The 111,616-nt window shown below is 73.0% G+C and carries 110 protein-coding genes and 1 tRNA gene; 46 read left to right on the forward strand and 65 right to left on the reverse strand.

The window, feature by feature from the left end; translation table 11 throughout:
• Positions 1-87 precede the first annotated feature (87 nt).
• Both ABFT23_RS00245 and ABFT23_RS00250 read right to left on the reverse strand, forming a co-directional pair.
• Positions 88-372, reverse strand: a complete 285-nt coding sequence (locus ABFT23_RS00245) for a hypothetical protein (RefSeq protein ID WP_347891710.1) — start codon at positions 370-372, stop codon at positions 88-90.
• A gap of 26 nt (positions 373-398) precedes the next feature.
• Positions 399-2,120 (reverse strand): sodium:solute symporter family protein, encoded by a 1,722-nt coding sequence (locus ABFT23_RS00250; protein ID WP_347893032.1) that lies wholly within the window; start codon positions 2,118-2,120, stop codon positions 399-401.
• A gap of 175 nt (positions 2,121-2,295) precedes the next feature.
• Here ABFT23_RS00250 and ABFT23_RS00255 point away from each other — a divergent pair, with 175 nt between their 5' ends.
• From ABFT23_RS00255 to ABFT23_RS00265, 3 genes are all read left to right on the forward strand, one after another.
• Positions 2,296-2,862, forward strand: a complete 567-nt coding sequence (locus ABFT23_RS00255) for a pilus assembly protein HicB (RefSeq protein WP_347891711.1) — start codon at positions 2,296-2,298, stop codon at positions 2,860-2,862.
• Between the two features lie 108 nt (positions 2,863-2,970).
• Positions 2,971-3,789, forward strand: a complete 819-nt coding sequence (locus tag ABFT23_RS00260) for a DUF4097 family beta strand repeat-containing protein (RefSeq protein WP_347891712.1) — start codon at positions 2,971-2,973, stop codon at positions 3,787-3,789.
• 11 nt (positions 3,790-3,800) lie between these two features.
• Positions 3,801-3,971 carry a hypothetical protein gene (locus ABFT23_RS00265; protein WP_347891714.1) on the forward strand — a complete coding sequence of 57 codons (171 nt, stop codon included), beginning with the start codon at positions 3,801-3,803 and terminating at the stop codon, positions 3,969-3,971.
• Here the strand turns inward: ABFT23_RS00265 and ABFT23_RS00270 are convergent.
• A complete protein-coding gene (locus tag ABFT23_RS00270; RefSeq protein ID WP_347891716.1) occupies positions 3,968-4,783 on the reverse strand; it encodes an SMP-30/gluconolactonase/LRE family protein in 816 nt (271 codons plus the stop codon). The two genes, ABFT23_RS00265 and ABFT23_RS00270, sit on opposite strands and share 4 nt — an antisense overlap.
• Positions 4,784-4,931: 148 nt before the next feature.
• On the opposite strand from ABFT23_RS00270, the gene ABFT23_RS00275 reads away from it, so the two are divergent.
• A complete protein-coding gene (locus ABFT23_RS00275) occupies positions 4,932-5,354 on the forward strand; it encodes a response regulator transcription factor (protein WP_347891718.1) in 423 nt (140 codons plus the stop codon).
• Positions 5,355-5,372: 18 nt separating this feature from the next.
• Here ABFT23_RS00275 and ABFT23_RS00280 read toward each other — a convergent pair whose 3' ends face one another.
• Positions 5,373-6,317: a siderophore-interacting protein gene (locus tag ABFT23_RS00280; RefSeq protein ID WP_347891719.1), complete on the reverse strand. Its 945-nt coding sequence runs from the start codon at positions 6,315-6,317 to the stop codon at positions 5,373-5,375.
• A gap of 143 nt (positions 6,318-6,460) precedes the next feature.
• Positions 6,461-7,036 carry a dCTP deaminase gene (gene dcd / locus ABFT23_RS00285; protein WP_347891721.1) on the reverse strand — a complete coding sequence of 192 codons (576 nt, stop codon included), beginning with the start codon at positions 7,034-7,036 and terminating at the stop codon, positions 6,461-6,463.
• A 105-nt stretch (positions 7,037-7,141) separates the two neighbouring features.
• On the opposite strand from dcd, the gene ABFT23_RS00290 reads away from it, so the two are divergent.
• Positions 7,142-8,254 carry a polyprenyl synthetase family protein gene (locus ABFT23_RS00290; RefSeq protein WP_347891723.1) on the forward strand — a complete coding sequence of 371 codons (1,113 nt, stop codon included), beginning with the start codon at positions 7,142-7,144 and terminating at the stop codon, positions 8,252-8,254.
• Here ABFT23_RS00290 and ABFT23_RS00295 read toward each other — a convergent pair.
• Both ABFT23_RS00295 and ABFT23_RS00300 read right to left on the reverse strand, forming a co-directional pair.
• Positions 8,223-8,582: a lycopene cyclase domain-containing protein gene (locus tag ABFT23_RS00295; RefSeq protein ID WP_347891724.1), complete on the reverse strand. Its 360-nt coding sequence runs from the start codon at positions 8,580-8,582 to the stop codon at positions 8,223-8,225. The two genes, ABFT23_RS00290 and ABFT23_RS00295, sit on opposite strands and share 32 nt — an antisense overlap.
• A complete protein-coding gene (locus ABFT23_RS00300) occupies positions 8,579-8,917 on the reverse strand; it encodes a lycopene cyclase domain-containing protein (protein WP_347891726.1) in 339 nt (112 codons plus the stop codon). Before ABFT23_RS00300 ends, ABFT23_RS00295 begins: the two co-directional genes overlap by 4 nt.
• A 3-nt stretch (positions 8,918-8,920) precedes the next feature.
• On the opposite strand from ABFT23_RS00300, the gene ABFT23_RS00305 reads away from it, so the two are divergent.
• The 6 genes from ABFT23_RS00305 to ABFT23_RS00330 all read left to right on the forward strand — a co-directional run bounded on the left by ABFT23_RS00305 (position 8,921) and on the right by ABFT23_RS00330 (position 14,325).
• The gene (locus tag ABFT23_RS00305) at positions 8,921-9,760 is read left to right on the forward strand and encodes a YihY/virulence factor BrkB family protein (protein WP_347891727.1); all 840 of its coding nucleotides are present in this window, start codon (positions 8,921-8,923) and stop codon (positions 9,758-9,760) included.
• A complete protein-coding gene (locus tag ABFT23_RS00310; RefSeq protein WP_347891728.1) occupies positions 9,757-10,437 on the forward strand; it encodes a hypothetical protein in 681 nt (226 codons plus the stop codon). Before ABFT23_RS00305 ends, ABFT23_RS00310 begins: the two co-directional genes overlap by 4 nt.
• Entirely contained in the window at positions 10,434-11,216 is a 783-nt protein-coding gene (locus tag ABFT23_RS00315; RefSeq protein ID WP_347891729.1) for a carotenoid biosynthesis protein, read from the forward strand. The genes ABFT23_RS00310 and ABFT23_RS00315 overlap by 4 nt, the downstream gene beginning before the upstream one ends.
• Positions 11,213-12,331, forward strand: coding sequence for a glycosyltransferase (locus tag ABFT23_RS00320; RefSeq protein WP_347891730.1), 1,119 nt, complete (start codon positions 11,213-11,215; stop codon positions 12,329-12,331). Before ABFT23_RS00315 ends, ABFT23_RS00320 begins: the two co-directional genes overlap by 4 nt.
• Positions 12,328-13,812: a phytoene desaturase family protein gene (locus ABFT23_RS00325; RefSeq protein WP_347891731.1), complete on the forward strand. Its 1,485-nt coding sequence runs from the start codon at positions 12,328-12,330 to the stop codon at positions 13,810-13,812. Before ABFT23_RS00320 ends, ABFT23_RS00325 begins: the two co-directional genes overlap by 4 nt.
• Positions 13,813-13,959: 147 nt before the next feature.
• A complete protein-coding gene (locus ABFT23_RS00330) occupies positions 13,960-14,325 on the forward strand; it encodes a PH domain-containing protein (protein WP_347891732.1) in 366 nt (121 codons plus the stop codon).
• A 12-nt stretch (positions 14,326-14,337) separates the two neighbouring features.
• Here the strand turns inward: ABFT23_RS00330 and ABFT23_RS00335 are convergent, their stop codons facing one another.
• The gene (locus ABFT23_RS00335; RefSeq protein WP_347891734.1) at positions 14,338-15,252 is read right to left on the reverse strand and encodes an NAD-dependent epimerase/dehydratase family protein; all 915 of its coding nucleotides are present in this window, start codon (positions 15,250-15,252) and stop codon (positions 14,338-14,340) included.
• A gap of 106 nt (positions 15,253-15,358) precedes the next feature.
• Here ABFT23_RS00335 and ABFT23_RS00340 point away from each other — a divergent pair, with 106 nt between their 5' ends.
• Positions 15,359-16,273 carry a hypothetical protein gene (locus ABFT23_RS00340; RefSeq protein ID WP_347891736.1) on the forward strand — a complete coding sequence of 305 codons (915 nt, stop codon included), beginning with the start codon at positions 15,359-15,361 and terminating at the stop codon, positions 16,271-16,273.
• Here the strand turns inward: ABFT23_RS00340 and ABFT23_RS00345 are convergent.
• The 5 genes from ABFT23_RS00345 to ABFT23_RS00365 all read right to left on the reverse strand — a co-directional run bounded on the left by ABFT23_RS00345 (position 16,201) and on the right by ABFT23_RS00365 (position 20,674).
• Positions 16,201-16,815, reverse strand: a complete 615-nt coding sequence (locus ABFT23_RS00345; protein WP_347891737.1) for a CDP-alcohol phosphatidyltransferase family protein — start codon at positions 16,813-16,815, stop codon at positions 16,201-16,203. The two genes, ABFT23_RS00340 and ABFT23_RS00345, sit on opposite strands and share 73 nt — an antisense overlap.
• Before the next feature lie 143 nt (positions 16,816-16,958).
• Positions 16,959-18,581: a phytoene desaturase family protein gene (crtI, locus tag ABFT23_RS00350; protein ID WP_347891739.1), complete on the reverse strand. Its 1,623-nt coding sequence runs from the start codon at positions 18,579-18,581 to the stop codon at positions 16,959-16,961.
• Positions 18,578-19,498: a phytoene/squalene synthase family protein gene (locus ABFT23_RS00355; protein ID WP_347891740.1), complete on the reverse strand. Its 921-nt coding sequence runs from the start codon at positions 19,496-19,498 to the stop codon at positions 18,578-18,580. Before ABFT23_RS00355 ends, crtI begins: the two co-directional genes overlap by 4 nt.
• A gap of 127 nt (positions 19,499-19,625) precedes the next feature.
• On the reverse strand, positions 19,626-20,069 hold the full coding sequence (locus tag ABFT23_RS00360) for a MarR family winged helix-turn-helix transcriptional regulator (RefSeq protein WP_347891741.1): 444 nt from the start codon (positions 20,067-20,069) through the stop codon (positions 19,626-19,628).
• Complete coding sequence (locus tag ABFT23_RS00365; RefSeq protein ID WP_347891742.1) at positions 20,066-20,674, reverse strand: DJ-1/PfpI family protein; 609 nt, start codon at positions 20,672-20,674, stop codon at positions 20,066-20,068. The genes ABFT23_RS00360 and ABFT23_RS00365 overlap by 4 nt, the downstream gene beginning before the upstream one ends.
• Before the next feature lie 65 nt (positions 20,675-20,739).
• Between ABFT23_RS00365 and ABFT23_RS00370 the strand changes: the two genes are divergently transcribed.
• The 3 genes from ABFT23_RS00370 to ABFT23_RS00380 all read left to right on the forward strand — a co-directional run bounded on the left by ABFT23_RS00370 (position 20,740) and on the right by ABFT23_RS00380 (position 22,508).
• Positions 20,740-21,495, forward strand: coding sequence for an SGNH/GDSL hydrolase family protein (locus tag ABFT23_RS00370; RefSeq protein ID WP_347891744.1), 756 nt, complete (start codon positions 20,740-20,742; stop codon positions 21,493-21,495).
• Positions 21,496-21,508: 13 nt separating this feature from the next.
• A tRNA-Gly gene (locus ABFT23_RS00375) sits at positions 21,509-21,581 on the forward strand.
• Between the two features lie 258 nt (positions 21,582-21,839).
• The gene (locus ABFT23_RS00380; protein ID WP_347891746.1) at positions 21,840-22,508 is read left to right on the forward strand and encodes a DUF2461 domain-containing protein; all 669 of its coding nucleotides are present in this window, start codon (positions 21,840-21,842) and stop codon (positions 22,506-22,508) included.
• Here ABFT23_RS00380 and ABFT23_RS00385 read toward each other — a convergent pair.
• Both ABFT23_RS00385 and ABFT23_RS00390 read right to left on the reverse strand, forming a co-directional pair.
• Complete coding sequence (locus tag ABFT23_RS00385) at positions 22,495-23,700, reverse strand: hypothetical protein (RefSeq protein WP_347891747.1); 1,206 nt, start codon at positions 23,698-23,700, stop codon at positions 22,495-22,497. The two genes, ABFT23_RS00380 and ABFT23_RS00385, sit on opposite strands and share 14 nt — an antisense overlap.
• Positions 23,693-24,217, reverse strand: a complete 525-nt coding sequence (locus ABFT23_RS00390) for a SigE family RNA polymerase sigma factor (protein ID WP_347891749.1) — start codon at positions 24,215-24,217, stop codon at positions 23,693-23,695. Before ABFT23_RS00390 ends, ABFT23_RS00385 begins: the two co-directional genes overlap by 8 nt.
• Before the next feature lie 136 nt (positions 24,218-24,353).
• Between ABFT23_RS00390 and ABFT23_RS00395 the strand changes: the two genes are divergently transcribed.
• On the forward strand, positions 24,354-25,166 hold the full coding sequence (locus tag ABFT23_RS00395; protein WP_347891751.1) for a hypothetical protein: 813 nt from the start codon (positions 24,354-24,356) through the stop codon (positions 25,164-25,166).
• Positions 25,167-25,298: 132 nt separating this feature from the next.
• On the opposite strand, the gene ABFT23_RS00400 is transcribed toward ABFT23_RS00395, so the two are convergent.
• Positions 25,299-25,757, reverse strand: a complete 459-nt coding sequence (locus ABFT23_RS00400; RefSeq protein WP_347891753.1) for an RrF2 family transcriptional regulator — start codon at positions 25,755-25,757, stop codon at positions 25,299-25,301.
• A gap of 83 nt (positions 25,758-25,840) precedes the next feature.
• On the opposite strand from ABFT23_RS00400, the gene ABFT23_RS00405 reads away from it, so the two are divergent.
• Together ABFT23_RS00405 and ABFT23_RS00410 are read left to right on the forward strand one after the other, a co-directional pair.
• A complete protein-coding gene (locus ABFT23_RS00405; protein WP_347891754.1) occupies positions 25,841-27,031 on the forward strand; it encodes an acyl-CoA dehydrogenase family protein in 1,191 nt (396 codons plus the stop codon).
• A gap of 136 nt (positions 27,032-27,167) precedes the next feature.
• Positions 27,168-29,033, forward strand: a complete 1,866-nt coding sequence (locus ABFT23_RS00410) for an acyl-CoA dehydrogenase (RefSeq protein WP_347891755.1) — start codon at positions 27,168-27,170, stop codon at positions 29,031-29,033.
• A 127-nt stretch (positions 29,034-29,160) separates the two neighbouring features.
• Here the strand turns inward: ABFT23_RS00410 and ABFT23_RS00415 are convergent, their stop codons facing one another.
• Entirely contained in the window at positions 29,161-30,009 is an 849-nt protein-coding gene (locus ABFT23_RS00415) for a LysR family transcriptional regulator ArgP (RefSeq protein WP_347891756.1), read from the reverse strand.
• A gap of 70 nt (positions 30,010-30,079) precedes the next feature.
• Between ABFT23_RS00415 and ABFT23_RS00420 the strand changes: the two genes are divergently transcribed.
• Genes ABFT23_RS00420 through ABFT23_RS00440 form a run of 5 tightly spaced genes read left to right on the forward strand, consistent with a single transcriptional unit; the run spans position 30,080 to position 34,126 of the window.
• On the forward strand, positions 30,080-30,679 hold the full coding sequence (locus ABFT23_RS00420; protein WP_347891758.1) for a LysE/ArgO family amino acid transporter: 600 nt from the start codon (positions 30,080-30,082) through the stop codon (positions 30,677-30,679).
• Positions 30,680-30,708: 29 nt separating this feature from the next.
• Positions 30,709-31,251, forward strand: a complete 543-nt coding sequence (locus tag ABFT23_RS00425) for a hypothetical protein (protein WP_347891760.1) — start codon at positions 30,709-30,711, stop codon at positions 31,249-31,251.
• 21 nt (positions 31,252-31,272) lie between these two features.
• Positions 31,273-32,100: a maleylpyruvate isomerase family mycothiol-dependent enzyme gene (locus ABFT23_RS00430; protein ID WP_347891762.1), complete on the forward strand. Its 828-nt coding sequence runs from the start codon at positions 31,273-31,275 to the stop codon at positions 32,098-32,100.
• The gene (locus ABFT23_RS00435; protein ID WP_347891764.1) at positions 32,097-33,038 is read left to right on the forward strand and encodes an oxidoreductase; all 942 of its coding nucleotides are present in this window, start codon (positions 32,097-32,099) and stop codon (positions 33,036-33,038) included. Before ABFT23_RS00430 ends, ABFT23_RS00435 begins: the two co-directional genes overlap by 4 nt.
• A 59-nt stretch (positions 33,039-33,097) precedes the next feature.
• Positions 33,098-34,126, forward strand: a complete 1,029-nt coding sequence (locus ABFT23_RS00440; protein WP_347891766.1) for an LLM class flavin-dependent oxidoreductase — start codon at positions 33,098-33,100, stop codon at positions 34,124-34,126.
• A gap of 16 nt (positions 34,127-34,142) precedes the next feature.
• On the opposite strand, the gene ABFT23_RS00445 is transcribed toward ABFT23_RS00440, so the two are convergent.
• A complete protein-coding gene (locus tag ABFT23_RS00445) occupies positions 34,143-36,491 on the reverse strand; it encodes a DUF6351 family protein (protein ID WP_347891767.1) in 2,349 nt (782 codons plus the stop codon).
• Between the two features lie 85 nt (positions 36,492-36,576).
• Between ABFT23_RS00445 and pgm the strand changes: the two genes are divergently transcribed.
• Positions 36,577-38,223 carry a phosphoglucomutase (alpha-D-glucose-1,6-bisphosphate-dependent) gene (pgm, locus tag ABFT23_RS00450; protein ID WP_347891769.1) on the forward strand — a complete coding sequence of 549 codons (1,647 nt, stop codon included), beginning with the start codon at positions 36,577-36,579 and terminating at the stop codon, positions 38,221-38,223.
• A gap of 55 nt (positions 38,224-38,278) precedes the next feature.
• Here the strand turns inward: pgm and ABFT23_RS00455 are convergent, their stop codons facing one another.
• Positions 38,279-39,529: a fatty acid desaturase family protein gene (locus ABFT23_RS00455; protein ID WP_347891770.1), complete on the reverse strand. Its 1,251-nt coding sequence runs from the start codon at positions 39,527-39,529 to the stop codon at positions 38,279-38,281.
• Between the two features lie 26 nt (positions 39,530-39,555).
• Complete coding sequence (locus ABFT23_RS00460; protein ID WP_347891771.1) at positions 39,556-40,680, reverse strand: ferredoxin reductase; 1,125 nt, start codon at positions 40,678-40,680, stop codon at positions 39,556-39,558.
• 63 nt (positions 40,681-40,743) lie between these two features.
• On the opposite strand from ABFT23_RS00460, the gene ABFT23_RS00465 reads away from it, so the two are divergent.
• From ABFT23_RS00465 to ABFT23_RS00475, 3 genes are all read left to right on the forward strand, one after another.
• Positions 40,744-41,940: a PucR family transcriptional regulator gene (locus ABFT23_RS00465; protein ID WP_347891773.1), complete on the forward strand. Its 1,197-nt coding sequence runs from the start codon at positions 40,744-40,746 to the stop codon at positions 41,938-41,940.
• A complete protein-coding gene (locus ABFT23_RS00470; RefSeq protein WP_347891774.1) occupies positions 41,937-42,833 on the forward strand; it encodes an SGNH/GDSL hydrolase family protein in 897 nt (298 codons plus the stop codon). The genes ABFT23_RS00465 and ABFT23_RS00470 overlap by 4 nt, the downstream gene beginning before the upstream one ends.
• Before the next feature lie 83 nt (positions 42,834-42,916).
• Positions 42,917-43,873: an SGNH/GDSL hydrolase family protein gene (locus tag ABFT23_RS00475; RefSeq protein WP_347891776.1), complete on the forward strand. Its 957-nt coding sequence runs from the start codon at positions 42,917-42,919 to the stop codon at positions 43,871-43,873.
• A gap of 18 nt (positions 43,874-43,891) precedes the next feature.
• Here ABFT23_RS00475 and ABFT23_RS00480 read toward each other — a convergent pair whose 3' ends face one another.
• Positions 43,892-45,394, reverse strand: a complete 1,503-nt coding sequence (locus tag ABFT23_RS00480; RefSeq protein ID WP_347891777.1) for an amidohydrolase — start codon at positions 45,392-45,394, stop codon at positions 43,892-43,894.
• A gap of 53 nt (positions 45,395-45,447) precedes the next feature.
• Between ABFT23_RS00480 and ABFT23_RS00485 the strand changes: the two genes are divergently transcribed.
• Positions 45,448-46,125: a hypothetical protein gene (locus ABFT23_RS00485; protein WP_347891778.1), complete on the forward strand. Its 678-nt coding sequence runs from the start codon at positions 45,448-45,450 to the stop codon at positions 46,123-46,125.
• Here the strand turns inward: ABFT23_RS00485 and ABFT23_RS00490 are convergent.
• On the reverse strand, positions 46,113-47,669 hold the full coding sequence (locus tag ABFT23_RS00490; RefSeq protein ID WP_347891779.1) for a serine/threonine-protein kinase: 1,557 nt from the start codon (positions 47,667-47,669) through the stop codon (positions 46,113-46,115). The genes ABFT23_RS00485 and ABFT23_RS00490 overlap by 13 nt on opposite strands.
• A gap of 55 nt (positions 47,670-47,724) precedes the next feature.
• On the opposite strand from ABFT23_RS00490, the gene ABFT23_RS00495 reads away from it, so the two are divergent.
• The 6 genes from ABFT23_RS00495 (at position 47,725) to ABFT23_RS00520 (ending at position 55,300) form a co-directional block, all read left to right on the forward strand.
• A complete protein-coding gene (locus ABFT23_RS00495; RefSeq protein ID WP_347891781.1) occupies positions 47,725-48,306 on the forward strand; it encodes an RNA polymerase sigma factor in 582 nt (193 codons plus the stop codon).
• A complete protein-coding gene (locus tag ABFT23_RS00500; protein ID WP_347891782.1) occupies positions 48,303-49,793 on the forward strand; it encodes a M1 family metallopeptidase in 1,491 nt (496 codons plus the stop codon). The genes ABFT23_RS00495 and ABFT23_RS00500 overlap by 4 nt, the downstream gene beginning before the upstream one ends.
• Positions 49,794-50,148: 355 nt before the next feature.
• Complete coding sequence (locus tag ABFT23_RS00505) at positions 50,149-50,511, forward strand: DUF485 domain-containing protein (RefSeq protein WP_347891783.1); 363 nt, start codon at positions 50,149-50,151, stop codon at positions 50,509-50,511.
• On the forward strand, positions 50,511-52,130 hold the full coding sequence (locus ABFT23_RS00510; protein ID WP_347891784.1) for a solute symporter family protein: 1,620 nt from the start codon (positions 50,511-50,513) through the stop codon (positions 52,128-52,130). Before ABFT23_RS00505 ends, ABFT23_RS00510 begins: the two co-directional genes overlap by 1 nt.
• A 133-nt stretch (positions 52,131-52,263) precedes the next feature.
• Positions 52,264-54,258, forward strand: coding sequence for an acetate--CoA ligase (gene acs, locus ABFT23_RS00515; RefSeq protein ID WP_347891785.1), 1,995 nt, complete (start codon positions 52,264-52,266; stop codon positions 54,256-54,258).
• Positions 54,259-54,409: 151 nt separating this feature from the next.
• On the forward strand, positions 54,410-55,300 hold the full coding sequence (locus ABFT23_RS00520) for a hypothetical protein (protein ID WP_347891786.1): 891 nt from the start codon (positions 54,410-54,412) through the stop codon (positions 55,298-55,300).
• A gap of 4 nt (positions 55,301-55,304) precedes the next feature.
• On the opposite strand, the gene ABFT23_RS00525 is transcribed toward ABFT23_RS00520, so the two are convergent.
• The 13 genes from ABFT23_RS00525 to ABFT23_RS00585 form a co-directional block, all read right to left on the reverse strand.
• Positions 55,305-56,969, reverse strand: coding sequence for a flavin-containing monooxygenase (locus ABFT23_RS00525; RefSeq protein ID WP_347891787.1), 1,665 nt, complete (start codon positions 56,967-56,969; stop codon positions 55,305-55,307).
• Between the two features lie 88 nt (positions 56,970-57,057).
• Positions 57,058-57,948, reverse strand: a complete 891-nt coding sequence (locus ABFT23_RS00530) for an LLM class F420-dependent oxidoreductase (RefSeq protein ID WP_347891788.1) — start codon at positions 57,946-57,948, stop codon at positions 57,058-57,060.
• A complete protein-coding gene (locus ABFT23_RS00535) occupies positions 57,945-59,519 on the reverse strand; it encodes a class I adenylate-forming enzyme family protein (RefSeq protein WP_347891789.1) in 1,575 nt (524 codons plus the stop codon). The genes ABFT23_RS00530 and ABFT23_RS00535 overlap by 4 nt, the downstream gene beginning before the upstream one ends.
• Positions 59,516-60,487, reverse strand: coding sequence for an amidohydrolase family protein (locus ABFT23_RS00540; protein WP_347891791.1), 972 nt, complete (start codon positions 60,485-60,487; stop codon positions 59,516-59,518). Before ABFT23_RS00540 ends, ABFT23_RS00535 begins: the two co-directional genes overlap by 4 nt.
• 4 nt (positions 60,488-60,491) lie before the next feature.
• The gene (locus ABFT23_RS00545; protein ID WP_347891792.1) at positions 60,492-61,721 is read right to left on the reverse strand and encodes a thiolase family protein; all 1,230 of its coding nucleotides are present in this window, start codon (positions 61,719-61,721) and stop codon (positions 60,492-60,494) included.
• Positions 61,718-62,548 carry an SDR family NAD(P)-dependent oxidoreductase gene (locus ABFT23_RS00550; protein ID WP_347891793.1) on the reverse strand — a complete coding sequence of 277 codons (831 nt, stop codon included), beginning with the start codon at positions 62,546-62,548 and terminating at the stop codon, positions 61,718-61,720. The genes ABFT23_RS00545 and ABFT23_RS00550 overlap by 4 nt, the downstream gene beginning before the upstream one ends.
• A 14-nt stretch (positions 62,549-62,562) precedes the next feature.
• Positions 62,563-63,735, reverse strand: a complete 1,173-nt coding sequence (locus ABFT23_RS00555; RefSeq protein WP_347891794.1) for an acyl-CoA dehydrogenase family protein — start codon at positions 63,733-63,735, stop codon at positions 62,563-62,565.
• Positions 63,736-63,829: 94 nt separating this feature from the next.
• Complete coding sequence (locus tag ABFT23_RS00560; RefSeq protein ID WP_347891795.1) at positions 63,830-64,801, reverse strand: nuclear transport factor 2 family protein; 972 nt, start codon at positions 64,799-64,801, stop codon at positions 63,830-63,832.
• Complete coding sequence (locus tag ABFT23_RS00565) at positions 64,798-65,706, reverse strand: SDR family NAD(P)-dependent oxidoreductase (RefSeq protein WP_347891796.1); 909 nt, start codon at positions 65,704-65,706, stop codon at positions 64,798-64,800. The genes ABFT23_RS00560 and ABFT23_RS00565 overlap by 4 nt, the downstream gene beginning before the upstream one ends.
• 68 nt (positions 65,707-65,774) lie before the next feature.
• Positions 65,775-66,479 (reverse strand): ABC transporter ATP-binding protein, encoded by a 705-nt coding sequence (locus tag ABFT23_RS00570; protein ID WP_347891797.1) that lies wholly within the window; start codon positions 66,477-66,479, stop codon positions 65,775-65,777.
• Positions 66,424-67,284 (reverse strand): ABC transporter ATP-binding protein, encoded by an 861-nt coding sequence (locus ABFT23_RS00575; protein WP_347891798.1) that lies wholly within the window; start codon positions 67,282-67,284, stop codon positions 66,424-66,426. Before ABFT23_RS00575 ends, ABFT23_RS00570 begins: the two co-directional genes overlap by 56 nt.
• The gene (locus ABFT23_RS00580; protein WP_347891799.1) at positions 67,281-68,195 is read right to left on the reverse strand and encodes a branched-chain amino acid ABC transporter permease; all 915 of its coding nucleotides are present in this window, start codon (positions 68,193-68,195) and stop codon (positions 67,281-67,283) included. Before ABFT23_RS00580 ends, ABFT23_RS00575 begins: the two co-directional genes overlap by 4 nt.
• Before the next feature lie 30 nt (positions 68,196-68,225).
• Positions 68,226-69,113, reverse strand: a complete 888-nt coding sequence (locus ABFT23_RS00585) for a branched-chain amino acid ABC transporter permease (RefSeq protein ID WP_347891800.1) — start codon at positions 69,111-69,113, stop codon at positions 68,226-68,228.
• 141 nt (positions 69,114-69,254) lie between these two features.
• Between ABFT23_RS00585 and ABFT23_RS00590 the strand changes: the two genes are divergently transcribed.
• Both ABFT23_RS00590 and ABFT23_RS00595 read left to right on the forward strand, forming a co-directional pair.
• On the forward strand, positions 69,255-70,511 hold the full coding sequence (locus ABFT23_RS00590; RefSeq protein WP_347891801.1) for an acetyl-CoA hydrolase/transferase family protein: 1,257 nt from the start codon (positions 69,255-69,257) through the stop codon (positions 70,509-70,511).
• The gene (locus ABFT23_RS00595) at positions 70,508-70,993 is read left to right on the forward strand and encodes a MaoC family dehydratase (protein WP_347891802.1); all 486 of its coding nucleotides are present in this window, start codon (positions 70,508-70,510) and stop codon (positions 70,991-70,993) included. The genes ABFT23_RS00590 and ABFT23_RS00595 overlap by 4 nt, the downstream gene beginning before the upstream one ends.
• Positions 70,994-71,065: 72 nt before the next feature.
• Here ABFT23_RS00595 and ABFT23_RS00600 read toward each other — a convergent pair whose 3' ends face one another.
• The 14 genes from ABFT23_RS00600 to ABFT23_RS00665 all read right to left on the reverse strand — a co-directional run bounded on the left by ABFT23_RS00600 (position 71,066) and on the right by ABFT23_RS00665 (position 85,890).
• Positions 71,066-72,235 (reverse strand): thiolase C-terminal domain-containing protein, encoded by a 1,170-nt coding sequence (locus ABFT23_RS00600; protein ID WP_347891803.1) that lies wholly within the window; start codon positions 72,233-72,235, stop codon positions 71,066-71,068.
• Positions 72,232-72,645, reverse strand: a complete 414-nt coding sequence (locus tag ABFT23_RS00605) for a Zn-ribbon domain-containing OB-fold protein (RefSeq protein WP_347891805.1) — start codon at positions 72,643-72,645, stop codon at positions 72,232-72,234. The genes ABFT23_RS00600 and ABFT23_RS00605 overlap by 4 nt, the downstream gene beginning before the upstream one ends.
• On the reverse strand, positions 72,642-74,219 hold the full coding sequence (locus tag ABFT23_RS00610; protein WP_347891806.1) for an AMP-binding protein: 1,578 nt from the start codon (positions 74,217-74,219) through the stop codon (positions 72,642-72,644). Before ABFT23_RS00610 ends, ABFT23_RS00605 begins: the two co-directional genes overlap by 4 nt.
• The gene (locus ABFT23_RS00615) at positions 74,216-75,277 is read right to left on the reverse strand and encodes an acyl-CoA dehydrogenase family protein (RefSeq protein WP_347891807.1); all 1,062 of its coding nucleotides are present in this window, start codon (positions 75,275-75,277) and stop codon (positions 74,216-74,218) included. Before ABFT23_RS00615 ends, ABFT23_RS00610 begins: the two co-directional genes overlap by 4 nt.
• Positions 75,274-76,479, reverse strand: a complete 1,206-nt coding sequence (locus ABFT23_RS00620) for an acyl-CoA dehydrogenase family protein (RefSeq protein WP_347891808.1) — start codon at positions 76,477-76,479, stop codon at positions 75,274-75,276. Before ABFT23_RS00620 ends, ABFT23_RS00615 begins: the two co-directional genes overlap by 4 nt.
• Positions 76,476-77,444 carry an LLM class flavin-dependent oxidoreductase gene (locus tag ABFT23_RS00625; RefSeq protein ID WP_347891809.1) on the reverse strand — a complete coding sequence of 323 codons (969 nt, stop codon included), beginning with the start codon at positions 77,442-77,444 and terminating at the stop codon, positions 76,476-76,478. The genes ABFT23_RS00620 and ABFT23_RS00625 overlap by 4 nt, the downstream gene beginning before the upstream one ends.
• Positions 77,441-78,244 (reverse strand): LLM class flavin-dependent oxidoreductase, encoded by an 804-nt coding sequence (locus ABFT23_RS00630; protein ID WP_347891811.1) that lies wholly within the window; start codon positions 78,242-78,244, stop codon positions 77,441-77,443. The genes ABFT23_RS00625 and ABFT23_RS00630 overlap by 4 nt, the downstream gene beginning before the upstream one ends.
• Before the next feature lie 73 nt (positions 78,245-78,317).
• Entirely contained in the window at positions 78,318-79,493 is a 1,176-nt protein-coding gene (locus ABFT23_RS00635) for an ABC transporter substrate-binding protein (protein WP_347891812.1), read from the reverse strand.
• 126 nt (positions 79,494-79,619) lie between these two features.
• A complete protein-coding gene (locus ABFT23_RS00640) occupies positions 79,620-80,471 on the reverse strand; it encodes a MaoC/PaaZ C-terminal domain-containing protein (protein WP_347891814.1) in 852 nt (283 codons plus the stop codon).
• Positions 80,472-80,530: 59 nt separating this feature from the next.
• Positions 80,531-81,445: a hydroxymethylglutaryl-CoA lyase gene (locus tag ABFT23_RS00645; RefSeq protein ID WP_347891815.1), complete on the reverse strand. Its 915-nt coding sequence runs from the start codon at positions 81,443-81,445 to the stop codon at positions 80,531-80,533.
• A complete protein-coding gene (locus ABFT23_RS00650) occupies positions 81,445-82,533 on the reverse strand; it encodes an acyl-CoA dehydrogenase family protein (protein ID WP_347891816.1) in 1,089 nt (362 codons plus the stop codon). The genes ABFT23_RS00645 and ABFT23_RS00650 overlap by 1 nt, the downstream gene beginning before the upstream one ends.
• Before the next feature lie 72 nt (positions 82,534-82,605).
• Positions 82,606-83,217, reverse strand: a complete 612-nt coding sequence (locus tag ABFT23_RS00655; RefSeq protein WP_347891818.1) for a TetR/AcrR family transcriptional regulator — start codon at positions 83,215-83,217, stop codon at positions 82,606-82,608.
• A gap of 106 nt (positions 83,218-83,323) precedes the next feature.
• The gene (locus tag ABFT23_RS00660) at positions 83,324-84,511 is read right to left on the reverse strand and encodes an acetyl-CoA acetyltransferase (RefSeq protein ID WP_347891819.1); all 1,188 of its coding nucleotides are present in this window, start codon (positions 84,509-84,511) and stop codon (positions 83,324-83,326) included.
• Positions 84,511-85,890 carry a zinc ribbon domain-containing protein gene (locus ABFT23_RS00665; RefSeq protein ID WP_347891820.1) on the reverse strand — a complete coding sequence of 460 codons (1,380 nt, stop codon included), beginning with the start codon at positions 85,888-85,890 and terminating at the stop codon, positions 84,511-84,513. Before ABFT23_RS00665 ends, ABFT23_RS00660 begins: the two co-directional genes overlap by 1 nt.
• A 123-nt stretch (positions 85,891-86,013) precedes the next feature.
• Here ABFT23_RS00665 and ABFT23_RS00670 point away from each other — a divergent pair, with 123 nt between their 5' ends.
• Genes ABFT23_RS00670 through ABFT23_RS00680 form a run of 3 tightly spaced genes read left to right on the forward strand, consistent with a single transcriptional unit; the run spans position 86,014 to position 88,717 of the window.
• Positions 86,014-87,225 carry an acyl-CoA dehydrogenase family protein gene (locus tag ABFT23_RS00670; RefSeq protein WP_347891821.1) on the forward strand — a complete coding sequence of 404 codons (1,212 nt, stop codon included), beginning with the start codon at positions 86,014-86,016 and terminating at the stop codon, positions 87,223-87,225.
• Positions 87,222-88,253, forward strand: coding sequence for a TIGR03617 family F420-dependent LLM class oxidoreductase (locus tag ABFT23_RS00675; protein ID WP_347891823.1), 1,032 nt, complete (start codon positions 87,222-87,224; stop codon positions 88,251-88,253). Before ABFT23_RS00670 ends, ABFT23_RS00675 begins: the two co-directional genes overlap by 4 nt.
• A complete protein-coding gene (locus ABFT23_RS00680) occupies positions 88,250-88,717 on the forward strand; it encodes a nuclear transport factor 2 family protein (RefSeq protein WP_347891824.1) in 468 nt (155 codons plus the stop codon). The genes ABFT23_RS00675 and ABFT23_RS00680 overlap by 4 nt, the downstream gene beginning before the upstream one ends.
• Positions 88,718-88,741: 24 nt before the next feature.
• On the opposite strand, the gene ABFT23_RS00685 is transcribed toward ABFT23_RS00680, so the two are convergent.
• Positions 88,742-89,494, reverse strand: coding sequence for an SDR family NAD(P)-dependent oxidoreductase (locus ABFT23_RS00685; protein WP_347891826.1), 753 nt, complete (start codon positions 89,492-89,494; stop codon positions 88,742-88,744).
• Between the two features lie 143 nt (positions 89,495-89,637).
• On the opposite strand from ABFT23_RS00685, the gene ABFT23_RS00690 reads away from it, so the two are divergent.
• Positions 89,638-90,042, forward strand: a complete 405-nt coding sequence (locus ABFT23_RS00690) for a phage holin family protein (RefSeq protein ID WP_347891827.1) — start codon at positions 89,638-89,640, stop codon at positions 90,040-90,042.
• A 3-nt stretch (positions 90,043-90,045) separates the two neighbouring features.
• Here ABFT23_RS00690 and ABFT23_RS00695 read toward each other — a convergent pair whose 3' ends face one another.
• The 4 genes from ABFT23_RS00695 to nth are packed head-to-tail and all read right to left on the reverse strand — an operon-like array spanning position 90,046 to position 93,279.
• A complete protein-coding gene (locus ABFT23_RS00695) occupies positions 90,046-91,242 on the reverse strand; it encodes a MarP family serine protease (protein WP_347891828.1) in 1,197 nt (398 codons plus the stop codon).
• The gene (locus tag ABFT23_RS00700) at positions 91,239-91,964 is read right to left on the reverse strand and encodes an NUDIX hydrolase (protein WP_347891830.1); all 726 of its coding nucleotides are present in this window, start codon (positions 91,962-91,964) and stop codon (positions 91,239-91,241) included. The genes ABFT23_RS00695 and ABFT23_RS00700 overlap by 4 nt, the downstream gene beginning before the upstream one ends.
• Positions 91,961-92,572: a TlpA family protein disulfide reductase gene (locus tag ABFT23_RS00705; RefSeq protein WP_347891832.1), complete on the reverse strand. Its 612-nt coding sequence runs from the start codon at positions 92,570-92,572 to the stop codon at positions 91,961-91,963. Before ABFT23_RS00705 ends, ABFT23_RS00700 begins: the two co-directional genes overlap by 4 nt.
• A complete protein-coding gene (gene nth / locus ABFT23_RS00710; RefSeq protein WP_347891834.1) occupies positions 92,569-93,279 on the reverse strand; it encodes an endonuclease III in 711 nt (236 codons plus the stop codon). Before nth ends, ABFT23_RS00705 begins: the two co-directional genes overlap by 4 nt.
• A 171-nt stretch (positions 93,280-93,450) precedes the next feature.
• Between nth and ABFT23_RS00715 the strand changes: the two genes are divergently transcribed.
• Entirely contained in the window at positions 93,451-94,128 is a 678-nt protein-coding gene (locus ABFT23_RS00715; RefSeq protein WP_347891836.1) for a Crp/Fnr family transcriptional regulator, read from the forward strand.
• Between the two features lie 126 nt (positions 94,129-94,254).
• On the opposite strand, the gene ABFT23_RS00720 is transcribed toward ABFT23_RS00715, so the two are convergent.
• The 5 genes from ABFT23_RS00720 to ABFT23_RS00740 form a co-directional block, all read right to left on the reverse strand.
• On the reverse strand, positions 94,255-98,940 hold the full coding sequence (locus tag ABFT23_RS00720; protein WP_347891837.1) for a M1 family aminopeptidase: 4,686 nt from the start codon (positions 98,938-98,940) through the stop codon (positions 94,255-94,257).
• Positions 98,941-99,092: 152 nt separating this feature from the next.
• A complete protein-coding gene (locus ABFT23_RS00725) occupies positions 99,093-99,908 on the reverse strand; it encodes an MBL fold metallo-hydrolase (protein ID WP_347891838.1) in 816 nt (271 codons plus the stop codon).
• Positions 99,905-100,771, reverse strand: coding sequence for an NUDIX hydrolase (locus ABFT23_RS00730; protein ID WP_347891839.1), 867 nt, complete (start codon positions 100,769-100,771; stop codon positions 99,905-99,907). The genes ABFT23_RS00725 and ABFT23_RS00730 overlap by 4 nt, the downstream gene beginning before the upstream one ends.
• 3 nt (positions 100,772-100,774) lie before the next feature.
• Entirely contained in the window at positions 100,775-101,248 is a 474-nt protein-coding gene (locus tag ABFT23_RS00735) for a RidA family protein (RefSeq protein ID WP_347891840.1), read from the reverse strand.
• Positions 101,248-101,403: a hypothetical protein gene (locus tag ABFT23_RS00740; protein ID WP_347891841.1), complete on the reverse strand. Its 156-nt coding sequence runs from the start codon at positions 101,401-101,403 to the stop codon at positions 101,248-101,250. The genes ABFT23_RS00735 and ABFT23_RS00740 overlap by 1 nt, the downstream gene beginning before the upstream one ends.
• 84 nt (positions 101,404-101,487) lie before the next feature.
• On the opposite strand from ABFT23_RS00740, the gene ABFT23_RS00745 reads away from it, so the two are divergent.
• Positions 101,488-102,681 (forward strand): sensor histidine kinase, encoded by a 1,194-nt coding sequence (locus ABFT23_RS00745; RefSeq protein WP_347891842.1) that lies wholly within the window; start codon positions 101,488-101,490, stop codon positions 102,679-102,681.
• On the forward strand, positions 102,678-103,346 hold the full coding sequence (locus ABFT23_RS00750; protein ID WP_347891843.1) for a response regulator transcription factor: 669 nt from the start codon (positions 102,678-102,680) through the stop codon (positions 103,344-103,346). The genes ABFT23_RS00745 and ABFT23_RS00750 overlap by 4 nt, the downstream gene beginning before the upstream one ends.
• Here the strand turns inward: ABFT23_RS00750 and ABFT23_RS00755 are convergent.
• Genes ABFT23_RS00755 through ABFT23_RS00775 form a run of 5 tightly spaced genes read right to left on the reverse strand, consistent with a single transcriptional unit; the run spans position 103,343 to position 107,966 of the window.
• Positions 103,343-104,827 carry an amino acid permease gene (locus ABFT23_RS00755; protein ID WP_347891844.1) on the reverse strand — a complete coding sequence of 495 codons (1,485 nt, stop codon included), beginning with the start codon at positions 104,825-104,827 and terminating at the stop codon, positions 103,343-103,345. The two genes, ABFT23_RS00750 and ABFT23_RS00755, sit on opposite strands and share 4 nt — an antisense overlap.
• Before the next feature lie 32 nt (positions 104,828-104,859).
• Positions 104,860-105,726, reverse strand: coding sequence for an RNA polymerase sigma factor SigJ (gene sigJ, locus ABFT23_RS00760; RefSeq protein WP_347891845.1), 867 nt, complete (start codon positions 105,724-105,726; stop codon positions 104,860-104,862).
• Complete coding sequence (locus ABFT23_RS00765; RefSeq protein WP_347891847.1) at positions 105,723-106,502, reverse strand: SDR family oxidoreductase; 780 nt, start codon at positions 106,500-106,502, stop codon at positions 105,723-105,725. The genes sigJ and ABFT23_RS00765 overlap by 4 nt, the downstream gene beginning before the upstream one ends.
• Positions 106,503-106,554: 52 nt before the next feature.
• A complete protein-coding gene (locus ABFT23_RS00770) occupies positions 106,555-107,187 on the reverse strand; it encodes a 3-oxoacid CoA-transferase subunit B (RefSeq protein WP_347891848.1) in 633 nt (210 codons plus the stop codon).
• A complete protein-coding gene (locus ABFT23_RS00775) occupies positions 107,184-107,966 on the reverse strand; it encodes a CoA transferase subunit A (protein WP_347891850.1) in 783 nt (260 codons plus the stop codon). The genes ABFT23_RS00770 and ABFT23_RS00775 overlap by 4 nt, the downstream gene beginning before the upstream one ends.
• A gap of 82 nt (positions 107,967-108,048) precedes the next feature.
• Here ABFT23_RS00775 and ABFT23_RS00780 point away from each other — a divergent pair, with 82 nt between their 5' ends.
• The 3 genes from ABFT23_RS00780 (at position 108,049) to ABFT23_RS00790 (ending at position 111,048) form a co-directional block, all read left to right on the forward strand.
• Positions 108,049-108,804, forward strand: a complete 756-nt coding sequence (locus tag ABFT23_RS00780; protein WP_347891851.1) for an IclR family transcriptional regulator — start codon at positions 108,049-108,051, stop codon at positions 108,802-108,804.
• Between the two features lie 83 nt (positions 108,805-108,887).
• Positions 108,888-109,871, forward strand: coding sequence for an ArsA-related P-loop ATPase (locus tag ABFT23_RS00785; RefSeq protein ID WP_347891853.1), 984 nt, complete (start codon positions 108,888-108,890; stop codon positions 109,869-109,871).
• A 1-nt stretch (position 109,872) separates the two neighbouring features.
• A complete protein-coding gene (locus tag ABFT23_RS00790) occupies positions 109,873-111,048 on the forward strand; it encodes an ArsA family ATPase (protein WP_347891855.1) in 1,176 nt (391 codons plus the stop codon).
• Between the two features lie 57 nt (positions 111,049-111,105).
• Here the strand turns inward: ABFT23_RS00790 and ABFT23_RS00795 are convergent, their stop codons facing one another.
• Positions 111,106-111,405, reverse strand: a complete 300-nt coding sequence (locus ABFT23_RS00795; protein ID WP_347891857.1) for a WhiB family transcriptional regulator — start codon at positions 111,403-111,405, stop codon at positions 111,106-111,108.
• Between the last annotated feature and the right edge of the window lie 211 nt (positions 111,406-111,616).

A 111,616-nucleotide genomic window follows, 5' to 3' on the forward strand; every position in this document is an offset into this window, starting at 1 on the left:
CCCGCCGGGCGACTGGGGTCGTGTGCCTGAGCCCGGCGCCCAGACCGGCGAGAGGCACACGACCCCCACAGCCCGGCCCGACGAGGCTCAGTGCTGCGGAGGCTTCATCTCCTCGGGCGTGGGGGTGTGGTCGGGCACCACGACGGGGCGCAGGCGTGACCACGCCACGAAGGCGCCGCCCACGACGACGAGCACGATGCCTGCCCAGAGGTTGGCGTTGACGCCGTCGGTCTTCGCGCCGCCCTCGTCGCCCGAGACGAGACGGGTGACGAGCAGGATGACGCCGTAGGCGAGCAGCAGGGCGCCGATCACGTTGCGGATGTCGAGAGCCCCGGCGGTGTGCTTCGTGCCGGACTTGTCGAGGTCGGTCATGTCGATCTCCTTCGCAGGTCGCGGTGTCAGAACAGGACGTTGAGGACGACGACGAGGCCGAGGGCCACGCCGGCGAGCGGGAGCGTGCGTCGGTACCACGGGTAGCTCGCCTCGTGCGGGTCGACGAGGTCCTCCTTCGGCGTCTCGGAGTAGACGAGACCCTTGAGCTCCGAGGCCGGCTTGGGCGTGCCGGCGAGCGAGACCGCCACGCTGACGACGATGTCGACGACGAACGCCGCGCCGGCGGCCACGAACGACGCGCCCTGGCCCGACAACGGCAGGACGCCGAGCGAGGCCGAGCCGAAGGCGTCCTCGCTCAGGAACGCGACGAGGATCGCCGAGCCGGTGCCCGAGACGAGGCCCACCCAGCCGGCCGTCGCCGTCATGCGCTTCCAGAACATGCCGAGGATGAAGGTCGCGAACAGCGGGGCGTTGAAGAACCCGAACAGGGTCTGCAGGTAGTCCATGATGTTGGAGAAGTTGGACGCCAGCCCCGCGGTGAAGACGGCGATGACCGTCGCGCCGACGGTGGCCCACCGGCCGACCGCGAGGTAGTAGCCGTCGCTCTTGTCCTTGACGGCGTACGACTGCCACAGGTCGAAGCTGAAGACGGTGTTGAACGCCGAGATGTTGGCGGCCATGCCGGCCATGAACGCCGCCATGAGGCCGGCGATCGCGATGCCCAGCAGGCCGTTGGGCAGCACGTCGCGCATCAGGTAGAGCAACGAGTCGTTGAACTCGACCGGCGCGCCCGTCGGGTCGTCGACGCTGCCGCCGCTCTTGACCGTGGCGATCTCGGAGACGAGCACCGCGGCGATCATGCCGGGCAGGATCGTGATGAACGGGACCAGGATCTTGGGGAAGGCGCCGACGATCGGCGTCTTGCGCGCCGACGAGATCGAGTCGGAGGCCATGGCGCGCTGCACCTCGACGAAGTTCGTCGTCCAGTAGCCGAAGGAGAGCACGAAGCCGAGGCCGAACACGATGCCGATCACCGAGAGCAGGTCGGAGTTGAAGCCGGTGAGGTTGCTGCCCGGCCAGCTGTTGAGCTGGGCGTCGGCGTCGGCCGCGCTCGGGGCCGCGGCGGTGATCCGCTCCTTCAGCCCGTTCCAGCCGCCGACCTCGTGGAGGCCGATCAGCGTGAGCGGCAGCAGGGCGGCCACGATGACGAAGAACTGCAGCACCTCGTTGTAGATCGCCGCGCTCAGGCCGCCGAGGGTGATGTAGGCCAGCACGATGACGGCGGCGACGATCAGCGAGACCCAGAGCTGCCACCCGAGGAGCGCCTCGATGATCGAGGCGAGCAGGTAGAGATTGATGCCGGCGATGAGCAGCTGGGCGACGGCGAACGAGATCGCGTTGACCAGGTGCGCCGGCGGCCCGAACCTGCGGAGCATGAACTCCGGCACCGAGCGCACCTTCGAGCCGTAGTAGAACGGCATCATCACGACGCCGAGGAACAGCATCGCCGGGATCGCGCCGATCCAGAAGTAGTGCAGGGTCGGCAGGCCGAACTCGGCACCGTTGGCCGACATCCCCATGATCTCGACGGCGCCGAGGTTGGCGGAGACGAAGGCCAGACCGGTCACCCAGGCCGGGAGCGAGCGCCCGGAGAGGAAGAAGTCGACCGAGTCGCTCACCTGGCGTCGGGCGAGCAGCCCGATGCCGAGGACGAAGGCGAAGTAGAGCGCGACGATGAGGTAGTCGACGACGTTGGCGTCGATGATCGTGTCCCCGGCCAGGGGCAGCACAGCAGGCATGGGTCTCCTCCCAAGAGTGCAAACTTCCTCACCGTAGGAAGTGCCCCGTGTGGCCGTCCTCACCCGTCCGGGTCTGACCGGCCGGGCGCGTGACGTCGTCCTGGCGCCACTTGATGTCACGCTGCCCTTGACTTGACATCATGATGATGTCATCGTGATGCACATGGACATCACCCCGTACGTCGACCACCTGCGCCGCGACCTGCTGGCTGCGGCGTCGGGTGCCGGAGAGGAGCTCCGCTCCGCCGCCGAGCGCCTCAGCTTCGCGCTCGACCCGGCGGCCCGGCTGGCGCTGATGGAGGCGATCAGCCAAGCGTGTGCCGAGATCACCGCCGAGATGCCCGACGGCGGCGTCGACGTCCGGCTCGACGGCCGCGACCTCGCCTTCGTCGTCGACGCTGCGGTCGTCGGCCCGCCGGCCCCGCCCGCTCCCCCGGCCCCGCCGGCTCCTCCGGCACCGCCCGAAGCCCCCGACGACGGCGGCACCGCGCGCATCACCCTGCGCCTGCCCGAGTCGGTCAAGACCCGGGCCGAGGACGCCGCCGCTGCCGCCGGCCAGTCGGTCAACACCTGGCTCGTCAACGTCGTCCGGGCCGCCACCCGTGGCGACGGTGGCGACACCGCCGTCCACGTCGACGTCGACCTGTCGAGCATCCCGTTCTTCGGCGGCTCGGGCTTCCCCGACCGCCGCGGCGGGCGCGGCCAGCGCCGCATGACCGGCTGGATCTGACCCACCCCTCCCCTCCGGGACCGGCCACCTGGCCGGCCCCGCGGACCGAAACACCCTCGTCCCGGCTCCATCCCGCCCGACCCCACCCGTCCCAGGAGGCACGAACCCATGACCGACCACTACTTCGAGACCCACGAACCCGTCGAGCTCTACGTCGAGAACGGCAAGGGGCTCGTCGAGGTGCACGCCGGCGAGACCAGCGAGACCCGCGTCGAGCTGTCCGGCCCCGACGCCGACGACGTCGACGTCCGCCTCGAGGGACGCCGGTTGAGCGTCGTCCCGCCGAGCCACCGCGGCCTGCGCGGCGACCGTCAGCTCGATATCACCGTGACGCTGCCGAGCGGCAGCGATCTCGTCGCCAAGCTCGGCAGCTCCGACCTCCGCTCGACCGGGGCGCTCGGCACCGCACAGGTGCGCACCGGGTCGGGTGACGTCACGCTGGACGACGTCGCCGGCCCGGCGGTCGTCGAGAGCGGCTCGGGCGACGTCACCATCGACGTCGTCCGGCAGCCGCTGCGGATCAAGAGCGGCTCGGGCGACGTGCAGGTCGGTGCGACGCTCGCCGAGCTCACCGCGTCGACCGGGTCCGGCGACGTGCAGGTGCGCGAGGCGGCCGGGGTGGTGGCGGTCAAGACCGGGTCGGGCGACCTCGCGATCGCCGCCGCGCACGGCGACGTCGCGCTCACGACCGGCAGCGGCGACCTCGAGCTGCGCTCCATCGCGGCGGGGCGCGTGCAGGTCAAGGGCGCCTCGGGCGACGTCCGCGTCGGCATCCCCGCCGGCGTGCCGGTGTGGACCGACGTCTCCACCGTCTCGGGCCGCATCCACTCCACCGTCGAGGGCGCCGGCGAGCCCGAGCCGGGCGCCGACCACGTCGAGCTGCGGGCCAAGACGGTCAGCGGCGACATCCAGCTCACCCAGATCTGAAGGAGACCACCATGACCACCAGCGACCTGTACGAGTACGAGCTCCTGCGCAGCCGCACCACCGCCACGACCTCCCACCAGGACGCGCGCACCCGCGCCGTCACCGATCGCGAGCGGCGCCGCACGCGTCGTCACCGCATGGCTGGTCGCCTCCGCTCGGTCGCCGACCGCCTCGACGCCTAGCGTCGGTCGAGCCGGTCGACGACCGCCCCGACGTCGACCCGGCACGTGAGCACGCGTCCGTTGCCCACGCCGGTCTCGGAATAGTCGTTGGCCACGACGTAGAGGGTCCGCCCGTCGTCGCCACCCAGCACGCACGAGAAGCACGGCTGCCCGACGTCGATCGTCTGCAGCACCTCGCCGCCCTCGGCCACCCGCCGGCAGCTGCGCCCCGGCACGCTCGCGAACCACACGGCGCCGTCGGCGTCGAGGCAGATGCCGTCGGGCGCCGCACCCTCGCCGAGCTCGGCCCACACCCGCCGGTCGACCAGATCGCCGTCGTCGGCGATCGTGAACGCCGTCAGCCGGTCGGCGTGCGACTCGGCGACGATCAGCGTGCGCCCGTCTGGCGTGATCGCCATGCCGTTCGGGAACCACAGGTCACCGACCAGGTCACGGCTGCTGCCGTCGGGCTCGACGACGGCAGCGAGGCCGGGCAACGGCTCCTCCCACGGCATCGAGCCGGGCATGTCGACATAGGCACGACCGGCCGGGTCGACGACGATCTCGTTGAACCCACGGCCGGGGGCGCCGTACGGGGCGAGCTCGTCGCCGACCCGCACGCCGTCGGGAGTGGTGACGACGAGGCGCCCGTCGGGCAGCCAGTCGATCGAGAACGGCAGGCCCTCGACCTCGGCGACGACGTGCCGCGTGCCGTCGGCGTCGAAGACCAGCACCTCGCCGGCCATCCAGTCGCACATCCAGAACCGGCCCTGGTGCCAACGGGGTGACTCGCCCATCTGGAGGCCGGTGGCGAACACGTCGACGGCAGTCATGCCGGGTTCGACCGTCAGGTGACGCAGGACTCATCGCGTGAGGTCAATGTAGCGGCGGCATTCGGCTGATCTTGAGGTGTCCCTCCTAGCGTTGACGTCGACCCGTGGTGACTCGGAACCACCCCACCGGGACCGAAGGAACCACGCCATGGCCACCATCCTCATCGCCGACGACGACCACGACGTCCGCGACCTCGCCCGCCGCGCGATGGAGGCCGCCGGCCACGACGTCGTGATCGCCACCGACGGCGCCGAGGCACTCGCCCGGGCCGGTGCCGCCGACCTCGCACTGCTCGACGTGTCGATGCCGGCCCTCGACGGCTGGCGGGTCGCCGCCGAGCTGCGCGGCGCGCCGCACACCCGCGACCTGCCGATCGTCGTGGTGTCGGCGATGAGCACGTCGTCCGAGATCGAGTCGGCACTCGACGCCGGTGCCGACGGCTACCTGACGAAGCCGTTCGTGCCGTTCGAGCTGCTCCGCCGGGTCGAGCACCTGCTCGCCGTCACGCCGGCCGAGCGTCGCCGCGCCCGCGGCCGGGAGTCCGTGCGCCGCGCGCGCCGCACGGCCTGACCCCGCGTCGCCGACGGGTCAGCTCTTCATCGCGACGCCGACGCGCCAGTAGCCCATGAAGGCGACCTGGTGGCGGTCGATGCCGAGGTCCTTGACCAGTGCGCGCCGCAGCGCGGTGACGACCTTCGACTCGCCGGCGATCCAGGCGTAGAGGCCGTCGAAATCGTGCCCGACCGCCCGGCTCGTGGCGTCGACGTCCTCGCCGGACGACGAGTGGCCCGGCGTCTCCCACAGGTCGGGGTCGACCTCGTCGTCGCTGACCTCGAGCCGGTGGGGCGTGGTGCCGAGGTGGTCGAGGGCCGCGGCGTGCAGCGCCTCACCGCGCGGGTCGCCGTCGCGCGGGAACCAGCGGACGACGACGCCGTCGGGGTGCCGCAGGGTGAGCACGTCGTCGGCGAAGGGCACCTCGAGGAACACGTGACCGCGCGCGTCGTCGGCCAGCTGCTCGAGGATCGCGGCGACGGCCGGCACCGCCGTCTCGTCGCCGACCACGAGGAGCGTGCGCGCGTCGCCCGGGATGAACTCGATGCCGCCGTAAGGCATGCCGCGACGCGGGCCGAGCAGCATCAGCCGGTCGCCGACCCGGGCGTTGGCGCCCCAGGTGCCGCCGGGGCCGCACTCGCCCTCGTGCACGATGAAGTCGACCACGAGCCGGGTGTCGGCGCCCTCGCCGACGACGTCGCGCACGGTGTAGGTGCGCATGTGGCCGCGCTCCTCGACGGGCTTGTCGAGCCAGGTGTAGAACCACGACTCGTCGGCGCCCTCGAACGAGGGCAGCGGCCCTCCGGGGGTGGCCGGGAAGATCAGCTTGATGCGCTGGTCGTAGAGCCGGCCGTCGACGCCGAAGTCGGCCAGCGCGGGCGAGGCCAGCTCGACCCGCACGAACGAGGGCGACAGCCGCTCGACGCGGACGCACTCCACCTCCTCGAGCAGGAGCGGGAGGGTCTGGGTGGTGCTGGTCATCGTCGTCCTAGCGAGGTAGCGGGTAGGTTAGGGTCACCTTACCTTGCTGCGCTCGCAGGAGTACCCGGTGCACCGGGTGTTCCTGACGTTCCCAGGGGTTGCAACACCCGAGAACGCGCTGAAGAAGCCGAGAAGCTAGAGCCTCAGATCGGCGTGCGGTGGAAGTTCTGGTACGAGCGCGACGGCGTGGGGCCGCGCTGGCCCTGGTAGCGCGAGCCGTACTTCGACGAGCCGTAGGGGTGCTCGGACGGCGACGAGAGCCGGAAGAAGCAGAACTGGCCGATCTTCATGCCGGGGTAGAGCTTGATCGGCAGGGTGGCCACGTTGGCGAGCTCGAGCGTCACGTGCCCGGAGAAGCCGGGGTCGACGAAGCCGGCGGTCGCGTGGGTGAGCAGCCCGAGGCGACCGAGCGACGACTTGCCCTCGACGCGCGCGGCGATGTCGTCGGGCAGCGAGACGACCTCGTAGGTCGAGCCGAGCACGAACTCGCCGGGGTGCAGGATGAACGGCTCGTCGCCGTCGGGCTCGACCATGCGGGTCAGGTCGGACTGGTCGGCCGCGGGGTCGATGTGCGGGTACTTGTGGTTCTCGAAGACCCGGAAGAACCGGTCGAGGCGCACGTCGATCGACGACGGCTGGAGCATGCCCGGGTCCCAGGGCTCGAGGCCGACCCGGCCCGCGTCGATCTCGGCCAGGATGTCGCGGTCTGACAGCAGCACGTGGGCACCCTATCGACGTCGGCGCACCCGGTGGTGGGTGAGGCCACGGCCGTTCATGCCGCTAAGGGTGTGGGTCAGTCGCGTGGAACGGGATACCTCTATCCCATGTTGGACGCCTCCGTGGAGCGGCCGGTGCCGCTCGACCTCCCTGCCCTGCGCGAGGTCGACGACGTCCTCGCCGCGCACATCCGTCGCCACGGGCCCGTGCTCGAGGCGGTCGACGCCGAGCTCGCACCGCTGGTCGACGACGTCGCGCGCCTCGCCGACGGCGGCAAGCGGCTGCGGGCCGCGTTCTGCCTGTGGGGCGCCAGCGCGGCCGCCGGCGCCTCGCTCGACATCGGCCCGGCCGGTCCGCTCCCCGGGGCGGTCGAGGCCGCGGCCGCCCTCGAGATGTTCCACCTCGCCGCGCTCGTGCACGACGACGTGATGGACCGCTCCGAGACCCGCCGCGGCCTGCCGTCCATCCACCACGCCCACGCCCAGCGTCACCGCTCGAGCGGCTACCTGGGCGATGCCCGCACCTACGGCGACGGCGTCGCGGTGCTGGTGGGCGACCTGTGCCTCACCTGGTCCGACGACCTGCTCGCCCGCGCCCTGACCGAGGTCGACGGACGCCGCCGCACCGACGCCCGCGACGTCTGGGAGCAGATGCGCACCCAGGTGCTGGCCGGGCAGTACCTCGACCTGCTCCACCAGGCCCAGCACGACAGCCGACCCGAGGCGGTGGCCCAGGTGCTGCGCTACAAGAGCGCCAAGTACACCGTCGAGCACCCGCTGCTGCTCGGCGCGGCGCTGGGCGGGGCCACCGACGACGTCCGCGCGGGCCTGAGCGCGTTCGGCCTGCGAGTCGGCGAGGCGTTCCAGCTGCGCGACGACGTGCTCGGCCTGTTCGGCGACCCCCGCGCCACCGGCAAGGCGGTGCACGACGACGTCCGCGAGGGCAAGCGCACCCTGCTCGTCACCCACGCCGAGGCGGTGGCCGACGACGTCCAGCGCCAGACCCTGCGCCGTCACCTCGGCGACCCCGACGTCGACGTCGCCGGCCTGCACGCCGTCCAGGACGTCGTGCGCGCCACGGGAGCGCTCGACCACGTCGAGCGTCAGGTGGCCCGGCTGGTGGAGGAGGCCGCGACCGTGCTCGACGGCCTGCGCCTCGACCCGACCACGCACGCGGCGCTCGGCTCGCTCAGCGACGCGTGCGCCTGGCGAGCCGCGTGACGACCGGGCGGGGCCCGCGGGGCGGGTCGGGCTGCACCCCGTGACGCCCCCACCACACCCACCAGATCATCGTCTGCGTGACGAGAGCGAAGCCGAACAGGAAGTCCTCGACCGGCGCCGTGCCGATGCGCCAGCCGATGATGGCGTCGGGGCCGTAGTCGAAGACGCCCTGCGAGGTCAGCCACTCGTTGGTCACCAGCTGGAAGAACAACACGATGGCGTACGCCACCCAGTACGCGCGCCGCGTCAGCAGCCGGGTGCGCAGCACCCACAGGTCGAGCACGACGGTGACGACGACGCCGAGCAGCGAGGCCTCGGCGTGGGTCATGCCCCGGCCTCCGGCTCGTCGCCGACCGGCCAGCGCTTCACGCTGCGCACGGCCTCCAACGTCAGCAGCGAGGCCAGCGGCACCACCACGAAGAACAGCACCTCCTCCAGCGGCAGGCCGAGGACGTCGACCCCGACCGTGCGGGCGTCGTCGAACTCCCAGTGCCCGGCCCGGTGGGCGAGCAGGTCCCACCCGACGAAGGGCACCGCGACGCAGAGCACGGTGAGCGCGGTGCGCCGGGCGCGGGCGTACACCCGCGTCTGCAGCAGCACCTCGAGCGGCAGCGTGGCCACGAGCACGAACGCCAGCATCACCACGTACGTCCACGAGCCCACGCGATGACCGTAGCCGCCCTGACCCGAGAGGCCCGCGCCGTGGTGCGCGGCACCGGCGCGCGGCTGACGGGCCGCGACCTGTCGGCCGCGGCCGCGGGCCTCACCTACTTCTCGGCGCTGTCGCTGGTGCCCTGGTTGCTCCTCGCGCTCTGGACGACGTCCTGGTACCACGGCGACGACGGCGCCGAGCGGCGCTGGCTGGCCCTGCGGGTGCTGGTGCCGCCCGACATGGGCGCCCGTCCGGCGTACGACGCGCTGGTGCACGCCGGCACGCACCTCGGCGTCGTCGGCGCGCTCGTGGTGCTGTTCCCGGCCTCGTTCTACGGCGAGGGCCTGCGGCGGGCCGCACTGGCGGTCGCGCCGGCGCCCGACCGGTTCACCGGCTGGCGGGCCCGGCTGACGCTGATGCCGCTGGTCGTGCTGACGCCCCTGGTCGGCTGGGCGCTGCTCGAGAGCGCCGAGCTGCTGGTGCCGCTGTCGCCCGAGGGCGGCGGCGACGGCATCGGCGACCGCTTGCTGCGCATCGTGATCGGGTTCGTCGCCGCCTGGCTGGTGATCACGCCGATCCTGGCGTGGGTCTACGGCGCCGTGCTGCCCGAGCGGCCGCGCTGGTGGGTGGCGCTCGTCGGCGGGCTCGCGACGGCGTCGTTCGTGGCCGGCTTCCTGCACGGCTTCCAGCTCTTCCTGGCGATCCCGGTCGACGTCGGCATCCCCTACGGCGGCCTGGGATTCGTCGGCGGCGCGGTCGCCGTCGGCCTCTGGCTCTACGTGCTGCACACCGTGGTGCTGGTCGGCTGGGCGGTCACGCAGGCCCTCGAGTCGCGGGTGGCGGGCGAGCGATGAGCGTCGTCGAGCTGCACCTGTGGGGCGTCGACCGCGTGGCGCCGGCGCTGCTGCGCATGGCCACCGGACGCCGTCGCCTGCGCGGCACGCCCGGCCTCCGGTTCGCCAAGCTGCTCGGCACCGGAGCGGGGCGCACGTTCACGCCGTCCGACGCCGACCCGCACCGCTGGGGCCTCCTCACGGTCTGGGACGACGCCGCCTCGGCCGAGCGGGCCGGCCGGTCGGGCGTCGTCCGAGATTGGGACGACGAGGCGTCCGAGCGACTGCGGGTGACGATGTCGCCGCTGTCGTCGCGCGGTCGCTGGTCGGGTCGCGAGCCGTTCGGTGAGGACACCGCCGGTGGCGGGTGGAACGGCCCGGTCGCCGCGATCACCCGGGCCCGACTGCGGCCCACCCGGGCGCTGGGCTTCTGGCGCGCCGTCCCGCCGGTGGTCGGCGACCTGACCGAGGCACCCGGCCTGCGCCTCGCCCTGGGCATCGGCGAGGCGCCGGTGCTTCTGCAGGGCACGTTCTCGCTGTGGCAGAGCCCGCGGCACCTCGTCGACTTCGCCTACCGCAGCGACACCCACCGCGACGCCGTCGCCCGCACCGAGCCCGAGCGCTGGTACTCCGAGGAGCTCTTCGCGCGCCTCGCCGTCCACGACGTGACCGGCACCTTCCGAGGAGAGACCCCGTGAGCACCACCCACGCCCCGCCCGCCCCGGCCTCGGCGCCGTCGCGGCCCACCGCGGCCATCGTGCTCGCCGCCGCGGCCGTGCTGGTGCAGATGGTCTTCCCGTTCACCGACGGCGGCACGCTCGCGCTCACCGCCGCGAGCGTCGTCCTGCTGGCCGGAGCGGCGTTGGCCCACGCGCTCACGTCGTACGGCGCCCGCACGGCCGGCGCGCTGCTGCTCGTGGCGGGCGGCGGCGGCTGGGTGGCCGAGGTGGCCGGCGTGCACACCGGCGTCCCGTTCGGCGACTACTCCTACTCCGGCACGCTCGGCCTCGAGCTGGGCGGCGTGCCGGCGCTGGTGCCGCTGGCCTGGGTGATGATGGCGTGGCCGGCCCTGCACGTCGCACGGCTGGTCACCTCCGGCCGCGCGGCCTGGGTCACGGTCGCCGTCGGCGCGTGGGCCCTGACCGCCTGGGACGTCTTCCTCGACCCCCAGATGGTCGACGCCGGCCACTGGACCTGGGCGAACCCCCACCCGCACCTGCCCGGCGTCGACGGTATCCCGCTCACCAACTTCGCCGGATGGCTTGTCGTTTCGATGTTGATGATGGCCGTGCTGCACGCCCTGGTGCCTCGGGGACCGGTGCCGGCGCTGCCGGTCGCGGTCTACCTGTGGACCTACTTCTCCTCCGTGCTGGCCCACGCGGTCTTCTTCGGCCGGCCGCCGGTGGCCCTGGTCGGCGCGGTGGTGATGGGCGTCGTCGCGGTGCCGGCCGCCGTGCGCTGGGCGCGAGCGCGATGACCGGTCGCGCCACGCTGGTCGGCACCGGCCTCGCGCTCGCGTCGCTGGCGCTCACCGTCGACAACCTGCGGCGCCTACGGGTGCCCGACGCAGCGGCCGTCCCCACCGTCGAGTCGCTGGCCGTGCTGCTGCCCGTGCGCGACGAGGCGGCCGTCGTCGAGCGGTGCGTGCGCTCGCTCGTGGCCGCTGCCTCGCGGTGGCCCGGCCCCGTGCGGGTGCTCGTGCTCGACGACGGCTCGACCGACGGCACGTCCGAGATCCTCGATGCGCTGGCGAGCGAGCACGCGGTGGTCACCGTGCTCTCCGGTTCGCCGACGCCGTCGGGCTGGTTGGGCAAGCCGTGGGCCTGCCACCACCTCGCCGCGGCGGCCGGGGGCGCATCGTGCCTGGTCTTCGTCGACGCCGACGTGGTGCTCGCCGAGGCCGCGCTGACGTCGTCCGTGGCCCTGTTGCGCGACGCCGGGCTCGGCCTGGTCTGCCCCTACCCGCGCCAGGTGGCCGGCGGCGCGGCCGAGCGGCTGGTGCAGCCGCTGTTGCAGTGGTCGTGGCTCAGCACCCTGCCGCTCGGGCTCGCCGAGAGCTCGCCGCGTCCGTCGCTCGCCGCCGCCAACGGCCAGCTGCTCGTGGTCGACGCGGCGGTCTACGCGCGCGCCGGCGGGCACGCCGCCGTCCGGGGCGAGGTGCTGGAGGACATGGCGCTGCTGCGCGCCGTCAAGGGCGCCGGCGGTCGCGGCGTCGTCGCCGACGGCACCGACGTCGCCACCTGCCGCATGTACGACGGGTGGCCAGCACTGCGCGACGGCTACACGAAGTCGCTGTGGTCGGCGTTCGGGTCGCCCGTGGGCGCGGCGGGTGCGTCGTCGCTGCTGGTGCTCGCCCACGTCGTGCCCGCCGTCGCCGCGCTGCGCGGTTCGCGGGTCGGCGCGGTGGGCTACCTGGCGAGCGTGGCGTCGCGGCTGCTGGTCGCGCGGCGGGTGGGCGGGCGCGTCGTCCCGGACTGCTGGGCGCACCCGGCGTCCGTGCTCACCCTGGTCGGCCTCACCGCCGACTCGTTCGCCCGCCGCCGCCGCGGCGCGCTGCGGTGGAAAGGCCGGGCCGTGGAGGTGGCGCGATGAGTCGCGTCGTCGTGGTCGGCGCCGGGCTGGGCGGGCTCGCGACCGCGGCCCGCCTCGCGGCCGCCGGTCACGAGGTCACGGTGCTGGAACAGGCTTCGCAGGTGGGCGGCAAGCTCGGCGTCGAGGTGGTCGACGGCTACACCTTCGACACCGGTCCGTCGCTGGTCACGATGCCGCACCTGCTCGAACAGCTCTGGTCCTCCACCGGCGGGCGGCTCGCCGACGACCTCACCCTGCAGCGCCTCGAGGTCGCCTGCCACTACCGCTTCCCCGACGGCACCCGCCTCGACCTGCCCGGCCGGGCGGACGCCGTCCCCGGGGCCTTGGACGACGCCCTCGGGCCCGGCCGCGGTGAGCAGTGGGCGGCGCTGATGCGGCGCGCCGAGCGCATCTGGGACGTCACCCGCGAGCCGTTCCTCGAGTCGCCGATCACCGTGCGCGACATGGCCCGCCTCTCGCGCCGCCTCGACCACGTCGCCGCCGTCGCGCCGTGGCGCTCGATGCGCGGCCTCGGCGCGACCTACCTCGACGACCCGCGGCTGCGCCTGCTCCTCGACCGCTACGCCACCTACACCGGCTCCGACCCGCGCCGCGCGCCGGCCGCGCTGCTCACGGTGCCGTACGTCGAGCAGGCCTTCGGCTCCTGGTACGTCGCCGGCGGCCTCGGCCGCATCGCCGCGGCGCTGCTCGCACGCGTGCGGTCGCTCGGCGTCGAGGTCGTGCTCGGCGCCGAGGTCGTGCGCATCGACCAGGCCGCGGGGCGCGCGAGCGGGGTGACGCTGCGCGACGGCACCCGCCTCGCCGCCGACGTCGTGGTGGCCAACGCCGACGCCGCCACGGTCTACGGCTCCCTCGTCTCCGGCCCCGGCGCCCGCCGCGCGGCCCGCCGCATCCGCCGGACGACGCCCTCCCTCGCCGGCTTCGTCCTCCTGCTCGCCCTCGACCCCGCCCCGCCAGGAGCGCCCCACCACAGCGTGCTGTTCCCCGACGACTACGACGCCGAGTTCGACGCCGTCTTCGGGGGCCGACCGGTCGAGTCGCCGACGATCTACGTCAGCGCCCCGCCCGACCCCGCCGTCGTCCCGCACCCCGGCGCGGGCGCCTGGTTCGTGCTCGTCAACGCGCCCCGCCACGACCCCGCCGCCGGCATGAACTGGGACTCCCCCGGCCTCGCCGACCGCTACGCCGACCAGGTGCTCGCCGTCATGGCCGAGCGCGGCCTCGACGTCCGCGACCGCATCCGCCACCGCACCGTCCTCACCCCCGCCGACCTCGCCCGCCGCACCCTCACCCCCGGCGGTTCGATCTACGGGACGTCGTCCAACGGGGCGCGTGCGGCGTTCCAGCGGCCTTCGAACGCTTCTTCGCTACCGGGGCTGTACCTCGTCGGGGGCTCGTCGCACCCGGGTGGGGGCTTGCCGCTCGTCGTGCTGTCGTCGCGGATCGTGGCGGGGTTGGTCGAGGCGCACTCGGCTCGCTGAGCCCGTTCAGGCGGGGCAAACCGCCGCCTTTGCCGCGCGCCGGCCCGCATCAACGCTCACGCCGGCACTGTCGCGATCAAGGGACGCGGGGACATTCGTCGATCTAGGGTGAGCGACCTACAACCGCCAGCCCACCTCGGGAGCACCATGATCGACTTCAACAACAGCACGATCGTCAAGCTGAACCCGTCGCAGGCCGAGCCCGATGTGCTGGCGATGCTCATCCAGGGCGAGGAGCTCTACCGCAGCTTCAAGGGCATCCGGGACTCGGTGCACTTCACCAGCAGGCGGATCATCGCGGTCAACGTGCAGGGCCTCACCGGCAAGAAGACGGACTACTCGTCGCTGCCGTACTCGAAGATCCAGGCGTGGTCGGTCGAGACGGCGGGGCGGTTCGACCGCGACTGCGAGCTCGAGCTGTGGTTCAGCGGTCTCGGCAAGGTGCGGCTCGAGTTCGCCGGATCCGTCGACATCAAGGTCCTCGGCCAGATCATCGGCGACCACGTCCTCTGACGAGCAGAGGCGTCAGGACGACCGAGAGTCGTCCAACACGTCCCGCCACGAGTGCTGCGGCTCGTACCCGAGCAGCTCGCGCGCCTTCTCGATCGAGTAGAACGTCTCGTCAGGACCCATCGCGCGACGCACCTCGACGCCGTCGTAGAACCGCTCGATGATCTCCGACGTCGTCGCCGCGACCGACAGGTCGGCGTTGGCGACGTTGAAGATCTCGAAGCCGAGTCCGTCGGTCTCGAGGCAGCGCAGGGTCATCTGGGCGAGGTCGCGGGTGTCGATGTAGGCGAACAGGTTGCGGCGGCGCAGCGACGGGTCCTCGAGGAACGCGGGGAAGAGCTCGGCGTACTCGTGGGGCTCGATCACGTTGTTGATGCGCAGGCCGTAGATGTCGGCGCCGGTGCGGGCGTGGAACGAGCGGGCGGTCACCTCACCGGCGACCTTCGACATCGCGTAGGAGTCCTCGGGCACGACGGGGTGCTCCTCGTCGACCGGCACGTAGAGCGGCTTGCGGTCGCCCTGGCCGAAGCAGACGCCGTACGTCGTCTCCGACGACGCGAACACGATCTTGCGAACGCCGAGGCGCGCGGCGGCCTCGAGCACGTTGTAGTGGGCCAGGATGTTCGTCGCGAAGGTCGCGTTGTCGGTCGAGGCCAGCGGGCGCGGGATGGCGGCGAAGTGCACGACGGCGTCGTAGGCCGACCCGCGGGTCAGGTCGAGGCCCGGGTCGTCGAAGTCGGCCTGGGTCGGGACGGCGGCCAGGGCCGAGTAGGTCTCGCCGGCGTCGGTCAGGTCGACGCGCAGGTCGGTGACGTCGGGGTGGCCGAGCGGGGTGAGGTCGGCGTTGGTGACCTGGTGGCCCTGCGAGGCGAGGTAGGGCGCGACGTGGTGGCCGGCCTTGCCGCTGCCGCCGGTGAAGAAGATCCGCATGAGCCCCAGCCAACCAGGCGGCGTCCCACCCCTCGGGGGCCTACTGGCCACTGACGTCCCGGATTCTGGGGACGCGCTGCGGCGTCCGGCGCCCTAGCGTCGGGCCATGCCCCGCACCCGATCGTCCCTGGTCCTGGCCACGGCGGCCCTTGCCGCAGGCACCGTCGTCGGCGTCGACGTCCCGTCGCACGCGGCCGCCGCACCACCGGTGCGCAACGGCGACCTGGTGTTCGTCTCGCACGTCTACACCGTGTCGTCGCAGGCCCCGGGCGCCGGGTCGTACGTCGACCTCGCCGACGGCGCGACGCCCGAGTACTCGCCCGACGGCCGGCGGCTGGCCTACCTGCGCGACGGGCTCTGGGTGCAGGACCTCGCCACCCGCACCGACCGCCTCGTCAGCGACGTCGACGGCAACGGGCTGGCCTGGTCGCCCGACGGGTCCCGGATCGTGGTGGCACACGACGACGCGCTCGACGAGGTCACCGTTGCCGACGGCGCCGTGCGACGGGTGCACACCGAGGCCGGCGGCACGGTGAAGGAGCCGGCGTGGTCGCCGGACGGCACCCGGATCGCGTTCAGCACCGGCGCGGCGATCAAGCTCGTGCGACCCGACGGCACCGGTCTGCGTCACCTCACCCGGACCGGGTCGATCAACGCCGACCCCGACTGGTCGCCCGACTCGCGGACGATCGCCTTCGTCACCGACCGCTACACCAGCGAGGGCCGGGTGCGCGCCGAGCTGGTCACGCTGCCGCGCAGCGGCCAGGGCGAGCCGGTGCGAGTCAGCCACCGCGCCTACCCGCAAGGCATCTTCCTCATCGACGTCGCCTGGTCGCCCGACGGCCGCAAGATCGCCGTGCTGCAGTTCAACCGCAACGCCCTGCCCGACGAGCAGGACACCGACGAGCGGTTCAAGGTGCGGGCCTACCTGCCCGACGGGTCGCACAGCTACTCGTTGACCGGACCGATCGCCGGCGACGACGGGCTCGAGGGGCTCGACTGGGCGCCCCGGCTCTCCTGACCGCGCAACCGCTGCCGGACGGCGACCAGCAGCTGGACGAACCCAGCGAACGCCAACGCCACGCCCACGCCCAGCGCACCGGTGGCGATCGCGGCGCCGTCGACGTCGGACAGCACCCCGACCCCGGCCTCGCGGGCGCACCACTCGAGGCCGGCCAGCCCGGTGCCGAACGAGGCTACGATCACCCGTGACGGCCGCTCCCACACCGTGATCGCGCCCGGACCGGCCATGCCGGCGGCCTGGGCGGTGGCGCGCACCGACTCGTGCAGCAGCGTCAGCGTGCCGACGACGACACCGAGCCACCACGGACCGCCGAGGACGACGAGGGTGAGCACCAGCAGCAGGTCGGCGCAGCGGTCGGCGAGCGGGTCGAGCACCCGGCCCCAGGGCGACGCCGTGCCAGTGCGGGCCGCGACGGCGCCGTCGACGCCGTCCAGGACGACGCCGACCAGCAGCAGCACCAGCGCGAGCAGCGGCCACGCCGCGCCCAGGACGGCGACGAGCGGCACCACGGCGGTGACCAGCAGTCCCAGCAACGTCACCACATTCGGGTGCACGCGACGTCTGACAAATGGCCCCGCCGCAAGGTGCGAGAGCCGCACCCACCCGGAGATCCACACCGACGACGCCGGGTCGACGCCGTCGTGCAACCTCGCCCAGTGGGCGTGCGCCTCGTCGCGCCGGCTCACCCGACGCGGGTCGGGTCGGCCGCGGGCGGCGACACTGAGCCGGCCGCCGGCTCGGGCGACGGCCCCGTCGACCGGTCACCCCGCAACCGCTTGAGCACCAGCTCGGCGCTGATCAGGCACATCGGCAGGCCGATGCCCGGCACGGTGCTGTAGCCGGCGTAGTAGAGGCCGTCGACCTTGGCAGAGGTGTTGCCGGCGCGGAAGAACGCGCTCTGCTTGAGCACGTGCGCCGGGCCGAGCGCGCCGCCCGACCACGAGTTGAGGTCGTCGGCGAAGTCGCCCGGCCCCACCGTGCGCCGGACGACGACCCGCGCGGCCAGGTCGGGCACCCCGGCCCAGTCGGCCACCAGGGCGATCGCGCGGTCGGCCGCCTCCTCGACGACGTCCGAGCCCGCACCGTCGACGCCGCCGCGGCCGATCGTGGTGTCCGGCGGCACCGGCACCAGGATGAACAGGTTCTCGTGCCCCTCGGGCGCGACCGAGGGGTCGGTCGCCGAGGGGCGGCACACGTAGATCGAGGCCGGGTCGGGCACCCGGGTGGGCTGCTCGAAGATGGCGTCGAAGTTGGTCTTCCAGTCCTCGGTGAAGAACAGCGAGTGGTGCGCCAGCGACGGCAGCGAGCCCTCGACGCCGAGGTGCACCAGCACCGCACCCGGCCCCGAGACCGCCTTCTCCCACCAGGATGCCGGGTAGGTCTGCGCCTCGCGCGGCAGCAACCGGGTCTCCACGTGGTGCAGGTCGGCCGCCCCGACCACGACGTCGGCCGGGGCGGTACGGCGTCCGGTCGCGTCGTCGTAGGTCACCCCGGTCACCCGGGGGCGCGTGCCGCGACGCCGTCGTCCCGAGCCGCCGGGCTCGAGCTCGATGGCGGTCGCGGTCGCCCCGGTGCGCACCGTGACGCCGGCCTCGACGGCGAGGGCCGCCATGGCCTCGACGAGGCGGGCGAAGCCGCCCATCGGGTAGTGGACGCCGTCGGCGAGGTCGAGGTGACTCATCAGGTGGTACATCGCCGGAGTGCGCCCGGGCGAGGAGCCGAGGAACACCGCCGGGTAGCCCAGCACCTGCCGCAGCCGCCGGTCGGTGAAGCGGGCAGCGACGAACGACTCGAGCGAGCGGCTCAGCAGGCCGGCCAGGCGTCGTCCGTTGAGCAGCACGCGGCGTCCGGCGTAGGCGGCGACCGAGTCGAAGCTGGTGTAGAGGAACCGGTCGACGGCGAGGTCGTGCACCTCGCGGGCCGAGTCGAGGTAGGCGTCGAGCGCCTCGCCCGCGCCGGGCTCGACCGCCTCGAACGTGCGGCGGTTGGCCTCGGCGCCCGGCAGCACGTCGAGCGGGTCGTCGTGGCCCTCGAAGAACACCCGGTAGCCGGGGTCGAGCGTCACGAGCTCGAGCTGCTCGGCCGTGCTGGTGCCGAGCATGCGGAAGAAGTGGTCGAACACCTCGGGCATGAGCCACCACGAGGGTCCGGTGTCGAAGCGGAAGCCGTCGGCCTCCCACAGCCCGGCGCGACCACCGAGCTCGTCGCGCTGCTCGAGCAGCTCGACGTCGTGGCCGTCGCGGGCCAGCAGCGCCGCCGTGGCCAGGCCCGACACGCCGCCACCGATGACGACGACGCGGCTCACGAGGCGCTCCGCTCGACGGCGCGCGGCCGGCCGCGACGCAGGTAGGCGCCGGTCACGAGGCGGGCCTTGACCGGCCCGGGCACGCGGACGCGGCGCCGTCGCAGCTCCTCGGCGGGCGTGGAGCGCAGCCGGGCGCTGAGCTCGGCGAACAGGTCGTGGGCCGCGCACACGGCCACCCGGCTGCCGAGCGGCAGCAGCCCGATCACCGCGGCGGCCGCCGCGAGGTCGGCGTCGACGTCGTCGAGCAGCCTGTCGCGCTGCTCGTCGGTGAGCCGGGCGGCGACGATGCCCGGGAAGTAGCTGCGGCCGAGCAGGGCGTCGTCCTCGGCCAGGTCGCGCAGGAAGTTCACCTTCTGGAAACCCGCCCCGAGCCGGCGGGCGCCGTCGACGCACGCCTCCTGGAGGGCGACGGCGTCGGGCTCATCGACCAGGAAGGCCCGCAGGCACATCAGGCCGACGACCTCGGCCGAGCCGTAGACGTAGGCGGCGAAGCTCTCGTGGTCGTGCTCGACCGGCTCGAGGTCGCGGTGCATCGAGTCGAAGAACGGGGTGACGAGGTCGGCGCCGATGCCGCACGTGGCGGCCGTGCGCGCGAAGGCGTGCACGACGAGGTTGCTGCTGTGCCCGGCGTCGATCGCCGCCAGGGTCTCCTCGCGCAGGGTGTCGAGCTGGACGGCGCGCTCGAGCGCGGTCTGGCCCGGTCGCGGTGCGTCGACGATCTCGTCGGCGACCCGCACCAGGGCGTAGATGTTGCGCACGTGCGCGCGCACCGGCGGCGCCAGCAGTCGCGACGCCGCGCCGAACGACGACGAGTACGCGCCGATGACCATGGCCGCACTGGCCTCGGCCACCTCGTCGTAGCTCTCGTGCGGCGCCGGTCCGTGATGCCGGGTGGCCACCCGGAAGAGTCCAGCCATGTCGTCCCCCCTCGTGGTGGCAGTGTCGACGCCGTGGTCCGCTCCCGGGCTCACCCCGTCGGCAACGCACGCCTCGACAGGCCGGTACCCCGCAGCTCCTCCTGCAACGGCCCGTCCGGCAGCTGGGTCAGCGGTGCTCGGTGCGCTCCATGACGTCGGCCAGCTCGACGAGCGCCCCGACGACCTCCCGGGCCCGCTCCTCCCCGAGCTCGGCGACGAGCCGCTCGGCGGCCGCGCGGTGCGCCGGGTCGATGCGTCGGACGGCGGCGAGCCCGGCGTCGGTGACGACGACGAGCTTGGCGCGGGCATGCGCGGGGTTGTCGGCGTACGTCGCCAGACCGCGGTCGACGAGCAGGTCGGCGATCCGCTGGACGCTCTGACGCGTCAACCCCATGGCCCGCGCGATGCCGCTCACCGGCAACGGTTCGTGCAGCACGGCGCCGAGCACCTGCCACCACGCCGCCGTGAGCCCGACCGGCTTGGCGAGCTCGTCGGCGAGCGCGAGGAAGCGGCCGTTGAGGCGGAAGGACGTCAGGGCGGCCGTGGCGAGCAGCTCCTGGTCGGGGGTCACGCCGACGTCAGCTCGAAGAAACCGGCCGGGTCGCGGTCGGCGTAGAGCTTGGTCCACGACTCGAGCACCGACGGGTCGTGCGTGCCGAGCCGCGCGAACACGGCGCGCGCTAAGTGCACCGGCGCGACGCCGCTGGCGGTGACGAGGTCGCCGTCGACGACCGCAGGCTCGGCCCGGTAGCGCTCGCCGCCGGCGTAGCCCGACGACGCCAGGTAGCCGGGGTCGTTGCTGGTGTGGTCGCGCTCGTCGAGCAGCCCGGCCACGGCGAGCGCCCACGTGGCGCCGCAGACGGCGGCCACGGGCGTGCCGGCGTCGAGCCACCGGGCGGCAGCGTCGACGAACGGGGCGAGCTCGCCGGAGTGCCAGGTCTCGCCCCCGGGCAGCACCAGCATCGCGCTGTCGGCCGGCTCGAGGTCGGCCAGCGCGAGGTCGGGGACGACGGTCAACCCACCCATGGTGGTGACGGGGTCGCGCGTGAGGCCGACGGTGGCGATGGTGAACGAGCCGGGCGCGACCTGGTGCGCACCGTTGCGGAGGTGGGCGGTCAGGTGTCCGATCTCCCAGTCGGCCAGGGTGTCGAACACGGCGACGTGGACGGTGTGCACGGTGCGAAGAGATATGACAGCAAACTGTCATGATTGACAGCTGCTGTCAATGGGACCATGGGGCCGTGACCCACCCGTACCGCCGCTACGTCGCCCTCGGCGACTCGTTCACCGAGGGCGTCGGCGACGTCGACCCGACCCGGCCCAACGGCGTCCGTGGTTGGGCCGACCGGGTCGCCGAGGTGCTCGGCCGCGACGTCCCCGACTTCGGCTACGCCAACCTCGCCATCCGCGGCCGCAAGATCCGCGGCATCCTGGCCGAGCAGGTCGAGCCCGCCCTCGCCCTCGAGCCCGACCTCGTGACCGTCTACGCCGGCGCCAACGACATCCTGCGCCCCCAGGTCGACCTCGACGACCTCGCCGAGGCCTACGGCGCCGCGATCGGCCGCTTCGCCGACGCCGGCGCCCGCGTGCTCGTCTGGACGGCGTTCGACCCCGGCGGCTCGGCCACCTACCGCCTGCTGCGCGGCAGGTTCGCGCTCTACAACGAGCTGGTCCGCGAGATCGCCGACCGCCACGGCGCCGACATCGTCGACTACTGGCGCATGCGCGAGTACCGCGACTGGGGCTACTGGGACCCCGACCGCATGCACATGGGCCCGGCTGGCCACCAGCACATGGCCACGGCCGTGCTCGACACCCTCGGGGTGCCCCACGACCTCGCCCCGATCGACCCCACCGTCGTCCCGCCGGCCGGCCTGCGCGACAACGTCACCTGGGTCCGCACCTCGGCCGCCCCGTGGGTGCACCGCCGGCTCACCGGACGCTCCTCCGGCGACGGACTGGCCCCGCGCTACGCAACGCCGACCCACCTGGGCTAGCATCTGCGGCACTGCGGATGTAGCTCAGTTGGTAGAGCGCGACCTTCCCAAGGTCGATGTCGCGAGTTCGAGTCTCGTCATCCGCTCAAGAACGCAGGGCCTCCGCGACGAAGGAGCGGAGGCCCGTCGCGTTCGCAGGTCGAGCAAGCGCAGCGCCTGAGGAACGAAGGCGCGAAGCGCGTCGAGACCCCCGCAGCCGATCTCGGAGACGGCACCGAGCACGGCTCTCCACCGTGACGGCAGGTGGGCCACCGTTCCGCCATCCCCGAACCCGCCGCCGTTCGGTGGCTCACGCACCGCCCACCCGACCCGCCCCACCCGCGCGGTGCCCGTAGGGTCGAGCCGTGCCCGAACCGTCCGCCTTCGCCGGCTTCCCCGTGGCCGCGCTCGACTTCTACGACGACCTCGAGGTCGACAACACCAAGTCGTTCTGGGAGGCCCACAAGGCGACCTACGACGCCGCGGTCAAGGCACCGTTCACCGCGCTGGCGGCCGCGCTCGAGCCGGAGTTCGGGGCCGCGAAGATCTTCCGGCCCTACCGCGACGTCCGATTCGCAAAAGACAAGACGCCCTACAAGACCCACCAGGGCATGTTCGTGGCCTCGGGGCCGTCGATGGGGTGGTACGTCGAGCTGTCGGCCCGCGGGGTGCGGGTCGGCGGCGGGTTCTACGAGGCGTCGGGGGCGCGCATCGGCGCCATCCGCGACGCGATGGACGACGACAAGACCGGCCCGGCCCTCAAGCGGCTGCTGACCAAGCTCGAGAAGGCCGGCTACGACGTCGGCGGCGAACGGCTCAAGACCTCGCCCCGCGGCTACGACGCCGACCACCCGCGCATCGACCTGCTGCGGCACAAGCAGCTGATCGTCGGCCGCTCCTACGGCTTCGAGAAGGTCATCCACACCCCCGCCGTGCAGACGCTCGTGCGCGACGACTGGCGCGCGCTCAAGCCGTTGATCACGTGGCTCCAGCGCGCGGTCGCCGGCGTGCCGGAGGACCTCAGGATCCGCTGAGCCACACGGGGTCGAGCACGATCTCGCGCAGCTGGTCGACCGTGAGCACCGGCTCGTCGTCCACCGGCGCGCTGGTGTCGTCGGGGGTGTTCGACGCCATGACCGAGACGCGCCCGCCGTCCGGCCGGGTGAGCATCACCCACTGGCTCAGCCCGCCGTCGCCGTCGAGGTCGTCGCGCACGCTGACGGTGACCACCGAGCCGTCGGGGCGCTCCTCGCACTCGAGCTGCTCGCACCCGGCGTAATCGTCGAAGGTCCCGAGCTCCTCCCACACCTCGCCCGAGACCTGCAGGTCGACCAGCGCCCCGCGGTAGAGCAGTGACGTGCCCATCGAGAAGCCGGGCGAGTGGTCGGCGAACGGTGGCGGGTCGGCGCGGTAGTCGCGCGGCCGGGAGACCGACCCGTCGTCGGGCAGCCGATCGACCAGGAGGCCGGCCAGGTCGGTGGGCGCGAGGTCGGTCCAGCGTGCCCGCACCGCGGCGCTGCCGGACTCGTCGGCACCCGCGGCGACGTCGTCCGGACCGAGGTACCACCGGTCGCTGACCACCACCGACTCGAGTTGCTCGACGTCGAGCGCAGGGCCCCACGAGGTGGCGCTCAGGCGGTAGCCCATGAACCAGGCCGACGCCGTGCGGACGCCGTCGGCACCCGTCGGACCGGCGCGCAGCACCTCGATGCCGCCGCGGGTCGCGCAGGCCGCTCCCGGCGTGCTGCGCGCGAGCTCGGGGCAGGTGGGGGCGGTGGCGAGTGGTTCGACCTCGAACCGGGTGAGGTCGCCGTCGACGAGGAAGTCGACCGCCGTGTGCCGGAAGTCGTCGACGAAGGGGTGGTCGGGCCCACGCTGCACCGGTCCGACCTCGACGTCGGGCAGCAGCGCGGCGAACGTCGCCGGCACCTCGGCGGCTGGGACGGCCAGCCGACCGGGCTCGACGCCGACCGCCGACGTCGGCCGGTCACCGACGTCGGCGTCGTCGCGGACCCCTTGCGGGCCCGTCGCGCCGGTGGTCACCCCGGCCACCGCCACCGCGGCCACGACGGCGGCCGCGGCGACCGTCGTCCCGGCGCGCCGCCGCCGGCGCCGCGCGCGACCGCGGGCGATGCCGCCGCGCACCAGGGTCTCGACGTCGGTGTCGTGGTCGGGCAGGGTCCGGGTGGCCTCGTGCAACAGGCGCGAGGTGTCCTGCTCACTCATGGGTGCCCTCGTTCCTGGGATGGGTGACGGCGAGCGAGCCGTCGAGCAGCGGTCGGACCCGCCCGAGCGCCCGCATGCTGCGGTTGCGGACGGCGCCGGGCGAGAGGCCCATGCGGGCGGCGGTCTCATCGACGCTGAGGTCCTCGAGGTAGCGCAGCACCAGCACCGCCCGGTCGGCCGGGGCGAGCCCGGCCAGCGCACCGGCGAGCGCGAGGCGCAGGTCGGTGGCGTCGGTGGCGTCGGCGACCGGCCGTTCGGGCAGGTGCTCCAGCGGCCGCTCGGTGCTGCTGCGCCGACGGCGGCTGCTCAGGAACGTGCGCGTGAGCGCCGTGTGGGCGTAGGCGACGGGGTCGTCGATCGGACCACGGAACGGGGCGTCCCACCGCACGAAGACCTTGGCCAGGGTGTCCTGCACGAGGTCCTCGGCGAGGTGACGGTCCTCGCACAGCAGCCAGGCCGAGCGGACCAGCGCGGGCGTGCGGGCCCGCGCGAAGTCCTCGAACCCCGGCTTCGACATCGTGCTCTCCTGGTGGTGTCGGCGTCACCCAGTCAGACGCACCGACCGCCCGGTCCGTCACACTCGAACACGTTCTCACCTGCGCAGGTCGCCCGGCGTTCACCCGCCGCTCACCCGGCCCTGTCACCGTGCGGGCGTGGGACAGCGACGCGCATACCTCCACGTCGGGCTCGACGACGGCTCGGGCGACGTGCTCGCCGGCGCCCTGGGCGACCACGAGCACGCCCTGCTCGACCTCCGGGTGCGTCGTCCGCACGACACGGCCGCGACCTTCCGCGCCGTCCTCGACGTGCTCGGCACCCACGCCGAGTGGGGCTTCGACGCCGACGAGGTCGACGGTGCCTGGGACGACCTCGTACGGCGCGCACGCAAGGGCCGCGACACGATCGTCCTCAGCGAGCCCGTGCTCGCCGGCGCCGCCGCCGACCGCGCGAAGGCCGTCGTCGACTCCCTCGACGGCTTCGACGTGCACGCCGTGGTCACCGCCCGCCCGCCCGAGCCGTGGGCCCGCAGCGGCGGGCCGGCCCGCGACCTGACCGAGGTGCTACCGCGCTGGGCCGACGCCGTCGGCGCCGCCGATCGCGTGCACGTGCTGCTCGGCGACCCGGACGCGACGTGGCGGAGCCTCGGCCGTGTCGCCGGGTTCGGGACGACGTCGCTGCGCATCGGGCCGCCGACGTCGATGCCGGTGCGCGCCGTCGACCCCTCGCTCGCCGCCGCCTGGCGCGAGGTGCTCGGCTCGTCGTCCTACGACGTCGTCGGCGACCCCGACAGCCTGTCCGACGGCCCGCTGCCCGCCGACCTGCTCGACGCCACCGCCCGCGCGCTCGCCGACGCCCGTCACGAGGTCGAGCGGCTGCGCCACCGCACCACCGACCTCGAGGCCCGGCTGGGCAAGGTCGAGCGCAAGAGGCGCAAGCTCAAGCGGCGCCTCGCCGAGCTGGGGTAGACCCATCGGTGGTCGAGTCGCCCTGGCGACTCGGGCGAGTCGAGACCCCACGCAACCGACCTCCCGACCGGGCCACCGTGGCCGAGTCGAAAGGTCGCCACCGGGATCTCGACTCGCTCGATCAGCGAGTGGTCAGTGGGGCTGCCAGGCGTCTTCGTCGGCCGTGCGCGACGTGACGGCCTTGGGCAGCTTGCCGTCGGAGAGCTGCTGGATGGAGACCTGCTCGAACACCTCGCGCAGCGAGCGGCGCGCGGCGATCCACACGTGCTGGAGGACGTCGGCCTGCTCGTTGTAGCTCACCGACTCGGGGCGCAGGCCGTAGACGGAGACGAGCGGGCCGTCGACGGCGCGGATGACGTCGGCGACGGAGACGTCGGTGGCCTGGCGGCCCATGCGCCAGCCGCCGGACTGACCGCGCTGCGACATGACGATGCCCGCGCGGCGGAGGTCGGCCAGGATCGCCTGGAGGAAGCCGTGCGGGATCTCCTGCAGCCGGCCGAGCTCCTCGGCGCTGACCGCCTTGCCGTCCGCGCGCCCGGCCATCTCGATGAGGGCACGCAGCGCATAGTCGGACTTGGCGGAAACTCGCATGAAGCCATTGTGTCAGATATGTCGGGTCGGACACTGGACATGCGGGCCGGGAGCCCGGTTGACCGGCACGTCAGGGTGGGCACATGAGCCACACCGCCGGGGACGAGACGCCCCTGTCCGACTTCCTCGACGTCGAGCTGCTGCTCGACGAGGAGGACCGGGCCCTGCTGAGCCGGGTGCGGGCCTTCATGACCCGCGAGGTCGAGCCGGTGATCAACGACCACTGGACGCGCGCGGAGTTCCCGCACGACCTGCTGCCGGGGCTCGCCGGCCTGGGCATCGCCGGCCTCACCTACGACGGTCCGGGCTGCCCCGGCCGCGGCGCCCTGGTGAACGGCCTGGTCGCGATGGAGCTGAGCCGCATCGACGCCTCGATCGGCACGTTCATGGGCGTGCACGGCGGTCTCGCGATGGGCTCGATCATGCTCTGCGGCGACGACGAGCAACGCGCCCGGTGGCTGCCGGCGATGGCGCGTCTCGAGCTGGTCGGCGCGTTCGCGCTCACCGAGCCCGAGACCGGCTCGGCCATCTCGCAGGGCCTGGCCACCACCGCGCGCCGCGACGGCGACGGCTGGGTGCTGAACGGGCGGAAGAAGTGGATCGGCAACGCCACGTTCGCCGACCTGATCGTGGTCTGGGCCCGCGACGAGGACGACGGCGAGGTCAAGGGGTTCGTGGTTCCCGGCGACGCCGAGGGCCTGACGGCGACCAAGCAGGAGGACAAGATCGCCCTGCGCGTCGTCCAGAACGCCGAGATCGACCTCGTCGACGTCCGCGTGCCCGAGGCCGACCGGCTGCAGGAGGCGCGCAGCTTCGCCGACACCGCGGGCGTGCTGCGGGTGACCCGCATGGACGTCGCCTGGCAGGCAGCCGGGTGCGGGCGCGGCGCGTTCGAGCACGCCCTGCGCTACACCAAGGAGCGACAGCAGTTCGGCCGCTCCATCGCCTCCTTCCAGCTCGTGCAGGACCTCCTGGTCAAGATGCTGGCCAACGTGACGGCGTCCGCCACCATGAACGCGCGGGCCTCGCAGCTGCAGGACGCCGGGCGCCTGCGCGACGAGCACGCCTCGCTCTGCAAGGCGCACAGCACGGTGCGCATGCGCGAGACCGTCGGCTGGGCGCGCGAGGTGCTCGGCGGCAACGGCATCCTGCTCGAGCACCACGTCGGGCGCTTCGTCGCCGACGCCGAGGCGATCTACTCCTACGAGGGCACCCGCGAGATCAACACGCTCATCGTGGGTCGGGCGATCACCGGGGAGAGCGCGTTCGTCTAGGCGAGAGCCTGGTCACGACCGTCGACGGGATCTTGTGTGCGCCGAGTACCCCCCGGTAACATGAAAGTTACTGGTCGGTAGCGGACACCCTCCGCACCGGCCCGTCACCGAGTCAACGATCAGATCGAGGAACGCCGTGAGCCACTACAAGAGCAACTTGCGCGACATCGAGTTCAACCTCTTCGAGGTGTTCGGTCGCGACCAGGTGTTGGGCACCGGCCCCTTCGCCGACGTCGACGCCGACACCGTGCGCGAGATCCTGGCCCAGGTCGAGTCCCTGGCCACCAACGAGCTCGCCGCGTCCTTCGTCGACGCCGACCGCAACCCGCCGGTCTTCGACCCGACGACCAACACCGCGCCGGTGCCCGAGTCGTTCAAGAAGAGCTACCAGACCTGGATGGACGCCGAGTTCTGGCGCCTGACGACCATGGCCGAGCTCGGCGGCACCCCGGCCCCCAACAGCGTCTGCTGGGCCCTCGGCGAGATGGTGCTCGGCGCCAACCCCGCCCTGTGGATGTACGGCGCCGGGCCGATGTTCGCCGGCATCGCCTACAAGAACGGCACCGAGCGCGACCAGCACATCGCCGAGCTGATGATCGACAAGGGCTGGGTCGCCACCATGGTGCTCACCGAGCCCGACGCCGGCTCCGACGTCGGCGCGGGTCGCACCAAGGCCACCGCCAACGACGACGGCACCTGGAACATCGAGGGCGTCAAGCGCTTCATCACCTCCGCCGAGTCCGACCTGTCCGACCAGGTCATCCACTTCGTGCTCGCCCGGCCCGTGGGCGTCGAGGGCGTCGGGGGCCCGGGCACCAAGGGCCTGAGCCTGTTCATCGTGCCGAAGTACCACTTCGACCTCGAGACCGGCGAGCTCGGCGCCCGTAACGGCGCCTACGTCACCAACGTCGAGCACAAGATGGGCCTCAAGGTCTCCAACACCTGCGAGCTCACCTTCGGCGACGCCGCCGTCGGCGGCGGCGAGCCGGCCGTCGGCTACCTGCTCGGCGAGGTGCACGACGGCATCGCGCAGATGTTCCAGGTCATCGAGAACGCCCGCATGATGGTCGGCACCAAGGCCATCGCCACCCTCTCCACCGGCTACCTCAACGCGCTCGAGTTCGCCAAGACCCGCGTCCAGGGCGCCGACCTCGCCCGGTCGGGCGACAAGACCGCGCCGCGCGTGACGATCACGCACCACCCCGACGTCCGCCGCTCGCTGATGACGCAGAAGTCGTTCTCCGAGGCCATGCGGGCGCTCGTCATGTACACCGCGACCTGGCAGGACCAGATCGCCGTCCTCGAGCACGCCGACGACAAGGGCGAGCAGTACAAGCTGGCGCACGCCGTCAACGACCTGCTGCTGCCGATCGTCAAGGGCTACGGCTCGGAGCGCTCGTGGGTGCTGCTCGGCACCGAGTCGCTGCAGACGTTCGGCGGCTCCGGCTTCCTGCAGGAGTACCCGATCGAGCAGTACGTGCGCGACGCCAAGATCGACACCCTCTACGAGGGCACCACCGCGATCCAGGGCCAGGACTTCTTCTTCCGCAAGATCGTCAAGGACCAGGGCACCGCGCTCGGCCACATCGCCGGCGAGATCCAGAAGTTCCTCGACAGCGAGGCGGGCAACGGTCGCCTGAAGAACGAGCGCGAGCTGCTCGCCACGGCGCTCGACGACGCCAACGCGATGGTCGGCCACATGATCAACGACCTGATGTCGGCGCAGGCCGAGATCAGCAACATCTACAAGGTCGGGCTCAACACCAGCCGCCTGCTGATGGCGCTCGGCGACGTCGTCTGCGGCTGGCTGCTGCTGCGCCAGGCCGAGGTCGCCCTCGCCAAGCTCGGCGGCGACCCCGGCAAGGACAAGGCGTTCTACGAGGGCAAGGTCGCCGCGGCGCAGTTCTTCGCCCGCCACAACCTGCCCCGTCTCACCGCCGAACGCGCCATCCTCGAGGCCACCGACCTCGACATCATGGAGCTCGACGAAGACGCTTTCTGACCTGGCACACCCAGCACCGGCCCGTCGTACGTGAGTACGGCGGGCCGCTGTCGTTGCGGGGCTGAGCCGGGATAGTTCGACACGCCATCGACCTCTGGCGAGCCTGGAAGGTCGACTGAGTGTCGAGCTATCCCCCGCGAGGCGCGGCCCGCCGGACGGCGTCGGTCAGCCGCGCGAGGGTCGGCGACTCGAGCCGCCACCGCTGCCAGTGCAGCCGGACGTCGACGTGGTCGCGCGACGAGAGCAGCACGAGTGCGCCGGAGGTGAGGTCGGGGTCGAGCTGGGCGCGCGGCAAGAGTCCCCAGCCGAGGCCGAGCCGGACCGCCTCGTGGAAGTCGGCCGAGGTCGGCACCCGGTGCACGACCGCCGGGGTGCCGACGCCGCGGGCCGCGAGGAGGTCGTGCTGCAGGACGTCCTTGGCGTTGAACACCACGACGGGCATGTGAGCCCAGTCGTAGCCACGACCGTGCCGCCACCGCTCGGCGAACGCCGGCGTGGCCGCGGGCCGGTAGCGCATCGTGCCGAGCGGCTCGACCGAGCAGCCCTGCACGGGCGTGGCGTCAGAGGTGACCGCGCCGAGCACCTCGCCGCGGCGGAGCAGCTCGGCCGAGAAGGCCTGGTCCTCGACGTGCAGCCGCAGCCGGACGCCGTCCCACCCGGCGACCTCGGCGACGACGCCCCGGAACCAGGTGGCGAGCGTGTCGGCGTTGGCGGCGACGGGCAGGTCGAGGCTCGGGGCCGGCACCGCCTCCGTGAGCAGCAGCCCCCACTGGCGGGCGAGGCGCACCAGGGGCTCGCCGGCGGCGGTCGGCCGGCAGGGCGCCGTCCGGCTGACCAGCACCTGGCCGGCGGTGGACTCGAGCGCCCGGATGCGCTGGCTCACCGCGCTCGTGGTGACGTGCAGGTGGCGGGCAGCCGCCTCGAACGTGCCGTGCTCGACGATGGCCGCCAGCGCGGCGAGCTGATCGGGCTGCATGAAGCGATGCTAATCGCTGACAAGATTGTTTCGTTGGCCTACAGCAGCCGCCGGGCCCTACCGTCGAGGTGTGCTCACCTCCTCCGTCGCCGGCCTGCTCACCGGGCTGAGCCTCATCGTCGCCATCGGCGCCCAGAACGCCTTCGTGCTGCGGCAGGGTCTGGCGCGCCGGCACGTCGCGCCCGTGGTGGCCGTGTGCGCCATCAGCGACCTGGTGCTCATCCTGGCCGGGGTGGCCGGCATCGGCACGGTGGTCGAGCGGGCCGGCTGGCTCATCGACGTCGTCCGCTGGGCCGGCGTCGCCTTCCTGACGTGGTACGGCGTCACGGCGCTGCTGCGGGCCCGGCGGGCCGAGTCGCTCGAGGCCGCCACCGGCGGTGACGCAACGCTCGGGCGCGCCGTCCGCACCGCCGTCGCGCTCACCTGGCTGAACCCTCACGTCTACCTCGACACCGTGCTCCTGCTCGGCTCCATCGCGAACACCCACGACCACCGCTGGTGGTTCGGCGCCGGCGCCGCGGTGGCCAGCCTGCTCTGGTTCACCGGGCTCGGGTACGGCGCCCGCCGGGCGCACCGCCTGCTCTCGACACCGCGCGCCTGGCAGGTGCTCGACGTGCTGATCGGCCTGACGATGCTCGCGATCGCCGCCAGCCTCGCCCTGGGGGGTTGAGCCGGCGACCGGCGGGCAAGAATGCGGCCATGTCGCAGCCGCCGTCCTACGGATCCCCCGAGCCGCAGCAGCCCTACCCGCCTTACGGCTCGCCCTACGGTCAGTACGGCTACCCGACGCCGCCGCGCAACAACACGACCCGCAACATCCTCATCGGTGTCGGCGTCGGCATCGTTCTCTTCTGCGGCGGCCTGTTCGCGGTGGGCGCGTGGGTCGTCGGCCAGGCCGACTTCGACACCAACGACTACGTCGGCTCCGAGGACGACCCGATCACCGTCGCCGAGGGCGAGGCGTTCGAGATCCGCGGATTCGACGTCGAGGACGGCTGGAGCGTGGGCCCCGACGGCATCACCGGCCTGCGTGCCACCAACGACCGCGACGACGAGGACACCGAGAGCCTGTCGCTCAACTTCACGATGATCCGCGACAACGAGGTGCTGGGCGAGGTCCGGTGCAGCAGCTCGGCGTCGGTCCGCTTCGGCCGTGCGGTCCGGCTGGAGTGCACGGGCTACGACGTGCCGGTCGGCACCTACGACGAGATCGAGGTCTACGACACCTCCTGGCGCGAGTAGGCCTGCCCTAGGGTCGCGACCATGAGCGATGCGAAGCGCCTGGCCGGCTACGTCGAGACCTGGTGGCAGGCCGTGCAGGACTTCGTGGCCGTGCTCGAGCAGGTGCCCGACGAGCAGTGGACGACGCCCACCGACCTCGCCGGCTGGGACGTCAAGGCCGTCGCGGCCCACACCGCACACCTCGAGAGCCGCCTGGCGGGCGAGCCCGAGGAGACGGCCGACATCGGCGAGCCCCCGCACGTGACCGGGCTCATGGGGCTCTACACCGAGATCGGGGTCGTCAACCGGCGCGACACCCCGCCGTCCGACATCGTCGCCGAGATCCGCGAGGTCACCCGCCGCCGCCACGAGCACCTGCTCGCCGATCCGCCCACCGACGGCCGGGCCAGGCCCGAGGTGATCTTCGGCGGCGTGCCCTGGACGTGGGAGCTGCTGCTGCGCAACCGCCCGCTCGACGTGTGGATGCACGAGCAGGACGTGCGCCGGGCCGTCGGGCTCCCCGGTGGCATGCACTCCGACGCCGCCCAGCACACCGCCGACTACCTGATCGGCTCGTTCGGCTTCATCGTGGCCAAGAAGGCCTCCGCGCCGGTGGGCACGACCGCCGTCCTGGCGGTGGAGGGCAGCCCCGTCCTGGGCTTCGAGGTCGTCACGACCGACGAGGGCAAGGCACGTGGGCAGCTGCTGCCCGACGTCCCCGACGAGGCGACCGTGCGGCTCTCGATGGACCGCGAGACGTTCGTCGTGCTCGCCGGCGGGCGTCGTCCGGCCGCCGCGGGCGCGGTGACGATCGAGGGCGACCTCGAGCTCGGCACCCGCATCGCCTCCGTGATGGCGACGACGCCGTGAGCCGGCCCGCGGTCGACGCGTGGTCGCTCGCCGACATCCCCGACCAGGCCGGCCGGACGGCGGTCGTGACCGGCCCGTCCGTCGGCGGCCTCGGGCACCACACGGCGCTCGAGCTCGCCCGGCGCGGAGCCCGCGTGGTGCTCGCCGGGCGCACGCCGGCCAAGCTCGACGAGACGGCGTCCGCGATCACCGCGGAGGTGCCCGGCGCCCGCCTCGAGCGACTGGTGCTCGACCTGTCGTCGTTCGAGTCCGTACGACACGCAGGGGGCGAGGCCGCCCGGCTGGGCCCGATCGACCTGCTGGTCAACAACGCCGGCGTGATGGGCACCTCGCGCCGCCGCACCGACGACGGACTCGACCTGCAGCTGGCCACCAACCACTTCGGGCCGTTCCTGCTCACCGGCCTCCTGCTGCCGCAGCTGGTCGCGAGCGAGGCGGCCACCGTGGTGACCGTGTCGTCGATCTACCACCGCTACGGCCGCGCGCCCCTCGGCGACCCGACCTCGAGCAGACGTGGCGTCTACCGCAAGTGGCGCACCTACGGTCACTCCAAGCTGGCCAACCTCCTGTTCACCCACGAGCTCGATCGCCGTTGCCGCGAGGCGGGCGAGCCGGTCAAGGCGCTCGCCGCCCACCCCGGCATCGCCGGCACCCACCTGGCCGCCAACGGCCGGTACGGCAGCTCGTCGGGCGGGGTCGCCTCGATCGTCGACGCCGCCGTCCGCGCCGTGTCGCAGCCGGCCGCGCTCGGCGCCTGGCCCACCCTCATGGCCGCCACCGCCGACCTGCCCGGCGGCACCTTCGTCGGCCCCGGCGGCCCCGCCGAGCTCGGCGGCACGCCGCAGGTCACCACCGGCAACCGGCGCTCCCGCGACGCCGACGACGCCCGCCGGCTCTGGGAGCTCAGCGAGCGGACGACGGGCATCAGCTACCCCTGACGGCCCGAGGGGCGTCCGACACCGGGAATAGGTGACGCTTCAACTACTGTTGGCCCATCATGAGCAAGAAGAAGATCGGCTTCCTCAACTTCGGCCACTGGACGCCGTCGCCGCAGTCCCAGGTCCGCACGGCGTCCGACGCGCTGCTGCAGTCGATCGAGCTCGCGGTGGCGGCCGAGGAGCTCGGGGTCGACGGCGCCTACTTCCGCGTGCACCACTTCGCGCGGCAGCTCGGCTCGCCGTTCCCGCTGCTGTCGGCCATCGCCGCCCGGACGAGCACGATCGAGATCGGCACCGGCGTCATCGACATGCGCTACGAGAACCCGCTCTACATGACCGAGGACGCCGGCGCGGCCGACCTCATCTCGGGCGGCCGGCTGCAGCTCGGCATCAGCCGCGGCTCACCGGAGCAGGTCATCGAGGGCTACCGCTACTTCGGCTACCAGCCCGAGGAGGGCGACCAGGGCGGTGCCGAGCTGGCCCGGCGCCACACCGAGGTCTTCCTGCAGATGCTCGAGGGGCAGGGCTTCGCCGAGCCCAACCCGCGCCCGATGTTCCCCAACCCGCCGGGGCTGCTGCGGCTCGAGCCGCACGCCCCCGGGCTGCGTCAGCGCATCTGGTGGGGCGCCTCGACGCGGGCCACCGCCGAGTGGACCGCCGAGCAGGGCATGAACCTGATGAGCTCGACGCTGCTGCTCGAGGACACCGGCGTGCCCTTCCACCAGCTGCAGGCCGAGCAGATCGAGCGGTTCCGCACCCGGTGGGCCGAGGCGGGCCACGACTTCGAGCCGCGCGTCTCGGTGAGCCGGAGCATCTTCCCGATCGTCTCCGACCTCGACCGCGCCTACTTCGGCGGCGAGTCGCGCAGCCAGGACCAGGTCGGGCACCTCGACGGCGGCACCGCCCGGTTCGGCAAGACCTACGCCGGCACCCCCGAGCAGCTGGTCAAGGAGCTCGCCGACGACGAGGCGATCGCGGCCGCCGACACCGTGCTGCTCGCCGTGCCGAACCAGCTCGGCGTCGACTACAACGCCCACGTGCTCGAGTCGATCGTCACCCAGCTCGCGCCGGCCCTCGGCTGGCACTGAGCCCCGACGACGCCGGTCACTGCCGCAGCTGCGACCGGAACGCCGGACCGCTCAGCGCCTCACCCTGGCGCGGCGGGACGGCGGGCAGGTTGCGGCCGCCGGTGACGACCTTCGTCGCGGTGCCGTAGCCGAGCCAGGTCTGCGCCGACTGCTGACCGAGGCCGGGCTTCGAGAAGTCGCAGACCCCGCGTGGGAAGACCGCCCGCAGCCGGGCGAGCTGGGCGTCGGTGAGGGGCAGCAGCCCGACGTCGACGACGGCACGCGTCAGCGGCTTCAGCCGGCACGAGAGCACGTCGTTGAGGCGGTTGCCGCCGGCGACCTCACGCGGCGTCGAGAGCCGCAGCTGCAGCGACTCGGGCAGCACGCAGTCGACCTCGTCGTCCTTGCCGGTCACCTCGAGGACGCCGGGCACGTTGCTGCAGCGGTCGGTGATGCCCGCTCGCACCCGGGCGGCGGTGATCTTGCGCGCCAGCGGGCGCGGGGACCGGTCGCGCTCGACGGCGGTGAGCCAGCGGTCCATCGCGAGCATCGCCTCGGTGGCCCAGCGCGGGTCGCCGATGAGCGGAGTCAGGCCGAACCACATCACCCGGTTGTCGGTGTGGCCCTGGGCGCGCTGCAGCCGGTCCTCGGTCCAGAAGGCGTGGGCGTAGTCGTGGGCGATCCCGGGGTCGGGGCCGCCGTGGTTGATCATCGCGACCTGGCTCAGGTTGGTCGCCTCGTTGACCAGGCCCGTGCGGTAGGCGTTGGCGACCGACGCCGGGTCGCCCGCGGTGCGGGCGGCGGTGTGGCGTGAGTCGACGTCGAGGCCGCCGACCTTGACGTTGAGGTCGACGAACTGCGCGGGCGTGATGGCGCCGTCGCGCAGGGCCTCGAGCCCGTAGAGCAGGCCGGTGTTGCCGAACGGGACGCCGCCGAACCCGCGGCCCGCCCGGCGCTCCTCCGCACTCCAGGCCGAGCGCGGACGTCGTCCGAGCTGGTTGACGAGGAGGTCGAGCACCGAGCACCTGACGCCGCCGGGGTTGATGGCGTCGTCGTAGCGCGTGGCGACCCGGCCGCGCACGGGCGCCAGCGTGCCGGGGCAGTCGTGCTCGGGGTTCAGGGCTGCCTTGAACAGCCCCTCGTCGGCGACGACGGCGTTGAGGTGGGTGAGGTGCCCTTCGACGGCGGCGAGCTGCGTGGGCAGCCAGACGACACCGGGCGCCCACCGCGACGGGTCCTCGAAGTACAGGCGGAGCAGGTGGTAGTCGGCGAACTGGGCGCCGGCGGTGAACGTGTCGGGGTAGGAGCACGTCGTCACGAGCCCCTGGTAGATACCGGGGTAGGCGTTGGCCACCGTGTGCTGGGCGATCGAGCCGCCCGAGCAGCCGGTGCCGATCGTGTAGCGCAGGGAGCCGTACTGCTCGACGAAGTGCTCCTTGGCCATCATCACCGACTCGGCGTTGAGCGCGACGTTGCAGTTGTGGCCCGTGTTGTCGAGAGCCGTCGAGAGCACAGCGAAGCCCCTCGACAACGCCGTGACGTACGACGACTCGATGCCCGGCAGGCCCGGGATCGTGCCCGAGTAGTCGTCGAGCGGCGGCTCGCCCGGCGTGTAGGACGCCCCGCACCCGCCGCCGTGCGTGACCAGCATCTTGCGGTTGAACTGCCGCTGCGGCCGGAACCGGTCCCACGACCTCCCGGGCTGCCAGAGCACCATGATCGTGTAGCGGTCGCGGTCCTGGACGCCGTCCTCGCGCCGGACGACGAACGGCACCCGCACGCCGCGGTCGGTGCGCGTGGTGGCGACGTCGGACGGCGGGCGCTTCGGGTCGTAGGGCAGGAGCCCGGCCCGCAACGGGTTCGTGGACTTGTAGAGGAATCGGTAGCGCGTCGGCTGGTTGCACTGGCGGTCGCGGGCGCCGGCCTGGCACCGGTACTGCCTCGTCTGCGGGCCCGAGAAGACCGGCCCGCCCCGCGGGTGGTTGATGACGACGAGGCGTCCGGCGAAACGCTGGCTGGCCGCCCTGACCACGTTGCGACCCAGTCGCAGCCCGGTCAGGTAGGCCTCGAAACGACGCACCGTCGCGTCGGCGGTGGGGCGCATGGCGAAGCGCCGGGTCACGTCGCGCCCATTGAGCGTGATGCGCAGCGACCGGAGGTCGAGGCCCTTCGCCCCCGCGACGGCGACGCGCACGTCGCCGCCGGAGACCAGGTCGGCACGGTTCGACGTCGTGAACAGGCGCAGCCGCTTCTTCACGCGCGGCTTCTCGACGGCGGACGACGCCGCGACGCCGGGCGCGGCCGACGTCGGCGGTGTCGGCACCACGGCGAGCCCGGAGAGGATCAGGGCGGCCACGAGCAGGGCCGCGGCGCGGGAACGGGTCACGACGTCCTCCGATCCGGCCGCCACCTGTGGCCGCCGTCACAGGGTCAACGAGCGCTCACCCCCGGGGTCACGGCAGGATGTCGCCATGGCCGCTGCACGCGCCGGAGAACCGGCAGACCCGTCCGACCTCGTCGACCTGCCGCACCTGGTCACGGCGTACTACACCGGGGTGCCCGATCCCGACGACGTCGACCAGCAGGTCGCGTTCGGCACCAGCGGGCACCGCGGTTCGTCGCTCAAGACGTCGTTCAACGAGACGCACATCCTGGCCACCACCCAGGCCATCTGCGACTACCGGCGCGAGCAGGGCTACGACGGCCCGCTGTTCATCGGCCGCGACACGCACGGGCTGTCCGAGCCGGCGTGGGCGAGCGCGCTCGAGGTGCTGGCCGCCAACGACGTCACCGTGCTGGTCGACTCGCGCGACGCCTACACACCGACGCCGGCCGTCTCGCACGCGATCATCCGCGCCAACCGGGGCCGGAACGCCAGCGGCGGGGGCCTCGCCGACGGCATCGTCGTCACGCCGTCGCACAATCCTCCGGCCGACGGCGGCTTCAAGTACAACCCACCCCACGGCGGCCCGGCCGACACCGACGCCACCTCGGTCATCGCCGCGCGCGCCAACGAGCTGATCCGGGGCGGGCTGAGCGACGTCCGCCGCACCCCGTTCGAGCGGGCGCGCCGGGCGGCCGAGTCGTACGACTTCCTCGGCACCTACGTCGACGACCTGCCCTCGGTGGTCGACCTGGCCGCGATCAAGCAGGCCGGGGTGCGCATCGGCGCCGACCCGCTCGGCGGGGCCTCGGTGCACTACTGGGGCGAGATCGCCGAGCGGCACGGGCTCGACCTCACCGTCGTCAACCCGCTGGTCGACGCCACCTGGCGGTTCATGACGCTCGACTGGGACGGCAAGATCCGCATGGACTGCTCCTCCCCCGACGCCATGGCCTCGCTCGTGCGTCGCAAGAGCGAGTTCGACGTCGCCACCGGCAACGACGCCGACGCCGACCGGCACGGCATCGTCACCCCCGACGCCGGCCTGATGAACCCCAACCACTTCCTCGCCGTCGCCATCCAGCACCTGTTCGGGGGCGCCCGGCCGGGCTGGCCCGAGACCGCGCGCATCGGCAAGACCCTCGTGTCGTCGTCGATGATCGACCGCGTGGCCGCGGGCCTCGGCAAGCCGATGGTCGAGGTGCCGGTCGGGTTCAAGTGGTTCGTGCCCGGCCTCGTCGACGGCTCGTTCGGCTTCGGCGGCGAGGAGTCGGCCGGCGCGTCGTTCCTGCGCACCGACGGCACGACGTGGACCACCGACAAGGACGGCCTGATCCTCTGCCTGCTCGCCGCCGAGATCCTGGCCACCACGGGCCGGTCGCCGAGCGAGCACTACGCCGACCTGGTCGCCGAGCACGGCGCGCCGGCCTACGCCCGCATCGATGCCCCGGCCACGCGCGAGCAGAAGGCCGCGCTGTCGGCGCTGTCGGCCGACGCGGTCACGGCCACCGAGCTCGCCGGCGAGCCGATCACCGCCAAGCTCACCGAGGCGCCCGGCAACGGCGCGCGCATCGGCGGGCTCAAGGTCACCACCGAGTCGGCCTGGTTCGCGGCCCGTCCGTCGGGCACCGAGGACGTCTACAAGATCTACGCCGAGTCCTTCCGCGGACCCGACCACCTCGCCGCCGTCCAGGACGCCGCGCGCGACGTGGTCGGCGCAGCGCTGAGCGGCTGACCTCGTCGTCGGTCCTCTCCGCGCGATCGCGCGGAAAGGACACGGCTCGACCGGCTCAGCCGGCCGCGGCGGCCTTCTCGGCCTGCTTGCGCTTGGCGACCTGCTGGAGCCGGGCCTGGGCGGCACGCCGGACCTTCGGGCCCTTGGTCGACATCGCCCACAGCAGCTTGGCCTGCTCGGGCAGGTTCTTCTTCGTCGTGGTCTCGAGGAAGCCGTTGGGCAGCGAGAGCCGGACGACGCGGTGCCACGCGCTGGCGACCTGCTGCGGCAGCGGCGCGGCGTGGTAGTTGAGGTCGTACTTGTCGAACAGGTCGCGCACCTTCGGGGCGACCTCGGCGTAGCGGTTCGAGGGCAGGTCGGGGAACAGGTGGTGCTCGATCTGGTGCGAGAGGTTGCCGGTCATCAGGTGCATGAACTTCGAGCCCGAGATGTTGGCCGAGCCCAGCATCTGACGCAGGTACCACTGGCCGCGCGTCTCGTCGGCGGGGATCGACTTGCGCTCGAAGGTCTCGACGCCCTCGGGGAAGTGGCCGCACATGATGACCGAGTGCGACCACAGGTTGCGCACCAGGTTGGCGGTGAAGTTGGCGGCGAGGATCGGCAGCGCCGAGCCGAACGGCAGGCCGAGCGCGGGGTGGACGGCGTAGTCCTTCGTCGCCTGGCGGCGGATCTTCCTCAGCGTGTTGGCGGCGTTGCGCTTGAACTCCTCGGAGCGCTTCTCCTTCGGCAGCGACAGGTTCTTGCCGAGCTCGAGGTCGTAGGCGGCGATGCCGTACTCGAAGAAGCAGGCGTTGATGAAGTTCCACAGCGGCTGGCCGAGGTGGAACGGCGCCCAGCGCTGGTCCTCGTCGATGCGCATGATGCCGTAGCCGAGGTCGTTGTCCTTGCCCACGATGTTGGTGTACGTGTGGTGCACCTCGTTGTGGCTGTGCTTCCAGCCCTCGGCGGTCGAGGCGTTGTCCCACTCCCACGTGGTCGAGTGGATCTTCGGGTCACGCATCCAGTCCCACTGGCCGTGCATGACGTTGTGGCCGATCTCCATGTTCTCGAGGATCTTGGCGATCGAGAGGCCGAGGGTGCCGAGCACCCACAGCGGCGGCAGGGCCGAGCCGAGCAGGACGGCGCGCGAGCCGAGCTCGAGCTTGCGCTGGACGTCGACGACCTTGCGGATGTAGGCCGCGTCCTCCGCACCCCGCGTGTCGAGCACCTCCTGGCGGATCGCGTCGAGCTCGACGCCGAGCTGCTCGACGTCCTCGGGGGTGAGGTGGGCGATCGGGCTGACGGGCTGCTTGGTGATGACGGTCATGACGAACCTCTCGGTGATCGGACGGATCAGCGGTCGATGGCGCACGGCCCGGCGGCCGCGCTGATGCAGGTCTGGATGTTGACGCCGTCGCCGGGCGCGGCGACGGTGATCGCGCCGTTGCGGAGGTCGCGGACGACGCCCTCGCGCAGCGGGACGACGCAGCCGAAGCAGACGCCGATGCGGCACCCGCTCGGCATGAGCGCGCCGGCGTCCTCGGCGACGTCGAGCAGGGGCTTGTCGCCCGGGGCGTCGACGGTGGCGCCGGAGGCGAGCGTGAGCGTGCCGCCCTCGCCGGAGGCCTCGAGCACCGGGGTGCGGAACCGCTCGGTCGTGAGGTCGAGCCCGAGCTCGGCGTGGTGGGCCTCGAGCGCGTCGAGGAGCCCGGCAGGGCCGCACGCGTAGGCGAGACGCTCGGGCAGGTCGGGCACGAGGTCGGGCAGCGTGGCGACGTCGAGGACGCCGTCGCGCACGTCGTAGCGCTCGACGAGGCGCAGGTGGCCGTCCATCGCGTGGGCGCGCAGCTCGTCGCGGAACATCGCGCTGTCGGCGTCGACGTTGACGTGCACGAGCACGATGTCGACGTCGGGCGCGGTGGCCCGCGAGAAGAGGTTGCGGAGCATGCCGATGACCGGGGTGATGCCCGAGCCGGCCGTGACGAGCAGCAGCTTGGCCGGCAGCGGGTCGGGCAGCACGAACTCGCCGTCGGCCTGCGCGAGCTGGATCATCGTGCCGACCGCCGTGCTGTGCACCAGGTGGTTGCTCACGACGCCGCCGGGGATCGCCTTGACGGTGATCGAGATGCAGCCGTCGGGGCGCGGGCCGTGGGTGAGCGAGTAGGTGCGCCACAGCCGGACGCCGTCGACGTCGACGCCCACCCGGACGTACTGGCCCGGCACGTGGCCGGTCCAGTCACGGCCGGGCTTGAGCACCAGGGTGGCCGACTCGGCGGTCTCGGGGCGCACCTCGACCACGCGGGCGCGCAGCTCGGCGCCACCGCGCAGCGGGTGGAAGACGTCGAGGACGTCGTCGAGGTCGAGCGGGGTGACCGCGGCGTCGGCGAGGCGGCGGAGGCGCGCGCGCAGGCCCTGGCGGGCGCCGGGGCCGTAGAGCGCGGGAGTCGTGCCGGTCATGTTGTCCAGCATCTCAGCCATCGGCGATAAGATCCTGTCGTCCGCACGTGAATCCGTTCCGATCTTTTGTTCGCTGGAGACAACATGCCGCCCCGTCCCCGTCCGGCACGGCACACGGCCGACCACGGTCTGACCCTGCCGCCGGCCGTGATCGCCGAGATCCGCCAGAGCCTGCCCGGGGTCGCCGACGCGGTGGTCACCGCCATCATCGAGGAGGTGCCGGGCTACACCGACGCCTTCGGCGGCCCGATGGGCGAGGTGATCCGCAACGCCGTGCAGATCGCGCTCGGCGGCTTCCTCTCCCTGGCCAGCGGACGTCGCGGCGCGGACGTGCGGGCTCCCGCCGCGCCCGCGGTCGAGGGGGCTTACCAGCTCGGTCGCGGCGAGGCCCGCAGCGGCCGGCCCACCGAGGCCATCCTGTCGGCCTACCGCATCGGCGCCCGCGTGTCGTGGGAGGAGATGGCCCAGGGCGCGGTGCGCGCCGGGCTCGACGCCGCGACCCTCGCCCGGTTCGCCGCCCTGGTCTTCGCCTTCATCGACGAGCTGTCCGCCTCCAGCGTGGCCGGCCACGCCGACGAGCTGGCCACCACCGGCCGCGTGCGCCAGCGACGCCTCGAACAGCTCGCCGAGCACCTGCTCACCGGTGCGGCCGAGGACGCCGTCCGCGAGGCCGCCGAGCGGGCCGACTGGCCCGAGCCACGCACCCTCACCGCCGTCCTGCTCGCCGAGTCGCAGGTGCGACCGGTGCTCTCCGCACTCTCGCCCCACACCCTGCAAGCCGTCGACCCGCCCGGCCTCGACGACGCCGTCCTGCTCCTGGTGCCCGACGCACACGGCCGGGGGCGGGCCGCGCTGCTGCGCACGCTCGAGCGCCGCGGGGCCACGGCCGGCCCGGCCCGCCCGTGGCTGCAGGTCGCCTCGTCGTACGCGCGCGCCCGGCGTGCCCGCGCGCTCGGCGTCGACGACTCCGAGCAGCACCTGCCCCGGCTGGTGCTCACCGCCGACCCCGAGGCGCTCGACGACCTGCGCGCCCAGGCGCTGGCGCCCCTGGCCGACCTGCGCCCGGCGACCGCGGAGAAGCTCGCCGAGACGCTGCGCACGTGGCTGCTGCTGCAGGGCCGGCGCGACGAGGTGGCGGCGGCGCTGTTCGTGCACCCGCAGACCGTGCGCTACCGCATGGGACAGGTGCGCGAGGCGTTCGGCGACACCCTCGACGACCCCGAGACCGTGCTCGCCCTCACGGTCGCGCTCGGGGTGCCCGCCGTACGCTCGACGAAATGACGCGCCGCACCCTCGCCTGCCTCCTCTCCAGCGCGGTGCTCCTCACCGGCTGCGGCGGCTCGGGGTCCGAGCCCGACGACGCCGCACCGACCTCCGGCTCGACGTCGGCGGACTCCTCCCCCACCGAGCCCGCCGAGCCCTCGTCGACGTCGGCGCCCGCCGACGGGCCGTCGTACGTCGCCCTCGGCGACTCGTTCGCCGCCGCGCCCGGCGTCCCGACGACGTCGCCGGCCGACGGCTGCTTCCGCTCCGACGCCAACTACGCGCACGTGCTCGCCGAGACCGCCGGCCTCACCCTCACCGACGTCACCTGCAGCGGCGCGACCACCGGGTCCGTGCTCGCCGACCAGGTGCCCGTGCTCGACGAGACCACCGACCTCGTCACCCTCGGCGTCGGCGGCAACGACGAGAACCTCTTCGCCTCCCTGCTGCAGCGGTGCTTCGCCTCGGCCGACCCCGACGCACCCGGCACGCCGTGCACCGACCTCGTCGGCGCCGACGTCGACCGGGTGCTGCCCGTCGTCGCCGACAACGTCGCGACCCTGCTCGACGCCGTCGTCGCCGCGGCCCCGAACGCGCGCGTGGTCGTGGTCGGCTACCCCGGCCTCGTCCCCGACGAGGGCACCTGCCCCGACCTGCTGCCCATCGCCGCCGGCGACTACCCGCTGGTCGAGCGGATCACCACGGGGCTCTCCGACGCCCTGCGCGCCGGCGCCGAGGCCAACGACCTCGACTTCGTCGACCTCGCCGGGCCGAGCCGCGGCCACGACGTCTGCTCCGCCGAGCCCTGGGTCAACGGGGCCGTGACGTCGTCCGACGACGCCGCGCCGCTGCACCCGTTCGCCGTGGAGCAGGCGGCCGTGGCCGACCTGCTGAGGCCGCTCGTGCCCTGACGCCGTTCCGGGCGGCGCCGGCCCCGCTCGACCGGGTCGGCGGAATTTCGGTAGGACTCCCTATCGCCTCGTACTCTTGCCCCGTGCTCCGTCGCCCCCGCGCCGATGCCGCACGCCGTCTCGTGGCGTCCGCGGCCTCGGCCGTCGTCCTCGCGGCGACCACCGGGTGCGTCGCCGAGGCCGACCCCGGCGCCGACGAGAACCCCGACCCGACGCCGTCGTCCAGCGCCGGCTCGGAGCCCGGCAGCCCGTCGACCGACGACGCGATGGTCTACGTCGCGATGGGCGACTCGTACACGGCGGCGCCGCTCGACCCGCTCGACGACGCCACGATCATCGACGACTGCCTCCGCTCGGCCGAGAACTACCCGACGCTCGTGGCCGCCGAGCTCGGCATCGAGGTCACCGACGTCAGCTGCTCGGGCGCCTCGACCGTGAGCATCTTCGGGCCGCAGAAGTTCACCACCATGACCCAGCCGCCGCAGATCGACGCGATCACGCCCGACGCCGACCTCGTCACCATCGGCATCGGCGCCAACGACTTCACGTTCTTCACCAAGATGGTCTTCGACTGCCTCGACGTCGCCGACGCCGACGTCGAGGGCGCCCCCTGCCGCGAGAAGAACCTCAACGCGCGCGGCAAGGACAAGCTGCAACGCAACGTGGTCAAGATCCGCGGCAACGTCGAGCGGGTGGTGAGTGCGGTCGCCGAGCGCGCCCCCGACGCCCGCGTCCTGCTCGTCGGCTACCCGCAGATCATCCCGAGCGAGGGCACCTGCCGCCCGCGGCTGCCGCTGGCCGTCGGCGACTACGCCTACGTGCTCGACCTCAACCTGCAGCTCTCCGCGGCGGTCGAGGAGGGCGGCACCGCCGCCGGCGCCGAGTTCATCGACATGGTCGCCGCCAGCCAGGGCCACGACATCTGCTCCGACCAGCCCTGGGTCGCCGGCATCCGCGGCAAGGACAACTTCGCCGCCGGCCTGCACCCCTACCCGGCCGAGCAGAAGGCAGTCGCCGACCTGGTGCTCGCCGAGCTCTGACGGCTCGGCCGGGCCTGCTCAGAGCGCCCGGTGCACGACCCGGCCACCGACGACGGTGAGCGCGACCGAGGTGTGCCGCAGCGCCGTCGCAGCCTCGCGCGACGACGCCGCACCGGGCACCAGCGGGTCGTCGTCGAGCAGCACCAGGTCGCCGCGCGAGCGGACGCCGACGGTCGGCTGGTCGTCGACCGAGGCCGCCAGGGCCTCCTGCGGCGTGAGCGACTGCTCGGGGTGCCAGGCGTCGCGGTCGTCGTCGAGCACGCCGCGGTGGACGGCGGCCGCCACCGCCAGCCACGGGTCGAGCGGCGAGACGGGGGCGTCGGAGCCGAGCGAGAGCCGGACGCCGGCGTCCAGCATCGAGCGGAAGGCGAACGAGCGGTCGGACCGGCCGGGCCAGATGCGCTCGGTGAGGTCGCGGTCGTCGAGCAGGTGCGCCGGCTGCACCGAGCCGCGCAGGCCGAGCCGTGCGAGACGGGCGATGTCGTCGCGGGCGATGAGCTGGGCGTGCTCGATCGAGCCGAGCGCGCCGGTCGCGGCGTAGGAGTCGAGGGCGGCGGTCACGGCGGCGTCGCCGATCGCGTGCGTGGCGACGTGCAGCCCGGACATGTGGGCGCGGGCGTGCAGGGCCGACAGCTCGTGGGCGGCGAGGTTCGCCGCGCCGGTGCCGCCGTCGGCGTAGGGCTCGCAGCACCACGCCGTGCGGGTGTTGAGGGAGCCGTCGCTGATGATCTTGAGCGGCCCCATCGCGAGGCGGTCGTCGCCGTCGACGAGGCGGTCGCCGGTGCGGTGCCCCGCGGCGATCACGTCCTCGAGCCCGTCGGCGTAGGTGGCGACCCGCACGCGCAGCAGGTCGCAGCCCGCCGCCCAGCGCTCGCGCCACTCGGTGACGCCGCCGGCGAACTCGAGGTCGACGACGCCGACGACGCCCATCGCGGCGGCGTCGACGAGCGAGGAGCGGTAGGCCGACGGCGAGAGGCCGTCGTCGCCGGTGAGCCGGTTGAGCAGCTCGTAGGCGGCGAACCACTCGGTCTCGCGCACCACCTCGTCGCGGGCGCCGAGGCCCAGCGCGGCCAGGGCGGCGCTGTTGAGCCAGGCGTGGTGGCCGTCGCCGGCGATGAGGACGACGGGCGTGACGCCGGAGACGTCGTCGAGCTCGCTGACGGTGACCTCGCGCGTCCAGCCGCCGGGGCGGTGGCCCCAGCCAATGACCGGGCGACCGGGCGCCTCCTCGACGAGTCGCGCGACCAGCGCCACGGCGTCCTCGGGCGAGGTGACGCCGAGCGTGTCGACGCGCTGGCGGCTGAGGGTCCACTGGCCGAGGTGGGTGTGCTGGTCCCACAGCCCGGGGGTCAGCCAGCGGCCGTCGGCGGCCACCTCCTCGACGCCGGCGGGCCGGGAGAGCCCGGTGCCCACGGCCGTGACCACGCCGCCGGACACCAGCACGTCGACCGGCGACGTCGGGACGACGGCGGCGGGCGCGAGCGGCACGATCCGTGCGTCGCGCAGCAAGAGGTCCGTCATGACGGCCGACGCTAACCAACGTGATCGGCGGGGCCTGTCATAGGGTCGCGCGTGTGAAGGTCCGGGTGCTCCTCGCCACGTTCGCGGCGCTCGCGGTGGGGGCCGCCGGGGGCTGGGCGCTCGCGGCCGACCGCGACGACGACGAGCCCGCGCCGAGCCCCGAGAGCGTCACCGTCGCGCCGGTACCGGCCGAGCCGAGCGTGCCGGTCGACGTCGTCCAGCCCGACCCCACGGACGAGCCGTTGGCCGCGGGCATCGAGCTCACGCCCGAGGAGGTGCTCAGCACCCCGGGCCCCGACGACACCACCTACCAGCTCACCCTGCCGCTGCCGACCGGGTGGACCCAGAACGACCTCAGCCCGACCCAGTGGACCTACACGGTGCCCGGCAACAGCAAGACGTCCTACGTGCTCCGCGTCGAGATCATCGCGGCCGAGGGCATGTCGGTCGCCAACGCCGTCATCGCCCGCAAGGCCGAGCTCGACTCGGCCGTCGACCAGGGCAACATGCGCGACCTCGACGTCGAGCTGTTCCCCACCGACGACGGGTTCGAGGCCACCTACCTCGACTCCGGCGGCTACCGCCGCGTCTCGGTCGAGCGGTGGTTCGCGGGCCCCGACGGGACGGCGTTCGCCACCGTCGGCGCCGTGGGACGCGAGGTCGACCGGGTCGGCCTGCGCGACCTCGTCAACCGCATCACGCGCGACAAGCGCACCGCTCAGAAGCCGTAGTACTGCACCCCGTCGACGACCTGCTTGGCCGTCGGCTGGTCGCCGCTGCGCACCTGGACCCACAGCAGCACCGCGTCGGAGAGCTGGACGACGCGCTCGACGACGACGCCGTCGTCCTGGCACCCGGTGTAGACGGCGGTGACCCGGTTGTCGCTGGTCGACGGCTGGCCGCCGCCGTCGCACTCGGGGTGGGCGGGCAGGGTGTCGGGCAGCTCGTCGCCGGCGAGGAGGCCGGCGAAGACGCCCTGGCCGGCGTCGTCGGTCGTCCAGTCCGGCGAGGTGCCCACCGACATCGCGGCGGCGAGCTCGCCGTCGGCCCCGTTGGGCGGCTGCCACCCGTCGAGGCCCTCGGCCGTTGTCCACGTGGGCGGGACGGTGACGCTGAGCAGCTCGCTGACGTCGGTCACGGTGACCTCCGACGGCGGCGCCGGCTCGTCGTCGCTCGCCTGCTGGGCGAGGTAGCCGGCCAACCCGCCCACCCCGAGCGCCAGGACGACGGCCGCGGCTGCCGCGACGAGAGCACCCGTGCGACGGCGCGGCCTCGGCGGCGCCTCGGGCGGCGGCAGCGGACCGGTCGACGTCATCGGCTGCGGCCGGGCGCCGGGCTGGGTGAGCTGCGGGTTGACCGGCAGCACGCGCGTCTCGGGGCCGGACGGCCCGCCGCGCCACTCCTCGAGCGCGTGCGCGAGCGCCTCGACGTAGGCGGTGACCGAGGGCCACCGCTGCTGCCGGTCGTGGGCGAGCGCGCGGCGCACGACCTCCTCGACGCCGTCGGGGAACGCGCGGCCCCCGCCGGAGAGCGACGCCGGCTCGGTGACGGCCGCGGCCGCCGACAGGCTGGCGTGCTGCCACGGCAGCCGGCCCGAGAGCAGCAGGAAGCTGAGCACGCCGAGGGAGAACTGGTCGGCCCGCGCGTCGGGCGTCTCGCCCTGCGCCTGCTCGGGCGCGACGTAGGCGGGCGTGCCGGCGATCATCGTGAGTCGCGACGAGACGTCGAGCGCCTTGCCGAGCCCGAGGTCGCCGACCATCGCGCGGACGCCGTCGATGCCGGCGCTGGGGTCGACGGTGCGGAAGAGCACGTTGGCCGGCTTCACGTCGCGGTGCAGGATGCCGCGGTCGTGCAGCGCCTGCAGGCCGCGGCCGACCTGCGTGACGACCTCAAGCGCCTGCGGCACCGTGACGCCGCCCTGGGCGAGCCGGTCGGTGAGCGTGCCCTGGTCGGCGTAGGCCATCACCAGGTAGGGCCGGCCGTCGTCGAGCGCCCCGGCGTCGTAGACCGGGACGACGTGCGGCGACTCGACCCGGCGCAGGTAGCGGCCCTCCTCGACGAAGCGGGTGCGCACCTCGTGCTGCTCGGCCCAGTTGTCGGCGAGCACCTTGATCGCGACCGGCGCGTCGAGCTGCTCGTCGTAGCCGAGCCACACCGTGGCGAACCCGCCGCTGCCGATGCGACGGCGCACGGCGTAGCGGCCGATGTGGCTCGGTCCGGTCGAGCCTCCGCTCGGGCCGCCACCGGAGTCGCTGGGCGTCGGGGTGTCGGGCACCGGTGCATTATCGTCCAGAGGCGTCAGATCGTCGCTGCTGGGAAGGGTGGTCCCGATGTCCACGCGCGCACCCGACCCCGAGCCCACCCCCGACGAGATCGACGAGCTGGCCCGTCGCGCCCAGGCCGGCGACGCCGAGGCCCTCGAGCTGGTGCTGGCCGCCATCCGGCCGCGCACCCTCAACGTCTGCCGGGGCGTGCTGCCCTACACCCCCGACGCCGAGGACGCCTGCCAGGAGGCGCTGCTCAACATCGCCACGAAGATCGGCTCGTGGGGTGGCCGCGGCCGCTTCACCACCTGGACCCACGTCGTCGCCGTGAACTCCTCGCGCACCACCTACCGGCGCCTGAAGAACCAAGCCACGGCCTACGACCCCACCGAGCACAACCCGCTCAGCGAGAAGCCCGACCCCCGCACCACGAGCGTCATCGCCGGCACCCGGCTCGACCTGCTCGAGGCGATGGAGTCGCTCGAGAAGGACCACCCGCAGTACGTCGAGCCGCTCATCCTGCGCGACGTCTACGGCATGTCCTACGACGAGATCGCCGAGCAGGTCGGGGCGCCGCTCGGCACGGTCAAGGCCCAGATCCACCACGGCCGCAAGCTGGCCCGGCCGTTGCTCCGCGAGCAGCAGTGAGGCGGGGCGCGGCCGCGCTCGTCTGTGCCCTCGTTGCCGGCACGGCACTGGCCGGGTGCGGCTCCGACGACGCCGACCGCACGCCGTCGGTACCGTCGTCCTCGACGGCGGCGTCGACCACGCCGGCCCCCGACGACCCGGAGCCGGCCGAGCCGCAGGCCGCACCGCCGGCGAACCTCGACCTCGCCCTCAGCGAGCCGGCCGAGGACTCGCTCTACCCCGACGTCGGCCACCCCGGCGTCGACGCCCTGCACTACGACCTGACCCTCGCCTGGGACCCGACCACCGACACGCTCACCGGCGACGAGGTGCTCACGTTCCGCTCGACCACCGACGCGCCGCAGTTCCAGCTCGACCTCTCCGACGCCCTGGAGGTCACCTCCGTGCGCATCGACGACGCCGACGCCGCCTTCGAGCACCGCGGCCAGGACCTCGTGGTCGACCACCCGGTCACCGCCGACGAGCGCTACGCCGTCTCCATCCGCTACCGCGGCACGCCCGAACCAGCCGAGGCCCCCACCGAGCGCTCCGACTTCGACGGCGGGCTGGGCTTCACCATCGACGACGAGCACCAGGTCTGGACGATGCAGGAGCCCTTCGGGGCCTTCACCTACTACGCCGTCAACGACCACCCCTCCGACAAGGCGCTCTACGACTTCACCCTCTGGACCGTCGACCCGATGGTCGGCGTCGCCAACGGCGCCCAGGTCTCCGACGAGAGGGCCGGCATCGCCCGGCGCACGCGCTACCACCTGGCCGAGCCGGCGGCGTCCTACCTGGTCACGATCGCGTTCGGCGACTACACCCGCACCGCCGACACCGGCCCGGGCGGGCTGCCGATCTCGTACTGGACGTTCGCCGACGAGCCCGTGCCCGACAGCCTGTTCGTCTCGCCCGACGCGATCGCGTGGCTGGAGGAGAAGCTCGGGCCCTACCCGTTCGACACCGCGGGCCTGCTCGTCGTCGACTCCGAGAGCGCGATGGAGACCCAGACGATGGTCACCCTCGGCAACACCTCGCACGCCCTGGCCGAGAGCACGATCGTGCACGAGTACGCCCATCACTGGTACGGCGACCAGGTCACGCCGAACGACTGGCGCGACCTGTGGATGAACGAGGGCATGGCGATGTACCTCGAGATCGTCTGGACCGCCGAGCGCAACGGCCAGGACCTCGACGCCGCCATCGCCGACATCGCGCCCTACGAGGCGTCGTACCGCGCCGACGACGGCCCGCCCGGCGACTTCGACCCCGAGAACTTCGCCTCCGGCGGCGTCTACTACTCCGGCGCCATGCTGTGGCACGCCCTGCGCCAGCGCATCGGCGACGACGACCGGTTCTGGGAGATCGTCGCCGGCTGGCCCGCCAGCCGCGACAACGCCTCCTCCGACCGCGAGACCCTGCTGGCCTACCTCGAGCAAACCACCGGCGACGACCTCGACGAGTTCTGGGACGCCTGGCTTCTCGGGACGACGACGCCCGGCTGAATTGCTTGCTCCGCGAGCCGCGCCAAGCTGGCTTCTTCCTTCCTCCTCGCTCGAGGGCTCGCTTCGCGTCGCCCTCGATTCGTCGTCAGTCCAGAAGCCAGCGCGCGGCCCGCTCCGCTTCGCGGCGGTTGTCCATGAATGTGGTGGCGTTGAGCTGGCGCCCGGCTCACCTGCCCGAGGCGTCGGGCCCGCGCGAGCGGAGCGCGCGACATCGGACACCGCTCGTCGCGGGTAACCGACCGCTCGTCGCAGACCGGTCCCCGTCCGGCGCACCGGTCGCGCCCACCTCTGCCGAGGTGACCCGCGCCACTCCTAGCGTGACCGGCGTCACGTCCCCGAGGAGATTGGCGCCGCGATGGCACACGAGACCTCTGCACCACACGAACAGGCTGCGCGGCACGATCCCGTCTACGACGAGCTGCACGCCTCCGACGACTTCGCCGAGCTGCGGCGGCGCTACCGCGCGTTCGTCATCCCGGCCACGGTCGGCTTCCTGGCGTGGTTCCTGCTGTACGTCGTGATGTCGAACTGGGCGTCCGGGTTCATGGGCACCAAGGTCGTCGGCAACATCAACGTCGCGCTCGTCTTCGGGCTGCTGCAGTTCGTGACGACGTTCGCGATCGCCTACGCCTACAGCCGCTACTCGACGGCGCGGCTCGACCCGCTGGCCGAGAAGCTCAACGCCCGCTACGAAGAGGCGAAGGGGGCGCAGCGCTGATGGACCACCAGGTGCTCACCACGATCCTGTTCCTCTCGGTCGTCGCGCTGACGATCTTCGTGACCCTGCGCGCGAGCCGGTCGAGCTCGGGCACGTCGGACTTCTACGCCGGCGGCCGCTCGTTCTCGCCCGTGCAGAACGGCCTCGCGATCGGCGGCGACTACATGTCGGCCGCCTCGTTCCTCGGCATCACCGGCATCATCGCGCTGTCGGGCTACGACGGCTTCCTCTACTCGATCGGCTTCCTCGTCGCCTGGCTCGTCGCGCTCCTGCTGGTCGCCGAGATGCTGCGCAACTCGGGCCGGTTCACGATGGCCGACCAGCTCGCGTTCCGGATGAAGCAGCGGCCGATGCGCATGGCCGCCGCGACGTCGACCGTCGTCGTCTCGATCTTCTACCTGCTCGCACAGATGGTCGGCGCGGGCACGCTCGTCGCGCTGCTGCTCGGCGTCGACAGCCAGACGGTGAAGAACATCGTCATCCTCGGCGTCGGCGTGCTGATGATCTTCTACGTCACCGTCGGTGGCATGAAGGGCACGACCTGGGTGCAGATCGTCAAGGCCGTGCTGCTCATGACCGGCTCGGCGCTCATCGTCGTCCTGGTGCTGGCCCACTACGGCTTCAACCTCTCCGAGCTGCTCGGGGCCGCGGCCAGCAACAGCGGCAAGGGCCAGGCGTTCCTCGAGCCCGGCCTGAAGTACGGCGCCACGCTGACCAGCAAGCTCGACTTCCTCAGCCTCGGCATCGCGCTCGTGCTCGGCACCGCAGGCCTGCCGCACATCCTGATCCGCTTCTACACCGTGCCGACGGCGCGCGACGCCCGGAAGTCGGTGCTCTGGGCGATCGGCATCATCGGCGTGTTCTACCTCTTCACGCTGGTGCTCGGCTTCGGTGCCGCCGCCATGCTCGACACGAGCACGCTCGACACGGCCGGCAACCTGGCCGCCCCGCGTCTCGCCGAGGAGGTCGGTGGTGGCGCCGGCTCGACCGGTGGCGCGATCCTGCTCGCCCTCATCGCCGCCGTCGCGTTCGCCACGATCCTCGCGGTGGTCGCCGGACTGACGCTGACGTCGTCGGCGTCGGTGGCGCACGACGTCTACAACAACGTCTACAAGAAGGGCCAGGCGACCGAGAAGGAGGAGATCAAGGTGACCCGCATCGCCGCGGGTGCCATCGGCCTCGTCGCGATCCTGCTCGCCATCCCGGCCCAGAGCCTCAACATCGCCTTCCTGGTGGCGCTCGCCTTCGCCGTGGCCGCCTCGGCCAACCTGCCGAACATCGTGCTCAACATGTTCTGGCGGCGCTTCAACACCCGCGGCGCGCTGTGGAGCATCTACGGCGGCCTCGTCTCGGCCGTGGGTCTGGTGATCTTCTCGCCGGTCATGTCGGGCAAGGGCATCAGCGAGACCACCGGCAAGAACCAGTCGCTGCTGCCGACCAGCATCGACATCTCCTGGTTCCCGCTCGAGAACCCCGGCCTCGTCTCGATCCCGCTGGGCTTCCTCTTCGGCATCATCGGCACGCTCACCACGCGCGAGAAGGCCTCCGAGGAGCGCTACACCGAGCTCGAGGTGCGCGCGCTGACCGGCGCCGGCGCCGAGAAGGCCTCGTCCCACTGATCGACCGTCCTCCACGATGGCCGGGCCGGCGGCCCGGCCATCGTGGCGTGCGCCGTCCCGCCCCAACGTCCGCGCAACCCGACCTCGCTAGTGTGACGAGGGCCGCACCAGACCGTCCCGCAGGAGATCTCCCGTGAGCAATGACGACAAGACCGAGGCGACCCTGAGCAACCTGCTCTCCGAGGACCGCCGCTTCGAGCCCCCGGCCGAGCTGGCCGAGCACGCCAACCTCAAGGCCGAGGCCTACGAGCGCGCGGCGTCCGACCGCGAGGCCTTCTGGGCCGAGCAGGCCGAGCGACTCTCCTGGGAGACCCGGTGGGACCGGGTGCTCGACTGGGACAACCCACCGTTCGCGAAGTGGTTCGCGGGCGGCCGGCTCAACGCCTCCTACAACTGCGTCGACCGGCACGTCGAACAGGGCCGCGGCGACAAGGTCGCCCTCCACTTCGTCGGCGAGCCCGTCGACGACGAGCGCGACATCACCTACGCCGAGCTCAAGGACCTCGTCTCGCAGGCCGCCAACACGCTCACCGACCTCGGCGTGCAGACCGGCGACCGGGTCGCGATCTACATGCCGATGATCCCCGAGGCCGTCGTCACCATGCTCGCCTGCGCGCGCATCGGCGCGCCGCACACGGTCGTGTTCGGCGGGTTCTCCTCCGACGCGTTGTCCTCCCGCCTCGAGGACTGTCAGGCCAAGGTCGTCGTCACCGCCGACGGCGGCTACCGCCGCGGCGCGCCGTCCGCCCTCAAGCCCGCCGTCGACGAGGCCGTCGTGAAGGCCGAGGCGCTCGGCCACACGGTCGAGAAGGTGCTCGTCGTCCGGCGCACCGGACAGGATGTCGCATGGAACGACGACCTCGACGTGTGGTGGCACGAGTCGGTCGATACCGCGTCGACCGAGCACACCCCCGAGGCCTTCGACTCCGAGCACCCGCTCTACGTCATGTACACCTCCGGCACGACCGGCAAGCCCAAGGGCATCCTGCACACCACCGGTGGCTACCTCACCGGGGCGGCCTACACGCACTGGGCGGTCTTCGACCTCAAGCCCGACTCGGACGTCTACTGGTGCACGGCCGACATCGGCTGGGTCACCGGCCACTCCTACATCGTCTACGGCCCGCTCGCCAACGGCGTCACGCAGGTGCTCTACGAGGGCACGCCCGACAGCCCGGGCAAGGGCCGCTGGTGGGACATCATCGAGCAGAAGAAGGTCACGCTCTTCTACACCGCGCCCACCGCGATCCGCTCGTTCATGAAGCAGGGCCGCGAGATCCCCGACGAGCGCGACCTGTCGTCGCTGCGCCTGCTGGGCAGCGTCGGTGAGCCGATCAACCCCGAGGCCTACGTCTGGTACCGCCACGTCATCGGCGGCGACCGCACCCCGGTCGTCGACACCTGGTGGCAGACCGAGACCGGCGCGATCATGATCAGCCCCCTGCCCGGCGTCACCCACGGCAAGCCCGGCTCGGCGATGATCCCCATCCCCGGCGTGTCCGCCGACGTCGTCACCGAGGAGGGCGAGTCCGTCGGCAACGGCAACGGCGGCTACCTCGTGCTCACCGAGCCGTGGCCCTCGATGCTGCGCACCATCTGGGGCGACGACGAGCGCTTCAAGGAGACCTACTGGTCGAAGTACGCCAAGCAGGGCTGGTACTTCGCCGGCGACGGCGCCAAGCTCGACGACGACGGCGACCTGTGGGTGCTCGGCCGCGTCGACGACGTCATGAACGTCTCTGGCCACCGCCTCTCGACCACCGAGATCGAGTCGGCGCTCGTCTCGCACCCGAAGGTCGCCGAGGCCGCCGTCGTCGGGGCCAAGGACGAGGACACCGGCCAGGCCGTCTGCGCGTTCGTCATCCTGCGCGACGAGGCCGGCGACGGTGGCCAGGACATCGTCGAGGAGCTGCGCAACCACGTGCGCACCCAGATCGGCCCCATCGCCAAGCCACGCCAGATCATGATCGTGCCCGAGCTGCCCAAGACCCGCTCCGGCAAGATCATGCGGCGTCTGCTGCGCGACGTCGCCGAGAACCGCGAGGTCGGCGACGTCACCACGCTGGCCGACTCCTCGGTGATGGACCTGATCTCCTCCGGCGTCAGCTCCGGCAAGGGCGAGGACTAGGGCCCTCACGCTGATCGAGGTGCGAGCGGAGCGAGCCTCGAGATCACCGGACCGTCACGCCAGAGGCGACCACGGCCGAGTGGTCTCGAGGCTCCTCGCAGGGCTCGTCGCACCTCGACCAGCGTGACGGCGAGCACGTAGCGTCTCAGGCGTGACCGAGCAGACCCGACTGATCCTCCTCGTCCCCGGCGCGACCGAGGCGAGATGGTCCGGCGACGGGCTCACCGGCGTCGAGGTGGAGTGGGTGACCGACGAGGCCGGGTTCGCCGAGGCGTTCCGGTTCGGCACGGTCGAGGCCGACCTGCTGGCCGAGCTCGGCGCGACGACCACGGCGGCGGTGGCCTCCCTCGAGGCCGACCTGCGCACCGGGCAGGAAGCGGTCGTGGCCGTCGTCGAGCGGCTGCGCGACGCCGGCGGGCTCGCCGTCCGCATCGAGCAGTCGGGCCTGGGCTGGGAGGTCTCGCGCTGGCTCGAGATCTTCTCCGCCGACGACGCCCGGGCCTGGCACCAGCACGCGATCGTGTTCCTCGGCGACGACGACGCCATCCAGTCGTGCGGCATGCACGCGTTCTCGCTGCCCGACGTCCGCATCCAGGCCGACCCCGACGCCCAACGGATCGGCGAGGCCCTCGACGTCTACCAGCTCGCCGAGGACCCGGTGCTGCGCTCGGGCGAGACCTTCCAGCCCGACGCCGACACCCCGCGCCGCGTGCTGCACCGCTGGCCCGACCTCGGCTACCCGGCCGACCACCCGTGCCACAACCCCTACGGCGTCTGGCGCCTGGGCCCACCGGGGTCGACGGCCACGGTCGGCGGCGACCTCGACATGGTCTTCGTGCCGGCACTACGGCTGGTGCTCGGCGCGGCCGAGCAGCAGGACGACGTCCCGCTCGACGAGCAGCGGGTGACCGAGGTGCGCGACGGTGCGACGTGCATCGCGATGGAGCCCCGCCACGCCCGCGACCTCGAGCGCAGCCGCGGCTACGCCGACCTCGACCCCGAGCTGGCGTGGGAGCAGTGGCGCGCGCTCCGGGCCCGCTGACCGATCAGGCGCTGGCGGCCCGAGCCGGTAGCGAGCGCAGCTCGAAGCTGGGGTAGCGGTTCTCGGTTTCCTCGGCGAGCCGGCGGCGGTAGCGCGGCGCGCCGCCGAGGTAGACCATGACGCGGGGCTTGGCGTCGCGCTCGAGGTTGATGTTGTGGCCGTTGAACCACGACGTCGTCCGCGACAGCAGCAGCAGGTCGTTGATCTCGCGCACGTGCTCGACCCACGCCAGCTCGGCGTCGCGGCGGCCCTCGAAGCGGCCGATGTCGTTCGCCTCGATGTAGCGCGCGGTCTCGGTCATCCAGTTGACGACGTCCTCGATGCCGCGCGGGAAGTTCGCGGTCGCCGAGCCCGACTGGGGGCCGACCAGCACGAACAAGTTGGGGAAGCGGTTGACCTGCACGCCGATGCAGGTCTCGGGACCGTCGCGCCACAGCTCCTTGAGCACGACGCCGCCGGTGCCGACGACCTCCATGCGGTCGAACGGCCCGGTCACGGCGTCGAACCCGGTGGCGTAGACGATGACGTCGAGCTCGAGGTCGCGCGTCTCGCCGTTGCCGAGGTCGAGGCGCACTCCGGTCTCGGTGATCGACTGGATCGGGTGCGCCATGAGGTCGACGAGCTCGACGTTGTCCTGGTTGAAGACCTCGTAGAAGCCCGACTCGCCGGCGACCCGCTTGTTGCCGAAGCCGTGGTCCTTGGGGATCAGCAGGTCGGCCACGCGCGGGTCGTGCACGCGCTGGCGGATCTTGGAGGCGACGAACTCCGACAGCTCGCGGTTGGGCTCGACCTCCATCATCGTGTCGCGGTAGTTGCCCATGTAGAGACCGGCACCCTGGCCGGCGTACAGCTCCTCCCAGTGGGCCCACCGCTCCTCGCGGGTGACGTCGGTCGACAGCGTGCGGTCGGGACGGTGGATGAAGCCGGCCGGGGTCTCGCGGCACCAGGCGAAGATCTCGTCGTAGGAGGCCCGCAGCTTCTCCATCTCCTCGGGCGAGATCGGGCCGTTGCCGAGCGGCGCGCACCAGTTGGCGTCGCGCTGCAGCACGACCATGCTCTCGACCTTGTCGGCGATGTCGGTGATCACCTGGACGCCGCTGGCCCCCGTGCCGATCACCGCGACCCGCTTGCCGGTGACGTCGTAGCCCTCGGGCCAGTCGAAGGTGTGCGTCTCCAGGCCCTGGAAGGTGCCGCGGCCCTCGACCCGGGGGTAGGTCGGCACCGACAGCAGCCCCATCGCGCACAGCACGAAGCGCGCGCGCAGGTCGGTGTCGTCGTCGAAGGTCACGGTCCACAGCCAGTCGTCCTCCGACCACACCATGCGCACGACGCGCTTGTCGAAGGTGATGTGCCGACGCAGTTCGAAGCGGTCGGCGACGTGCTCGAGGTAGGCGAGCGTCTCCGGCTGCGGGGAGAACTTCTCCTTCCAGGTCCACTCGTCGAGCAGCTCGCGGGAGAAGGAGTACTGGTAGGTGTACGACTCGGAGTCGAAGCGGCAACCGGGGTAGCGGTTCTTGTACCAGGTGCCGCCGAGCCCTGCGTTGGCGTCGACGACGCGGACGTCGGCGCCGATCTCGAGCAGCTGGTGGAGCTGGTACAGGCCGCAGACACCGGCGCCGATGATGAGGTAGTCGACGTCCGGGCTGGTCGTCGGGGTGGGTGCAGTCACCGTTCCGCTCCTGTCAGTCATGCGCTTGCCCCACGGTGGTCGCAAACGGCTCCCGGACGACGGGGTCCGGGGTCGGTCCTTCCGCCGGTCAGAGACCGACGATCTCGGCGTAGCGCCGCATGTCCTTCTCGTAGTTCTCGTCGCCGATGCGCGGCGAGACGACCACCTCGTCGATGCCGAGGCGCAATGCCTCCTCGATGTAGGCGCGGTCGTCCTCCCAGTCCTTCTCGGTGGCGCCCTTGCTGCGGCGTCCGACCTTGAGGGAGAGCTCGGACATCTCACGACCGGCCGCGGTCATCAGGCCCTCGAGCTTGTCGATGAAGACCTTGATGTCCTCGTGGGTGCGGCTGTAGCCGGCCCAGCCGTCGCCGAACGCGACGATGCGCTCGAGCGTCGCGCGGCTGTTGCCGCCGACGATGATGGGCAGCCGCGACCGGGCGGGCTTCGGGTAGCAGTGCAGTGGTTCGAAGTCGACGTACTCGCCGCGGTACTCGCTGATCTCGTCGTCCGACCACAGCTCGCGCATCGCGGCCAGGTAGTCGTTCATCCGGTCGCCCCGCTTCTCGAACGGCACGTCGAGCGCGGTGTACTCCTGCTCCGACCAGCCGACGCCGACGCCGAACTCGAAGCGTCCCTCGCTCAGCTGGTCGATGCTGGCGACCTGGCGTGCGGTGATGATCGGGTTGCGCTGCGGGACGACGAAGACGTACGTGCCGATGCGCAGCGTCGAGGTGACGCCGGCGATGGTGCCGGCGAGCACGAGCGGGTCGTGGACGCCGAGGGTCTTGTGCACCTCCTGCGCACCGCCGGACTCGTAGGGGTACTGCGAGGTGTAGGTCGGGAAGAACACCACGTGCTCCGGCAGCCACACCGAGCCGTAGCCGATCTCCTCGATCAGCTGGACGGCGTCGACGGACCACCGGCCGCTGCGGGCCCCGGTGCCGGGGAACAGCTCGCTGATGCCGAGCTTGGGCTTCATGCGGACGCACCTTCCGTAGCGGTGGGAGCAGCGGCGAGCTGCTCCTTGAGGACGTGCTTCATCACCTTCATGCTCGCGTTGCGCGGCAGGGCGTCGACGAAGAAGACGTGGACCGGCTTCTTGTAGCCGGCGAGCTGGTCGCGGGCGAACGCGCGGACGTCGTCGGCGGTGGCGGTGCTGCCGGGGGCCAGCACGACGGCGGCCGAGACGGCCTCGCCCCACCGGTCGTCGGGCAGGCCGAAGACCGCGGCGTCGACGACGTCGTCCATGAGCAGCAGGACGCGCTCGACCTCGGCGGGGTAGACGTTCGCCCCGCCGCTGATGATGAGGTCCTGGGCCCGGCCGGTGAGGTAGAAGTAGCCGGCCTCGTCGCGGTAGCCGAGGTCGCCGGTGAAGTACTCGCCGTCGCGCAGCGCGGCCGCGGTCTTGTCGGGCTGGCCGTGGTAGCCGGAGAACATCGTGTCGGCGGCGATGACGAGCTCGCCGACCTCGCCGTCCGCGACGGTGGCGCCGTCGGGGTCGACCACCCGCATCGACGAGGTGGGCAGCGGGCGCCCGACCGACTCGAAGATGTTGCGGGCCCGGCCGAGGCCGCGCCAGTCGCTGCGGTTGGTGATGGTGATCGGCCCGACCACCTCGGTCATGCCGTAGGTCTCGACGAGGCGGTCGTCGATGAGGGCCACGAGGTCCTCGGCCAGCTCGGCCGGCAGGGGGCCGCCGGAGTGCAGCACCGACTGCAGCGTGTCGAGCGCGGCCGGGTACGCGCGGAGCGCGGCCATCAGCCCGGGGATGAGCGGGGTCAGCCCGAGCGTGAACGTCGAGCCGTGCTCGGCCATGTGCCGCCCCCACTCCTCGGGGGTCGCGCCGGGGATGAACGAGACGGTGGCGCCGGTGTAGAAGTGCGGGAAGATCACGCCCCACAGACCCGAGACGAACGACCACCCACCCGGGAAGGCCGCGTGTCCCTGCAGCGGGAAGCGGTAGGCGTAGGGCACGAGCTTGATGCAGTTCACCACCGCGCGGTGGCTGACGAGCACGCCCTTGGGGAAGCCCGTGGTGCCGCTCGTGTAGCCGATGAGAGCAGTGCTCTCGAGGTCGACCGGTCCCTCGGCGGCGATCGGCGTGGCGTCGGTGGCGTCGAGGACGGCGGCGAACGACTCGGCACCCGCCGGCGGCTCGTCGTCGATCGCGAGCCAGGCCGCGAGCCCGGGGGCGCCGGTGAGCCGGGCCGCGACCGCGGAGACGCCGTCGGTGTGCACGAGGCCGGCAGCGCCGGAGTCGGTGAGCACGTAGTCGACCTCGGTCGGGGTGAGCCGGTCGTTGACGTGGACGGCGGTGTAGCCGCCCAGGGCCAGCCCGACGTAGACCTCGAGGGACTCGACGCGGTTGCCGAGCATCGCGGCGACCTTCGCACCGGGCTCGAGACCGCGGTCGCGCAGGGCGTGGGCGAGCCGCCAGCCGCGGTCGACGACCTCGGCGAAGGTGCGCTCCTGCCCGCACGAGGCGATGGCCACGTTGTCGGCGAAGCGCCGGCCGGCGTTGGCGAACAGGGTTCCGAGGGTCTCGCTCATGCGTGCTCCTTGAGGTCGAACAGCCGGACGGCGTTGCCGGCGACGAAGAGCGACAGCTCCTCGTCGGAGAGGACGGCGGGCTCCCCCGCGTGCGGGCGGGCGAGGTCACGGACCATGCTGAGCCACGCGACGAGCTCGTCGCCCTGCGGATCCTGGCCGGGCCCGCGGATGATGTCGGAGCCGAAGACCAGGCGGTGGGCGCCGACCTGGTCGCGCATCCGGCGCACCCGACGACGGAACTCGGGGTAGTCGTCGCGGGCCACTCGCTGCCACAGCGACAGCTCGAGGTAGGCGTGCTGCCAGCCGGTGGCGCAGTCGAGCGCCTCGGTCCACCAGGCGTCGATGCCGGCGTGGGCGTAGCTGACGCGCAGCGTCGGGTGCAACGCGTGGAGCGCGGCCACCTCGGCCGGGCGGCAGCGGATCACCTGCAGCGGGTCGCCGCCGAGCGGGCTGGTGTGGACGACGGCCGGCAGGTCGCGCTCGACGAGCGCCTCGAACAGCCAGGCGTGGGCCGGGTCGCGCAGGTCCCAGCCCGCTGCCGGGTAGAGCTTGAAGCCGCGGCAGTGCGGGTGCTCGGCGGCCCGCTCGAACAGCGTGCGGGCGTCCGGGTGGCGCGGGTCGAGCCCGGCGCAGAAGAACAACCGGTCGCGGTGGGTGGTGCTGAGCTCCTCGTAGCGGGCGTTGAGCTCGGCGATGGGCAGGTGCTCGCCGGCGGGCTGGCCGACGATGGTCCAGTCGACGACCGGCACGACGCCGGCGGCGACGCCGGCCCGGTCGAAGGCCGCGATCGTCAGCGCCGCGTCGGGGTCGCTCTGCCCGACGGCCACGCGCCCGAAGACCTCGTGTGGGCACCGCTCGGGCAGCCGGCGTCCGGCGCCCTGGCGCGCCCACGCGTGCCGCAGGCCCTCGGGCAGCCAGGTGGAGTCCCACACGTGCATGTGGGCGTCGATGACCAGGTCGGTGCTCACCGGGTCACCGCCGGCCCAGCACGTGCACGCTCGAGGCGGCCGTCAGCCAGTCGACGACGCCGCCGCCGATCTGCACCAGACCGAGCCGGGGGTCGTCGAGCTGGAGGGCGCCGGCCTCGCCGCGCAGCTGCCCGACGACGTCGTGCACCTGGGCGAGGCCGCTGGCCCCGAGGGCGTGGCCGCGACCGACCAGGCCGCCGGAGCGGTTGACCGGCATGGCGCCGCCGGCGTCGGTGACGCCGTCCATCGCCCAGCGCTGGACGTCGTCGGGCGCGCACAGCCCGGTGTCGACCCAGGCCATCAGCTCGTAGGCGACCGAGGCGTCGTGCACCTCGGCCAGGTCCATGTCCTCCGGCCCCAGGCCCGCCTGCTCGTAGGCGGCCCGCGCGCTCGCCTCGACGGCGTTGGGCGCCTCGGGGCGGTCCTGCGGGGGGCGGGTCGCCATCCGCGAGGCCAGGATGTCGACCGAGCGGTTCGAGGCGAGCGCCTCGGGCCGACTGGTGACGACGACGGCCGCGGCGCCGTCGCTGACCGGTGAGCTCATCAGCACGGTGAGCGGCTCGACGACGACGCGCGCGTCGAGCACCTCCTGCGGCGTCGCCCCGAAGCGACGGTGGGCGTAGGGGTTGTGCCGCGCGGCCTGCAGCGAGCGGGAGGTGACGCGGGCGAGGCCCTCCATGGTGACGCCGCGCTCGTCGAACAGCGTCGAGGCCAGCCGCGCCTGCCGGTCGACGAACGGGCTGCGCTCCTGCCCGGCGCCGTCGGCCGTGGCGAAGCCGTCCTCGACGTCCATGCCGGCGCCGTAGGCGGCGAAGGTGCGGGCCCGGTCGACGTGGTTGGCCTTCTCGACGCCGAGCGCGAGCACCGTGTCGTACATGCCGGAGGCGACCATCATCCAGGCCAGGTGCAGGGCGTTGCCGCCCGAGGCGCAGGCGTTCTCCACGTTGTGGATCGGGATGCCGGCCAGCCCCAGGGGGTAGCCGACGACCTCGCCGCGGATGCACTCCTGACCGGTGATGAGGCCGGCGAGGGCGTTGGAGAAGACCATGGCCTGCACGTCGCCGACCCCGATGCCGGCGTCGGCCAGGGCCGCGTCGACCGCGACCCGACCGAGCTGCTTCATCGAGGTGTCGAGCTGCTTGCCGAACGCGCTCATGCCGACGCCGCTGATCACGGCGGGGCCGCTGGGACCGGTGCTCATCGTCGTCTCCGGGTTCTCGTGCGTGGTGGTCATGCGGTCGCCTCCGGAGCGGTGGGGGTGGCCGGGAGGGCCGGCGGGCTGGGCCAGGCGGCGCTGACCCCTCCGTCGACGAGCAGGCTCTGGCCGGTCACGTAGCCGGCGTCGTCGCTGGCGAGGAAGGCGACCGCGCCGGCGGCCTCCTCGGGGCGGCCCTGGCGCCGCATCGGCACGACGGCGCCGCGGGCCTCGCCGGGGTCGTCGCCGAACTCGCGGCGCACCAGCGCCGAGTCGATGTTGCCGAGCACCACCGCGTTGGCGCGGATGCCGCGGTCGGCGTAGCGCACCGCCACGTGCCGCATCACGGCGAGCTGGGCGGCCTTGGTGGCCTCGTAGGACAACGAGCGACGACTGCTGTAGACGCCCGCGGTGGAGCCGACGAAGACGAAGGCACCCGAGCCCTGCGCGAGCATCGGCGCCAGCGCCGCCTGGGCGGTGAGCCAGTGGGCGCGCACGTTGACCGAGTCGGCGAAGGCCCAGTCGTCGAGCGACTGCACCTTGAGCGGCTCGCGACCGGAGACGCCGACGTTGCCGACGACGACGTCGAGCCGGCCGCCGTGCGCGAGGGCCGCGGCGACGGCCGCCCGGCACGAGTCCGGGTCGGCGGCGTCGACCTGGACGGCGAGGCCGGGCGTGGCCAGGTGGGCCACGGTCGCCTCGGCGCGCTCGGCCACGAGGTCGCCGACCACGACGGTCGCGCCCTCCTCGGCCAGCCGCAGGGCGATGGCCCGGCCGTTGCCCATGGGCAGGGCCTCGCCCGGGCGGGCGGGGCCGTCGCTGCCGCCGCCGAGCACGTAGGCCACACGGCCCTCGAGTCGTCTCACGTCATGCACCGGGCTCAGTAGCTGCGCGGCAGGCCGAGCACCTGCTGCGCGATGAAGTTGAGGGACATCTCCTGGCTGATCGGCGCCAGGCGCATGATCCGGGCCTCGCGCCAGTAGCGCTCGACGTGGTACTCGGTGGCGTAGCCGAGCCCGCCGTGCGTCTGCATGGCCCGGTCGGCGGCCTGGAAGCCGGCCTCGGCCGCGAGGTACTTCGCGACGTTGGCCTCGGCACCGCAGGACAGGCCGGCGTCGTAGCGCGCCGCAGCGGTGAGCGTGAGCTCCCACGCGGCCTCGAGGTGGGCGTAGGCGTCGGCGAGCGGGTGGCTGATCGCCTGGTTGCTGCCGATCGGCCGGTCGAAGACCTGACGGACCTTGGCGTAGTCGGTGGCCCGGCGCAGCGCGGCCTGGCCGATGCCGGTGGCCTCGGCGGCGATGAGGATGCGCTCGGGGTTGAGCCCGCTCAGGATGTGCTTGAAGCCCTGGCCCTCCTCGCCCACGAGTCGCCAGCTCTCGACGGGCAGGTTGTCGTAGAAGGTCTCACAGGTCGCGACCGCGTTGCGTCCGGCCTTGGGGATGGGTCGGATGTCGACGTGCTCGGGGTCGAGGTCGATGAGGAAGAGGCTGAGGCCGTCGAAGCGGCGCCGCTCGTCGCCCTCCGGCGCCGGCGACGTGCGCGCCAGCATCAGCGCGACCGAGGACTCCAGCGCCTTGCTGGTCCAGATCTTCTGCCCCGAGATCCGCCAGCCGTCGCCGTCGCGGACGGCCTTGGTCTTGATCTGCGAGGTGTCGGTACCGGCGTCGGGCTCGGTCACGGCGAAGGCGACGTGCAGCTCGCCGGCGGCGGCGGCCGGCAGGAAGGTCTTCTTGAGCCGCTCGTTGCCGTACTTGATCACCGGCTGCAGGCCGAAGACGTTCATGTGCAGCGCGGTGCACCCGTTCATCGCGGCCCCGGACGCCGCCACCTCGCGCAGCAGGATCGCGGCCTCGGTGACCCCGCGGCCCCCGCCGCCGTACTCCTCGGGCACCGCGAGGCCGACCCAGCCGTCCGCGGCCATGGCGTCGAAGAACTCCCACGGGAAGCGGTGCTCCTGGTCGCAGGCCGACCAGTAGGTGTCGTCGAACTCGGCCAGCCGGGACCTGATCGCGGTGGCGATGAGCTCGTGGTCGGGATCGCGCAGCTGGGCCACGGGTCGCCTCCTTCGGAAGGACGTGCGGGTCGGGGGATGGTGGTCGTCACACTGTAAAGCAAGTGCTTGATTGAGTTCAAGCGCTTGCTTGGCGCTATCGGACGAGCCCGTAGACGTCGAACGCGTGCCGGGTGTCGCAGTACTCGCGGACCTCGGCGACGGCGCCGTCCTCCAGGCCGAGCACGAAGACGTAGCGGTTCTGGTAGGTCGAGCCACCGCGGTGCCGGCCCTGTCCGCGAGCCTCGACGGCCACGAGGCCGCTGCCGGCGGCGTCCTCGACGACGCGCAGCGGGCGGAGACGGAATCCGTCGGGGTAGGTCTGGGCGAAGGCGCCGATGCGCGGGGCCCGCAGCGCGACCGGCACCCGCCCCACGACGACGAGCTCGGCGCCGGGGTCGGCCGGCGCCTCCGGGCCCGGCGTCCGGATGCGGCCGCCGTCGGCCCACCATGTGGCCCCGGGCGTGCAGGCCGCGAGCAGCGCGTCGCCGTCGGCACGCTCGATGGCGCCGAGGAACGCCACGACCGCGCGCTCGCCCGCGGTGGACGCCGTGAGCGAGACGGCGTCCGGGTCGGGCTCGGGCGCCGTCGTCCGGCGGTCGAGGTGGCGGCCCTCGAAGACGTCGGCGCTGTGGGCGGTGTCGAGGTACTCGCGCACCGCGGTGACGAGTCCGTCGACGACCTCGACCACGAAGCAGTAGCGGTTGCGGTAGGGACGCTCGCCCAGGAACAGGCCGTCACCCTCCACCTCGACGACCGCGACGCCGTCCCCGGCGAACGAGCGGCGCACGTGCTGGCGGCAGCCGCCCGGGAAGCGCTCGGGAAGCCCGCGCAGCAGGTCGCACTTGAGCGAGGCCGGCATGAGCCCGTGCAGCGGCCAGGGCCGGTCGTCGCCCGGGTCGACGTCGGGCTCGCCCGCGGCCCGGTCGAGGCCGGTGTCGACCCACCAGGTGCCGCCGGGGGCGAACCAGGCGCGCACGCCCTCGGCGTCGTTGGCGTCGAGGGCGCCGATGAGCCCGAGGGCCGCCTCGAGCGTCGACGCCCGGGCCGCCCGCGGGCCCGACGTCAAGCGTCGGCCTTGGCCGAGAGCATCGAGATCAGCACGTCCATCTCCTCGGTGAACGAGGTCATGACCTGCGCGCCCGACGGGTCGTTGATGTCGTCCCAGTGCTCGCGCAGGTCCTCCGGGGAGACCGAGCGGGAGAAGTAGCCCGGCGCCTGGGCGACGAGCACCCGGGCCACCCGGCCGCCGCCGACGTTGTAGACCTCGCCGCTCGAGCGGCACTCCTCCGACGACAACCAGAGCACGAGGGGGGCGACCAGGGAGGGGTCGAGGCTGTCGGCGAGGTCGCCGAGCAGGTTCTCGGTCATCCGGGTGCGGGCGCCGGGCTCGATGGCGTTGACCTGGATGCCGCTGCGCGCGCCCTCGATGGCCAGGGTCTTGGTGAGGCCGACGATGCCGGCCTTGGCGGCGGCGTAGTTGGCCTGGCCGAAGTTGCCGAAGATGCCGGCGGCCGAGGTGGTGTTGACGACGCGGCCGTAGCCCTGCTCGAGGAAGACCGGCCAGGCGGCCTTGGTCGTCCAGAGCGTGCCGCCGAGGTGCACCTTCAGGACGGCGTCGACCTCGTCCTGGGTGATCTTGCTGAACGAGCGGTCGCGCAGGATGCCGGCGTTGTTGACGAGCACGTCGACCCGGCCCCAGGTGCCGGTCGCCACCTCGACGATCGCGGCCGCACCCTCGGGCGTGCTGATGTCGGTGGCGTCGGCGACGGCCGTGCCGCCGGCGGCGCGGATCTCCTCCACGACCTGCTCAGCCGGGGTGCCCTGGCCCTCGGCGCCGTCGAGGGCGCCGCCGAGGTCGTTGACGACGACCTGGGCGCCGCGGGCGCCCAGCAGCAGGGCGTGCTCGCGGCCGAGGCCTCGGCCGGCTCCGGTGACGATGGCGACGCGGCCGTCGAGCCTGATCTCGCTCACGTGGTGCTCCAGTCTTGCTCGGGTTCGGGGAAAGGGGTGGGGTTCCGGGGTGGCCGGTGCGGCCGGCGTCAGCCGAAGAGCGCGGACATGACCTCGTCCTCGCCACGCACCTCGTCGGGGGCGCCCTCGGCGACGATGCGGCCGCGCTGCATGACGTAGACGCGGTCGCTGACGGCGAGCGCGAGCTCGGCGTTCTGCTCGACGAGCAGGATCGTGGCGCCGGCCTCGTGCAGCGTCGAGATGCTCTCGAACAGCAGGTCGACGATGCTCGGCGCCAGGCCCATCGACGGCTCGTCGAGCAGCAGCACGTCGGGCTTGGTCATCAGCGCCCGCCCGAAGGCGAGCATCTGCTGCTCGCCGCCACTCATCGAGGCGGCGTACTGCCCCCGCCGGTCGGCCAGCCGCGGGAAGAGCTCGAAGACGCGCTCGAGCTGCGCGCGCAGCTCGGCCTTGCTGCTGCGACCTGAGTAGGCCGACAGCTCGAGGTTCTCCAGCACGGTCAGCGGCGGGGCGACGCGACGTCCCTCGGCCACGAGGGCGACGCCGGAGCGCACCACCTTGTGGCAGGCCCAGCCGGTGATCGCGCGGCCGCCGACCTCGACCCGTCCGCTGGCCGGCTTGTGCAGGCCGGCGATGGAGTTGAGGGTCGTGGTCTTGCCGGCGCCGTTGGAGCCGATCAGGGCGACGAGGGTGCCCGCCGCGACCTCGAGGTCGACGTCACGAACCGCTTGGACCGCGCCGTGCGCGGCGCAGAGTCGCGATACGCGCAGCATCGGATCGCTTGCCAAAGTAGGCCTCCTTCACATCGTCCTGCTCCAGGCACCAGGTGGGCGCGCCCTGGGCGAGCACCGCCCCGGAGCTCATGACCGTGACCGACTCGCAGAACTGCTCCACGAGTCGCATGTTGTGCTCGATGAGGATGAGCGTGAGCCCGCTCGCCTGCAGCTCGACCAGCAACCGTCCGACCGCCTCGGACTCGGCGTCGTTCATGCCGGCCGTGGGCTCGTCGAGCAGCAGGACCCGGGGGTTGGTCGCCAGCGCCCGGGCGATCTCGACGCGTCGCTGGTCGCCGTAGGACAGGGTCTCGGCGAGGGTGCCGTGGTCGGCCCGGACGCCGACGCGGTCGAGCAGCTCGGCGGCCTGCTCGCGCACCTCGCGACGCTCGCGGCGCTCGGCCGGGCTGAGCAGCAGGGCGCTGAGGATGGTCGAGCGCCGCTGCAGGTAGGCACCGGCCACCACGGTCTCGAGCACGGTCATGCCCGGGAAGAGCCGGATGTTCTGGTAGGTCCGGGCGACGCCGCGGCGCGCGATCTTGAACGGGGGCATGCGGGCCACGTCGTGGCCGAAGACCTCGATGGTGCCGGAGTCGGCGGTGATGAAGCCGCTGATCATGTTGAGCACGGTGGTCTTGCCGGCGCCGTTGGGGCCGAGGATGCCGTGGATGCGTCGCTCGGGCACCGAGATCGTGACGTCGTCGACGGCCGTGAGCCCGCCGAAGGCCTTGGTCAGGTGGGTGATGTCGACGGCGGCCGGCCCGCTCGGGCCCGTGACGTCGTCGCGCTCGCCGAGGACGGTCATGTGGTCACCTGCGCCGGGGTCGTGTCGCGGTCGGTGGGCGTGGGGGTGGCGTCGTCGTCGACCGCTCGGCGGCGTCCGCGGCTGCGCAGCAGCCGGAGCCGGCGGACGTCGACCAGCCCGCGGGGCATGTAGATGATGATGATGACGAGCAGGACGCCGGTGACGACGCGGTCGTACTCGCCCATCGGCTCGCGCAGCAGCTCGGGCAGCAGCGTGAAGGCGATCGCCCCGACGACCGGCCCGGCCCAGTGGAACGCTCCACCCAGGACGACGGCGGCGAGGGTCACGAATCCCAGGTGGGTGTAGAAGGTGTCCGGCCCGATGTACTGCAGGAAGCTGGCCTGGAAGATGCCGGCCGCACCGCCGAGGGCGCCGGAGATGACGAAGCCGACGAACTGGATGCGCCGGGGCGAGATCGCGAGCGTCTGGGCGACGGCGGGGTCCTCGCGCACGGCGTCGGCGGCCAGCCCGTAGCGCGAGCCGGCCAGGCGCGACATGACGTAGCAGGCGACCACGAGGCTGCCGATGAGCCACGCCCAGGTGCCCAGGTCGCCCGGCACGAGCGTGCCGGTGGGGCCGCCGGTGTACTCGACCAGGTTGATGATGAGCACCCGGCCGATGAGCACCATGGCGATGGTCGCCATCGCGAGGTAGTGGCTGTCGAGCCGGATGATCAGCACGGCGGTCACCGCGCCCATGGCCGCGCCGAGCCCGACGCCGACCACCAGGGCGAGCGGCACGGAGAGACCGACGGTGCCGGCGGTGTAGCCGAAGGTGAAGGCGCTCACCGCGCCGAAGAACACGGGGGCCAGGCTCAGCACGCCGGTGCGCAGCGAGGCGTAGATGGCCAGGGCGAACAGCGCGTTGACGCCGGCGAACTGCAGGGTGGTCAGCAGGGCGGTGGTGCTCACGGGTTCCTCTCCGCTCTCGGGACGGCGGGGTCAGGCTCGGACGAGCTGGCGTTCACCGAAGACTCCTTGCGGCCGGGCGACGAGCACCACGAGCAGGACGCCGAAGGTGATCGCGTCGCGGAAGCCGGAGGAGATGTACTGCGACGACATCACCTCGAGCACGCCGATGACGACGCCCACCAGTGCGGCACCGCGGATGTCTCCGTAGCCGCCGACGACGACGGCGGCGAAGCCCTTGAGGAGCAGGCCCTCGCCGATGGTCGCCGAGACGTTGTTGTCGGACAGGGCACCGAGGATGCCCGCGAGCCCGGCGATCGCGGCGGCCAGGAAGGCCACGGCGATGAGGGTGCGGCGGGCGTTGACGCCCACGATCGTCGCCGAGCGCGGGTCGACGGCGACCGCGCGGATGGCCGAGCCGAACCGGGTGCGGGTCAGCAGCAGGTGGACGCCGGTCACGACGACGACGAGGGCCAGCACGCTGATCACCTGGGCGGGCAGCATGATGAGGCCGAGGAAGCGGAACGGCTCGGCCGGCACCGACTCGGCCGGGTAGCTGACGGCCGTCGGCCCGGCGTGGGCCTCGGCCAGGGTGAGCAGCACGATCCAGATGCCGATGCTGGCGATGATCGGGGCGAAGACGCCCGCCCCTCGTCGTCGCAGCGGCTCGAAGGCCAGCTGGTCGGCCGCCACCCCGAGGGCGCCGGCGAGCAGGACGCCGAGCGCGAGGGCGACCCAGAAGCTCAGGCCCCGCTCGGTGACCAGGTAGTAGGACGCCAGGGCGCCCCAGGTGGCGAACGTGCCGTGGGCGACGTTGAGGATGCCCATCTTGGCCAGGATGAGCGCGAACCCGACGGCGAAGAGCGCGTAGATCGAGCCCAGCGCGATGCCGTTGACGAGTTGCTGCGCCAGCAGTTGCACAGATGCCACCCCTTCGGTGCGGACCGGCGCTACCTTGAATCAAGCGCTCGCTTGACCCAAGTTACTCACGTCACACGAGACGCTGTCAATAGGTGAATCAAGCACTTGCTTCATCACCCGTCGGTCACTACCGTCGTCGCGATGACCACGCCCCTGCTCGACCCCGGCGCGGCGATCCGGCTGCTGCCGCGCGGGGCGGCCGTGGTCGCGGCCCCCGGCTGCGGCACCCCCGAGACGCTGCTCACCGCGCTCGGCGCGCACGCCCACGTCCTGGGCTCGCCCCGGCTCTACTCGGGCCTGCAGCTGGGCGCATACCCGTTCCTCGACGCCGCCGCAGCCGGGCACCTGACCTACCGCACCTGGCACCCCTACGGACCCGCCCGGGCCGCGCTCTCGCCCGGGCGGGTCGACTACGTGCCGGCGCGGGCCTCCGCGGTGCCCGGCCTGCTCGACGAGTGGCGCACCGACGCCGTCCTGGTGCGGGTCTCGCCGCCCGACCGCAACGGCTGGTGCAGCCTGGGCCCCTCGGCCAGCTACGTGTGCCACGCCGTCGAGCGGGCCACGGTCGTGCTGGCCGAGGTCGACCCCGCCGTGCCCCGCACCACCGGCGACTCGGCCGTGCACGCCTCGCAGGTCACCGCCTGGGTCGAGGCCGACGGGCCGGCCTGCGAGTTCCCCGCGGCCGCTCGCGACGAGACCAGCGACCGGGTCGCCGCGCACGTGCTCGGCCTGCTGCCCGACGCACCGACCCTGCAGCTCGGCATCGGCGCCGTCCCGGAGGCGCTGACGGCCTACCTGGGCGAGAGCGGCCTGCGCGACGTCCGCTTCGTGGGCATGGGCAACGACGCCATGGTCGCGCTGTTCGAGGCCGGCGTCCTGCGCCGCCGCGACACCGACCCGCCGGCCGTCTCGGCCGCCGAGCTCATGGGCACCCGGGTGCTCATGGACTTCGCCGACCGCAACCCCGCGATCGTGCTGCGCGACAGCCGGCACGCCCACGCGCCCGCCGTCCTGGCGCAGGTGCCGCGACTGGTCTCGGTGAACTCCGCGATCGAGGTCGACCTGGCCGGTCAGGTCAGCTCCGAGCTCGTCGGACGACGCCAGGTCTCGGGGATCGGCGGGAGCGCCGACTTCGTCGAGGCCGGCTTCGGCTCCGCCGGCGGCCTGACCGTGGTCGCGCTCACCAGCACCACCCCCGACGGCCGGCGCAGCCGCGTCGTCCCGCGACTGGGGACCCACCTGGTCTCCCTCGCCCGCCACACCCCCGACGTCGTCGTCACCGAGCACGGCGTCGCGTGGCTGCGCGGACGCACCGTCCACGAGCGCGCCGAGGCCCTCGTCGCGATCGCCCACCCCGACCACCAGGCTCCGCTCCTGGACTCCTTGGAGGAGACATGACCGTCCACACCCGTCGCGGCCGCTACTACGAGGAGATGGTGACCGGCGACGTGTTCAAGCACGAGCCCGGGCGCACCATCACCGAGGCCGACAACGTGTTCTTCTGCTCGCTCACGCTCAACAGCCAGACCCTGCACCTCGACGCCGTCGCCTCGGCCGAGTCGGAGTTCGGTCAGCGGCTGGTCAACAGCCTGCTGACGATGAGCATCGTGTGCAGCATCGGGGTTCCCGACCTGACGCAGAAGACGACGATCGCCAACCTCGGCTTCCAGGAGATCGCGTTCCCCGCGCCGGTCTTCATCGGCGACACCCTGTACTGCGAGACCGAGATCGGCCCCAAGCGGCCCTCGGCGTCGCGCCCCGGTCAGGGCATCGTGACCCTCGAGCACCGCGGCCTCAACCAGGACGGCGTCCTGGTGTGCAAGGCGGTGCGCACGGCGCTGGTGCGCTTCGTGCCCGAGGGCGAGCCGGCCACCGCCTGAACCCGGCCTGAACCCGACTGACCCACGTCGGCGCGCCGGTGACCCGGCGCGCCGACGTCGTCGTCGTCGTCGTCAGAGCGTGGCGGAGCTGCCGAGCACCAGCGTGCCCGAGCTCATGAACATGCCGCCCACGCCGGTGCACACCGACACGTCGACGCCCGGCACCTGCGCCGGGGCACTGCCGCGGACCTGACGCACGGACTCCTGGATGGCGAACATGCCGTACATCCCGGTGTGGGTGTAGGCCAGGCCGCCGCCGTTGGTGTTGAGCGGGAGGCGCCCGCCCGGCGCGGTGTTGCCGTCGGCGATGAACGCCGGCGCCTCCCCGCGCCCGACGAAGCCAAGGTCCTCGAGGCCGTAGATCGGCACGTGCGCGAACGCGTCGTAGATCATCAGGTGGTCGACGTCGTCGTGGCTCAGACCGGACTGGGCGAAGGCTCGCTCGCCGCCGAGACGGATGGCCCGCGACGACGTCAGCGACTCCAGGCCCGAGACCACGGAGGACTCGCTCGACTCCCCCGCCCCCAGCACGTAGACCGGTGGCGACGGCAGGTCGAGCGTGGCCGCCCGCTCGGCCGAGGTGAGCACGAGCGCCCCGCCGCCGTCGGTGACGAGGCAGCAGTGCAGCAGGTGCACGGGGTCGGCGATGACCGGCGAGGCCAGCACGTCGTCGACCGTGATCGGGTCGCGCAGCCGGGCCCGCGGGTTCTGCGCGGCCCACTGCCGCTGGACGACGGGCACCATGGCCAGCTGCTCGCGCGTCATCCCGTAGGTGTCCATGTAGCGGCGCACGCCGATCGGGAACAGCGACGGCGCACCGACGGGGCCGTGCGGCAGCTCGAGCTGCGCCATCATCGACTGGGGCGCCGGTGCCCACGGCACCATGCCGACGCGCGAGCGGCCGGACTCGCCGTGGGTGACCAGCACGGTCTCGCACAGGCCCGACGCGATGGCGGCCATGGCGTGCCGCACGTGCAGCATGTACGACGAGCCGCCCACGTTGGTGGCGTCGAGGTAGTGCGGCACGATGCCGAGGTAGTCGGCGACGTCGACCGGCAGCTCGCCGGCGCAGGCGACGCCGTCGACGTCGGCCGGTGTCAGCCCGGCGTCGGCCAGGGCGTTGAGCGCCGCGTCGGCGTGCAGCTCGAGGGCCGACTTGTCCGGCACCTTGCCGAGAGCGGTGCTCTCGGCAGCGCCGACGATGGCGATCGCACCGCGCAGGGCGGTGTCGCGGGCGCTCACGACGCGGCGCCCGACGTCGCGGCGGCCTCGAGCTCGAAGCAGACGACGCGGCGCTCGCCCCGCTCGGCGTAGGCGACCCGTACCGGCGTGTCGACCGTCAGCGCGTCGGGGTCGGAGGTCACGACGTTGCCCATGAGCAGCGGGCCCTCGGCGAGCTCGACCAGCGCCAGCACGTACGGCGCTGCGAACCCCTCGGGGGCGCGGTGGTTGACCACGAACGAGGCGACCGTGCCGGTGCCCGCGGCGGGCACGAGCTCGAGGTCGCGACCCGCGCAGTGGGGACAGGCCGCCCGCGGGTAGAGGAAGAACCGGGAGCAGGAACGGCACCGCGGCACGGTGAGCTCACCGGCGTCGATGCGGTCGAACCACTCCTGGGTGTCGGGGGTGGGGGTGGCGACGGGGGCGCTCACGACGAGGGCACGGCCTTCCGGTCGGGTTCGGCATCGGGGACGAGGTCGGGCAGCAGGTGCTTGCGCAGCTTGCCGTTGGCGCCGCGCGGCAGCTCGGCGACCACCTGGTAGGTGCGCGGCACCTTGAAGCGGGCGAGCCGGTCGCGCAGGAACTCCTCGAGCTCGGACGCGGCGCGCTCGGGCGACGCCGCGAACGGCGAGTCGGGGGCCACCTGGACGACGGCGGTCACGCTCTCGCCCCACTCGGGGTCGGGCAGGCCGATCACGCCGACGTCCTGGACCTCGGGGTGGTCGAGCAGCGCGGCCTCGACCTCGGCGGGGTAGACGTTGACGCCGCCGGTGACGATGACCTCGGCGGTCCGGCCGAGCAGGAACAGGTAGCCGTCGGCGTCGAGGCGGCCGAGGTCGCCGACCGTGACGTAGTCGCCGCGGCGTCCGGCGTCGGTCTTGCCGGCGTCGCCGCGGTACTCGAAGGCGTGGCGGCCCATCTTGAGGTAGACGGTCCCGGGCTCGCCGGTGGGCACGTCGGCGCCCGCGTGGTCGAGCACCCGCACCTCGGCCCCGGGCTGGGCGCGCCCGACGCTGCCGGGTCGCTCGAGCCACTCGGCGCTGGTGATGCAGGTGCCGGCGGCCTCGGTCGCGCCGTAGTACTCGTGCACGACGGGGCCGAACCAGTCGATGACCGCGCGCTTGATCGACTCCGAGCAGGGGCCGGCTCCGTGCACCAGGTTGCGCATGCTCGAGACGTCGTAGGCCGAGCGGGTCTCGTCGGGCAGCCGGAGCAGGCGGTGCAGCTGCGTCGGCACCATGTGGGTCGTGGTGACCCGCCGGTCCTGCACGAGACGGAGCACGTCCTCGGCGTCGAAGCGCGGCATCAGCACCACCGCGTGGCCGTAGTGCAGCGAGGTGACCGCGAGGCCGCTGACCGCGGTGTGGCTCAGCGGCGAGGTGACCAGGTGGACGCCGTCGTCGAGCGGCTCGATGCCGAACATGCCGAGCTGCCACGCGGCGCCGGCGGCGAAGACGTCGTCGGGGTCGCCCTCGGGCAGCGGGCGCAGGACGCCCTTGGGCCGACCGGTCGTGCCGGAGGTGTAGCCCAGGTAGGAACCGGGCGAGCGGTCGTCGACCGGCTCGGCCGACACGTCGTGGGTCAGCGCGACGAGGTCGTGGAAGCCCTCGGCCAAGCCGAGGGCGAACCGGTCGTCGGCGGGGAACGCGACCTGGTCGAGCGCGGACGCCACCGTGGGGGCGTAGCGCTGCGAGGTCACGACCGCGACCGGCTGCGAGTCGGCGACGATGTAGCCGACCTCGTCGGTGGTGAGCGAGGTGTTGACCGGCACGTAGTAGGCGCCGACCTGCTGGCAGGCCAGCACCAGCGCCAGCGCCGACGACTCGTTCGCGACCACGCCGACGACCCGGTCGCCGCGCTCGAGACCGCGCCCGCGCAGCAGCCGGCTGAACGCGTGCGCGCGACCGACCAGCTCGCCGCGGCTGACCTCGGCGCCGTCGACGTCGACCACGGCGAGCGCGTCGGGGTCGGCCGCCGCGAGGCGCCAGAAACCCAGGTCGGTCATCGCGCCGCCGCCTCGCGGGTGCGGGCGAGCAGCTCGCGGGCCAGGTCGCGCCGCAGCGTCGCCGTGGTGCCGTAGGACGCCGCGAGGCCCATGACCCGCTTGAGCCACAGGTGCAGGTGGTACTCCCAGGTGAAGCCGATGCCGCCGTGCAGCTGCAGCGCCGCGACGTTGGCCCGGTCGGCCGCGTCGCCGGCGTAGGCCTTGGCCGACCAGGCGCGACGGCGCGCGTCGTCGGGGTCGGAGCGGTCGAGGCTGTCGATCGCGGCGAGGGCGGCCGAGGTGGCCATGTCGACCATGACGGCGAGGTCGGCCGCGGCGTGCTTGACGGCCTGGAACGACCCGACCGGCCGGCCGAACTGGTGGCGCACGGTCACGTAGTCGACGGTCTGGTCGAGCAGCGCGCGCGAGGCGCCGGCGAGCAGGCACGCGGCGCCGGCGACCGCCACGGTGCGGGCCCGGTCGACGACCTCGGGCGCCACGCCCAGCAGCTCGCCGTCCCCGCGCGGCTCGATCGAGGCGAGGGGCCGCAGCTCGTCGAGCGACTGGACGGGCGTGACGTCGAGGTCGTCGGCGGTGAAGGCCCGGACGGTGCCGTCGGGGGTGAGGTCGAGCAGCAGGTCGACGTCGGCGCCGTGCACGACGTACGGCGTCAGCGGGCCGAGGCGCACCCCGACCAACGCCTCGCCGGCGGCGATGCGCGGCAGCCAGGTGGTGGCGACGGCAGAGTCCGGGAACGCCGAGAGCACCTCGACCCCGACGACCGCGGTCTCCAGGAACGGCTCGGGGGTGGCGTGGCGGCCCAGCACGTGGAGCAGGCCCGACACCGACGACGTCGACAGCCCGGCGCCGCCGTGCTCGGGCGGCACCAGCGCCGAGACCAGGCCGGCCTCGCTCAAGCGCCGCCACAGCGCGGGGTCGTGGGCCTGGCCGAGGTCGAGGCGGGCACGCAGGTGCTCACGGTCGCAGTGGCGGGCCAGGAGGTCGGTGGCGAGCTCGGTGAGGACCTGACGGTCGTCGTCGTCGGCGGGCACGCGGGGGACGGTGGTCTCGAGGGTCATGCCGGTCGTGGCTCCATCGGTAGGCCGAGCACTCGTTCGCTGATGATGTTGCGCTGGATCTCGTTGGTGCCGCCGAAGATCATCGCCGCCCGCGCGTACCAGTAGCGGTGGTGCCAGTCGGCCCACGACCGCTGGGTCGCCGCGGGCGCGCCGGGCAGCGCCGCGGGGTCGCCGACGACGGCGCCGTCCTCCTCCATGAGGCGCAGCCCGGTGGCGAAGACGTCGTGCTGCATCTGGGTCCAGAAGACCTTGTTGATGCTGGCCGTCGCGTCGAGGTTGCCTCCGGACTCGGCGAGCGCGGCGAGCCGGTAGACGTTGGCCCGGTAGACCTCGGTCTGCACCAGCACCCGGCCGAGCTCGTCGAGGGCACGGGCGTCATCGTCGAGCTCGCGGGCGTGCACCAGGCCGGCCAGTGCCTCGACGTCGGCGCTGAACTTGGCGTGGTCGCCGAAGACCGCGCCGCGCTCGAAGCCGAGCGTCGACATCGCGACCTTCCAGCCCTGGCCGACGCCGCCGACGACCTGGTCGACGGGCACCCGGACGTCGGTGAAGAACACCTCGGCGAAGCCACGGGTGCCGTCGACCATCGTCAGGGGCCGCACCTCCACGCCGGGCGAGCGCAGGTCGATGCACAAGAACGTGATGCCGTCGTGCTTGCGCCGGCGTCCGGCCTCGGGGTCGGTGCGCACGAGCGCGAAGATCCAGTCGGCGAAGCCGCCCATCGAGGTCCAGATCTTCTGGCCGTTGACCACGAAGTGGTCGCCGTCGAGGTCGGCGCGCGTGCGGAGCGAGGCCAGGTCGGAACCCGACTCGGGCTCGCTGAAGCCCTGGCACCAGATCGTGCGGCAGGCGAGCAGGTCGGGGATCCAGCGCGCGCACTGCTCGGGGGTGCCGTACTGCATGAGCACCGGGCCGAGCAGGTAGAGCCCGCCCATGTTGATGCGTTCGGGCGCGCCGGCGCGGTAGTACTCCTCGGCGAAGGCGATCGAGCGCCGCAGGCCGGCGTCGCGGCCGCCGTACTCGCTCGGCCAGTCGACCGCGGCGTAGCCGCCGTCGAACAGCGTCGCCTCCCAGGCGCGGTGCTGGTCGAAGCCCTCGCGCTCGGTCCACGCCGGCAGCGGCGTGGCCGGCACGTGCTCGGCGAGCCAGGCACGGACCTCCGCGCGGAAGGCCTCGACGTCGTCGTGCTGCTCGGCGCTCATGCCGCCACCGCCAGGTTCAGCACGTCGGAGACCTCGGCCATCGTGTCGGCGTAGCCGTCGTCGTCGAGGCGGAGCGAGATGTTGACGCCGTCGGCGCCGGCCTCGGCGTAGCGCTCGACGAAGCCGCGCAACGCGGTCAGGTCGCCGGTGAACCGGACGCCGGCCACGGCGTGCTGCTCGGACCGGTCGCGACCGGCCTCCTCGAGCAGCCGGCAGTAGGTCGCGTGGTGCTCGGTGAACTCCGAGATCGTCAGGTTGTAGGGGTACCAGCCGGTCGCCGCCGTCGCCGCACGACGCAGGGCCGCAGGCGAGTGGCCGGCGACGAGCAGGCGCGGCACGGGGTGGCCGACGGAGTCGACACCCTCGCCCCACCGCTCGGTCAGGTCGTGGAGGTAGGCGGTCGTGCGGCGCCCCCGGGTCTTGAACACGCTCTCGCACGCCTCGACCTCCTCCGAGGCCCAGCCGACACCGACGCCGAGGTCGAAGCGACCGGCGGTCAGCTCGGCCAGGGTGGCCAGCTCGCGGGGCAGCGTGCGCGGGTTGCGGATCGGCAGGATCATCACCGACGCACCGACCCGCAGCCGCGTGGTCGCGCGGCACAGCTCGGCGGCGGTCTGCAGCACGTCGAGCAGGCCCTGGTCGTCGGCCGCCTCGACCTGGGCGGTGCCGCCCACGGTCTTGTTGTGCGACTCGAGCCGGTCGGGGTCGTCGGCCGACGGGTGGTTCGGGTAGGGGTAGGCCGAGGAGTACTCGTCGAAGAACATCAGGTGCTCGGGCACCCAGATGCCGGAGAACCCCAGCTCCTCGGCGGTGCGGGCGAACGTCGCCATGAACCCGGGATCACGCCGGGCGCCACCGTCGAACAGGTCGACCAGGCCGATCTCCACGGCACTCCTCTTCTCTGTGCTGTCGGTGCTGTCGGTGTTGTCGGTGCTGCTCGTCGTCGCTGCGTCGTCCGGGCTCATGCGGTGACCGGCGCCAGCGCGGCGACCTCGTCGGTGCTCGGCACGTGGTCGAGGACGACGACGAGCTCGTCGACGCGCACGTCGCCGCCGGCCACGGCCCTCCGGGCCCCGTCGAGAGCGTCGGGGTCGACGAACCAGGTGTGGCGGACGTCGTCGGCCGCCGCCCCCAGGACGTCGGTCACGAGCGCCTGCCCGGCGGCGAGCTCGTCGGGCGTCTCGCGCCAGGCGAGCCGGCCGGCCGGCGTCCCGATGACGGAGACGTAGCGACGCAGGACCTCGGCCGAGGCGCCGCGCAGGTGCACCGTCGGCACCCGGCCCCCGACCGGCCGCGGCAGGGCGCTGGCTCCGTGGAAGGCGAAGCGCTCGCCCGCGTGCGCGGCGCGCGGCATCGTCCACAGTGCCGACATGGCGTCGAGTCGCTCGAGCGCGCGGCCGAGGTGGTCGGCGTCGTCGTGCTCGGGGTCGACGAGCTCGGGGGGCGGGTCGGCCAGGTCGAGCCCGAGCTCGACCCGGCCGCCGCCGAAGAAGTCCAGCGAGGCGATCTGCTTGGCCCGCACGGCGGCGGGCTGGACGGCGAGGAGCTCGCCGGAGAGCCCGATCCGCAGCCTGCTCGTCGCCCGTGCGACGCACTGCAGGCCGAGCACCGGGTCGAACGAGCGGTCGGCGACGACCTCCCGCTCGCCCAGCGACCACCAGGAGCTCAGTCCTGCGGCCTCGGCCGCCGCGGCGGCCTCCTCGACGCGGTCGGCGAGCCCGCCCGCAGCCTCGCTCGCGAAGCTGCAGGCAAGTCCGTGCTCCATCGGTGTCTCCTTCGTCGGTGCCAGGTGGTGCGCCCGGACGACCGCGACGGTCGCCCGGGTCGTCACCGGTTCGTCAGCGGGTGGCGCCGGTCCACTCCTCCAGCGTCCCGTCCTCGGTCCACTCCAGGTAGCTGCCGGGGGCCGCGAGGCTCGCCTGGCCGCCGGAGTAGGTCACCGGTCCGTAGACGGTGTCCTGCTCGGTGATGCCCTCGAGCGCCTCGGCGACCTTCTCGGCGTCCTTCGTGCCGGCCTCCTTGATGGCCGTGGCCATCAGCCACATCGCGGTGTAGCCCTGGGCGCCGTACATGTCGGGGTCCTTGCCGTACTCGGCCTGGTAGGCCTCGGTGAACGCCGCCGCCATCTCGTTGTCGGTGAAGCCCGCCTGGAACGGCACCGCGAACAGCGAGCCGGCGAGGCCGCCGCCCGAGGACTCGAAGAGCTCCTGCGAGTCGACGCCGTAGCTGGTGAGGATGCGCTTGTCGAAGTCGCGCTCGCGGAGCGCGCGGGCCATGAGCGCGGCCGGCGTGCCCAGCATGCTCTCCACGACGGCGTCGGGGTCGAGCGAGGCGATCTCGGTCGCGGCCTGGGTGTAGTTGGTGTCGGTCGAGGCCGTGTTGATCGTCTTGAGCACCTCGACGCCGTTGCGCTCGAGCGCGGCCTGCCAGACCTCCGCGTCACCGACCATGCCGTCGTTGTCGCCGGTGACGACCATGACGACGGACTCGATGCCCTCGGCCGGGACGACGGTGTCGACGAACTGGTCGTAGATGCCGCCGGACTCGGCGGGCAGCACGACGGGGCGGTAGACGTAGGGCGGCTTGGCGAGGTCGGCGAGGATCGCCGAGGTCACGATGGCCGGCACCTTGGCCTTCTCTATGACGGGCGCGAGCGCGCCCGCCTCCGACGACAGGCCGCAGCACAGCACGCCCGAGGCGCCGTCGGCGGCGTACTGGTTGAACAGCGCGATGGCCTGGGCGGGGTCGCCCTTGATGTCGTCGATCTTGAGGTCGATCGTCTTGCCCTCACCGAGGAACTCGGTGTCGTTGATCTCCTTGACCGCCAGCTTGGCGCCCTCGGTGATCGGCACGCCGGCGAAGGCGGCGGGGCCGGAGGTGAGCGCAGGGAAGCCGACGAGGTAGCTGTTCTCGTCCCCTTCGTCGGTGGAGCTGCATCCCGAGAGTGCGACGAGCGTCGCGGCCGTGGCGGCGACGAGCGTCCGGACCCGGCGGGTGGTGGTGGTTCGAGACACGGTCTGTCCCTTTCCTGGTGGGATCGGCGAAGTAAAGCAAGCGCTTGGTGAATGTGAAGCAAGCACTTGATAATCGCACGGTGACCGACATCACGCAATGGTCATCACCGGTGCGTTCGGGCCGGCTCAGCCGCGGTCGACGACGACCGTCCCCCGGTCGATCACGACGTCGCCCGCCGGCGTGACGACGCGGAAGGACGCCGCCTCGTCGGCGTCCCACACCTGCAGCGCCAGCGCGTCACCCGGCAGCACGGGCCGGGTGAACCGGCCCGACATCGAGCGGAAGCGGCTCGCGTCCCCGTCGGCCAGCGCTCCGACCAGCAGGCGGGCGGCGAAGCCGTAGGTGCACATGCCGTGCAGGATCGGGCGCTCGAAGCCGCCCCGCGCCGCGAAGCCCGGATCGGAGTGCAGGGGGTTGCGGTCACCGGTGAGCCGGTAGAGCAACGCCTGGTCGGGCCGGGTCGTGAACGCCACCTCGTGGTCGGGCGGCCCGGCGGGCAGCTCCCAGGACGGCGTGGTGCCGCGGTCGCCGCCGAAGCCCCCGGCCCCGCCGAGGAAGGCGCCGGTGCGAGCCCGCGACAGCCGGCGTCCGGTGCCGGCGTCGACGAGGTCGGTCTCGGTCCACACGATCGCGTCGCGACCCTTGTCCCACATCTCGGTGACGGTGGTGGTGGCCACGGCCGCGCCGGACGCCGGCAGCGGCCCGTCGAGCTCGAGCTGCTGCTCGGCGTGGACGGCGCGGGTCGGGTCGTACTCGCCCACGTCGGGCATCCCGTCGCCGAAGCCGAGCACCACCGCGAAGGTGGGCACCACCTGCTGCGCCACCCCGGCGGTGTTCTCGGTCGTGTAGGCCAGCTCGGCGAGCGGGTCGGCCTGGCCGGCGCCGACGGCGAGGGCGTAGAGCAGCGACGTCGTGTCGGTCCAGGTCACCTCCCGGACGGGCAGCGCACGGCCGACGGCGGACGGGTCGAGGGGCACGGTGGTTCTCCTGGTCTGGGGACGGGCGAGAGGGCGGGCGAGGGTGAGGGCCGGGACCGTCAGAGCGCCGCCAGGCGCGTGCGCGGCCCGGCCTTGATGAGTCGCGACGGCAGCTCGCGCCCGACGATGCGCTCGGCGGTCGCGGCGACGTCGAGCAGGTGGTCGAGGTCGACGCCGGTCTCGACGCCGAGCTCGTGGAGCAGGTACACCGCCTCCTCGGTGGCGATGTTGCCGCTGGCGCCGGGCGCGTAGGGGCAGCCGCCGAGCCCGCCGACGCTGGCGTCGAAGTGGTCGACACCGACCTCGAGCCCCGCCACGAGGTTGGCCATGCCGGTGCCGCGCGTGTCGTGCAGGTGCAGCGCGACCTCGGCCTCGGGCGCCCGGTCGCGCACCGCCCCGACGACGCGCCGCACGCGCGGCGGGGAGCCCATGCCGGTGGTGTCGCCGAAGCAGAGGGAGTCGGCGCCGTCGGCCAGGGCCCGCAGGGCGTAGCCGACCACGTCGGTCTCCTCGATCTCGCCCTCGTAGGGGCAGCCGAACGCGGTGGCCACGATGACCTGGCACCGGGCACCCGCCGTGTGGGCGAGCTCGATCACCTCCGCGATCGCGTCGAGCGACTCCTCCGGCGTGCGGTTGAGGTTGCGCAGGTTGTGGGTGCGCGAGGCCGACACGACGACCTCGAGGTCGGTGAAGCCCGCGGCGAGCGCCCGCTGGGCGCCGACCACGTTAGGCACCAGCGAGGAGTAGCGGACCGTCTCGCGGGGCCGCACGGCCGACCAGACCTCGGCCGCGTCGGCCATCTGCGGGATCGCGCGCGGGTGCACCCACGAGACCGCCTCGATCTCGGTGATCCCGGTGCCGCCGAGCGCCTCGATGAGCTCGACCTTCGCCGCCGTCGGCACCGGCGGCTCGTTCTGCAGCCCGTCGCGCGGGCCGACGTCGCGCAGCACGACCCGCGCCGGGACGTCGCCCATCAGAACCCCATGCCCTCGGCCAGGAGGGCGCGGTGGCGGGCCGGCGTCCCGTAGAGGGCGCGAGCGGCCGTGACGCGGCGGAAGTGGTGCGAGACCTCGTGCTCCCAGGTGAAGCCGATGCCGCCGTGCACCTGCACCCCCTCGCGGACGACGAGCATGGTCGCATCGCCCGTGCGGGCCGCCGCGGCGGAGGCGGCGAGGCGCCAGCCGTCGGACCGCGCGGCCGCCTCCTCCAGCGCGTGGCGGACCATGCTGCGCGCCGTCTCGAGCTCGGCGAACATGTCGACCAGCTTGTGCTTGACGCTCTGGAAGGTCGCGACGGGCCGGCCGAACTGCTGCCGGTCGACGGCGTAGTCGCGCGCCAGGTCGAGCACCCGCGAGGCGGCGCCGAGGGCGTCGGCCGAGGACAGCAGCGCGCCGACCAGCCACGCGTCGGCGACGGCGTCGGGGACCTGGGGGCCGCGGGCCACGACGCTCGCGGTCGCCGTCCGCACCTCGACGCGGGCGAGCCCGCGACCGGGGTCGACCGAGTCCATGGCCACGACCTCGGCGTCGTCGGCCCCGACGGCGCAGAGCACCGGGACGCCGTCGCCGTCGACGGCCTCGACCAGCACGGTGTCGGCATGGGTGCCGCTGTCGACGTGCACGCGTCGCGCGGTCAGCGCCGGGGCGTCGTACGACGCGGTCGAGGTGCAGGCGGCGCCGCGGGGGTCCTCGTGGAAGGCCGCGACGACCACGGCACCGTCGTGCGCGACGGCCCGCTGCAGGCCGGCGGCGTCGTCGGGGTCGAGCGCGCCGAGCAGGCTGGCGGCGACACCGGCGGTCGCCACCACGGGGCCGGACCAGCCGACCCGGCCGCACTCGAGGGCGGCCGCGCCGACCTCGACGAGCGAGGCGCCCTGCCCGCCGTGCTCCTCGGCGACGAGCAGGCCGGCCACCCCGACCTCGTCGACCAGCGCCGGCCACAGCGGGGAGCGCTCGGCACCGCCGCCGCGACTGACGTCGACAGGGCTGCGGTGGGCCAGGAACTTGGCCAGCACGGGCGTGAGCTCCGCACTGAGCTCGAACGAGGGCATCGGGACCTCCATGAGGATAGTGAAGCAAGCGCTTGGTAAGTCAGGATGACGACGAGGTGGCCGTCCGCCGTCCGGCCGCGGCCGTCAGGCCGACGGCGTACGGATGCCGTCGAGCAGCACCGCGGTCTGCAGCGCGATGACTTGGTCGATGGTGACCTTGCCGCGCGGGTCGAACCAGCGGATGACGGCCTGCACCGCGCCCATGATGGTGCGGTAGAGCATGCGGGCGTCGAAGTCGCCGCGGAGGGCGCCGGCGTCGATGCCCTGCTGGATCGTCTCGAGCCACAGCGACTCGATCTGGTGCTGGCGCTCGACGATGCCCTGCATGGGCCGCACGTAGTGCCAGTCGTTCTGCAGGATCGTCACCTGCTCGCGGTTGTCGACCAGGCCGCGCAGGGCGGTCGCCATCAGCTGCTCGAGCGCCTCGGCGGGCGACCCGGCCTGCTCGACGGCGGCGTGGTAGCCACCGATCATCGCGTCGAGGTAGGCGACGAGGACCTCCTCGGCCATCGCCTCCTTGGAGTCGAAGTAGTAGTAGAGGCTGCCCGAGAGCATCTCCGCCTCGTCGGCGATGTCGCGCACGGTGGCGCTGGAGAACCCCTTCTCGGCGAAGACCTTCGCCGCCGAGCGCACGATGAGCTCCTTGCGCGCCACCCCGGTCGGGGACCCGGTGGAGCGTCGCCGTGTCGTGGTCACGGTGTCCCTACTTTCTCGTCGTCAACGCCGACAGGTACCCGATGATCACCCGCGGCTGGACCGAGTATGCAACGGCCGCGGCCCCGCGCACGGAACGGCACACGGCTCACGGGCGCCGGTCGGAGACGATGGTGACCGCGCTGACCAGGTCGCCCGGGCTGCCTCCCTGGTTCTGCACGAGCCCGAACTGCGGGTCCGCGACCTGACGCTCGCCGGCCTCGCCGCGGAACTGCAACCACATCTCGAACAGCATGCGCAGGCCGCTGGCGCCGATCGGGTGGCCGAAGCTCTTGAGCCCGCCGTCGACGTTGACCGGCAGGGCGCCGTCGCGGTCGTAGCGCCCGTCGAGGACGTCGCGCCACGCCTTGCCGCGCTCGGAGAAGCCGAGCTCCTCCATCAGCACCATCTCGGTCGGGGTGAAGCAGTCGTGCACCTCGGCGAGCGAGATCTGCCGCGCGGGGTCGGTGATCCCGGCCTGCTCGTAGGCCGCCCGGCTCGACACCGCGGCCTCGGAGAGCTCGGAGTAGTCGTAGTCGCTGTCGTTGCGCCCGGTGCCCGACCCGGCGTCCATCGCGATGGCGTGGACGTAGAGCGGGCGGTCGCTGTAGCAGTGGGCGTCCTCGGCCCGGACGACGACGGCGGCGGCCGCCCCGTCGGCGACGCCGGAGCAGTCGAAGACGCTCAGCCGCCCGGCCAGGGCCGGCGCCGCGGCGATGGTCTCTCGCGGCGTCTCGCGACGGAACTGCGCGCGGGGGTTGAGGGCACCGTTGGCGTGGTTCTTCCAGGCGATGTGGGTCATCGCCTCCTTCACCTGGTCCTCCGAGATCCCGTAGCGACGGGCGTAGGCCGGCACGATCATCGAGTACATGGCCGGGGCGCTGAGCACCGGCGCGGTGCCGTCGTTGGGCACGCTCGGCATCTCGAGCCCGGAGTAGCCGGCGTCCTTGAGCTTCTCGCCGCCGACGGCCATCACCACGTCGTAGGCACCGGAGGAGACGGCGTAGCAGGCGTTGCGGAAGACCTCCGAGCCCGTGGCGCACATGTTCTCGACCCGGGTGACGGGCTTGTGGCTGATGTTCAGCGGGCGCGTCAGCGTCAGGCCCGACACCCCGGAGATCATCGAGCCGAGCCAGAAGGCGTCGACGTCGTCGAGGGTGAGCCCGTCGGCCGAGGCGATCGCGCCGTGGGTCGCCTCGACGAGCAGGTCGTCGACGTTGCGGTCCCAGTGCTCGCCGAAGCGGGTGCAGTCCATCCCGACGATCGCGACCGGGTTGGCGAGCTTGTGCGTGGCCATCAGTTGCCTCCCTCGTCCGCCGGGCGGACCTTCCAGACGTAGTTGCGCACCCCGTTGGCCGCGATGCTCGCCACCCGGAAGGTCGGCGAGACGAGGTCGCCGATCGCGACCTCGCGACCGACGGCGTCGGTCATCTCGAACTCGAAGCGGCCCCCGCCGTCGAAGTCGACCGCGACCACCTTGGCCGGCAGCTGCACCGACTCGGAGAGCCAGTCGTCGGTGAAGGTCGCGACCCGGGCGGGCACCTCGACCATCGACACGGGCTCGAAGGCGTCCTGGGCCGAGCAGCGCAGGCAGACCCGGCGCGGCGGGAGGTTGCGGTAGCCGCACTCGGTGCAGCGCCCGGCGACGAAGGCGAACTTCCACGCCGCGCTGCGGCGCGAGGCCGGCGGCACGGGCGGCTTCACGTCAGGACGCCGGGCCGGCTCGCGCGGCAGGAGCCCGCGCCAGGTGAGGAAGTCGGCGTACGAGACCTGCTGGGTCGGGGACGGCGGGGTGGGGGTCGGCGCGTGCCGTTCGGTCACGCGGAAGACGAAGGCGTCGGCGCCGTCGGCGGCCGAGACCGCCAGGACCAGCTGGCCCGGGGTCGCGGCGTCGAGTGCCGCGACCAGGCGCAGGCCGAGGTCGGCCGCGCCGGCGTGGCCGCCGACGGCGGCACCGGCGGCCACCTGGCCGGTCTCGAAGGTCTTGGTCACCGCGGCCAGGGCCCGCGGGTGGGGCAGGCTGACGACGACGTGGTCGAGCTGCTCGCGCTTGAGCTCGCACCGGCCCAGCAGGTCGTCGACGACGCGCTGCACGAGCGGCACGTACTCCTCGACGCCGAAGCGGTCCTCCCAGGTGCGGGTGCGGGTGGCGCCCGGCTCGCGCCAACGGTCGAGGAACTCGCTGGTCACCGACGCGGTGCCGACGAGCTCGGCGACCGGGTCGGGGCCGAGGACGAACGCGGCCGCGCCGTCGACGCCGCCGCTCTCGTCGGGCGAGCCGGGCAGGCCGAACCGGACGTCGGAGCCCACCACGACCGCGCCCTCGGCGCCCGCGGCCAGGCCGGCCCGCAGCGCGCCGGCCCCGCCGCGCAGGGCACCCCCGACGTCGTAGGCCGCCGTCTCGGCCGGCAGGCCCGAGGCGACCGCGACGGTGGCGGCGTTGGACTTCTCCAGGTAGGCCGGGCGCGTGGTGGCGAACCAGAGCGTGTCGGGCGTCGTCCCCCGACCGCTCAGGGCGCGGCGGGCCGCCGCGACGGCGAGGGTCGTGGTGTCCTCGTCGTAGGAGGCCACCGGGCGCTCACCGCGGCCGCGACCGCTGCCGAGCGCACCCGTCACCGCCGCTCGGTCGAGCCGCACCGACGGCAGGTACGCGGCGTAGCTCTCGATGCCGACCACGGGCACTCCGTCCTCCCGCCGGGCGGGGACCTCAGGATCTTCACTCGGTCCACCTATGTGAATCAAGCACTTGCTTTGCTACTTTAGGACGAACGTCACCCCCGAGGCAAGGAGCCCGCCCGAGTGGACATCTCGACCCAGGAGCTGCGCGACGAGGCGCACCGGGTGATCGGGGCCTTCGCCCCGCCGCGCACCACCGGCACCAGCGGATGGGGGCAGGGCGACGACCGCGTCTCCGTGGTCGCCGAACGCTCCGAGGGCGAGGCCGAGGAGCTCGCCGCCCTCCAGCGCTACCGCGCTCACCTGGTCGCCCACGACCTCGCCTGGGTCGACGGCCCCGCGGAGCACGGCGGCCGGGGCCTGTCGGCCGAGCACGCCGAGGCGTTGCGCGAGGTCGAGTCCGGCTACACCCTGCCCGACGACTCCTACCTGCGCTTCAGCGTCTCCACCTTGTGCCCCACCCTGCTGACCCACGGCACCCCCGAGCAGCGGGAGTCGCTGTTGCCGCAGCTGCGCTCGGCCGAGCTCGTCGCCTGCCAGCTCTACTCCGAGCCCGGCGCCGGGTCCGACCTGGCGGGCCTGTCGACCCAGGCCGTCCGCGACGGCGACGACTGGCTGCTCACCGGCCAGAAGGTCTGGAGCTCGGGCGCGCACTTCAGCGACATCGGGCTGTGCATCGCCCGCACGAACCCCGACGTGCCCAAGCACGCCGGGCTCACGACGTTCCTGGTCGACCTGGGCTCCCCCGGCGTCGAGGTGCGCCCGATCCGGCAGCTGACCGGCGGCGCCTCGTTCGACGAGGTCTTCCTCACCGAGGTCCGGGTGCCCGACTCGGCACGGGTCGGCGACGTCGACGGCGGCTGGTCGGTCGTGGTCACCTCCCTGCTGCACGAGCGCTCGGCCATCGGTCGCGAGGTCGGCGTCGACGAGGCCCTGGTCGACCGCCTCGTCGAGCTGGCCCGCCACCTCGCCGACGCCCCGGACGGCGTCCCGCTGCCGCTCGACGCGCGCACCCGCGACGACCTCGCCGACGTCGTCGTCCGGGCCTGGGCGGCGCGCCTGACCACGGCGCGCTACCTCGAGACCGACGGCACGCCCGGGCCCGAGCTGGCCCTGGCCAAGCTGTTGACCACCGACCTGCTCGCCCGCATGAGCGACGTGGCCGCCGACCTGCTCGGTGCCGCCCACGTCGCCGACACCGGCGACTGGGGCACCTACGCCTGGTCCGAGCTGACGCTCGGACTGCCCGGGCTCCGGGTCGGCGGAGGCACCGACGAGATCCTCAAGAACGCCGTGGGAGAACGGGTCCTGCACCTACCGAAGGACGCACGATGAAGATCGACATGGGCATGATCGGCTCCTCCGCCGCCGCCTGCGGCCCGGCCGCGGCCGGCGCCGAGGCACACGGCTTCGACGGGGTCTGGGCGAGCGAGAGCGTCACCGACGCGTTCCTGCAGTCGCAGGCCGCACTGATGGCGACCTCCGAGGTCAGCGTCGGGACGGCGATCGCCGTCGCCTTCGCCCGCAACCCGATGTCGGTGGCCTACCTGGCCTGGGACCTCGCGGCGATCTCGCAGGGCCGGTTCATCGTCGGCCTCGGCAGCCAGGTGCAGGCCCACGTCGAGCGCCGCTTCTCGATGCCCTGGAGCTCACCGATCGGGCGCATGCGTGACTTCCTGCAGGCGATGGACGCCATCTTCACCGCCTGGCGCGACGGCACCCGGCTCGACTACGAGGGCCCGCACTACCGGCACAACCTGATGAGCCCGGTGTTCACCCCGCACCACCACGACTTCGCCGTCCCCACCGCCGTGGCCGCGGTCGGCGCGAAGATGACCGAGCTCGGCGCCGAGCTGTGCGACGGCCTGCTGCTGCACGGCATGACCACCCAGGCCTACCTCGACACGGTCACCCTGCCGGCCGTCGACCGCGGGCTCGCGACGTCCGGGCGCTCGCGCGACGCGCTCGAGCTCTACTGCCCGATCTTCATGGTCATGGGCGACACGGAGGAGCAGATCGCCGAGTGGAGCGCCAAGACGCGCGACCAGATCGCGTTCTACGCCTCCACGCCGGCCTACCGCGCCGTCCTCGACACCGTCGGCTACGGCGAGCTGCAGCCCGAGCTGCAGACGCTCTCGCGCGAGGGCCGGTGGGCCGAGATGGGTGGCCTGGTCGACGACACGCTGCTCGGCGAGATCGCGATCATCGGCTCGCCCGAGGACATGCCGCGCCTCGCGCACGAGCGGTTCGGCGGCCGGCTCGACCGCATCTCGTCCTACTACGACTGGCCCGTCGACGACCCCGACCGGCTGCGCGCCGTCCTGGCCGCCTTCCACGAGGCACCCGTCGAGGCCGCGCGATGAGCCGCCTGAGCGCCGCCGACCTCGTCGCGCGCGCCGAGATCGCCGACACGCTGCACGCCTACAGCCGCGGCATCGACCGCCGCGACCTCGACCTGCTCGCCGACCTCTTCACCGACGACGGCGCCTTCGACTACGGCCACGGCAACATCACCCGGGGCCGCGCCACCCTGCGGGCCCTGTTCGACGCCGCGACCGGCAAGTACGACGCGACCAGCCACCACTGCTCGACGATCGCGTACCTGTCGCTCGGCGACGGCCGCGCCGAGACGCTCACCTACGTCTACGCCTTCCACGACAACGTCGAGCAGGACCTCCACCTGCACGTGTGGGGCACCTACGAGGACGACCTCGTCGACGAGGGCGACCGGTGGCGCATCGCGACCCGGCGGGTGCGGATCGCCGGGGTGTCCTCGGGCGGGTCGCAGCCGCTCCCCGAGCGCTTCGAGCGCTACGCGCGCGGCTGACGCGGCGTCGGTTCGCCGTCTGCCCTAGGCGCGGCGGTGCATGCCGCCGTCGACGGCGATCGTCTCGCCGGTGACGTAGGCGGCCGCGGTCGAGCAGAGGAAGACGACGACGGCAGCGGCCTCGGACGGCGTCCCGAAGCGTCCGGCCGGCACGTGGGCGTCGGCGAACGCCTGCCGCGACGCGGGCGTCGGGAAGTGCCGCCGCAGCTGCTCGCTGTCGATGCGCCCCGGAGCCAGGCAGTTGACCGTGGTGCCCTCGGCCGCGACCACGCGCGAGAACCCCTTGGCCCACAGGATGCACGCGGCGACCGCCGCCTGGGCGGCCGAGACCCCGACGGGCTCCAGCAGGCCCACCAGGTTGACGACCCGGCCCCGCCCGCGGACGGCGAGCAGGGGCCGCAGCTGTTCGGCGAGCATCCGCTTGGCGTGGAAGTTGAGCTCGAACGCGCGACGCCAGGCGTCCTCGTCGAGCTCGGCGGCGGGCGGGTCGGCCTGCCCGGCGTTGTTGACCAGGAGGTCGACGCCGCCGAGGCCGGCCACGACCTGCTCGCGGACCCGGGCGCCGGCGTCGCGCTCGGCCAGGTCGGCGGGGACGACGAGCGGGCGGGCCAGGCCCGCGGCCTCGACCTCGTCGGCGAGGTCCTCCAGCGCGTCGCGCCCGCGGGCGACCGCGGCGACACGGACGCCCTCACGGGCCAGGGCCCAGGTGGTCTCCCGACCGATCCCCTGGCTCGCCCCGGTGACGACGCCCGTGCATCCGGCCAGTCCCAGGTCCATAACGGCAGGCTAGGGCGGCGCTCGACGCCAAGCAAGCGCTTGACCATCCACCGATGACGCCGCCGGAACCCGGCGTTTACCGGCCGGGCCGACGCCTGGCAGTAGGTTGGGGCCTCGAACCGGAGACCGACTGAAGGACCACGATGGCAACGCAGCAGCCCCAGGCCGACGAGCCGACGATCGGCAAGCTGGTCAACGACGCCAGCCGCGACATCTCCTCGCTCATCAGCAAGGAGATCCAGCTCGCGAAGTCCGAGCTCAAGGTGAGCGTGAGGTTCGCCGGCGTCGGCATCGCGCTGTTCGCGGCGGCGGCCTTCGTGGCCGTGCTCGCGATCATCATGCTCTCGGTGGCCTTCGCCTACCTGATCCACTGGAACGGCGACGGCCTCGCCCTCCACTGGGCCTTCCTCATCGTCTTCGGCTTCTACCTCCTCGTCGCCGCGCTGCTCGGCCTGCTCGGCGTGCGGAGCGTCAAGAAGGTCGGACCGCCCGAGAAGGCCATCGAGCAGGGCAAGGCCATCCCGAGCGCCCTCAAGGGCAAGGCCTGACGCTCAGCCCGCGCAGCCCTGGGTCGAGACGCCCTGGGTGGCCTCGCGGCCGGCGTCGGCGGCGTCGGCCACCTGCGCCCAGGTGAGCGCGTAGCCGGTGTCGTCGTCGGTGACCGACGCCGCGAACACGACGCCGGCGACATGGCCCTGGGTGGTCACGATGGGACCGCCGGAGTTGCCGGGGCGGACGAGGCCGCGCAGCGAGTAGACCTCGCGGATGACGCTGCCGTCGCCGTAGATGTCGGGTGACTCGAGCTTGCGCTCCTCGCGCACGCGCCCGCGCTGGACGTCGTAGGGACCGTCCTGGGGGTAGCCGAGGATGGCGACGCCGTCCTTCGCGTCGGTGACGAAGCGTCGCTCCTCGTCGTCACCGGAGACGAGGTCGAGGGTCGGTCGGTCGCGGTCGTCGAGGCTCAGCACGGCGACGTCGAGGTCGGGGTTGTAGTAGACGACCTCGGCGTCGACCGCGTCGCCGTCGATCTCGACCGTGGGCTCGTCGACACCGGCGACCACGTGGGCGTTGGTCATCAGCCGGTCGTCGGCATAGAGGAAGCCGGTGCCCTCGACCCCGCGACCGCAGGAGTTGTTGCCCTTGACCTTGAGCACGCTCTGCTCGGCGGCGGCGATGTCGGGGTCGGACTTGAGCCGCTGCGCGCCGGGCGCGACCTCGCGGATCTCCTCCTCGGCGAACGGCTGCAGGTAGCGCGGGAACGAGTTGCCGACGGCCTCGTTGAAGGTCTGCAGCACCTTCGGGGCGCCGTTGGGCAGCGCGCTGTTGACCGTGCGGAGCACGCTGGAGTCGCGCACCATGGCGGTGAGTCCACCGATGCGCGAGCCGCTGACGGCGACGCCCAACGCCCAGGCCACGAGCAGCACCGCGACCGCGCTCAGCACGGCCCCGCCGGCGGCGTCGACGACGCGCGCCGGCTGCCAGGTGATCTGGTCGCGGATCTTGGCGCCGACGAACTGCAGGAGCGCCTGGCCGAGCGAGGCGCCCACGATGACGATGAACAGCGCACCCAACGAGACCGTGAGCGACGGGTCGGAGTCGCCGAGGATCAGCGGCGCGACGTAGATGCCCAGCAGGCCACCGGCGAGCAGGCCGGCCGTGGCGAAGGCGCCGGTGACGAAGCCCTGCCAGTAGCCGGAGAGCGCGTAGGCCAGGACGAGCAGGACGAGCAACCAGTCGAGGAGGTTCACCGGCGTCGCTCCTCGAACTCCGTGTTGGGCAGGACGTCGGTGTTCTGCGGCGGTCGGCCCCCCAGCATGTACGACGGCAGCTCGCGCTCGGGGGCGTCGGGTAGATCATCGATCCATCCGAGGTACTCGAACAAGCGGGCGACGATGCCGCCGGTGAAGCCCCACAGGATGACGTCGTGGTCGTCGCCGATCAGGAAGCCCGGCGACTTCCAGCCGCGGGGCCCGATGACGGTGATGCGGTGGGCGGTGTCGCGCAGCTCGCTGATCGGCACCCGCCACACCGCGTGCACCTCGTCGGGCGAGCGCACGGTGACCGGGCTCGGCTCGCGCCACCAGGCCAGCACCGGGACGACGGCGAAGTTGCTCGGCGGCAGCCACAGCTCGGGCAGCTCGGCGAACACCTCGACGCCGGCGGGGTCGAGGCCGGTCTCCTCCTCGGCCTCGCGCAGCGCGGTCTGCTGCGGGGTCTCGCCGGGATCGATGCTGCCGCCGGGGAACGAGACCTGGCCCGGGTGCGAGCGCATGTGGTGCGCCCGCTCGGTGAGCAGCAGGTCGGGCCCGGAGGGACCCTCGCCGAAGAGCATGAGCACGGCGGAGCGGCGGACGCCGTCGGCGTCGTCGGGCACCATGAACCGGGTCAGGTCGTGCACGGTGATCGACCGGGCCGCCGTCTCGACCGGGCGCAGCCAGTCGGGCAGCCCGGGGTGCTCGGCCCAGCTCACGGCGCGTCCGTCAGCGTGATGCCGAGGTGGGTCTCGACGAGGTCGACGAGCTCCTCGACGCTCTTGATCTCCGTGGCCGCGATGGTGGCGATGTCGCCGTCGCCGTCGACGAAGATCGTCTGGGGGGCGGCCTGCACGAGGCGCAGCTCCTCGTCGCCGAAGATGTCGCCGCCCGGGTCGGCCAGCTGGGGGTAGGTGGCGCCGACCTCGCCGGCGAACCCGATGCCGGACGACGGCGTGGTCTCGGTGTCGATGCCGATGAGAGGCACCTGGTCGCCGTACTGCTCGTGGAACTGCTGCAGCACGGGCATCTCGTTGCGGCACGGCGCGCACGCGGAGTACCAGACGTTGAGCAGCACCGGGCCCGTGAGCGTGGACAGGTCGACGTCGGGCCCGCCGCCGAGGCACGGCAGGGTCAGGCTCGGCAGGTCGCTCGCGCCGGTGCCGGGCACGCAGTCCTCGATGCCGGCCGCGGCCTTCTGCTCGCGCAGCTGGGGGGTGTCGACGTCGACGTCGCTGCGGCCCGGCCCGGGGACGCCGCCGTCGCAGGCGGTCACGCCGCCGAGCAGCAGGGCGGCCGCCAGGGCCGCGGCGAGGCGACGCCTCACGCCGGGCCCTCGGTCTTGAGCAGCTTGGCGGCGACGTCGGGCTCGGTGGGGCCCTCGCCGTAGGACGGGCACCAGCGCGCGATCGGGCAGGCCCCGCACGCGGGCTTCTTGGCGTGGCAGCAGCGGCGTCCGTGCCAGATGACGTGGTGGCACAGCATCACCCAGTCGCGCTTCGGGAACAGCGCCCCGACGGCGTGCTCGGCCTTGACCGGGTCGGTCTCGGTGGTCCAGCCGAGGCGGCGCGAGAGGCGCCCGAAGTGGGTGTCGACGGTGATGCCGGGGACGCCGAAGGCGTTGCCCAGCACGACGTTGGCGGTCTTGCGCCCGACCCCGGGCAGCGCGACGAGGTCGTCGAGCCGGGCCGGCACCTCGCCGTCGTGGTGCTCGACGAGCGCCGCGCTGAGCTTGAGCAGCGACTCGGACTTGGCGCGGAAGAACCCGAGCGGGCCGACGATGGTCTCGAGGCGCTCGCGGTCGGCCGCGGCCATCGCACGGGCGTCGGGGTAGGCGGCGAACAGGGTGGGCCGGACGGCGTTGACCCGCCGGTCGGTGGTCTGCGCGCTGAGCACGGTGACGACGAGCAGCTCGAAGGCGTTGTCGAAGTCGAGCTCGCACCGCGCGTCGGGGTAGGTCTCGGCCAGGACCCGGTCGACCTTGCGGGCCCGGCGGACCAGCGAGGTGTCGGGGGCGGCGGGAGCGGCAGGCACGGGCGTCAGCCTACGGTCCGGCGCCGACAGACCGGGCCTCAGCGCCCTCGTCGACGGCACGGCGCCGGCCCGTGGCGGCGTCGACGGAGCGCCCTGGCGTCGTGAGGTCGTTCACAGTCTAGGATTCCGCTGGTGGGCGTGTGCCCATCACCGCACTCTCCAGGAGGCCCCGTGGACACCGACGTGCTCCGTCAGGCACCACTGTTCAGCGCGCTCGACGACGAGGCAGCGACGGCGCTGCGGGCATCGATGAGCGAGACCCGCCTGCGCCGCGGTGACGTCCTCTTCCACGAGGGCGACTCCGGCGACAAGCTCTACATCGTGCTCGAGGGCAAGGTGAAGCTCGGCCGCACCTCGGCCGACGGCCGCGAGAACCTGCTGGCCATCCTCGGCCCGGGCTCGATGTTCGGCGAGCTGTCGCTGTTCGACCCCGGCCCGCGCTCGGCCACGGTCACCGCCGTCACCGACGCCGAGTTCGCCTCGCTGTCGCACGAAGACCTGCTCCGCTGGCTCGAGGGCCGGCCCGTCGTGGCCCGCGGCCTGCTCTCCCAGCTCGCCGCCCGGCTCCGCAAGGCCAATGACGTCGTCGCCGACCTCGTCTTCTCCGACGTGCCCGGCCGGGTCGCCAAGGCCCTGCTCGACCTCGCCGACCGCTTCGGCCGCACGGCCGACGACGGCGTCCACGTGCACCACGACCTCACGCAGGAGGAGCTCGCCCAGCTGGTCGGCGCCTCGCGCGAGACGGTCAACAAGGCCCTGGCCGACTTCGCCTCGCGCGGCTGGCTCCGCCTCGAGCCCCGCTCGGTCGTGATCATGGACGTCGAGCGCCTGGCCCGCCGCGCTCGCTGACCCGCTGCACCTACGAACGCCCCGGACCGATGCGGTCCGGGGCGTTTCGTCGTCCGGGGTCTTCGTCGAGGCCGCCGAACGAGCCGCCCACCGTGGGCGGCTCGCTCGACCTCGGTCAGCAGCCGGTCAGCGCGTCACGCGCGCGGTGCGCTCGCTGTTCTTGGTGACCGTCACGTAGCCCGGCTTGGTCGCGGTGACGCGCACCTGGATCTTGCGGGTGAGGTGCGCGGCGGTGACCTTGAAGGTGCGCCCGGTGGCCCCGGCGACGGCCTGCGCGCCGGCGAACCACTGGTAGCGCAGCCGCACGCCGGCGTCGTGCGTGCCGGGCACGGCGGTGAGCGTGCGACCGACCTTGGCGACGCCCTTCACGACCGGCTTCGGCTGACGGGCCAGCACACCCGGGGCGATGGTCGCCCCGGCCGGGCTGAGGCCGGCCGCGTCGGTGTAGCCGGCCTTGCGGCTGGTGACCGCGACCCGGACCTGGCGGCCCTGGTCGGCGGGCTTCAGCACATAGGTCGCCTGTGTCGCTCCGGCGATCGGGGCGCCGTCGCGCAGCCACCGGTAGGTGAGCGTGGTGCCGTCGTCCCAGGTGCCGGGCACGGCCGTCAGGGTCGAGCCGACCCGGCGCACGCCCGCGACCCCGGGCACCGGACGACGCACCTGGTCGCCGAGCGCGACGGCCGCGGTGGGCTCGCTCGTCTCGGTGACCGAGGCGTAGCCCGCACGGGTGCCGGTGACGCTGACGGTGAGGGTGGCGCCCGCCTGGGCGGCCCCCGGCGTGAAGGTCGCGCCGGTGCCGACCTGCTGCGTGCCGGCCCGCCAGACGTACGACAGGGTCGCGGCGGGGTCCCACTCGCCGGCGTCGGCGGTGAGCTCGACGCCGACCTTCGGCGTGCCGGAGATCGTCGGCACCGAGGTCGGGGCGAGGGCCCCGAGCGCGACCGGTGCGGTCGGGTCGCTGTAGCGGACGGCGGTGGTGTAGCCCGTGCGGGTGCTCGTGACGACGAACCGCAGGACGGCGCCCGCCTGGCCCGGCCCGGGCGTGAAGGTCGTGCCCGTCGCGCCGAGGACCGGCTCACCGTCGGCCACCCACTGGTAGGCGAGGGTGGTGCCGGCGTCCCAGGTGCCCGGGTTGCCGGTCAGCTCGACGCCGACCCGGGCGGTGCCGGTGACGGTGGGAGTGGGCGTGAGCACCTGGTCGCCGACCACGACGGCCGCGGTCTGCGCGCTGGTGCGGGTGACCGGGGTGTAGCCGGGACGCGTGCCGGTGACCTCGAACGTGATGCGCCGGCCGACCTGCGCCGGGCCGGGCGTGAACGTCGGGCCCGTGGCGCCGGCGACGGCGACACCGTCGGCGAGCCAGCGGAAGGTGAAGGTCGTGCCGTCGTCCCACGTGCCCGGCATGCCGGTGAGCGGGACGCCGACCTTGGCCGTGCCGGTGATCGTCGGCGTCGGGGTGGCACCCTGGTCGCCGGCGACGACCGCGGCCGTCGGCTCGCTGGTGCGCACGACGGTGGTGTAGCCGGCCCGGGTGCCGGTGACCTCGAAGGTGATGACGTCGCCCAGCTGGGCCGCCGTCGGCGTGAACGTCGTCGAGGTGGCGCCCGCGACGGCGACGCCGTCGGCGAGCCAGCGGTAGGTGAGCGTGACGCCGTCGTCCCACGTGCCGGGCACGCCGGTCAGCGCGACGCCGACCTTCGCGGTCCCGGTGATCGTCGGGGTCGGGGTCGACGTCTGGGTGCCGGCGAGCACCGTGACGGGGTCGCTGGCGCGGGTCACGGTCTCGTAGTTCGACCGGGTGCTGGTGACGACGGCGCGGATCGCACCGTCGAGCTGAGCGGCGGCGGGGGTGTAGGTGAGGCCCGTGGCGCCGTCGATCGGCTCGCCGCCCAAGGTCCACTGGACGGTCTGGGTGGTGCCGTCGTCCCAGGTGCCGACGTCGACGGTGAGGGGCTCACCGACCCGGCCGGAGCCGGTGACCACCGGCGTCGGGGTGAGGGTCTGCAGCAGCGGGGCGACGGTGGCGGGCTCGCTGGTCTTCACGACAGTGGCGAAGCCGGCGCGGGTGCTGGTGACCTCGAAGACGAGGCTCTTGCCGATGTCGGCGACGGTCGGCGTGAAGGTGGTGGTGGTGACCGCGGTGGCCTCGCCGTCGAGCAGCCAGCGGTAGGTCTGCGTGGAGCCGGTGTCCCAGGTGCCGGGGCTCGCGGTCAGCACCGTGTCGGGCCGCGGCGGGAGCGGCGCGACGGTCGGCGTCGGCTGCAGGGTCTGCGTGCCGAGGGCGACCGGTGCGGTCGCGGCGCTGGTCGCCGTCGTGGAGGTGTAACCGGCCTTGGTGGCGCTGACCACGACGTCGAGGGCCTGCCCGACCTGCGCGGCGGTCGGCGTGAAGATCGGGCCGGCGGCGCCGAGGCTGGCCGCGATGTTCGTGCCGTTGGCCCGCCACTGGTAGGTGAACACGGTGCCGGCCGGCCAGGCTCCCTCGGAGACGGTGAGGGGCTGACCCACGGCGGGCGTGCCCGAGACGGTCAGCGTGACCGCGGGGAACGTGGCGCGGACGCCGATCGCGGTGGCGGCGCTGGTGGCCGACGTGGGCGCGGCACCCGCCAGGGTGCCTGTGACCCGCACCGAGGCGGTGAGCCCGACGACGTCGACGCTCGGCACGTAGGTGCGCGCGGTCGCGCCGGGCACCGGGGTGCCGTCGATGAACCACTGGTAGGCGAACGTGGTGCCGGCGGGCCACCCGTCGGTGAGGGCGGTGAGGGTCTGACCGACCACGGGGGCGCCGGCGGTGAGGCCGTCGATCGTGGGGGCCGGCGCGGTCGCGATCGGGGTGAGCCCGACGGTGGTGCTCGGCGCGCACTCGATGCAGGTGCCGCCGAGGGTCGCGGCCCGGGCCACGGCACGCAGCCGGCTGCCCGTGGACGTCGCGGCACCGACGGTGAACGGCACGGTCACGCTGCTCGTGGCGCCGACCGCGGTGGCCGGCACCGCCCAGGTGAGGGTGGTGCCGTCGAGGGTGACCCCCGCGGGCAGGGTGCCCACCGTGGCGTCGTCGAGGACGTCGGCGACGTCGGCGGTGACGACGGTGCCGCCGGCCGGCATCGCGACCCGGCCGGTGTTGCGGGTCGAGAGCACGAGCGGGTAGGCGTCGCCGGCGTTGACCTGCGCGGTCGGGACGGCGGCGTTCAGGTTGAACTTCACCGGCCAGGCGGGCTTGCCGGCGGTGAACCACCACGTCTGGAAGAACGCGGTGAGGTCGCGGCCGGTGATGCTCTCGGCGAGGTCCTCGAACTGCTGGGTGCGGCGCACGGTGCCGTCGGTGCCGCCGTAGGTGTCCTGCCAGGTGCGCATCAGGGTCTTGAAGTCGGCGTCACCGATGGAGGTGCGCAGCGCCTCGAGCGTGATCGCGCCCTTGTTGTAGACCTGCGCCCCGAAGAGCTGGCTGGCCTGGGTCATCGCCGCGGGGGCGACGGCGAACGTGCCGCTGGTGGCCGTGCTGGTGTTCCACAGGTTGTACATCGCGGTCTCGGTCGCGGTCGTCGACGAGCCGGCGGACTCGTAGGGGAACTGCGACTCGGAGTAGCGCGCGCTGCCCTCGCTGATGACGATGTCGTTCCAGTCGACCGGCGAGACGTTGTTGCCCCACCAGGCGTGCATCATCTCGTGGATGGTCGTGCCGCGGCCGGCCGAGTTGGGGAAGAACGGGCGGTCCTGGGTCTCGAGCGCGTAGTTGATGCCGGTCGTGTTGTCGGTGACCAGGCCGGTGCTGTTGCCCGGGTAGGGCCCGTAGCGCGCCTCCATGAAGTCGATCATCTGCTTGAGCTGCGCGCGGCTGCTCAGCGTGGTGGCGCGGTTCTGGGCGCTGATCACGGGGTCGATGAACGTCCACTCCGGGATCGTGCGACCACTGGCCAGGGTGATGTCGGAGGTGTAGACGTCGTAGCGTCCGACCGAGACCATCGACAGCTCGCTGGCCATCTGCTCGCGCTGCTCCCACACCCACGTGGTGGTGCTGCCGTCGGCGCTGGGCGTCCTCGACGTGAGCTCACCGTTGCTGGCGACGGCGACCGGGTGCTCGGCGGTCTGCGTCGGGTTCGACGAGCGGAGCTTCGTGGGGGCCTCGACCGTGAAGGTGTAGGTGGCCTTGTCGCGCGGGGTGTTGTTGTTCGGGAAGAGCGTCATCGAGCCGACGGGCTGGTTGACGAAGGTCGCCCCGTCGACGGTGTTGTTCCAGCCCTCGATCGAGTTGTCGGTGTCGCGGTGCACGACGGGCTGGCCGGCGTACTGCACCACGGTGGTGAACGCGCCCTCGACCGGCGTGACCGGGGTGACCACGAGCTTGTGGACGTCGGTCGTGGCGTTGGGCACCGTGGTGTTCTCGATGCGCGTGAAGGCCGCGGGCACGCCGTTGACGCTGACCGCCGTGACGTTGAGCGTCGAGGCCTCGAGGGTGGTCGAGGTGCCCTGGAAGTCGAAGGCGTAGGACGACAGCGGCGCCCCCGTGGTGACGGCGTCGATGGTCGTCGTCGCGTCGATCGTGGTGGTCGCGGCACCGTTGGGCACCGCCGAGATGCCGACGTCGACCGAGAAGTCGATGTCGTAGTGGCGCGCGTCGTAGCCGCTGTTGCCCTGGTTGGGGAACAGCGAGTCGGCGGGGGACGCCGTGAGCCCGCCGACGACCGGGTCGGCCTTGCGCGCGACCGGGGCCGCCGTGGCCGGCGCCGGGAGCGCGGCCAGCAGCCCGGCGGCGACGGCGAGGGTGGCGATGCGCGCTGCGAGCGCGGCGGGACGGATTCGTGCCTTCGTCATCCAGCTCTTCTCTCGGGTGTCCCGCCTGACCAGTCCGAGACGGAGCGGGGTTCGGCGTCGAACCTAGTGCCGGGCACCGACAGTCGCTGGGAAACCGAGGGATTGTTGTATGACAATCATGTTGCGTCCGCGCCCGCGAGCGGCCGATCGGGTCAGCGGCCCTCGCGCAGGTAGGCCAGCTGCGCGCGCACCGACAGCTCGGCGGCGTCCCAGAGCACCGGGTCGACATCGGCGTAGACCACCTCGACGACGCGGCGGGGCAGCTCGTCGTCGGCGATGCCCTCGGGGCGCGGCTCGTCGGCGAGCTGCTCGAGCGCGCGACGCACCTGGTCGAGGCGGTCGCGCCGGTGCGCGAGGTAGAAGTCGAGGACGGCGCCGGCGTCGTCGAGCACCGGGCCGTGGGCCGGCCAGATCGTGTCGACGTGGCCGTCGGTGACGAGCGCGCGCATGCGCTCGATCGAGTCGAAGTAGGGGCCGAGCTGGCCGTCGGGGTGCGCGACCACGGTGGTGCCGCGCCCGAGGACCATGTCACCCGAGAGCAGCGTGCGCTCGGCCGGCAGCAGGAACGAGACGGAGTCGGCCGTGTGGCCGGGCGTGGTGAGCACCTGCAGCGACAGGCCGCCGACCGAGATCACCTCGTCGTCGGTGAGCGGGTCGGCGCCGTGGCAGAACGCGGGGTCGAGGGCGCGCACGGCGCAGCCCTTGCGCTCGGCGAGCTCGACGGCGACCTCGGAGTGGTCGTAGTGGTGGTGGGTGAGCAGGACGACGCCGACGTCGCCCGTCGTCTCGTCGACGACGTCGAGGTGACCGTCGGCGACGGGGCCCGGGTCGACGACGACCGAGGTGGTCGAGCCCGGCTCGCGCAGCACCCAGGTGTTGGTTCCGTCGAGCGTCATGATGCCGGGGTTGGGGGCGAGCAGGCACTGCCCGCGCACGCCGAAGGGGCCGCCGGCCCAGGGCTCGCTCATCGACGACGCTCCGCCACCAGCGGCCGGAGCCGGTCGGGCAGGGAGAGCGTGTGGCCGTCGCCGAGCGGCTCGACCGACGGCGTGAACATCTGCACCGAGCGGTCGGCCGCGGCGGCGAGCACCGCCTCGGGGCTGGGGTAGGTGCCGACCTCCATCGAGTTCAGGTAGGTCGGCGGCATCATCGCCAGCTCGCCGGCGTCGGCCTGGTCGGCGGCCACGGCGGCCGGGAGCCACACGACCGACGACGACTCCGACGACACGTCGCGGGTGCGCTGCCCCTCCGGCAGGGCGGCGACGAAGAACCAGGTGCGGTAGCGCTTGGGCTCGAAGACCGGCGTGAGCCAGGCGTCCCAGACCCCGAGGAGGTCGGTGCGCAGCACCAGGCCGCGCCGCAGCAGGAAGTCGGTCATCGACAGCTCGCGCGTCTCGAGCGCGACCCGGTCGGCCTCCCAGTCGTCGCCGGTCGTGTCGGCGACGACCTCGTCGACCGACGGCCCGGCCAGCAGCACGCCGGACTCCTCGAACGTCTCGCGCACCGCGGTGCACACCAGCGCGCGAGCGGTCTCCTCGTCGCAGCCCAGGCGCGCGGCCCACTCGGCCGGCGTCGGGCCCGCCCAGGCGACCTCGGTGTCGAAGTCGCGGGGGTCGACGCCACCGCCCGGGAAGACCGCCATGCCCGCCGCGAAGTCCATGGAGACCTGCCGGCGCATGTAGTAGACCTCGGGCCCGGACTCGCCCGCCCGCATCAGGACGACGGTCGCGGCGTTGCGCGGCTCGGCCGGCTCGCGTCGTCCCTCGGCGAACTCGCGGGCGACCTCGACCATGCTCTCGGGCAGCGGGACGGGCGGCAGCGGGATGCGCATGCGTCAGGCGGCGATCTCGACGACGACCTCGACCTCGACGGGGGCGTCGAGCGGCAGCACCGAGACACCGACCGCCGAGCGCGCGTGCACGCCGGCGTCGCCGAAGACCTCGCCGAGCAGCTCGGACGCGCCGTTCGCCACGGCAGGCTGTCCGGTGAAGTCGGGTGCCGAGGCGACGAACACGACGACCTTGACCACCCGCACCACCTGCGCGAGGTCGCCGATCTCGGCCCGCACGGCGGCGATCGCGTTGAGCGCGCACTGCTGGGCGCAGGCGTAGGCCTCCTCGGCCGTCACCTCTGCGCCGACCTTGCCGGTGACGAGGAGCTCGCCCATGCGCATGGGCAGCTGGCCCGAGGTGAAGACGTGCTGGCCGGTGCGCACCGCCGGCACGTAGACGGCGACCGGCTTGGCGACCTCGGGCACGGCCAGCCCCATCGAGGCCAGCCGCTCCTCCGGCGTCGCGCCCGCGGCCATCAGGACGCCTTCGGCCGCTTGAGGAAGGCGATCAGGCCGCCCTGCGCGTTGGTGTGAATGGCGACGAGCTCCCACCCGTCCTGGCCGAAGTTGTTGAGCATCAGCGCCTCGTTGTGCAGCGGGATGGGCGCGACTTGGTACTCCCAGACGGTCATGCCTCGCACCCTACTCACGCACCGCTCCCCCACGTCATCCCGTGGTCTGACGACGGGGCCGGTCGGCCCGCCTACGGTGGAGCCGTGAGCACGGCAGACCCCGCGACGGCGATCGACCTCGCCCCCGTGGTCGACCAGCCGTGGCGGCTGGGCGAGCGCGGACGCCGGTGGTTCGACGTCACGCTGGTCGCGCTGCTGGTGCTGCCCACCCCCCTCTACCTGCTCGCCGGCATCCCCTGGGGCGTGCCGCTGTCGCTGCTCCAGGTCGTGCCGCTGTGGTGGCGGCGCGCCCACCCCGACGCCGTCTTCGCCGCGGTGGCTGCCGCGAGTGCGCTGCAGGTCGTCGTCCACGACAACCCGCTGCACAGCCAGCTGGCGTTCCCGATCGCGGTCTACTCGGTCGCGCGGTACTCCACCGCCCGGGCCGGCCTGGTCGCCCTCGTGGTCGGCGCGGTCGCGGCGGTGGTCGCCACCGTCGACTGGATCACCGGCTTCGACGGCGTGGTGAACGTCAGGTCGTTCACCCCGTACTTCCTCACCGTCTCGGCCTTCGTCGTCACCGCCTGGGCCCTCGGCACCCAGGGGCGCACCCGCGCGGCGTACGTGGCGACGCTGGTCGAGCGCGGCGAGCGCATCCGGCAGGACGCCGAGCAGCGCGTCGCCCTCGCCGCCGCCGACGAGCGCGCCCGCATCGCCCGCGAGATGCACGACGTGGTCGCCCACGGCCTCACGGTCGTGGTGGTGCAGGCCGACGGCGCCCGCTACGCCGCCGCCCACGACCCCGAGGTCGCCACCGAGACGCTCGCGCGCATCGCCGTCACCGGCCGCGAGGCGCTCACCGACATGCGTCAGCTGCTCGGTCTCCTCCGCGCCGACGAGGAGACCGGCCGCAACCCGCTGCCGGGCCTGGCCGACGTCCCCGACCTGCTCGACGAGGCCGCGCGCCACGGCCACGTCGACGCCGACCTCCGCGGTCTCGACCACCCCGTCGCCACCGCGGTCGGGCTCACCGCCTACCGGGTCGTGCAGGAGGCGCTCACCAACGTGCGCAAGCACGCCGGTCCGTCGGCGCGCACCTCGGTGCAGGTCGCGGTCGACGACGACCACGACGCCGTCACCGTCCGCGTGGTAGACGACGGCCGCGGCGCGTCGGCCCCCGACGGCGGCGGGCACGGCCTCACCGGCATGCGCGAGCGCGTCGACGTCCACGGCGGCACGCTCGAGACCGGACCCCGGCCGGGCGGCGGCTACACGGTCGAGGCGGTGATCCCGCTGTGAGCGCCATCCGGGTCCTGCTCGTCGACGACCAGCAGATGGTCCGCGCCGGGTTCCGCATGCTGCTGGAGAGCCAGCCCGACCTCGAGGTCGTCGGCGAGGCCGGCAACGGGCGCGAGGCGGTCGACCTGCTCGCCGACCCGGCGGGGCCCGCGTGCGACGTCGTGCTCATGGACGTGCGCATGCCGGTGATGGACGGCGTCGAGGCCACCGCTCTCGTCACCGCGCGACCCGGCGCGCCGCGGGTGCTGGTGCTCACCACGTTCGACCTCGACGAGTACGCCTTCGCCGCCATCCGGGCCGGCGCGGCCGGGTTCCTGCTCAAGGACGCACCCCCCGACGACCTGCTCGCCGCCGTCCGCACGGTGCACGCCGGCGACGCCGTCGTCGCGCCCAGCACCACCCGGCGCCTGCTCGAGCACGTGGCTGCGAGCACCCCGCAGCCCGCGACGTCCGGCACCGACGACGCCCGGCTGCGCGAGCTGACCGAGCGCGAGCGCGAGGTGCTGGTGCTCGTGGGGCGCGGGTGGTCGAACCACGAGATCGTCGCCGAGCTCGTCGTCGCCGAGGCGACCGTGAAGACCCACGTCAGCCGTCTGCTCGCCAAGACCGGCTCGCGCGACCGTGTGCAGCTCGTCGTGCTCGCGCACGAGGTCGGCCTCGTCTAGGCGTCGGTGCTCGTCTCGTTCTGCAGCCGGCTGTGACGGCGTCCGTAGAGGAAGTAGACGACGAAGCCGAGCACCATCCAGATCCCGAAGCGCTCCCAGGTCTCGCCGGTGAGGTTGAGCATCAGGTAGAGGCACATCAGGACGGCGAGCGTGGCGACGACGGGGGCGGCCGGCGTCCGGAAGGCGCGGGGCAGGTCGGGGCGGGTGCGGCGCAGCACGAGCACGCCGATGCTGACCAGGATGAAGGCGAAGAGCGTGCCGATGTTGACCAGGTTCGAGAGGGTCTCGAGGTCGAGGAAGCCCGCGAGCGCGGCGACGACGACGCCGGTGATCATGGTGATGCGGTGCGGCGTGCCGTACTTCGGGTGCGTCTTGGCGAGCCCGCGCGGCAGCAGGCCGTCGCGCGCCATGGCGAACGCCACCCGGCTCTGGCCGAGCATGAGGATCATGCACACGACGATGAGTCCGATGCAGGCGCCGACGGCGACGACGTTGCGCACCCAGTCGACGCCGGCGGCCTCGAAGGCGGTGGCCAGCGGGGCGGCGTCGTTGGGGTCGATGTCCTTGTAGCTCTGCACGCCGGTGACCACGAGGCTGACGGCGGCGTAGAGCACGGTGACGATGGCGAGCGAGGAGAGGATGCCGATCGGCACGTCGCGCTGCGGGTTCTTGGCCTCCTCGGCCGTGGTCGCGACGACGTCGAAGCCGATGAAGGCGAAGAACACCACCGCCGCACCGGCGATGACGCCGCCGAGGCCGAACACCGCGGGCTCGATGCCGAGCAGGCTCGTGATCAGCGGCAGCTCCCGGAACCCACCGGCCGAGTCGGGCGCGGGCTGCGACTCGGGGATGAACGGCGTCCAGTTGGAGACGTCGACGAGGGTCAGGCCCACGACGATGACGATCGCGATCACGAGCAGCTTGATGGCCACCACGATCAGGTTGAACGTGCTCGACTCCTTCGTGCCGCGGATCAGCAGCGCCATCACCAGCAGGGCGATGACGACCGCCGGCAGGTCGATGAAGCCCTCGCTGGCCGAGGAGATCGACGTCGGCAGGGTGACCCCCACGATGTCGAGCACCGCCTGGAAGTAGCCGGAGAAGCCGGCCGCGAGCGCCGCCGAGCCGATGGTGAACTCGAGCACGAGGTCCCAGCCGATGATCCACGCCACCAGCTCGCCGAGCGTGGCGTAGCTGAAGGTGTAGGCGCTGCCGGCGACCGGCACCGTGGAGGCGAACTCGGCGTAGCAGAGCCCGGCGAGGCCGCAGGCCACCGCGGCGATGAGGAAGCTCAGCGCGAGCGCCGGACCCGAGTTCGACGCCGCGACCGTGCCGGTCAGCACGAAGATGCCGGCGCCGATGATCACGCCGACGCCGAAGACCGTCAGGTCGAGGGCGCTGAGCTCACGCCGGAGCTTGGTGTCGGGGTCGTCGGTGTCCTTGATGGACTGCTCGATGGACTTGGTCCGGAAGACGCTCACCGCCCGAACCTGCACCCACGAGGCCGGTTTGGTCAAACACCCCTTCGGCCCAACTTGTCCGGAGCCAGCACGATGTCGATGCGGACGACGACGCCGCCGTCGACCGTGAACGACAGGACGGCGAACCGTCGGCCGCCGTCGACGGCCACCAGGCCGAGCCGGCCGTTGACCTCGACGGGCTCGTAGGTGGCCGCGCTCGGCTTGGCCGCGATCCCGGCCATGAACCGGGCCACGCGGTCGGCCCCGACCACCGGACGACGCGCCGCGTTGACGACGCCGCCGCCGTCGCTGGTGAGCACGGCGGCCGGGTCGAGGAGCGCGACGAGCCCCGCGAGGTCGCCGCCCGCGGCCGCGTCCACGAACGCCGTGACGACCCGGTCGTGCGTCGTCCGGTCGACCTCGACGCGGGGCGTGCCCGCGGCGACGTGGGCACGCGCCCGGCTGGCCAGCTGGCGCACCGCGGCCGGGCTGCGCCCGACGGCCCGGGCGACGTCGTCGAACGGCATCTCGAACAGGTCGTGCAGCACCCACGCCGTCCGCTCGGCCGGCGTGAGCTGCTCGAGCACCACGAGCAGCGCGTAGCGCACGGTGTCGTCGAGCGTGACGCGGTCGGCCGGGTCGGGCGCGGCGACGTCGGGCTCGGGCAGCCACGGGCCGACGTAGGCCTCGCGGCGCACCCGCGCCGAGCGCAGGACGTCGATCGCCGCCCGCGACACCGCGACGGTCGCCCACCCGAGCACGTCACGCACGGGGTCGCGCTCGTCGGCGGCGACCAGCCGCAGCCAGCAGTCGGCGACGACGTCCTCGGCCTCGGCCCGGCTGCCCAGGATCGCGTACGCGACCCGCACCAGGCGCGGGCGGTGCGCGGCGTACTCGGTCGCGAGCGCGCGCTGGTTCACGCGCCCTGCCGTTGGGCCAGCCAGGCGTCGAAGGTGGTCCGCCCGCGCGGGCCCTCGGACGACGCGCACAGCGACCCGTCGCGCATGCCCCTCCCGGCCCGGCCCGGCACCGGGACGGCGACGACGCGGCGTCCGAGGCCCTGCGCCCGGTTCACCCGGCGCGCGAGGTCGTGCATCGGCAGGCGCTCGGGCCCGGCGAGGTCAGGCACCCGGCCCGACGGGCCCGCCTCGGCGAGGTCGACGAGGGCCTCGGCGACCTCGCGCGCCGCGACCGGCTGGCTGAGCATCCGCGGCACCACCGAGAACGGCCCGAGGCGCACGAAGTGCAGCACCTGCTCGGCGAACTCGTGGAACTGCGTGGCCCGCAGCACCGACCACGGCTGGTCACCGTCGGCCAGCAGCTGCTCCTGGCGCCGCTTGCCGGCGTAGTAGCCGCTGGGCACGTCGTCGATGCCGACGATCGACAACGCCACGTGGTGCCCGACGCCGACCGCGCGCTCCGCCTCCAGCAGCGCGGTCGTGACCCCGCCGAAGAACGCCTCAGCCTCCTCCCGCTTCTGCGACGGGTTGCTCGTGACGTCGACGACGACTTGGACGCCGTCCAGTCGCTCGGCGAGGCCCGCGCCCGTCGTCAGGTCGACACCGGTGGCCCGGGCGAGGGGCACGACCTTGTGCCCGCGCGCCTCGGCGACCTCGACGACGTGGCGCCCGACGACGCCCGTGGCGCCGGCGACCGCGATGCTCATGCCGGCCATGGTCTCGTGTGACTCGCTCATGTCAGGTGGACGAGACAGCCGGTTCCCGATGTGACACGGCGCAGCGTGCGACTCAGTCGGCGAGCACCTCGGGCTCGGTCTTCCGACGCAGCTCGTCGAGGGTGACGTCGGGGGCGAGCTCGACGAGCCGCAGCCCGTCGGGCGTGACGTCGAGGACGCCGAGGTCGCTGATGATGCGCTGCACGACCCTCTTGCCGGTGTAGGGCAGCGAGCACTCGTCGACGATCTTGTAGCCGCCGTCGCGGGCGACGTGCTCCATCAGCACGATCACCTTCTTCGCGCCGTGCACGAGGTCCATCGCGCCGCCCATGCCCTTGACCATCTTGCCCGGGATCATCCAGTTGGCGATGTCGCCGACCTTCGAGACCTGCATGGCACCGAGGATCGCGGCGTCGATCTTGCCGCCGCGGATCATCCCGAAGCTGGTGGCGGAGTCGAAGAACGACGCACCGCGCCGTAGCGTCACGGTCTCCTTGCCGGCGTTGATCAGGTCGGCGTCCTCGTCGCCCTCGAACGGGTAGGCGCCGACGCCGAGGATGCCGTTCTCGCTCTGCAGCACCAGCTCGACGTCGTCGGCGACGTAGTTGGGCACCAGGGTCGGCAGCCCGATGCCGAGGTTGACGTAGGACCCGTCGCTCAGCTCGGACGCCGCCCGCGCGGCCATCTGCTCGCGTGTCCAGCTCATGCCTGTCCCTCCCGCGTCCTGACCGTGCGCTTCTCGATCCGCTTCTCGTCGCGCTGTTCCGGGGTCAGCTCGACCACCCGCTGCACGAACACCCCCGGGGTGTGGACGTGGTCGGGGTCGAGCTCGCCCGGCTCGACGAGGTGCTCGACCTCGGCGATCGTGACCCGCCCGCACATCGCGGCCAGCGGGTTGAAGTTGCGCGCCGACTGCCGGAAGACGAGGTTGCCGTGCCGGTCGCCCTTCCAGGCCCGCACGAGACCGAAGTCGGCGACGATCGCCTCCTCGAGCACGAACTCGAGCTCGCCGTCCGGGGTCTCGAAGACCTGGGTCTGCTTGGCCGGCGACGCCTTCACGACGTTGCCGTCGACGTCGTAGCGCCACGGCAGGCCGCCCTCGGCGACCTGGGTGCCGACGCCGGTGCGGGTGAAGAACGCCGCGATGCCCGACCCGCCGGCACGCATGCGCTCGGCGAGCGTGCCCTGCGGGGTCAGCTCGACCTCGAGCTCGCCCGAGAGGTACTGGCGCGCGAACTCCTTGTTCTCGCCGACGTACGACGAGACCATCCGCCGCAGGCGGCCGTCGGCCAGCAGCCGCCCGAGGCCCCAGTCGTCGACGCCGGCGTTGTTCGAGACCGCCTCGAGGTCGCCGACCCCACTCGCGTGCAGCGCCTCGACGAGCACCGAGGGGATGCCGCACAACCCGAACCCGCCGACCGCGATCGTCGAGCCTGACGCGATGTCGGCCACGGCATCCGCCGCCGACGAGACCACCTTGTCCATGGCGCCGATCCAACGCGCGCGGCGCGCGAGCGTCAACCGATCACCCGGTGAGCGGAACGACCGGTGCGCTAGCGTCCGCTGAGTGGACAGTCCTGCCGACGTGCTCGGCCGCGGAGCCGCCCTCCTGCGCGCCCTGGCCGCCGCCGAGCCGGACGGCGCCGGCACCACCGCGGTCGCGCGGGCCGCGTCGCTGCCTCGCGCCACCGCCCACCGGCTGCTGACCTCACTGCAGGCCGAGGGGCTGGCCGACCGCGACCTCGCCACGGGGCACTGGCTGCTGGGCCCCGAGCTCTTCCTGCTCGGGACGGCGGCCGCCGCGCGCTACGACGTGACCGGGCAGGCCCAGCCGCACGTGCTCCGCCTCGCCCGGACCACCGGCGAGAGCGCGTTCTACTCGGTCCGACGCGGCGACGAGACCGTGTGCCTGCTCCGCGAGGACGGCAGCTTCCCGATCCGCTCGCACGTGCTCCACGAGGGCGCCCGCTTCCCGCTCGGCGTCGTCTCGGCCGGGCTCGTCGTCCTCGCCCACCTGCCGGACGCCGAGGTCGAGGCCTACCTCGACCGCTCCGACCTCGCCGCCGAGCACGGGCCCGCCCACGCCCCCGGTCCGCTGCGCGAGCGCATCGCGCAGGTGCGTCGCGACGGCTGGGCCCTCAACCCCGGCCTCATCGTCGAGGGCAGCTGGGGCATGGCCGCGGCGGTCTTCGACGCCTCCGGCCGCCCGGTCGGGGCCCTGACCCTGACCGGCATCGAGTCGCGCTTCGCGCCCGCACGTCGTCCCGACCTCGGCGCGCTGCTCCTGCACGAAGCCCACGCCCTCACCCGCGCCACCACCTGACGAGGGCGCCAGAGTCACGCCCGTCACACTCCCTTCGGGCGAGACCGGCATCCCATACGCTCATCGACCATGGGTGACCTGCCATGAGCGACTGGCCCTCGGTGGCGCTGCACGTCGTCACGGGCAAGGGCGGCACCGGCAAGTCGACGGTGGCCGCCGCACTGGCGCTGGCGCTCGCGACGCACGGCAAGAACGTCCTGCTCTGCGAGGTCGAGGGCCGCCAGGGCATCGCCCGGATGTTCGACGTCGACCCGCTCCCCTTCGAGGAGCGGCGGCTGACCACCGGCCTGCCGGGGCCCGACGGCAAGCGCGGCGTCGTCCACGCGCTGCACGTCGACCCCGAGTCGGCGCTCCTGGAGTACCTCGCCCTCTACTACAAGCTCGGCCGCGCCGGCCGCGCGCTCGACCGCTTCGGGGTCATCGAGTTCGCCACCACCATCGCCCCGGGCGTGCGCGACGTGCTGCTCACCGGCAAGGTCTTCGAGGCCGTGCAGCGCAACAGCCGCAACAAGGGCGCGCTGCAGTACGACGCCGTCGTGCTCGACGCCCCGCCCACCGGCCGCATCGTGCAGTTCCTCAACGTCAGCAACGAGCTGGCGGGCCTCGCCAAGGTCGGCCCGGTCAAGAGCCAGGCCGACACGATGATGACGCTGTTCCGCTCGCCCCGCACCGCCGTCCACCTGGTCACCGTGCTCGAGGAGATGCCGGTGCAGGAGACCGCCGACGGCATCGCCGAGCTGCGCGCGGTCGACCTGCCGGTCGGCGGCGTCGTGGTCAACCTCGTGCGGCCGCAGGACCTCACCCCCGACCAGCTCGCCGACGCCGACGCCGACGCCGTCGCGGCCGACCTCGTCAAGGCCGGGGTCGACGCCGAGCCGGGGCTCGTCGACGGCCTGCTGCACGAGGGGCGCGAGCACGCCGAGCGCCGCGAGCTCGAGAACACCCAGCGCGAGCTCGTCGCGGGGCTCGACGTGCCGTCGTACGAGCTGCCGCGGCTGCCGCAGGGCGTCGACCTCGGCGCTCTCTACGAGCTCGCCGCCCTCCTCCGAGAGCAAGGTCTCGCCTGACATGCCCCAGCCCTCCCGCAGCGGACCCTCGACCCGCACCCAGGTCCCGCCCCTCGACGTCGACGCGCTGCTCGACGACCGCGGCGTCGAGATCATCGTGTGCTGCGGCTCCGGCGGCGTCGGCAAGACGACGACGTCGGCGGCCCTCGCGCTCCGTGCCGCCGAGCGCGGCCGCAAGGTCGTCGTCCTGACGATCGACCCCGCCCGCCGGCTCGCCCAGTCGATGGGCATCGAGGCGCTCGACAACACCCCGCGCCCGGTCACCGACGTCGACAGCACCGCCGGCGGCAGCCTCGACGCGATGATGCTCGACATGAAGCGCACCTTCGACGAGGTCGTCGAGGGCCAGGCCAGCCCCGAGAAGGCGAAGCAGATCCTGGAGAACCCCTTCTACATCGCCCTGTCGAGCTCGTTCGCCGGCACGCAGGAGTACATGGCGATGGAGAAGCTCGGCCAGATCCACGCCGACGAGGTGGTGCCGGCCGACGGTCGCTACGACCTCATCGTCGTCGACACCCCGCCGTCGCGCTCGGCGCTCGACTTCCTCGACGCCCCCGAGCGCCTCTCGAGCTTCCTCGACGGCCGCTTCATCAAGCTGATGATCGCGCCGGCGAGGGGCCCGATGAAGCTGATGGGCGCCGGGTTCGGCCTGATCACCAACGCCCTGACCAAGATCCTCGGCGCCCAGGTGCTCAAGGACCTCCAGACGTTCGTCGCCGCCATCGACACCGTCTTCGGCGGGTTCCGGCAGCGGGCCATGAAGACCTACGCGCTGCTGCAGGCCGACGGGACGGCGTTCCTCGTCGTCGCCGCCCCCGAGCCCGACGCGCTGCGCGAGGCGGCCTACTTCGTCGAGCGCCTGAGCGACGACCAGATGCCACTCGCGGGGTTGGTCGTCAACCGGGCGGGCCGCGCCCCGAGCGGCGACCTCTCGGCCGACGAGGCCATCACTGCGGCCGAGCGGCTGCGGCGCGACGACCCGGCGTCGGTGACGGCGGCGCTGCTGCGCCTGCACGCCGACCAGGTGCGACTGGTCGAGCGCGAGGTGCGGCTGCGCCGCGGCTTCGCGACCGCGCACCCGCAGGTCGCCACCGCGGTGGTGCCGGCCCTGGCGGCCGACGTGCACGACCTCGACGGGCTGCGTCGGGTCGGCGGGCTGCTCAGCTCGACCGGCTGAGCCTGCCTCGAGGCCCCCAGAGCCTCGAGGCGTGGCCGAGCGGACCCGGCCGGCGGGTCAGCGAGCCGCGACCGGGACGGCGGGAGCCGACTCGGTGCGCGCCTTCTCCAGCAACGAGCGCCACGAGGCGGTCGGACGACGCCGCAGGAGCGCCCGGCGCTCGCGCTCGGTCATGCCACCCCACACGCCCCACTCGATCTGGTTGTCGAGCGCCTCGGCGAGGCACTCGGTGCGCACGGGGCAACCCGAGCACAGCGTCTTCGCCTTGTTCTGCTCCGCGCCGCGCACGAACAGCTTGTCCGGCTGCTCGGCCTTGCAAGCGGCCCGAGGTGCCCAGTCCTCTACCCACGTCGTCATGTTCTTGTCCCAGTCCCCACTGTGTAGACCCAAGCTGCGTCCCCATGACGTGTGCCTGTCGATCTTGTTGGGTCAAAGGTAAAGAAGTACTGAATCCGTGGACAGACTCAAACGACCCAATCCCCGTAGTCCCAAATGACTAGTCCACCGTGACCAGCACCCCACTGGGGTGACTAGACCGCCCTGGTCGTGCCCGGACACCGCGGTTCCG

The organism is Nocardioides secundeburneus (assembly GCF_039939255.1).
Lineage (GTDB): Bacteria > Actinomycetota > Actinomycetes > Propionibacteriales > Nocardioidaceae > Nocardioides.

What these genes read in the sequence shown, in the direction of transcription:
- ABFT23_RS00280 (WP_347891719.1), bottom strand. Translation starts at nt 6,317, where the DNA reads ATGACCAGCACCACCCAGACCCTCCCGCTCCTGCTCGAGGAGGTGGAG.
- ABFT23_RS00545 (WP_347891792.1), bottom strand. Translation starts at nt 61,721, where the DNA reads ATGACCACCACGCACGAGAACCCGGAGACGACGATGAGCACCGGTCCC.
- ABFT23_RS00730 (WP_347891839.1), bottom strand. Translation starts at nt 100,771, where the DNA reads ATGCGCATCCCGCTGCCGCCCGTCCCGCTGCCCGAGAGCATGGTCGAG.
- ABFT23_RS00390 (WP_347891749.1), bottom strand. Translation starts at nt 24,217, where the DNA reads ATGTCGAAGCCGGGGTTCGAGGACTTCGCGCGGGCCCGCACGCCCGCG.
- ABFT23_RS00290 (WP_347891723.1), top strand. Translation starts at nt 7,142, where the DNA reads ATGTTGGACGCCTCCGTGGAGCGGCCGGTGCCGCTCGACCTCCCTGCC.
- ABFT23_RS00495 (WP_347891781.1), top strand. Translation starts at nt 47,725, where the DNA reads ATGTCCACGCGCGCACCCGACCCCGAGCCCACCCCCGACGAGATCGAC.
- ABFT23_RS00440 (WP_347891766.1), top strand. Translation starts at nt 33,098, where the DNA reads ATGAGCAAGAAGAAGATCGGCTTCCTCAACTTCGGCCACTGGACGCCG.
- ABFT23_RS00720 (WP_347891837.1), bottom strand. Translation starts at nt 98,940, where the DNA reads ATGACGAAGGCACGAATCCGTCCCGCCGCGCTCGCAGCGCGCATCGCC.
- ABFT23_RS00765 (WP_347891847.1), bottom strand. Translation starts at nt 106,502, where the DNA reads ATGAGCGAGTCACACGAGACCATGGCCGGCATGAGCATCGCGGTCGCC.
- ABFT23_RS00535 (WP_347891789.1), bottom strand. Translation starts at nt 59,519, where the DNA reads ATGAGCGAGACCCTCGGAACCCTGTTCGCCAACGCCGGCCGGCGCTTC.
- ABFT23_RS00460 (WP_347891771.1), bottom strand. Translation starts at nt 40,680, where the DNA reads ATGGCTGAGATGCTGGACAACATGACCGGCACGACTCCCGCGCTCTAC.
- ABFT23_RS00245 (WP_347891710.1), bottom strand. Translation starts at nt 372, where the DNA reads ATGACCGACCTCGACAAGTCCGGCACGAAGCACACCGCCGGGGCTCTC.
- ABFT23_RS00685 (WP_347891826.1), bottom strand. Translation starts at nt 89,494, where the DNA reads ATGGACCTGGGACTGGCCGGATGCACGGGCGTCGTCACCGGGGCGAGC.
- ABFT23_RS00265 (WP_347891714.1), top strand. Translation starts at nt 3,801, where the DNA reads ATGACCACCAGCGACCTGTACGAGTACGAGCTCCTGCGCAGCCGCACC.
- ABFT23_RS00630 (WP_347891811.1), bottom strand. Translation starts at nt 78,244, where the DNA reads ATGGAGCACGGACTTGCCTGCAGCTTCGCGAGCGAGGCTGCGGGCGGG.
- ABFT23_RS00595 (WP_347891802.1), top strand. Translation starts at nt 70,508, where the DNA reads ATGACCGTCCACACCCGTCGCGGCCGCTACTACGAGGAGATGGTGACC.
- ABFT23_RS00675 (WP_347891823.1), top strand. Translation starts at nt 87,222, where the DNA reads ATGAAGATCGACATGGGCATGATCGGCTCCTCCGCCGCCGCCTGCGGC.
- ABFT23_RS00615 (WP_347891807.1), bottom strand. Translation starts at nt 75,277, where the DNA reads ATGACCCTCGAGACCACCGTCCCCCGCGTGCCCGCCGACGACGACGAC.
- ABFT23_RS00310 (WP_347891728.1), top strand. Translation starts at nt 9,757, where the DNA reads ATGAGCGTCGTCGAGCTGCACCTGTGGGGCGTCGACCGCGTGGCGCCG.
- ABFT23_RS00660 (WP_347891819.1), bottom strand. Translation starts at nt 84,511, where the DNA reads ATGGCCACGCACAAGCTCGCCAACCCGGTCGCGATCGTCGGGATGGAC.
- ABFT23_RS00480 (WP_347891777.1), bottom strand. Translation starts at nt 45,394, where the DNA reads ATGACGGACCTCTTGCTGCGCGACGCACGGATCGTGCCGCTCGCGCCC.
- ABFT23_RS00425 (WP_347891760.1), top strand. Translation starts at nt 30,709, where the DNA reads ATGTCGCAGCCGCCGTCCTACGGATCCCCCGAGCCGCAGCAGCCCTAC.
- ABFT23_RS00770 (WP_347891848.1), bottom strand. Translation starts at nt 107,187, where the DNA reads ATGAGCTGGACACGCGAGCAGATGGCCGCGCGGGCGGCGTCCGAGCTG.
- ABFT23_RS00270 (WP_347891716.1), bottom strand. Translation starts at nt 4,783, where the DNA reads ATGACTGCCGTCGACGTGTTCGCCACCGGCCTCCAGATGGGCGAGTCA.
- ABFT23_RS00625 (WP_347891809.1), bottom strand. Translation starts at nt 77,444, where the DNA reads ATGAGCCCGGACGACGCAGCGACGACGAGCAGCACCGACAACACCGAC.
- ABFT23_RS00325 (WP_347891731.1), top strand. Translation starts at nt 12,328, where the DNA reads ATGAGTCGCGTCGTCGTGGTCGGCGCCGGGCTGGGCGGGCTCGCGACC.
- ABFT23_RS00320 (WP_347891730.1), top strand. Translation starts at nt 11,213, where the DNA reads ATGACCGGTCGCGCCACGCTGGTCGGCACCGGCCTCGCGCTCGCGTCG.
- ABFT23_RS00455 (WP_347891770.1), bottom strand. Translation starts at nt 39,529, where the DNA reads ATGACCGTCATCACCAAGCAGCCCGTCAGCCCGATCGCCCACCTCACC.
- ABFT23_RS00340 (WP_347891736.1), top strand. Translation starts at nt 15,359, where the DNA reads ATGCCCCGCACCCGATCGTCCCTGGTCCTGGCCACGGCGGCCCTTGCC.
- ABFT23_RS00735 (WP_347891840.1), bottom strand. Translation starts at nt 101,248, where the DNA reads ATGGCCGCGGGCGCGACGCCGGAGGAGCGGCTGGCCTCGATGGGGCTG.
- ABFT23_RS00405 (WP_347891754.1), top strand. Translation starts at nt 25,841, where the DNA reads ATGAGCCACACCGCCGGGGACGAGACGCCCCTGTCCGACTTCCTCGAC.
- ABFT23_RS00255 (WP_347891711.1), top strand. Translation starts at nt 2,296, where the DNA reads ATGGACATCACCCCGTACGTCGACCACCTGCGCCGCGACCTGCTGGCT.
- ABFT23_RS00740 (WP_347891841.1), bottom strand. Translation starts at nt 101,403, where the DNA reads ATGACCGTCTGGGAGTACCAAGTCGCGCCCATCCCGCTGCACAACGAG.
- ABFT23_RS00330 (WP_347891732.1), top strand. Translation starts at nt 13,960, where the DNA reads ATGATCGACTTCAACAACAGCACGATCGTCAAGCTGAACCCGTCGCAG.
- ABFT23_RS00505 (WP_347891783.1), top strand. Translation starts at nt 50,149, where the DNA reads ATGGCACACGAGACCTCTGCACCACACGAACAGGCTGCGCGGCACGAT.
- ABFT23_RS00355 (WP_347891740.1), bottom strand. Translation starts at nt 19,498, where the DNA reads ATGGCTGGACTCTTCCGGGTGGCCACCCGGCATCACGGACCGGCGCCG.
- ABFT23_RS00680 (WP_347891824.1), top strand. Translation starts at nt 88,250, where the DNA reads ATGAGCCGCCTGAGCGCCGCCGACCTCGTCGCGCGCGCCGAGATCGCC.
- ABFT23_RS00650 (WP_347891816.1), bottom strand. Translation starts at nt 82,533, where the DNA reads ATGGAGGTCCCGATGCCCTCGTTCGAGCTCAGTGCGGAGCTCACGCCC.
- ABFT23_RS00795 (WP_347891857.1), bottom strand. Translation starts at nt 111,405, where the DNA reads ATGACGACGTGGGTAGAGGACTGGGCACCTCGGGCCGCTTGCAAGGCC.
- ABFT23_RS00645 (WP_347891815.1), bottom strand. Translation starts at nt 81,445, where the DNA reads ATGGGCGACGTCCCGGCGCGGGTCGTGCTGCGCGACGTCGGCCCGCGC.
- ABFT23_RS00430 (WP_347891762.1), top strand. Translation starts at nt 31,273, where the DNA reads ATGAGCGATGCGAAGCGCCTGGCCGGCTACGTCGAGACCTGGTGGCAG.
- ABFT23_RS00510 (WP_347891784.1), top strand. Translation starts at nt 50,511, where the DNA reads ATGGACCACCAGGTGCTCACCACGATCCTGTTCCTCTCGGTCGTCGCG.
- ABFT23_RS00260 (WP_347891712.1), top strand. Translation starts at nt 2,971, where the DNA reads ATGACCGACCACTACTTCGAGACCCACGAACCCGTCGAGCTCTACGTC.
- ABFT23_RS00400 (WP_347891753.1), bottom strand. Translation starts at nt 25,757, where the DNA reads ATGCGAGTTTCCGCCAAGTCCGACTATGCGCTGCGTGCCCTCATCGAG.
- ABFT23_RS00575 (WP_347891798.1), bottom strand. Translation starts at nt 67,284, where the DNA reads ATGACCGTCCTCGGCGAGCGCGACGACGTCACGGGCCCGAGCGGGCCG.
- ABFT23_RS00590 (WP_347891801.1), top strand. Translation starts at nt 69,255, where the DNA reads ATGACCACGCCCCTGCTCGACCCCGGCGCGGCGATCCGGCTGCTGCCG.
- ABFT23_RS00725 (WP_347891838.1), bottom strand. Translation starts at nt 99,908, where the DNA reads ATGAGCGAGCCCTGGGCCGGCGGCCCCTTCGGCGTGCGCGGGCAGTGC.
- ABFT23_RS00305 (WP_347891727.1), top strand. Translation starts at nt 8,921, where the DNA reads ATGACCGTAGCCGCCCTGACCCGAGAGGCCCGCGCCGTGGTGCGCGGC.
- ABFT23_RS00465 (WP_347891773.1), top strand. Translation starts at nt 40,744, where the DNA reads ATGCCGCCCCGTCCCCGTCCGGCACGGCACACGGCCGACCACGGTCTG.
- ABFT23_RS00790 (WP_347891855.1), top strand. Translation starts at nt 109,873, where the DNA reads ATGCCCCAGCCCTCCCGCAGCGGACCCTCGACCCGCACCCAGGTCCCG.
- ABFT23_RS00530 (WP_347891788.1), bottom strand. Translation starts at nt 57,948, where the DNA reads ATGAAGCCCAAGCTCGGCATCAGCGAGCTGTTCCCCGGCACCGGGGCC.
- ABFT23_RS00295 (WP_347891724.1), bottom strand. Translation starts at nt 8,582, where the DNA reads ATGACCCACGCCGAGGCCTCGCTGCTCGGCGTCGTCGTCACCGTCGTG.
- ABFT23_RS00335 (WP_347891734.1), bottom strand. Translation starts at nt 15,252, where the DNA reads ATGCGGATCTTCTTCACCGGCGGCAGCGGCAAGGCCGGCCACCACGTC.
- ABFT23_RS00470 (WP_347891774.1), top strand. Translation starts at nt 41,937, where the DNA reads ATGACGCGCCGCACCCTCGCCTGCCTCCTCTCCAGCGCGGTGCTCCTC.
- ABFT23_RS00385 (WP_347891747.1), bottom strand. Translation starts at nt 23,700, where the DNA reads ATGAGTGAGCAGGACACCTCGCGCCTGTTGCACGAGGCCACCCGGACC.
- ABFT23_RS00690 (WP_347891827.1), top strand. Translation starts at nt 89,638, where the DNA reads ATGGCAACGCAGCAGCCCCAGGCCGACGAGCCGACGATCGGCAAGCTG.
- ABFT23_RS00610 (WP_347891806.1), bottom strand. Translation starts at nt 74,219, where the DNA reads ATGACCGACCTGGGTTTCTGGCGCCTCGCGGCGGCCGACCCCGACGCG.
- ABFT23_RS00275 (WP_347891718.1), top strand. Translation starts at nt 4,932, where the DNA reads ATGGCCACCATCCTCATCGCCGACGACGACCACGACGTCCGCGACCTC.
- pgm (WP_347891769.1), top strand. Translation starts at nt 36,577, where the DNA reads ATGGCCGCTGCACGCGCCGGAGAACCGGCAGACCCGTCCGACCTCGTC.
- ABFT23_RS00775 (WP_347891850.1), bottom strand. Translation starts at nt 107,966, where the DNA reads ATGGACAAGGTGGTCTCGTCGGCGGCGGATGCCGTGGCCGACATCGCG.
- ABFT23_RS00415 (WP_347891756.1), bottom strand. Translation starts at nt 30,009, where the DNA reads ATGCAGCCCGATCAGCTCGCCGCGCTGGCGGCCATCGTCGAGCACGGC.
- ABFT23_RS00785 (WP_347891853.1), top strand. Translation starts at nt 108,888, where the DNA reads ATGAGCGACTGGCCCTCGGTGGCGCTGCACGTCGTCACGGGCAAGGGC.
- ABFT23_RS00620 (WP_347891808.1), bottom strand. Translation starts at nt 76,479, where the DNA reads ATGAGCGCCGAGCAGCACGACGACGTCGAGGCCTTCCGCGCGGAGGTC.
- ABFT23_RS00570 (WP_347891797.1), bottom strand. Translation starts at nt 66,479, where the DNA reads ATGCTGCGCGTATCGCGACTCTGCGCCGCGCACGGCGCGGTCCAAGCG.